At 69.4% G+C, this 113,470-nt stretch carries 104 protein-coding genes, 3 tRNA genes and 1 pseudogene (2 of these 108 cut by a window edge); 56 read left to right on the top strand and 52 right to left on the bottom strand.

Annotated features, from left to right (window positions below; translation table 11 throughout):
* The 4 genes from clpX to tig form a co-directional block, all read right to left on the bottom strand.
* Nucleotides 1-895 carry the 5' portion of an ATP-dependent Clp protease ATP-binding subunit ClpX gene (clpX, locus tag ACZ1DY_RS11505; RefSeq protein WP_257488325.1) on the bottom strand. Its footprint begins 401 nt before the window's first position, so the window shows 895 of its 1,296 coding nt (coding positions 1-895); it begins with the start codon at nt 893-895; the stop codon falls past the left edge of the window.
* 218 nt (nt 896-1,113) lie between these two features.
* Entirely contained in the window at nt 1,114-1,785 is a 672-nt protein-coding gene (locus ACZ1DY_RS11500; protein ID WP_005158392.1) for an ATP-dependent Clp protease proteolytic subunit, read from the bottom strand.
* A gap of 27 nt (nt 1,786-1,812) precedes the next feature.
* Nucleotides 1,813-2,415: a ClpP family protease gene (locus ACZ1DY_RS11495; RefSeq protein ID WP_016332353.1), complete on the bottom strand. Its 603-nt coding sequence runs from the start codon at nt 2,413-2,415 to the stop codon at nt 1,813-1,815.
* Nucleotides 2,416-2,587: 172 nt separating this feature from the next.
* The gene (tig, locus tag ACZ1DY_RS11490; RefSeq protein WP_125676316.1) at nt 2,588-3,958 is read right to left on the bottom strand and encodes a trigger factor; all 1,371 of its coding nucleotides are present in this window, start codon (nt 3,956-3,958) and stop codon (nt 2,588-2,590) included.
* Between the two features lie 464 nt (nt 3,959-4,422).
* Between tig and ACZ1DY_RS11485 the strand changes: the two genes are divergently transcribed.
* The 7 genes from ACZ1DY_RS11485 (at nt 4,423) to ACZ1DY_RS11455 (ending at nt 15,051) form a co-directional block, all read left to right on the top strand.
* Nucleotides 4,423-6,435 (top strand): fatty acid desaturase, encoded by a 2,013-nt coding sequence (locus ACZ1DY_RS11485; protein ID WP_465484312.1) that lies wholly within the window; start codon nt 4,423-4,425, stop codon nt 6,433-6,435.
* A gap of 267 nt (nt 6,436-6,702) precedes the next feature.
* The gene (locus ACZ1DY_RS11480) at nt 6,703-8,235 is read left to right on the top strand and encodes a sensor histidine kinase (RefSeq protein ID WP_465484311.1); all 1,533 of its coding nucleotides are present in this window, start codon (nt 6,703-6,705) and stop codon (nt 8,233-8,235) included.
* 4 nt (nt 8,236-8,239) lie between these two features.
* Entirely contained in the window at nt 8,240-10,087 is a 1,848-nt protein-coding gene (locus ACZ1DY_RS11475; RefSeq protein WP_465484310.1) for an ArnT family glycosyltransferase, read from the top strand.
* Between the two features lie 74 nt (nt 10,088-10,161).
* Nucleotides 10,162-11,409 (top strand): bifunctional glycosyltransferase family 2/GtrA family protein, encoded by a 1,248-nt coding sequence (locus tag ACZ1DY_RS11470; RefSeq protein ID WP_465484309.1) that lies wholly within the window; start codon nt 10,162-10,164, stop codon nt 11,407-11,409.
* A 4-nt stretch (nt 11,410-11,413) separates the two neighbouring features.
* The gene (locus tag ACZ1DY_RS11465) at nt 11,414-13,264 is read left to right on the top strand and encodes a glycosyltransferase family 39 protein (RefSeq protein ID WP_465484308.1); all 1,851 of its coding nucleotides are present in this window, start codon (nt 11,414-11,416) and stop codon (nt 13,262-13,264) included.
* Between the two features lie 43 nt (nt 13,265-13,307).
* A complete protein-coding gene (locus tag ACZ1DY_RS11460) occupies nt 13,308-14,129 on the top strand; it encodes a hypothetical protein (protein WP_465484307.1) in 822 nt (273 codons plus the stop codon).
* A 223-nt stretch (nt 14,130-14,352) separates the two neighbouring features.
* Nucleotides 14,353-15,051, top strand: a complete 699-nt coding sequence (locus ACZ1DY_RS11455; RefSeq protein WP_465484306.1) for a PP2C family protein-serine/threonine phosphatase — start codon at nt 14,353-14,355, stop codon at nt 15,049-15,051.
* A 9-nt stretch (nt 15,052-15,060) separates the two neighbouring features.
* On the opposite strand, the gene ACZ1DY_RS11450 is transcribed toward ACZ1DY_RS11455, so the two are convergent.
* From ACZ1DY_RS11450 to ACZ1DY_RS11435, 4 genes are read right to left on the bottom strand one after another with little or no spacing between them, the layout of a single operon-like run.
* The gene (locus ACZ1DY_RS11450) at nt 15,061-15,525 is read right to left on the bottom strand and encodes a DUF2127 domain-containing protein (RefSeq protein WP_465484305.1); all 465 of its coding nucleotides are present in this window, start codon (nt 15,523-15,525) and stop codon (nt 15,061-15,063) included.
* 43 nt (nt 15,526-15,568) lie between these two features.
* The gene (locus ACZ1DY_RS11445; protein ID WP_126729782.1) at nt 15,569-15,973 is read right to left on the bottom strand and encodes a hypothetical protein; all 405 of its coding nucleotides are present in this window, start codon (nt 15,971-15,973) and stop codon (nt 15,569-15,571) included.
* Nucleotides 15,974-16,012: 39 nt separating this feature from the next.
* Nucleotides 16,013-17,470 (bottom strand): amidohydrolase, encoded by a 1,458-nt coding sequence (locus tag ACZ1DY_RS11440; protein ID WP_465484304.1) that lies wholly within the window; start codon nt 17,468-17,470, stop codon nt 16,013-16,015.
* Between the two features lie 49 nt (nt 17,471-17,519).
* The gene (locus ACZ1DY_RS11435) at nt 17,520-17,972 is read right to left on the bottom strand and encodes a MarR family winged helix-turn-helix transcriptional regulator (RefSeq protein ID WP_257488335.1); all 453 of its coding nucleotides are present in this window, start codon (nt 17,970-17,972) and stop codon (nt 17,520-17,522) included.
* 143 nt (nt 17,973-18,115) lie between these two features.
* Between ACZ1DY_RS11435 and ACZ1DY_RS11430 the strand changes: the two genes are divergently transcribed.
* From ACZ1DY_RS11430 to ACZ1DY_RS11420, 3 genes are all read left to right on the top strand, one after another.
* Nucleotides 18,116-19,297 carry an MFS transporter gene (locus ACZ1DY_RS11430; protein ID WP_257488336.1) on the top strand — a complete coding sequence of 394 codons (1,182 nt, stop codon included), beginning with the start codon at nt 18,116-18,118 and terminating at the stop codon, nt 19,295-19,297.
* Between the two features lie 28 nt (nt 19,298-19,325).
* Nucleotides 19,326-20,159: an aldo/keto reductase gene (locus tag ACZ1DY_RS11425; RefSeq protein ID WP_457956727.1), complete on the top strand. Its 834-nt coding sequence runs from the start codon at nt 19,326-19,328 to the stop codon at nt 20,157-20,159.
* Between the two features lie 212 nt (nt 20,160-20,371).
* A complete protein-coding gene (locus tag ACZ1DY_RS11420) occupies nt 20,372-22,213 on the top strand; it encodes a M48 family metalloprotease (protein ID WP_465484303.1) in 1,842 nt (613 codons plus the stop codon).
* Between the two features lie 217 nt (nt 22,214-22,430).
* Here the strand turns inward: ACZ1DY_RS11420 and ACZ1DY_RS11415 are convergent, their stop codons facing one another.
* Together ACZ1DY_RS11415 and ACZ1DY_RS11410 are read right to left on the bottom strand one after the other, a co-directional pair.
* Nucleotides 22,431-23,261, bottom strand: a complete 831-nt coding sequence (locus tag ACZ1DY_RS11415) for an SAM-dependent methyltransferase (RefSeq protein WP_465484302.1) — start codon at nt 23,259-23,261, stop codon at nt 22,431-22,433.
* A 139-nt stretch (nt 23,262-23,400) separates the two neighbouring features.
* Nucleotides 23,401-24,498: a WD40/YVTN/BNR-like repeat-containing protein gene (locus ACZ1DY_RS11410; RefSeq protein ID WP_465484301.1), complete on the bottom strand. Its 1,098-nt coding sequence runs from the start codon at nt 24,496-24,498 to the stop codon at nt 23,401-23,403.
* Between the two features lie 144 nt (nt 24,499-24,642).
* Between ACZ1DY_RS11410 and ACZ1DY_RS11405 the strand changes: the two genes are divergently transcribed.
* Nucleotides 24,643-25,962: a serine/threonine-protein kinase gene (locus tag ACZ1DY_RS11405; RefSeq protein ID WP_465484300.1), complete on the top strand. Its 1,320-nt coding sequence runs from the start codon at nt 24,643-24,645 to the stop codon at nt 25,960-25,962.
* Nucleotides 25,963-26,011: 49 nt separating this feature from the next.
* Nucleotides 26,012-26,401 carry a hypothetical protein gene (locus ACZ1DY_RS11400; protein ID WP_465484299.1) on the top strand — a complete coding sequence of 130 codons (390 nt, stop codon included), beginning with the start codon at nt 26,012-26,014 and terminating at the stop codon, nt 26,399-26,401.
* Here ACZ1DY_RS11400 and ACZ1DY_RS11395 read toward each other — a convergent pair.
* Together ACZ1DY_RS11395 and ACZ1DY_RS11390 are read right to left on the bottom strand one after the other, a co-directional pair.
* Nucleotides 26,394-26,570, bottom strand: a complete 177-nt coding sequence (locus tag ACZ1DY_RS11395; RefSeq protein WP_465484298.1) for a hypothetical protein — start codon at nt 26,568-26,570, stop codon at nt 26,394-26,396. The genes ACZ1DY_RS11400 and ACZ1DY_RS11395 overlap by 8 nt on opposite strands.
* 58 nt (nt 26,571-26,628) lie before the next feature.
* On the bottom strand, nt 26,629-27,171 hold the full coding sequence (locus ACZ1DY_RS11390; RefSeq protein ID WP_257488343.1) for a type 1 glutamine amidotransferase domain-containing protein: 543 nt from the start codon (nt 27,169-27,171) through the stop codon (nt 26,629-26,631).
* A 98-nt stretch (nt 27,172-27,269) separates the two neighbouring features.
* Between ACZ1DY_RS11390 and ACZ1DY_RS11385 the strand changes: the two genes are divergently transcribed.
* Entirely contained in the window at nt 27,270-28,277 is a 1,008-nt protein-coding gene (locus tag ACZ1DY_RS11385; protein WP_465484297.1) for a DNA topoisomerase IB, read from the top strand.
* Here the strand turns inward: ACZ1DY_RS11385 and ACZ1DY_RS11380 are convergent.
* A complete protein-coding gene (locus tag ACZ1DY_RS11380) occupies nt 28,260-29,837 on the bottom strand; it encodes a SpoIIE family protein phosphatase (protein ID WP_465484296.1) in 1,578 nt (525 codons plus the stop codon). The two genes, ACZ1DY_RS11385 and ACZ1DY_RS11380, sit on opposite strands and share 18 nt — an antisense overlap.
* A 184-nt stretch (nt 29,838-30,021) precedes the next feature.
* On the opposite strand from ACZ1DY_RS11380, the gene ACZ1DY_RS11375 reads away from it, so the two are divergent.
* Nucleotides 30,022-34,647 (top strand): HAMP domain-containing protein, encoded by a 4,626-nt coding sequence (locus ACZ1DY_RS11375; RefSeq protein ID WP_257488346.1) that lies wholly within the window; start codon nt 30,022-30,024, stop codon nt 34,645-34,647.
* Between the two features lie 219 nt (nt 34,648-34,866).
* Here ACZ1DY_RS11375 and ACZ1DY_RS11370 read toward each other — a convergent pair.
* Nucleotides 34,867-34,940 (bottom strand) — tRNA-Gly (locus ACZ1DY_RS11370).
* A gap of 84 nt (nt 34,941-35,024) precedes the next feature.
* Here ACZ1DY_RS11370 and ACZ1DY_RS11365 point away from each other — a divergent pair.
* The 10 genes from ACZ1DY_RS11365 to ACZ1DY_RS11320 all read left to right on the top strand — a co-directional run bounded on the left by ACZ1DY_RS11365 (nt 35,025) and on the right by ACZ1DY_RS11320 (nt 43,818).
* Nucleotides 35,025-35,098 (top strand) — tRNA-Pro (locus ACZ1DY_RS11365).
* Between the two features lie 182 nt (nt 35,099-35,280).
* On the top strand, nt 35,281-35,589 hold the full coding sequence (locus ACZ1DY_RS11360) for a DUF2695 domain-containing protein (RefSeq protein ID WP_465484295.1): 309 nt from the start codon (nt 35,281-35,283) through the stop codon (nt 35,587-35,589).
* 409 nt (nt 35,590-35,998) lie between these two features.
* Nucleotides 35,999-36,448 (top strand): GNAT family N-acetyltransferase, encoded by a 450-nt coding sequence (locus tag ACZ1DY_RS11355; RefSeq protein ID WP_257488377.1) that lies wholly within the window; start codon nt 35,999-36,001, stop codon nt 36,446-36,448.
* A gap of 42 nt (nt 36,449-36,490) precedes the next feature.
* Entirely contained in the window at nt 36,491-37,657 is a 1,167-nt protein-coding gene (locus tag ACZ1DY_RS11350; protein WP_465484294.1) for an ROK family protein, read from the top strand.
* 90 nt (nt 37,658-37,747) lie between these two features.
* On the top strand, nt 37,748-38,767 hold the full coding sequence (locus ACZ1DY_RS11345) for an ABC transporter substrate-binding protein (protein WP_257488379.1): 1,020 nt from the start codon (nt 37,748-37,750) through the stop codon (nt 38,765-38,767).
* Nucleotides 38,764-39,525 (top strand): ABC transporter ATP-binding protein, encoded by a 762-nt coding sequence (locus ACZ1DY_RS11340; protein WP_465484293.1) that lies wholly within the window; start codon nt 38,764-38,766, stop codon nt 39,523-39,525. Before ACZ1DY_RS11345 ends, ACZ1DY_RS11340 begins: the two co-directional genes overlap by 4 nt.
* Nucleotides 39,522-40,358, top strand: coding sequence for an ABC transporter permease (locus ACZ1DY_RS11335; protein WP_465484292.1), 837 nt, complete (start codon nt 39,522-39,524; stop codon nt 40,356-40,358). The genes ACZ1DY_RS11340 and ACZ1DY_RS11335 overlap by 4 nt, the downstream gene beginning before the upstream one ends.
* Nucleotides 40,355-41,677 carry an LLM class flavin-dependent oxidoreductase gene (locus tag ACZ1DY_RS11330; RefSeq protein WP_465484291.1) on the top strand — a complete coding sequence of 441 codons (1,323 nt, stop codon included), beginning with the start codon at nt 40,355-40,357 and terminating at the stop codon, nt 41,675-41,677. The genes ACZ1DY_RS11335 and ACZ1DY_RS11330 overlap by 4 nt, the downstream gene beginning before the upstream one ends.
* On the top strand, nt 41,674-42,576 hold the full coding sequence (locus ACZ1DY_RS11325; protein WP_465484290.1) for a TauD/TfdA dioxygenase family protein: 903 nt from the start codon (nt 41,674-41,676) through the stop codon (nt 42,574-42,576). Before ACZ1DY_RS11330 ends, ACZ1DY_RS11325 begins: the two co-directional genes overlap by 4 nt.
* 27 nt (nt 42,577-42,603) lie before the next feature.
* Nucleotides 42,604-43,818 (top strand): RNA polymerase sigma factor, encoded by a 1,215-nt coding sequence (locus ACZ1DY_RS11320; protein WP_465484289.1) that lies wholly within the window; start codon nt 42,604-42,606, stop codon nt 43,816-43,818.
* On the opposite strand, the gene ACZ1DY_RS11315 is transcribed toward ACZ1DY_RS11320, so the two are convergent.
* Genes ACZ1DY_RS11315 through ACZ1DY_RS11305 form a run of 3 tightly spaced genes read right to left on the bottom strand, consistent with a single transcriptional unit; the run spans nt 43,811 to nt 46,924 of the window.
* Nucleotides 43,811-45,577 (bottom strand): M48 family metallopeptidase, encoded by a 1,767-nt coding sequence (locus ACZ1DY_RS11315; RefSeq protein ID WP_465484288.1) that lies wholly within the window; start codon nt 45,575-45,577, stop codon nt 43,811-43,813. The genes ACZ1DY_RS11320 and ACZ1DY_RS11315 overlap by 8 nt on opposite strands.
* 21 nt (nt 45,578-45,598) lie before the next feature.
* Nucleotides 45,599-46,045, bottom strand: a complete 447-nt coding sequence (locus ACZ1DY_RS11310; protein ID WP_465484287.1) for a nuclear transport factor 2 family protein — start codon at nt 46,043-46,045, stop codon at nt 45,599-45,601.
* Between the two features lie 3 nt (nt 46,046-46,048).
* Entirely contained in the window at nt 46,049-46,924 is an 876-nt protein-coding gene (locus tag ACZ1DY_RS11305; RefSeq protein ID WP_257488385.1) for a TIGR03619 family F420-dependent LLM class oxidoreductase, read from the bottom strand.
* Between the two features lie 111 nt (nt 46,925-47,035).
* Here ACZ1DY_RS11305 and ACZ1DY_RS11300 point away from each other — a divergent pair, with 111 nt between their 5' ends.
* Entirely contained in the window at nt 47,036-47,809 is a 774-nt protein-coding gene (locus ACZ1DY_RS11300) for a hypothetical protein (protein WP_465484286.1), read from the top strand.
* A gap of 318 nt (nt 47,810-48,127) precedes the next feature.
* Here ACZ1DY_RS11300 and ACZ1DY_RS11295 read toward each other — a convergent pair whose 3' ends face one another.
* A complete protein-coding gene (locus ACZ1DY_RS11295; RefSeq protein ID WP_465484285.1) occupies nt 48,128-48,937 on the bottom strand; it encodes an Fpg/Nei family DNA glycosylase in 810 nt (269 codons plus the stop codon).
* Nucleotide 48,938: 1 nt separating this feature from the next.
* Nucleotides 48,939-49,412, bottom strand: coding sequence for a ribose-5-phosphate isomerase (locus tag ACZ1DY_RS11290; protein WP_007034718.1), 474 nt, complete (start codon nt 49,410-49,412; stop codon nt 48,939-48,941).
* A gap of 45 nt (nt 49,413-49,457) precedes the next feature.
* Between ACZ1DY_RS11290 and ACZ1DY_RS11285 the strand changes: the two genes are divergently transcribed.
* Nucleotides 49,458-50,177, top strand: coding sequence for a 2-phosphosulfolactate phosphatase (locus ACZ1DY_RS11285; protein WP_465484284.1), 720 nt, complete (start codon nt 49,458-49,460; stop codon nt 50,175-50,177).
* A complete protein-coding gene (locus ACZ1DY_RS11280) occupies nt 50,174-50,977 on the top strand; it encodes an MBL fold metallo-hydrolase (protein WP_465484283.1) in 804 nt (267 codons plus the stop codon). The genes ACZ1DY_RS11285 and ACZ1DY_RS11280 overlap by 4 nt, the downstream gene beginning before the upstream one ends.
* Here ACZ1DY_RS11280 and ACZ1DY_RS11275 read toward each other — a convergent pair.
* Complete coding sequence (locus ACZ1DY_RS11275; protein ID WP_257488389.1) at nt 50,974-51,594, bottom strand: DsbA family protein; 621 nt, start codon at nt 51,592-51,594, stop codon at nt 50,974-50,976. The two genes, ACZ1DY_RS11280 and ACZ1DY_RS11275, sit on opposite strands and share 4 nt — an antisense overlap.
* A 169-nt stretch (nt 51,595-51,763) precedes the next feature.
* Here ACZ1DY_RS11275 and pepN point away from each other — a divergent pair, with 169 nt between their 5' ends.
* Nucleotides 51,764-54,337 (top strand): aminopeptidase N, encoded by a 2,574-nt coding sequence (pepN, locus tag ACZ1DY_RS11270; protein ID WP_465484282.1) that lies wholly within the window; start codon nt 51,764-51,766, stop codon nt 54,335-54,337.
* A 70-nt stretch (nt 54,338-54,407) separates the two neighbouring features.
* Here pepN and ACZ1DY_RS11265 read toward each other — a convergent pair whose 3' ends face one another.
* Together ACZ1DY_RS11265 and ctaJ are read right to left on the bottom strand one after the other, a co-directional pair.
* Nucleotides 54,408-54,890 carry a DUF5130 domain-containing protein gene (locus ACZ1DY_RS11265; protein WP_257488391.1) on the bottom strand — a complete coding sequence of 161 codons (483 nt, stop codon included), beginning with the start codon at nt 54,888-54,890 and terminating at the stop codon, nt 54,408-54,410.
* Nucleotides 54,877-55,134, bottom strand: coding sequence for an aa3-type cytochrome oxidase subunit CtaJ (gene ctaJ / locus ACZ1DY_RS11260; protein ID WP_034313897.1), 258 nt, complete (start codon nt 55,132-55,134; stop codon nt 54,877-54,879). The genes ACZ1DY_RS11265 and ctaJ overlap by 14 nt, the downstream gene beginning before the upstream one ends.
* Before the next feature lie 278 nt (nt 55,135-55,412).
* On the opposite strand from ctaJ, the gene ACZ1DY_RS11255 reads away from it, so the two are divergent.
* Nucleotides 55,413-55,766: a hypothetical protein gene (locus tag ACZ1DY_RS11255; RefSeq protein ID WP_016332309.1), complete on the top strand. Its 354-nt coding sequence runs from the start codon at nt 55,413-55,415 to the stop codon at nt 55,764-55,766.
* 117 nt (nt 55,767-55,883) lie between these two features.
* Here ACZ1DY_RS11255 and ACZ1DY_RS11250 read toward each other — a convergent pair whose 3' ends face one another.
* Nucleotides 55,884-56,378 (bottom strand): HNH endonuclease, encoded by a 495-nt coding sequence (locus ACZ1DY_RS11250; protein ID WP_007034711.1) that lies wholly within the window; start codon nt 56,376-56,378, stop codon nt 55,884-55,886.
* A gap of 419 nt (nt 56,379-56,797) precedes the next feature.
* On the opposite strand from ACZ1DY_RS11250, the gene ACZ1DY_RS11245 reads away from it, so the two are divergent.
* The 3 genes from ACZ1DY_RS11245 to ACZ1DY_RS11235 are packed head-to-tail and all read left to right on the top strand — an operon-like array spanning nt 56,798 to nt 59,747.
* Complete coding sequence (locus ACZ1DY_RS11245) at nt 56,798-57,778, top strand: mechanosensitive ion channel family protein (RefSeq protein ID WP_126729832.1); 981 nt, start codon at nt 56,798-56,800, stop codon at nt 57,776-57,778.
* 20 nt (nt 57,779-57,798) lie between these two features.
* Nucleotides 57,799-58,194 (top strand): globin, encoded by a 396-nt coding sequence (locus tag ACZ1DY_RS11240; RefSeq protein ID WP_125676391.1) that lies wholly within the window; start codon nt 57,799-57,801, stop codon nt 58,192-58,194.
* Entirely contained in the window at nt 58,194-59,747 is a 1,554-nt protein-coding gene (locus tag ACZ1DY_RS11235) for a glycoside hydrolase family 13 protein (protein WP_465484281.1), read from the top strand. The genes ACZ1DY_RS11240 and ACZ1DY_RS11235 overlap by 1 nt, the downstream gene beginning before the upstream one ends.
* A 33-nt stretch (nt 59,748-59,780) precedes the next feature.
* Here ACZ1DY_RS11235 and ACZ1DY_RS11230 read toward each other — a convergent pair whose 3' ends face one another.
* Nucleotides 59,781-60,716: a hypothetical protein gene (locus ACZ1DY_RS11230; protein ID WP_465484280.1), complete on the bottom strand. Its 936-nt coding sequence runs from the start codon at nt 60,714-60,716 to the stop codon at nt 59,781-59,783.
* A gap of 128 nt (nt 60,717-60,844) precedes the next feature.
* Complete coding sequence (locus tag ACZ1DY_RS11225; protein ID WP_465484279.1) at nt 60,845-62,305, bottom strand: LVIVD repeat-containing protein; 1,461 nt, start codon at nt 62,303-62,305, stop codon at nt 60,845-60,847.
* A gap of 87 nt (nt 62,306-62,392) precedes the next feature.
* Between ACZ1DY_RS11225 and ACZ1DY_RS11220 the strand changes: the two genes are divergently transcribed.
* On the top strand, nt 62,393-63,034 hold the full coding sequence (locus ACZ1DY_RS11220; protein ID WP_465484278.1) for a DUF305 domain-containing protein: 642 nt from the start codon (nt 62,393-62,395) through the stop codon (nt 63,032-63,034).
* Between the two features lie 11 nt (nt 63,035-63,045).
* On the opposite strand, the gene ACZ1DY_RS11215 is transcribed toward ACZ1DY_RS11220, so the two are convergent.
* The 8 genes from ACZ1DY_RS11215 to ACZ1DY_RS11180 form a co-directional block, all read right to left on the bottom strand.
* Nucleotides 63,046-63,324: a hypothetical protein gene (locus ACZ1DY_RS11215; RefSeq protein ID WP_257488397.1), complete on the bottom strand. Its 279-nt coding sequence runs from the start codon at nt 63,322-63,324 to the stop codon at nt 63,046-63,048.
* 63 nt (nt 63,325-63,387) lie between these two features.
* A complete protein-coding gene (locus ACZ1DY_RS11210) occupies nt 63,388-64,023 on the bottom strand; it encodes a DUF8010 domain-containing protein (protein ID WP_257488398.1) in 636 nt (211 codons plus the stop codon).
* Complete coding sequence (locus ACZ1DY_RS11205; protein ID WP_465484277.1) at nt 64,016-64,435, bottom strand: acyl-CoA thioesterase; 420 nt, start codon at nt 64,433-64,435, stop codon at nt 64,016-64,018. The genes ACZ1DY_RS11210 and ACZ1DY_RS11205 overlap by 8 nt, the downstream gene beginning before the upstream one ends.
* A complete protein-coding gene (locus ACZ1DY_RS11200) occupies nt 64,435-69,408 on the bottom strand; it encodes an NAD-glutamate dehydrogenase (RefSeq protein WP_257488399.1) in 4,974 nt (1,657 codons plus the stop codon). The genes ACZ1DY_RS11205 and ACZ1DY_RS11200 overlap by 1 nt, the downstream gene beginning before the upstream one ends.
* Nucleotides 69,409-69,751: 343 nt before the next feature.
* Nucleotides 69,752-72,352, bottom strand: a complete 2,601-nt coding sequence (locus ACZ1DY_RS11195; RefSeq protein WP_465484276.1) for a hypothetical protein — start codon at nt 72,350-72,352, stop codon at nt 69,752-69,754.
* A 16-nt stretch (nt 72,353-72,368) separates the two neighbouring features.
* Nucleotides 72,369-74,045 carry an energy-dependent translational throttle protein EttA gene (ettA, locus tag ACZ1DY_RS11190; RefSeq protein WP_125676410.1) on the bottom strand — a complete coding sequence of 559 codons (1,677 nt, stop codon included), beginning with the start codon at nt 74,043-74,045 and terminating at the stop codon, nt 72,369-72,371.
* A 96-nt stretch (nt 74,046-74,141) separates the two neighbouring features.
* Nucleotides 74,142-74,591 carry a single-stranded DNA-binding protein gene (locus tag ACZ1DY_RS11185; RefSeq protein ID WP_321182994.1) on the bottom strand — a complete coding sequence of 150 codons (450 nt, stop codon included), beginning with the start codon at nt 74,589-74,591 and terminating at the stop codon, nt 74,142-74,144.
* A gap of 223 nt (nt 74,592-74,814) precedes the next feature.
* Nucleotides 74,815-76,842, bottom strand: a complete 2,028-nt coding sequence (locus ACZ1DY_RS11180; RefSeq protein WP_465484275.1) for a bifunctional copper resistance protein CopD/cytochrome c oxidase assembly protein — start codon at nt 76,840-76,842, stop codon at nt 74,815-74,817.
* Nucleotides 76,843-76,884: 42 nt separating this feature from the next.
* Here ACZ1DY_RS11180 and ACZ1DY_RS11175 point away from each other — a divergent pair, with 42 nt between their 5' ends.
* Nucleotides 76,885-77,523: a histidine phosphatase family protein gene (locus tag ACZ1DY_RS11175; RefSeq protein ID WP_257488403.1), complete on the top strand. Its 639-nt coding sequence runs from the start codon at nt 76,885-76,887 to the stop codon at nt 77,521-77,523.
* Here ACZ1DY_RS11175 and ACZ1DY_RS11170 read toward each other — a convergent pair.
* Nucleotides 77,497-78,624, bottom strand: a complete 1,128-nt coding sequence (locus tag ACZ1DY_RS11170; protein WP_465484274.1) for a sensor histidine kinase — start codon at nt 78,622-78,624, stop codon at nt 77,497-77,499. The two genes, ACZ1DY_RS11175 and ACZ1DY_RS11170, sit on opposite strands and share 27 nt — an antisense overlap.
* A gap of 98 nt (nt 78,625-78,722) precedes the next feature.
* The gene (locus ACZ1DY_RS11165) at nt 78,723-79,901 is read right to left on the bottom strand and encodes an MFS transporter (protein WP_465484273.1); all 1,179 of its coding nucleotides are present in this window, start codon (nt 79,899-79,901) and stop codon (nt 78,723-78,725) included.
* Between the two features lie 121 nt (nt 79,902-80,022).
* Between ACZ1DY_RS11165 and ACZ1DY_RS11160 the strand changes: the two genes are divergently transcribed.
* The 4 genes from ACZ1DY_RS11160 to ACZ1DY_RS11145 all read left to right on the top strand — a co-directional run bounded on the left by ACZ1DY_RS11160 (nt 80,023) and on the right by ACZ1DY_RS11145 (nt 82,828).
* Entirely contained in the window at nt 80,023-81,072 is a 1,050-nt protein-coding gene (locus ACZ1DY_RS11160; RefSeq protein ID WP_465485641.1) for a LacI family DNA-binding transcriptional regulator, read from the top strand.
* A gap of 187 nt (nt 81,073-81,259) precedes the next feature.
* Nucleotides 81,260-81,649 (top strand): peptidase inhibitor family I36 protein, encoded by a 390-nt coding sequence (locus ACZ1DY_RS11155; protein WP_465484272.1) that lies wholly within the window; start codon nt 81,260-81,262, stop codon nt 81,647-81,649.
* Nucleotides 81,650-81,890: 241 nt separating this feature from the next.
* A tRNA-Arg gene (locus tag ACZ1DY_RS11150) sits at nt 81,891-81,964 on the top strand.
* Between the two features lie 240 nt (nt 81,965-82,204).
* A complete protein-coding gene (locus ACZ1DY_RS11145; protein ID WP_465484271.1) occupies nt 82,205-82,828 on the top strand; it encodes an MFS transporter in 624 nt (207 codons plus the stop codon).
* Between the two features lie 3 nt (nt 82,829-82,831).
* Here ACZ1DY_RS11145 and ACZ1DY_RS11140 read toward each other — a convergent pair whose 3' ends face one another.
* Complete coding sequence (locus tag ACZ1DY_RS11140; protein ID WP_465484270.1) at nt 82,832-83,242, bottom strand: MarR family transcriptional regulator; 411 nt, start codon at nt 83,240-83,242, stop codon at nt 82,832-82,834.
* Between the two features lie 87 nt (nt 83,243-83,329).
* Here ACZ1DY_RS11140 and ACZ1DY_RS11135 point away from each other — a divergent pair, with 87 nt between their 5' ends.
* The 4 genes from ACZ1DY_RS11135 (at nt 83,330) to ACZ1DY_RS11120 (ending at nt 86,593) form a co-directional block, all read left to right on the top strand.
* On the top strand, nt 83,330-84,406 hold the full coding sequence (locus tag ACZ1DY_RS11135) for a substrate-binding domain-containing protein (protein ID WP_465484269.1): 1,077 nt from the start codon (nt 83,330-83,332) through the stop codon (nt 84,404-84,406).
* Nucleotides 84,407-84,490: 84 nt separating this feature from the next.
* Nucleotides 84,491-85,114, top strand: a complete 624-nt coding sequence (locus tag ACZ1DY_RS11130) for an AmiS/UreI family transporter (RefSeq protein ID WP_465484268.1) — start codon at nt 84,491-84,493, stop codon at nt 85,112-85,114.
* Entirely contained in the window at nt 85,101-86,099 is a 999-nt protein-coding gene (locus ACZ1DY_RS11125; protein WP_257488473.1) for an aliphatic amidase, read from the top strand. The genes ACZ1DY_RS11130 and ACZ1DY_RS11125 overlap by 14 nt, the downstream gene beginning before the upstream one ends.
* A 29-nt stretch (nt 86,100-86,128) precedes the next feature.
* A complete protein-coding gene (locus ACZ1DY_RS11120; RefSeq protein WP_465484267.1) occupies nt 86,129-86,593 on the top strand; it encodes an SRPBCC family protein in 465 nt (154 codons plus the stop codon).
* Here the strand turns inward: ACZ1DY_RS11120 and ACZ1DY_RS11115 are convergent.
* Nucleotides 86,533-87,945, bottom strand: coding sequence for an MFS transporter (locus ACZ1DY_RS11115; protein WP_465485640.1), 1,413 nt, complete (start codon nt 87,943-87,945; stop codon nt 86,533-86,535). The two genes, ACZ1DY_RS11120 and ACZ1DY_RS11115, sit on opposite strands and share 61 nt — an antisense overlap.
* A gap of 132 nt (nt 87,946-88,077) precedes the next feature.
* Here ACZ1DY_RS11115 and ACZ1DY_RS11110 point away from each other — a divergent pair, with 132 nt between their 5' ends.
* Nucleotides 88,078-88,500 (top strand): winged helix-turn-helix transcriptional regulator, encoded by a 423-nt coding sequence (locus ACZ1DY_RS11110; RefSeq protein ID WP_126729871.1) that lies wholly within the window; start codon nt 88,078-88,080, stop codon nt 88,498-88,500.
* 8 nt (nt 88,501-88,508) lie between these two features.
* Nucleotides 88,509-89,480 (top strand): ROK family transcriptional regulator, encoded by a 972-nt coding sequence (locus ACZ1DY_RS11105; RefSeq protein ID WP_465484266.1) that lies wholly within the window; start codon nt 88,509-88,511, stop codon nt 89,478-89,480.
* On the opposite strand, the gene ACZ1DY_RS11100 is transcribed toward ACZ1DY_RS11105, so the two are convergent.
* From ACZ1DY_RS11100 to ligD (ACZ1DY_RS11080), 5 genes are all read right to left on the bottom strand, one after another.
* Nucleotides 89,458-90,846, bottom strand: coding sequence for an amino acid permease (locus ACZ1DY_RS11100; RefSeq protein WP_465484265.1), 1,389 nt, complete (start codon nt 90,844-90,846; stop codon nt 89,458-89,460). The genes ACZ1DY_RS11105 and ACZ1DY_RS11100 overlap by 23 nt on opposite strands.
* 32 nt (nt 90,847-90,878) lie before the next feature.
* Entirely contained in the window at nt 90,879-92,243 is a 1,365-nt protein-coding gene (locus tag ACZ1DY_RS11095) for a pyridoxal phosphate-dependent decarboxylase family protein (protein WP_465484264.1), read from the bottom strand.
* 79 nt (nt 92,244-92,322) lie between these two features.
* Nucleotides 92,323-92,856 carry a MarR family winged helix-turn-helix transcriptional regulator gene (locus tag ACZ1DY_RS11090; RefSeq protein WP_126730007.1) on the bottom strand — a complete coding sequence of 178 codons (534 nt, stop codon included), beginning with the start codon at nt 92,854-92,856 and terminating at the stop codon, nt 92,323-92,325.
* A gap of 105 nt (nt 92,857-92,961) precedes the next feature.
* Nucleotides 92,962-93,234 (bottom strand): hypothetical protein, encoded by a 273-nt coding sequence (locus ACZ1DY_RS11085; protein ID WP_126729878.1) that lies wholly within the window; start codon nt 93,232-93,234, stop codon nt 92,962-92,964.
* Nucleotides 93,235-93,294: 60 nt separating this feature from the next.
* The gene (ligD, locus tag ACZ1DY_RS11080; protein WP_126729880.1) at nt 93,295-94,212 is read right to left on the bottom strand and encodes a non-homologous end-joining DNA ligase; all 918 of its coding nucleotides are present in this window, start codon (nt 94,210-94,212) and stop codon (nt 93,295-93,297) included.
* 46 nt (nt 94,213-94,258) lie between these two features.
* On the opposite strand from ligD (ACZ1DY_RS11080), the gene ligD (ACZ1DY_RS11075) reads away from it, so the two are divergent.
* The gene (gene ligD, locus ACZ1DY_RS11075; protein WP_465484263.1) at nt 94,259-95,224 is read left to right on the top strand and encodes a non-homologous end-joining DNA ligase; all 966 of its coding nucleotides are present in this window, start codon (nt 94,259-94,261) and stop codon (nt 95,222-95,224) included.
* On the opposite strand, the gene ACZ1DY_RS11070 is transcribed toward ligD (ACZ1DY_RS11075), so the two are convergent.
* Both ACZ1DY_RS11070 and ACZ1DY_RS11065 read right to left on the bottom strand, forming a co-directional pair.
* On the bottom strand, nt 95,202-95,594 hold the full coding sequence (locus ACZ1DY_RS11070; protein ID WP_465484262.1) for a VOC family protein: 393 nt from the start codon (nt 95,592-95,594) through the stop codon (nt 95,202-95,204). The two genes, ligD (ACZ1DY_RS11075) and ACZ1DY_RS11070, sit on opposite strands and share 23 nt — an antisense overlap.
* A gap of 5 nt (nt 95,595-95,599) precedes the next feature.
* The gene (locus tag ACZ1DY_RS11065; protein ID WP_465484261.1) at nt 95,600-96,454 is read right to left on the bottom strand and encodes a sigma-70 family RNA polymerase sigma factor; all 855 of its coding nucleotides are present in this window, start codon (nt 96,452-96,454) and stop codon (nt 95,600-95,602) included.
* 105 nt (nt 96,455-96,559) lie between these two features.
* Here ACZ1DY_RS11065 and ACZ1DY_RS11060 point away from each other — a divergent pair, with 105 nt between their 5' ends.
* Nucleotides 96,560-96,973: a VOC family protein gene (locus ACZ1DY_RS11060; RefSeq protein ID WP_465484260.1), complete on the top strand. Its 414-nt coding sequence runs from the start codon at nt 96,560-96,562 to the stop codon at nt 96,971-96,973.
* Nucleotides 96,974-97,011: 38 nt separating this feature from the next.
* Here ACZ1DY_RS11060 and ACZ1DY_RS11055 read toward each other — a convergent pair whose 3' ends face one another.
* On the bottom strand, nt 97,012-98,058 hold the full coding sequence (locus ACZ1DY_RS11055; protein WP_465484259.1) for a WXG100-like domain-containing protein: 1,047 nt from the start codon (nt 98,056-98,058) through the stop codon (nt 97,012-97,014).
* 6 nt (nt 98,059-98,064) lie between these two features.
* Nucleotides 98,065-98,367 (bottom strand): hypothetical protein, encoded by a 303-nt coding sequence (locus tag ACZ1DY_RS11050; RefSeq protein ID WP_465484258.1) that lies wholly within the window; start codon nt 98,365-98,367, stop codon nt 98,065-98,067.
* Nucleotides 98,368-98,543: 176 nt separating this feature from the next.
* Between ACZ1DY_RS11050 and ACZ1DY_RS11045 the strand changes: the two genes are divergently transcribed.
* The 4 genes and pseudogenes from ACZ1DY_RS11045 (at nt 98,544) to ACZ1DY_RS11030 (ending at nt 101,267) form a co-directional block, all read left to right on the top strand.
* Entirely contained in the window at nt 98,544-99,353 is an 810-nt protein-coding gene (locus ACZ1DY_RS11045) for a DUF4097 family beta strand repeat-containing protein (protein WP_465484257.1), read from the top strand.
* A 287-nt stretch (nt 99,354-99,640) separates the two neighbouring features.
* On the top strand, nt 99,641-100,897 hold the full coding sequence (locus tag ACZ1DY_RS11040) for an HNH endonuclease signature motif containing protein (protein WP_465484256.1): 1,257 nt from the start codon (nt 99,641-99,643) through the stop codon (nt 100,895-100,897).
* Nucleotides 100,898-100,945: 48 nt separating this feature from the next.
* Nucleotides 100,946-101,086, top strand: a pseudogene (locus ACZ1DY_RS11035) (tyrosine-protein phosphatase); the annotation flags it as partial.
* A 13-nt stretch (nt 101,087-101,099) separates the two neighbouring features.
* Nucleotides 101,100-101,267 carry a hypothetical protein gene (locus ACZ1DY_RS11030; RefSeq protein WP_465485841.1) on the top strand — a complete coding sequence of 56 codons (168 nt, stop codon included), beginning with the start codon at nt 101,100-101,102 and terminating at the stop codon, nt 101,265-101,267.
* A 133-nt stretch (nt 101,268-101,400) separates the two neighbouring features.
* On the opposite strand, the gene pip is transcribed toward ACZ1DY_RS11030, so the two are convergent.
* Nucleotides 101,401-102,336, bottom strand: coding sequence for a prolyl aminopeptidase (pip, locus tag ACZ1DY_RS11025; RefSeq protein ID WP_465484255.1), 936 nt, complete (start codon nt 102,334-102,336; stop codon nt 101,401-101,403).
* A 134-nt stretch (nt 102,337-102,470) separates the two neighbouring features.
* On the opposite strand from pip, the gene ACZ1DY_RS11020 reads away from it, so the two are divergent.
* The gene (locus ACZ1DY_RS11020) at nt 102,471-103,550 is read left to right on the top strand and encodes a carboxylate-amine ligase (RefSeq protein WP_465484254.1); all 1,080 of its coding nucleotides are present in this window, start codon (nt 102,471-102,473) and stop codon (nt 103,548-103,550) included.
* Between the two features lie 12 nt (nt 103,551-103,562).
* Here ACZ1DY_RS11020 and ACZ1DY_RS11015 read toward each other — a convergent pair whose 3' ends face one another.
* On the bottom strand, nt 103,563-104,168 hold the full coding sequence (locus ACZ1DY_RS11015) for a response regulator transcription factor (protein ID WP_192746871.1): 606 nt from the start codon (nt 104,166-104,168) through the stop codon (nt 103,563-103,565).
* Between the two features lie 468 nt (nt 104,169-104,636).
* Here ACZ1DY_RS11015 and ACZ1DY_RS11010 point away from each other — a divergent pair, with 468 nt between their 5' ends.
* The gene (locus ACZ1DY_RS11010) at nt 104,637-105,335 is read left to right on the top strand and encodes an AraC family transcriptional regulator (RefSeq protein ID WP_465485639.1); all 699 of its coding nucleotides are present in this window, start codon (nt 104,637-104,639) and stop codon (nt 105,333-105,335) included.
* Nucleotides 105,336-105,413: 78 nt separating this feature from the next.
* On the opposite strand, the gene ACZ1DY_RS11005 is transcribed toward ACZ1DY_RS11010, so the two are convergent.
* Nucleotides 105,414-106,409 carry a DUF1702 family protein gene (locus ACZ1DY_RS11005; RefSeq protein ID WP_465484253.1) on the bottom strand — a complete coding sequence of 332 codons (996 nt, stop codon included), beginning with the start codon at nt 106,407-106,409 and terminating at the stop codon, nt 105,414-105,416.
* A gap of 438 nt (nt 106,410-106,847) precedes the next feature.
* Between ACZ1DY_RS11005 and ACZ1DY_RS11000 the strand changes: the two genes are divergently transcribed.
* The 3 genes from ACZ1DY_RS11000 (at nt 106,848) to ACZ1DY_RS10990 (ending at nt 109,164) form a co-directional block, all read left to right on the top strand.
* Nucleotides 106,848-107,453 (top strand): response regulator transcription factor, encoded by a 606-nt coding sequence (locus ACZ1DY_RS11000; RefSeq protein ID WP_465484252.1) that lies wholly within the window; start codon nt 106,848-106,850, stop codon nt 107,451-107,453.
* 164 nt (nt 107,454-107,617) lie between these two features.
* Complete coding sequence (locus ACZ1DY_RS10995; RefSeq protein ID WP_465484251.1) at nt 107,618-108,430, top strand: AfsR/SARP family transcriptional regulator; 813 nt, start codon at nt 107,618-107,620, stop codon at nt 108,428-108,430.
* Between the two features lie 47 nt (nt 108,431-108,477).
* Entirely contained in the window at nt 108,478-109,164 is a 687-nt protein-coding gene (locus ACZ1DY_RS10990) for a winged helix-turn-helix transcriptional regulator (RefSeq protein ID WP_192745951.1), read from the top strand.
* Nucleotides 109,165-109,209: 45 nt separating this feature from the next.
* Here the strand turns inward: ACZ1DY_RS10990 and ACZ1DY_RS10985 are convergent, their stop codons facing one another.
* A complete protein-coding gene (locus ACZ1DY_RS10985; protein ID WP_005154159.1) occupies nt 109,210-109,830 on the bottom strand; it encodes an L-threonylcarbamoyladenylate synthase in 621 nt (206 codons plus the stop codon).
* A 355-nt stretch (nt 109,831-110,185) separates the two neighbouring features.
* On the opposite strand from ACZ1DY_RS10985, the gene ACZ1DY_RS10980 reads away from it, so the two are divergent.
* Nucleotides 110,186-112,507: a sensor histidine kinase gene (locus ACZ1DY_RS10980; RefSeq protein ID WP_465484250.1), complete on the top strand. Its 2,322-nt coding sequence runs from the start codon at nt 110,186-110,188 to the stop codon at nt 112,505-112,507.
* Between the two features lie 18 nt (nt 112,508-112,525).
* On the opposite strand, the gene ACZ1DY_RS10975 is transcribed toward ACZ1DY_RS10980, so the two are convergent.
* Nucleotides 112,526-113,134 carry a response regulator transcription factor gene (locus ACZ1DY_RS10975; protein WP_192745953.1) on the bottom strand — a complete coding sequence of 203 codons (609 nt, stop codon included), beginning with the start codon at nt 113,132-113,134 and terminating at the stop codon, nt 112,526-112,528.
* 244 nt (nt 113,135-113,378) lie between these two features.
* Nucleotides 113,379-113,470: the final stretch of a hypothetical protein gene (locus tag ACZ1DY_RS10970; protein WP_192745954.1), read on the bottom strand. It continues 97 nt past the right edge of the window; 92 of the gene's 189 nt are visible here — the last part of the coding sequence; its start codon lies off the right edge, out of view; the stop codon is at nt 113,379-113,381.

Here is a 113,470-nt window from a genome sequence, read left to right as displayed (position 1 = left end):
TGATCAGGTCCTCCGGCATGGTGTCGGAGAAGATGTCGCTCTCGTCGATCTCGGCCTTGGTGCGGATCTCCGCGCCGAAACCGAGGCCGCGCTTGCCGACCCGCTCGTTGATGATCTTCTCCAGCCCGGCGAACGCGCCGGCCACGATGAACAGCACGTTCGTCGTGTCGATCTGGATGAACTCCTGGTGCGGGTGCTTGCGGCCGCCCTGCGGCGGCACCGACGCGGTGGTGCCCTCGAGGATCTTCAGCAGCGCCTGCTGCACGCCTTCGCCGGACACGTCGCGGGTGATCGACGGGTTCTCCGACTTCCGGGCGATCTTGTCGACCTCGTCGATGTAGATGATGCCCGTCTCGGCGCGCTTGACGTCGTAGTCCGCCGCCTGGATCAGCTTGAGCAGGATGTTCTCGACGTCCTCGCCCACGTACCCGGCTTCGGTGAGCGCCGTGGCGTCCGCGATCGCGAACGGGACGTTCAGCATCTTCGCCAGGGTCTGGGCCAGGTAGGTCTTGCCGCAGCCCGTCGGCCCGAGCATCAGGATGTTGGACTTCGCCAGCTCGACGGTCTCGTCCTTGGAATCCTTCGGCCCGGCCTTGTCGTCGGACTGCACACGCTTGTAGTGGTTGTACACCGCCACGGCCAGCGATCGCTTCGCGTCGTCCTGGCCGATGATGTACTGCTCGAGGAACTCGTGGATCTCGGCGGGTTTGGGCAGCTCGTCGAGCTTGACCTCACCGGCCTCGGCCAGTTCCTCTTCGATGATCTCGTTGCAGAGATCGATGCACTCATCGCAGATGTAGACCCCGGGGCCGGCAATGAGCTTCTTCACCTGCTTCTGGCTCTTGCCGCAGAAAGAACATTTCAGCAGGTCGCCGCCGTCACCGATCCGTGCCATGGCCGTTGACCTCGTCCCCTCCGGCGCGATACGCGCCTGACTGTCTTACCGCCCCGGTCACGGATGACCGCTCGGAGCCTCACACACTGCCACTGACGGTACCCGCCCGATGCCGTCGGCGGGAGAACCAACGTCACATCTGAGCACGCCAGAAGCTGACCATAGACCAGGGATCCGGTGCGTGTCGTCTCCCGACACGCACCGGTCCCCTCCCACGATCAGCTGCTCGAAGCCTTGCGGTACTCGAGCACCTCGTCGACGATCCCGTACGCCTTGGCCTCGTCGGCCGTCAGGATCTTGTCGCGCTCGATGTCCTTCTTGACCTCGTCGGCGTCCTTGTTCGTGTGCTTCGCCAGGATGACCTCCATCTGGCGCCGCACCCGCTGGATCTCGTTGGCCTGGATCTCCAGGTCCGAGACCTGCCCGTAGGTGCCCTCGGTGGCGGGCTGGTGGATCAGCACGCGCGAGTTCGGCAGGGTGAACCGCTTGCCGGGGGTGCCCGCGGCCAGCAGCACCGCGGCGGCCGAAGCGGCCTGGCCGATGCACATCGTGACGATGTCGGGGCGGACGTACTGCATCGTGTCGTAGATCGCCATCAGCGCGGTGAAGGAACCACCGGGCGAGTTGATCAGGATCATGATGTCGCGGTCCGGGTCCTCGTGCTCGAGGTGCAGCAGCTGGACCATGACGTCGTTCGCCGACGCGTCGTCGATCTGCACGCCGAGCATGATCTGACGCTCTTCGTACAGCTTGTTGTACGGGTTCGATTCCTTGATGCCGTAGCTCGTGCGCTCGACGTACGAGGGCAGGACGTACCGCGATTGCGGCAGCTGGAGCCGCGACTGCATCCCGGGCGCCTGCGACCCGTTCGGAAGCTGGAAGTTGCTCATTGGATTCTCCTGTGTGCGAGGCGCGGATCAGCTGTTGGGAAGCGGGTTCTCACGAGTGAGGACCTGGTCCACGAAGCCGTAGTCCTTCGCCTCCTGCGCGGTGAACCAGCGGTCGCGGTCGCCGTCCTTGACGATCTGCTCGACCGTCTGGCCGGTCTGCTCGGCGGTGATCCGGGCCAGCTCCTGCTTCCACTTGCCGAACACCTCGGCCTGGATGGCGATGTCGGAGGCCGTGCCGCCGACACCCGCCGAGGGCTGGTGCATGAGGATGCGCGCGTGCTGCAGCGCGTACCGCTTGCCGGGCGTGCCGGACGAGAGCAGGAACTGCCCCATCGACGCGGCGAGGCCCATCGCGTAGGTCGCGACGTCCGGGCGGATCAGCTGCATGGTGTCGTAGATCGCGAAACCCGCGGTGACCGAGCCACCGGGCGAGTTGATGTAGAAGCGGATGTCCGACTCGGAGTCGTCTGCGTCGAGCAGCAACAACTGGGCGGTGATCCGGTTGGCGACCTCGTCGTTGACCTCGGAGCCGAGGACGACGATGCGCTCCTGGAGCAACCGCTCGAAGACCGAGTCGGTGAGGTTGAGCCCTGCGGTACCGGTCCGCGCCTGGGGCGTGTGCTGCGTCACGTCATGCCTGCCTTTTCGCCGACGGCGGCGGGTGGAACGTTCGCCGCCGCGTATGTCCAGATGCTTGAGGATCTTGCAACCGACCCTAACGAACTTGGGCGGTGCAGAATGCCTGACACCGCCCAAGTTCGCTTACAGCTTTACGGTCCGTTTCGAGCGGACCGGATATTCCCTACTCGGCCGCAGTCTTCGCGGGTTCCTCGGTGACCTGCGTCTCCTCGGCTGCGGGGCCGAAGAGCTCTTCGAGGTCGACCGTGGCACCGGAGGCGTCGGTCACGGTGGTCTTGCGGACCACCGAGGCCAGCGCCTTGCCGCGACGGACGTCGGCGTAGATCGCGGTCAGCTGACCGGACTGCTGCGCCCGCTGGACGTACTCGTCCGGGCTGACGCCGAAGCGCTGCGCCTGGTAGATGATGCGCTCGGTGAGCTCGCCGTCGTTGACCGACGTCTGCTCGGCGTCGGCGATGCTGTCCAGCAGCAGCTGCGTGCGGACCGCCTTCTCCGACTCCTCGCGGACCTCGGTGTCGAACTCCTCGATCGTGCGGCCTTCGGCCTCGAGCGCCTTCGCGAACTGCGCCTCGTCGTGGTCGAAGGGGTGGATCGCGTCGTGCTTGCGGTTCTCGATCTCGGCCTCGAGGACCTTCTCCGGGATCGCGACCTCGGTGCGCTCGAGCAGTTCCTCGAGGACCTTGTCGCGGGCCTGGACGCCCTGCTGCATCTTCTTGACGCGGCCGAGGCGCTCGCGAAGGTCGGCCTTCAGCTCGTCGATCGTGTCGAACTCGCTCGCCATCTGGGCGAACTCGTCGTCCGCCTCGGGCAGCTCGCGCTGCTTGATGGTCTGCACGGTGACGGTGACGTCGGCGTCCTTGCCGGTGTGCTCGCCGGCGACCAGCTTCGTGGTGAAGGTCTTGGTCTCGCCCGCGTTCGCGCCGATGATCGCCTCGTCGATGCCGTCGACGAGCTGGCCGGAGCCGATCTCGTAGGACAGGCCGGTGGTCGAGGCCTCCTCGACCTCCTGGCCGTCGACGGTGGCCGCGAGGTCGATCGAGACGAAGTCGCCGTTCTCGGCCGGGCGGTCGACACCGGTGAGCGTGCCGAACCGGGCGCGCAGCTCGTCGAGCTGCTCGTCGACCTCGGCGTCGGTCAGTTCGACGTCGTCGACGCTGACCGAGAAGCCCTCGAGGTCGGGCAGCGAGATCTCCGGGCGGATGTCGACTTCGGCGGTGAACTCGAGGACCTCACGGTCCTCCAGCTTGGTCACCTCGAACTCGGGCTGGCCCAGCGTGCGGACCTCGCCCGCGCGCACGGCCTCCATGTACTTGGCCGGAATGACCTCGTTGACGACCTCGTCGAGCACCGGGGCTCGCCCGATCCGGCTTTCCAGCACGCGAGCCGGCGCCTTGCCCGGGCGGAAGCCGGGGATGCGCACCTGCTGGGCGATCTTGCGGTAGGCGCGGTCGAAGTTCGGCTTGAGCTCGTCGAACGGCACCTCGACATTGATCTTGACTCGCGTCGGGCTGAGCTGCTCGACGGTGCTCTTCAACGTATTCTCCTCGAGCGGTAAACGATGTGTTTGAGCATCCGCATGTCGTCGACGGCGGATGTGCCCTGGTCACCTTGCAGACCGGGCCGTCCGAGTCTAGGCCGTGTCGCTCACCGGTCCGGTCCCGGGGCCACCACCGCCGCCACCACCCCGTCCTCATCCGCCGCTCACGGGTTTCGAAGGACGTCGCAGCAACCACCGGCCGACCACCCGATCGGACCAGTTTTCGGTTCTTCTCTGTTACGAACCGGCCCTTTCCTGGACACGGATGCGTGCCACGATTCACCATCGGGCGCCGTGACGAGGCGTTTCGGCGATCGGATGAAGTTTACAAACCAATACTAATTGTCTACGGTGTGACAGCTTGTCCCGGTAGCATCGACCGAGGGGAACGATCGATGACCGTCGCCGTAACCCGGTCCGGGGACACGGGGGAATCGTCCGAGAGAAGACCGAGACGCGGTGTGCCCAACCCGCGTCTCCCGCTGCCGGTGGTCTCGGTGCCGACGGTGCTGCTGTTCGTCGGCGGCGCCATGGTCTGGACGGGTGCCACCTGGCTGGTCGTCAACGAGGCCGCGCCGCTCTGGGTGACCATTCCCCTGCACGCGCTCGTCACCTTCACCATGTTCACCGTGCTGCACGAGTCGACGCACCACGCGGCCGGACAGCTCACCTGGGTCAACGAACTGCTCGGCAGGATCGCGATGCCGTTCGTGGCGGTCTACGGCTCCTTCCCCCTGGTGCGCTACATCCATCTGGAGCACCACCGCAACACCAACGAGGACGCCCACACCGATCCCGACGCCTGGACCGCGCACGGCCCCTGGTGGCAACTGCCGCTGCGCTGGCTGACCATCGACTTCTGGTACGCCCGCTTCTACGTGGCACGGCAGCGCACGCGGCCGCCGTCGGAGCGGGCCGAGACCGCGGCCGCCGTCACGCTGAGCCTCGCCGCGTTCGCCTGGCTGACGGTGAGCGGCCACGGCTGGGAACTGCTGATGGTCTACCTGATCCCGCAGCGCGTCGGGCTGGCCGTGCTGGCCTGGTGGTTCGACTGGCTGCCGCATCACGACCTCGGCGCGCAGCGGCAGAACCGGTTCGGCGCCACGCGCGTCCGCGTCGGGCTCGAATGGCTGATGACGCCGATCATGCTGTGCCAGAACTACCACCTGGTGCACCACCTCCACCCCGCGATCCCGTTCTACCGCTACCTGCGCACGTGGCGGGACAACCGCGACGCGTACCTCGCCAGGGACGTCCCGATCGCCACCCCGTGGGGCCGCGAGCTGACGTCGTCGGAGTACCGCGAATGGCGTCAGCTCACCGATTCCTTCGACGAGGAACCGCCCGCGCCCCAGCCCCGGCAGCCGAGCCGGTTCCACTCGCTGCGGGTCGCCGAGGTCCGGCCGCTGTGCGAGGGCGCCGTCACCGTGACGTTCGACGTCCCGGAACGGCTGCGGGAGACCTTCCGGTTCACCCCCGGCCAGCATCTCGTCATCCGCGCGGAGGTCGACGGGGAAGAGGTGCGGCGCGCCTACTCGATCTGTTCGACGCCGGACTCCGGCGTGCTGCGGATCGCGATCAAGCATCAGCTCGGCGGCGCGTTCTCGACGTTCGCCACCACGGAACTCGCGGCGGGTGACGCGCTGGACGTCCTGCCGCCGGACGGGGAGTTCACGCTGACCCCGGCGCGGAGCCGCGCCGGCCGCTACGTCGCGCTCGCCGCGGGCAGCGGGATCACGCCGATCCTCTCGATCCTCACCGCGACCTTGCAGGACGAGCCGAACAGCAAGGCGACCCTCCTCTACATCAACACCTCCGGTGCCAGCACGATGTTCGCCGGCGAACTCGCCGCCCTCGCCGCGAGGCTGGGCGGGCGGCTGCACGTGGTGCACTACCGCACGGACGAACGCGACCCGGATCTACGCACGCAACGGCTCGAGAGGCCGTTCGACATCGTCGGGGAGGCGCTCGCCATCTCGCACGAGCGCTACCAGCGCGGCCGTCTGGACGGCACCCGTCTCCGCGCGTTGCTGCAGTCGCGGCTGCACCCGGCGAAGGTGGACGAGTGGTTCCTGTGCGGCCCGCGCGACCTCGTCGACATGGCCCGCCGGACCCTCGCGGACCGCGACGTCCCCGAGGAGAACGTCCACTTCGAACTGTTCCAGGGCGCGCTGCCCGTCCGCCCCTCGCGGCGGCCGGGCTCGACGCTGACGGTGACCGCGGGCGGGAAGACCGCCGAAATCCCCGCGACGGTGGGCGAAACCGTGCTCAGCGCCGCGCTCCGGCACGGCGTCGACGCGCCGTACGCGTGCGTCGGCGGGGCCTGCGGCACCTGCCGGGCGACGGTGGTGCGGGGCAGCGCGCGGATGGACGTGCACTACGCGCTCGGGGACGACGAGGTCGCGGCGGGGCGGATCCTGACCTGCCGGGCGGTGGCCACCTCCCCCGAACTGGCCGTGGACTACGACCGCTGACCCGTCCCGCGACTTCGACCGTCACCTTCCCTAGTACATGAAGGGGTCCTTCATTGCGCCTAGCGCTGTGAAGGACCCCTTCATGTACTTCCGACCGACCAAAGGCGTGTCGCGAAAGCCACTTTCGGGACGTCTGATGTCCCGAAAGTGGCTTTCGCGCCAAGGAATGCACGCCCGAGGCAGTGAAGGCCTCCCGCCGCCCAGGCACACAGCGGGCTCACAGGCGGGACACAACGCGCGCATACGACCGCGGCGCACGCTCGGGTCATGGCACCCGGTCCGGTCCCGACCACCGGCCCGCGCCGGTGGTTCCGGCCCGGGCGGCTTTCCCTGCGCGCCAAGCTGACCGGCTCGATGGTGCTGCTGCTCACCTTCGTCTGCCTGGTGATCGGCGTCTCCGGCGAGATAGCCCTGCGGTCGTTCCTCACCCGCCAGATCGACGACCAGCTCTCCGCCGCGTCGGCCCGCGCCCACGACTTCGCGAGCCGGCCGCCGGAGGACGGTCTCGGTCCCAATCCGCTCAACGCGCCCGGCCAGGCCTCCGGGACGCTGAGCGTGCGCGTGTCCGGCGACCGCGTGCTCTACGCGGGAGTCCTCACCGTGCAAGGACTTCCGCAAGGGCTGTCGGCCGAGCAGGAGTCCGGCCTGTTCTCGATCCCGGCGGACCGGCCGCCGATGACGCTGACGATCGGCGGGCTGGGCGACTACCGCGTGCAGGCCGTCTCGATTCCCGGCGGCGTGGTCGTCACCGGGCTTCCGCTCCGGCCGGTGCAGGACACCTTGACCACCGTCCGGTGGATCCTGTTCGGGGTCGCGGCGGCGGGGGTCACCGGCGCCGGGTTCCTCGGCGCGTTCGCGGTCCGGCGCACGCTGCGGCCGCTCGACCGGGTCGCGGCGACCGCGGGCCGGGTGTCGGCGATGCGGCTCGATCGCGGCCAGGTCGCGCTTTCGGTGCGGGTGCCCGAGATCGACACCGATCCGCGGACCGAGGTCGGCCAGGTCGGTTCGGCGCTGAACCTCATGCTCGGGCATATCGCACGGGCGCTCGAAGCCCGGCACGCCAGCGAGACCCGGGTCCGCCGGTTCGTCGCCGACGCGAGCCACGAGCTCCGCACCCCGCTCGCGGCGATCCGCGGGTACGCCGAACTCGCGGGCCGCGGCAGCGCGCTGGCGCCGCCGGAGATCGCCCATTCGATGGCGCGGATCCAGTCCGAGGCCGCGCGGATGACGACCCTGGTCGAGGACCTTCTGCTCCTGGCGAGGCTCGACGCGGGCCGCCCGCTCGAAACGGGCGAAGTCGATCTGACCCGCCTGGCCGCGGATGCGGTCGGCGACGCACATGTCGCCGGTCCGGAGCACCATTGGGAACTGCGGCTCCCGCCGGTTCCCGTGCTCGTCCGCGGTGACGTCCAGCGCCTGCATCAGGTTTTGGCGAACCTGCTGTCCAACGCGCGCACGCACACCCCGCCGGGCACCACGGTGATCACCGCGCTGACCCACTCGCACGGCGGGGCCGCGGTGCTCACCGTCACCGACGACGGGCCCGGTATCGCTCCCGACCTCCTGCCGAGCGTGTTCGAGCGGTTCGCTCGCGGCGACTCCTCCCGGTCCCGGACGGCGGGCAGCACCGGGCTCGGGATGGCGATCGCGTCGGCCATCGTCGTGGCGCACCACGGCACGATCGAGGTGCACAGCCGTCCGGGACACACCGAGTTCGCCGTCCATCTGCCGGTGATCGGATCCTCACAGCGGGTGCACAGCTTCGGCACAACCACACCCCAGGTCGGCCCCCGACGCTGAGCCCATGACCCTCCTCGCCTCCCGCGACGAAGCCGATCGAACCGCCCCCTCCGCCCGGGACCGACCGGCCGATCCGCGCTGGGTCCGGCCGTCCGTGGCCGCGCTGCTGCTCGCGACCGCCGTCCTGTATCTCTGGAATCTCGGGGAATCCGGCTGGGCCAACGCTTTCTACTCCGCGGCCGCGCAGGCCGGTTCGCTGAGCTGGAAGGCGTTGTTCTTCGGTTCCAGTGACGCCGCGAACGCGATCACGGTCGACAAGACACCGGCCGCGTTGTGGGTGATGAGCCTTTCCGCGCGCTTGTTCGGCGTCGACGCGTGGAGTGTCCTCGTGCCGCAGGCGTTGATGGGCGTCGGTTCGGTGGCGTTGCTGTTCGCCGCGGTGCGCCGGACTTCCGGTCCGGCCGCGGGATTGCTGGCGGGCACCGTCCTCGCGCTCACCCCGGCCGCCGCGCTGATGTTCCGGTTCAACAATCCCGACGCGCTGCTCGTCCTGCTCCTGACCGCGGGCGCCTACTGCGTCGTCCGCGCGCTGGAGAACGCGAGCCCGCGCTGGCTGGCCTTGGCCGGGGTCGCCGTCGGATTCGGCTTCCTCGCCAAGATGCTGCAGGCGTTCCTGGTGCTGCCCGCGTTCGGGCTCGCCTACCTGATCGCCGCTCCGACGACGGTGGGCCGCCGCCTGCTGCACCTGCTCGGCGCCTTGGGCGCGACCCTCCTGTCGGCAGGCTGGTACCTCGCCGTCGTCGCGCTGTGGCCGGCCGCCGACCGGCCGTACATCGGTGGCTCGCAGGAGAACAGCCTGTGGGAACTGGCTTTCGGCTACAACGGCCTCGGCCGCATCACCGGCGACGAAGTCGGCAGTGTCGGCGGAAACCCCAACGGCGGCTGGGGTGGCACAGGCTGGGATCGGTTGTTCGGCAATGAGATGGCGGGCGGGATCGCGTGGCTGTTTCCGGCCGCCGTCGTCGCGCTGGCCGCCGGGCTATGGTTCACCCGCCGCGCCCCGCGCACCGATCGCGGGCGGGCGGCGCTGATCGTCTGGGGTGGCTGGTTCCTGGTGACCGCCCTGGTGTTCAGCTACATGAGCGGGATCATCCACGCCTACTACACGATCGCGCTCGCCCCGGCGATCGCCGCGCTCATCGGGATCGCGGGCACCCGGTTGTGGCGCGCACGAGGGAATCCGGCCGCCGCGGGCACCTTGAGCGCGGGAGTCGGCTTGACCGGGTTGACGGCGTACCTCCTGCTGTCCCGGCGATCCGACTGGCTTCCCGGGTTGTCGATCGCGATCCTCGTGGCCGGTCTGCTGTGCGCGTTCCTGCTGTTCTTCGCCTCGCGATTGCCCGGCGCGGCAAGGCGCCTGCTCGCGGCAGGCACACTGGTCACCGTTCTCGCGGGCACCGGCGCGTACACGGTCGCGACGGCCGCCACCCCGCACTCCGGCGCGCTTCCCTCCGCCGGGCCGGATCTTGGCCGGGGCATGCGGATGGGCGGCGGCGGACTGCTCGGGACGAGCCTGCCCGGAGACGAACTCGCCGCCCTGATCCGGCAGGACAGTGCCGGGTACACCTGGGCGGCGGCGACCGTGGGCTCCAACAACGCGGCGGGGTATCAGCTCGGCAGCGGCGCCCCGGTGATGGCCGTCGGCGGGTTCAACGGCACGGATCCGGCCCCCACGCTGGAACGATTCCAGGAGTACGTCCGAAATGGACAGATCCACTACTTCCTCGGCGAAGGAATGATGATGCGCGGAGAAAGCGGCAGCGACGCCGCCGAGCGGATCGCCGCCTGGGTCGCGGACACCTTCACACCGACCACTGTGGACGGTGTCACCGTCTACGACCTGAGCCGGTGATTCCCGTGACAGGACACAGCGACAGCACAGCTCGGACACAAGGCGACCTCAGCGCGATGACCGAGATTGACACCATGACAACCGCGATCCTCTCCGACCCCGGCCACCGCCCCGCCATCGCCCCGGACGGCTCCCCCGTGCTTGACGTCGTCATCCCTGTCTACAACGAGGAAACCGACCTCGAACCGTGCGTCCGGCGATTGCGCGCGCACCTCGTGGAGCAGTTCCCGTACCCGTTTCGGATCACCGTCGCCGACAACGCCAGCACGGACGGCACCCTGCGGGTCGCCGAACGGCTGAGCCGCGAATTCGACGACGTCGAAGTCCGCCACCTCGACGAAAAGGGCCGCGGCCGCGCGCTGCGCTCGGTCTGGTCCACTTCGGACGCTCCGGTGCTCGCGTACATGGACGTCGACCTCTCGACCGATCTGGCCGCGCTCGGACCGCTCGTCGCGCCGCTGCTGTCCGGTCACTCCGACCTCGCCATCGGCAGCAGGCTCGCCCGCGGCGCACGGGTGGTGCGCGGGCCGAAACGGGAGTTCATCTCCCGCTGCTATAACCTGATCCTGCGCGGCACGCTGGCGGCGAGGTTCAGCGACGCGCAGTGCGGCTTCAAGGCCATCCGCGCCGACGTCGCCGAGCGGCTGCTCCCCCACATCCAGGACACCGGCTGGTTCTTCGACACCGAACTGCTCGTCCTGGCGCAGAAGGCCGGGCTGCGGATCCACGAGGTCCCCGTCGACTGGGTGGACGACCCGGACTCGTCGGTGAACATCATCGCCACCGCGACCGCCGATCTCAAAGGGATCGCGCGGCTGGCCAAGGCGACGATGACGGGGCGGATCCCGATCAGCGGCCTGCGCGAACAACTCGGCCGCGCACCGATCCAGGTACAGGCGCCGGGTGTGGCGCCGAGCCTGGTGCGGCAGCTGGTGCGGTTCGCCGCCGTCGGCGTCGCCAGCACCATCGCCTACCTCGTGCTCTTCCTGCTGCTGCGGACGTTCACCGGCGCGCAGGCGGCGAATCTCGTCGCGCTGCTGGTGACCGCGATCGGCAACACCGCGCTCAACCGGCGGCTGACGTTCGGCATCCGCGGCCGGGAAGGCGCCGGGCTGCACCAGTTCCAGGGTCTCATCGTGTTCGGCCTCGGGCTCGCGCTCACCAGTGGCGCGCTGGCGCTGCTGCACACGATGACGGCTCCCGGCCTGCCGCTCGAGATCACCGCGCTCGTGCTCGCGAACCTCGCGGCCACCGTCCTGCGCTTCCTGCTGCTGCGCGGCTGGGTGTTCCGCCGCCGCCCCGCCACCGAGATGGAGAGCTGACCCCATGACCACCGCACTCGCTTCCCGGGTTGAACCCGGCCACGCCGGGGAAAGCGCCACGAAACCATCCGGCCGGTGGGTCCGGCCCGCGGTCTTCGGGCTGCTCGCCGCCACCGCGCTGCTATATCTGTGGAATCTGACCGCCTCCGGCTACGGCAACTCGTTCTACGCCGCGGCGGTGCAGTCCGGCACGCAGGACTGGAAGGCGTGGCTGTTCGGCTCGCTCGACGCCGGGAACGTGCTCACCGTCGACAAACCGCCCGCCGCGCTCTGGGTGACGACGGCGTTCGCCCGGCTCTTCGGCTTCTCGAGTTTCACCGTGCTGGCGCCGCAGGCGCTGATGGGAGTCGCCTCGGTCGGCCTGCTGTACCTGACGGTGAAACGGACCTCCGGCCCCGTCGCCGGTCTGTTCGCCGGGGCGGCCTTCGCCGTCACCCCGGTCGCCGCGCTCATGTTCAGGTTCAACAACCCCGACGCGTTCCTGACGCTCCTGCTGATCGCCGGCGGATACTGCACGATCCGCGCGATCGAAAAGGCGAGCCCGCGCTGGCTGGCCTTCGCCGGCGTCGCCATCGGGTTCGGCTTCCTGACCAAGATGATGCAGGCGTTCCTGGTGCTGCCCGCGTTCGGCCTCGCCTACCTGGTCGCGGCGCCGGCGTCGCTCGGGAAACGGTTGCTCCACCTGGCAGGCGCGGTGGTCGCCGTGGTCGTCTCGGCGGGCTGGTTCATCGCGCTGGTCGATCTCTGGCCGACGGACTCGCGTCCGTACATCGGGGGTTCGGACGGCGACAGCCTGCTCGAACTGGCCTTGGGCTACAACGGACTCGGCCGGATCTTCGGCCGGGGCGGCGGCGTGATGGTCGGCGGCCCCGGCGGCTCTGTCGGCTCCGGCGGCGGGAACGTCGGTTTCGGCGGGGAGAGCGGCCTGACCCGGATGTTTGGCGCGAGCTTCGGCGGCGAGGTGTCGTGGCTGCTGCCCGCGGCGCTGATCGGGCTGGTCGCGGGGCTGTGGTTCACCCGGCGGGCCGCCGGGACCGACCGGACGCGGGCCGCGCTGATCGTGTGGGGCGGCTGGATGCTCGTCACCGCGCTGGTGTTCAGCTTCATGAGCGGCATCGTGCACCCGTACTACGCCGTCGCGCTGGCGCCGTCGATCGCCGCCGTGGTGGCGATCTCCGGGACCTCGTTGTGGCGCGGCCGGGCGCATCTCGCGCCTCGGGTGTTCCTGTCGCTGATGATCGCGGCCAGCGCCGTCTGGGCGTACATCCTGCTGGACCGCGACGCGGATTGGCTGCCCGCGTTGCGCTGGATCGTCGCCGGGCTCGGCCTGCTGACCGCGACCGTCGTGCTGGTGGGTGTCCCTCCGGCGCGCAAACTCGTCGCCGTCGTCGCGACGGCCGCAGTCCTGACCGTCGGGCTCGGCACCACCGCGTACGGCATCGCGACCGCTTCGCAGGCCCACTCCGGTTCCATCCCGATCTCCGGCCCGTCGACCGGCGGCGAACGGGGAATGGGCATGGGAATGGAGGAAGGTTCGTCCGCGGAGCTCGGGGCCGCGCTCGCCGCGACCACGACGAAATGGGCCGCCGCGACGACGAGTTCGCAGTCGGCGGCGAACCTGGAACTCGCGAGCGGGAAGCCGGTGATCGGCATCGGCGGCTGGAGCGGCGGGGATCCCGCCCCGACGCTGGCGGAATTCCAGCAGTACGTGGCCAACGGCGACATCACCTACTACGTCGAAGGCGGCCGCGGCGGTGGTCCGGGTGGCGGCTCGAACGAGATCTCCGAATGGGTCGCCGAGAACTACAGCGCCACCACGGTCGGCGAGCAGACGGTGTACAACCTGCTCTCCTGAAAATCCGTCGACAATGGTGGGGCGCACGGGAATCCTGGACGGCGTGAATCGGCCGTACCGCTGGGATCTCGTGCGCCCCGACCAGCTCGGGACGCTACTGGAACGCGCCGGAAAACCGTCGCTGTGGTTCCTGGACGAGCTGATCGAATGCGCCGCGAAGGTGATCGCCCGCGCCGGTGACGCCGATCTGTACTTCGTCGGGCGCTCCGCCGACAGCGTGCACGATCTGCTGAGCGGAACCCCTTGGCGGGAAAGGATCCATCAGCTGCCGCTGTCGTTCGCAGGGGTCTACAGCGGACTGAAGGAGTCCGATGTGGACACTCTGCGCGGCTATCTCGCTTCGATGGGGCTAAGCCCGCACGACCTGGCCCGCGGGCGGCCGAAGGTGTTCGTCGACCTCGTCTACACAGGACAGACGTTCACCGAGCTCTACGGATTTCTGCGGCGCTGGATCGAGGACGAACGCGAGGCCTGGAGCATCATCCGCGGCCGAATCCGGTTCCTCGGGATCACCATCCGCGAGGACACGAGCCCGACGGCGTTCCGCTGGCAGCAGCAGTTCGGCTGGCCCGCCGACCTGCCCGCGAACGGCGTCCGGAACATCTCGCTCGACGAGCCGGTCTGGCTCTACTTCGGCAACACGCAGCCCAAGCTCACGGCGTCGTTCCCGCGGCCGCGCTGGTCGGACGAGAACGGCCGCGCGCCGGAGCATTCGGACAAGCGGCTGCGGGGGCTGGCCGAGGCGGTCGCGATCGTCGAGGCGGGGCGTTCGAAGGCCGGGCGGGACCTGCTGGTGCGGTATCTGCGGAAGGAACCGGCGATGGCGGAGAGCTGGCTGCGGACGCTGATCACGCGCCTGCGCTGACCGCCAAGGCGTAACTCGCGTGCTTGAAGGCGTAACTCGCGTGATCGGAGGCGTAACTCGCGTGTGACGCCTCCAAGCACGCGAGTTACGCCTCTGATCACGTGAGTTACGCCTCCGGGCACGAGAGCGGACCGACAGGCGCATGACACCGAACCCTCAGGTCGCCCACAGGATCAAGGCGCACCCTGGAAGCAGGGAATCACCCAGGGGTGAGGAGAAGACCATGAGGGAGCTTCCGCACTGGCACACGGCGAGCGCGCAGGGTCCGCGCGAACACAACGCGGACGCCGTCGCGGCGTACGCGGCCCCGGACGGCCGGGGGATCGTGTTCGCCCTGGCCGATGGAGTCGGAGATCACCCGAACGCGGCACGCGCGGCGCGGACGGCCGCCTCGGCGGCGTCCAGGACACCGGTCGAGCAGGGGGCGAGCGGGGCCGTTCTCGCTGCTCAGCGGGCAGTGCTCGCTCTCGGCGAGGCCGGTGACTGCGTCCTCGTCGTGGCCGTGCGGACCGCCGAGGGGTATGGCATCGCGTGGGTCGGGGACGCACGGGCGTACGCTTGGGACGGTTACACCGTGCGGCAGGTGACGAAGGACCATACGCTCGCGCAGTACTTCCGCGACCACGGACAACCCGTGACACCGCGGATGGAACACGTCGTCACCACCAGCGTCCGCACGGCCGGTGCGCACGAGATCGGCACGGCCACCGTCACGACCGGCGGGCTCTTGCTCACCAGCGACGGTGTGCACAAGACGCTCAGCGGGCCGACCATGCTCGACATCCTCGGGATGCCGGACAGGGCGGCCACCGAGCTGGTGCGGACGGCGATCTCGCTCGGTGGCTCCGACAACGCCACCGCGCTCGTGGTGGATCCGCCCGGCGCGGACGTCACCACGGAAGAGTTTCGCGTCGCGGCCTGAACCGGGCGGTCAGGCCGCGACGCGATCCCGTTTGAGCTGCCGGTACTCGCGCAGGATCAGCACGACGATCACCACGTCGAGGGCGGCGAAGAACGGAAGCGCGAGCGAGTGCGTGTGGATCGCACGGAGGATCTCGTAGACCACGAACGCCGAGAGCACCACGGCGGCGACGGGGTACGCCCGCATCACCTTCTTCGCCAGCGCCCAGACCAGGCCGAGTTTGACGAGCCCGTGCGCCACGAGGTACACGACGGCGAACGTCCGGCCTTCGGCGAAGTGACCGGCGGCCAGTTCGAGGTGCCGGGCCAGCGTCCCTTCGGGGTCGCCGAGCAGGTCGCGGGTGACCACGGCGTGCGCGAAACCGGAGATGAGCGACGCCGGCACGATCAGCAGGACCAGCCCGCCCAGCAGTTGCAAGGCGCCGTCGAGCCCCTTCAGGGCGATGGCGATCCGGAACAGCTTCTCGGTGCTCATGTCATCCGACCCTGCCGCACCCCGCCGCCGCTCGCAGCCGCCGTCACCGGAACAGGCGGTCCCGGCAGGTCGGGCACCGCTCGTGCCGGGCGGTCCGCCGGGAGCGGTCCCTGCCGTAGAAGGGAAAGCACGGCGCGCCGCAGACGGCGAGATAGATCCGCCCGCAGCGCAGCGGCCGCTCGCCGACGTGGTGGGCCACGAGCAGCGCCCGGTGATGCTCGCCCGCTTCGGGCAGCCAGCCGTCGTCGGGCAGCTTCGCGAGCACGTCGGCGTCGACGTGGTCCGAACGGGCGAGCAGTGCGGTGCCGAGGTCGGTGAGCCGTTCCCCGAGATCACGGAGGACGTCGGCCCGCGGCGCGTCCTCCTCGACCATCCGGGTGACGAAGCCGATGTCGGTGCTCAAGGAGCGGTGGAGGTCCCGGAGCCGGTCGAGCAGACGGTGATCCATGCCCTTCCATTAAGGCGTTGCGCCACCGCAAGGAAAGACTCAGGACGCGTAGGTGACACGGCCGTCCATGATCGTGGCGGTGACGGGGATGTCGCGCAGCCCGGCCGGGGACAGCCGCACCGGGTCCACGGCGGTGACGACCAGATCCGCGACGTCCCCGACGGCCACCGACGTCCGGCCACCGGACGACGCGGCGAGCGCGGCCTCCAGCGGCATGGCCTGCTCGGGATGCCACGGCGGGCGCTCGTCGTCGGTGCGGCTGACCGCCGACGCGATCGCGTCCCACGGGTCCAGCGGCGCGACCGGCGCGTCCGAACCGAACTCCAGCGTCACCCCGGAGCGATGCAGAGCGCCGTACGGGAAGGCGCGGTCGGTCCAGCCGTGCCAATGCCGGTCGGCGACGTCGCGGTCGTCCGGCTGATGGGCGGGCTGCACACTCGCCACGACACCCAGCTCGGCGAACCGCGCGACGTCCTCGGCGCGCAGCAGTTGCGCGTGCTCGATGCGGCCCGCGCAGCCGACCTTCGCGAAGGCGTCGAGCGCGATCTTGTTGGCGTGGTCGCCGATCGCGTGCACCGCGGGCGAAAGGCCGTTCGCGGATGCCTTGCGCATCAACGGTTCCAGCTCCTCGGGCGGCAGTTCGAGCAGCCCGTGGGACTCGGTTCCGGCGTAGTGACCCACGCAGTACGCGGTGCGCGTGTTCAGCGAACCGTCGACGAACAGCTTGAACGGCCCGACCGTGAGCAGCCCGCCGCTGTCCTCCAGTACGTCTCCGGAACGGTGGCCGCGCTCGATGGCCGTGTCGAGCAGGTACTTCGCGATCACGCAGGAGACCCGGACCGGCAGGGGTCTCCGCGCCTGCCGTCGCCGCCAGTCGGTGACCGTGTCGGCGTATTCGTAGTCGGCGATCCTGGTGACGCCGCGGGCGGCCGCCGCGTCGAGGGCGTCGGCCACCCAGCCGTCGATGACGTCCTCGGGCGCGATCGGGAGTTCGGCCGTCGCGCTCATGCAGTCGTTCTCCAGCAGCACCCCGGTCGGATGCTCGCGACCGATGAGCTTGAGCGCGGCGGGACTGAGCCACAGCGTGTGGAGGTCGGCGCTGAACAGCGCGACCGGATGCCCGGGCAGCGCCTTCTGCAGCAGATCCTTGTGCGGGGCGTCGGGCCAGAGCCCGTCGCGGAACCCGGCGCCGAGCACGAGCTCGCCGGGCGGCGCGGGATTCGCCAGCAGGTGCGCCAGCACGAGCTCGACCGTGTGCGCGGCGGAAGTCGCCTCCCCCAGCGGGATCCGGCGGCGCGCGGCCGACCACTGGGCGGTGTGCACGTGCGCGTCGACCAGGCCGGGCAGCAGGGTGCCGCCGTGCCCGTCCAGGATCTCCGACGCCTCACCCGCCTGCCCCGGGCCCGCGATGGCCGCGATCCGGCCACCCTCGATCCGCACGTCCGACAGGGAACCCGCCAAGCCGACCCGGACCCGGCGCAACAGAAGATCGTCCACGCCCTCACCTTGCCAGCCCGGCTCGCGAGTAGTCACCTACTTGCGAGGGTCAGGAGCGGGCGAAGGTGAGCTTTCCGAGCGCGGCGACCAAAGGCGCGAGTTCGGGGAGTTCCTCGGCCGCGGCCAAAGCCTCGGTCAGGACGGCGTCGTGCGTCGGCCGGGCGGCCGCGAGCAGCTCCTGCCCGGCAGGCGTGACCTCCGTGTAGATCCCCCGCCGGTCGTCCGGGCACAGGTACCGCTGCAGCAGCCCCCGGTCCTCCAGCCGCGACACCAGCCGGGTCGTCGCCGACTGGCTGAGCACGACGGCGTTCGACAGCTGGTTCATCCGCAGGTGGAAACCGTCCTGCCGGGCGAGTACGTCCAGCACGGTGTACTCGCTGACGGACAGCGAGTGCTGCTGCGCCAGCGCGCGCTCCAGCGCGTCCTCGATCCGCGCGTGCAGTGCGGCCAGGGTCCGCCAGCCCTGCGCGCGTGCCTCCACGGCGTCGTCGGCCAGTGACACGGTTCACCTCTTCCCCGGTTGCCCGAGCTTCGTTGCGTCATGCATCATCAAGCGTGTGCAATATACGGCGCGTGCAACTATTTCAGACGCCCGTAGTTGCCAACGCCAGACAACACCACTCTACGGGAAGAAGTGAGCCTCCAATGCCTGCCGCTCTGCTCGCACTGGCGATCAGTGCCTTCGGTATCGGCACCACCGAGTTCGTGATCATGGGCCTGCTGCCCGAGGTCGCGGGCGACTTCGGCGTCTCGATCCCCTCCGCCGGACTGCTGATCTCCGGATACGCGCTGGGCGTCGTGGTCGGCGCCCCGCTGCTGACCGCGCTCGCGTCGCGAGTGCCGCGCAAGACGGTCCTGGTCGGCCTGATGGTCCTGTTCATCGCCGGCAACGTCGTTTCGGCGCTGGCCCCCACCTACGGCCTGCTGATGACCGGCCGCGTGGTCGCCGCGCTCTCACACGGCGCGTTCTTCGGTGTCGGGGCGGTCGTCGCCGCCTCGCTGGTCGCGCCGAACAAGCAGGCGGGCGCCATCGCGATGATGTTCACCGGCCTGACCGTCGCCAACGTCCTCGGCGTTCCCGCGGGGACCGCGCTCGGCCAGGCACTGGGCTGGCGTTCGACGTTCTGGGCGGTCAGCGCGCTCGGCGTGATCGGCCTGATCGGGATCCTCGCGCTGGTCCCCGTGCAGGCGACGACGAAGAGCGCAGGGCTGCGCAGCGAACTGGCCGTGTTCCGGCGTCCGCAGGTGTGGCTCGCGCTGGCGATGACCGCGCTCGGCTTCGCCGGGGTGTTCGCGTCCTTCACCTACATCGCCCCGATGATGACCGAGGTCGCCGGCTTCTCCCCCGGCGCGGTGACCTGGCTGCTCGTGCTGTTCGGCGGCGGCCTGTTCGTCGGCAACCTGCTCGGCGGCAAGGCGGCCGACCGGTCGCTGATGCCCAGCCTGTACGTCATCCTCGCCGTGCTCGCGGCCGTGCTGGTCGTGTTCGTCTTCACCGCGCACGCGCAGCTCCCCGCCGCGATCACCATCGCGGTCTTCGGCGCCGCCGGATTCGCGACCGTCGCGCCGCTTCAGGCCCGCGTCATGAACAAGGCCGAAGGCGCGCCCGCGCTGGCTTCGGCGGCCAACATCGCCGCGTTCAACCTCGGCAACGCCGGGGGCGCGTGGCTCGGCGGCAAGGCCATCGACGCGGGTCTCGGCTATACCGCGCCCAACTGGATCGGCGCCGCCCTGGCGCTCGCCGGACTGCTGGTCGCGGTGATCTCGGGCATGCTCGACCACGGGCGGCGAAAGGCTCGTCGCGCCGAACTGGCCCCCGCCGCCTGACCCGTCAGTACCCATGAAAGGAACGCAAGTGACCGACATTCCCACCGTCAAGCTCAACAACGGGGTGGAGATGCCGCAGCTCGGGTTCGGCGTCTTCCAGGTGCCGGACGAGGAGACCACCGCCGCGGTCAAGGCCGCGCTGGACGCGGGCTACCGCAGCATCGACACCGCCGCCGTCTACGGCAACGAAGCGGGCGTCGGCAAGGCGCTCGCCGAGTCCGGGATCGCCCGCGACGAGCTGTTCATCACGACCAAACTGTGGAACAGCGAACAGGGCTACGACGCCACGCTGAAGGCGTTCGACGCCAGTATGACCAAGCTGGGCCTCGAGCAGCTGGACCTCTATCTCATCCACTGGCCGACGCCGGAGCGCGATCTCTACCGCGACACGTGGAAGGCCTTCGAGAAGCTCTACGCCGACGGCCGGGTGCGCGCGATCGGCGTGTCCAACTTCCAGCCCGCGCATCTCGAACGGCTTCTCGACGCCGGCTCGGTGACCCCGGCGGTCAACCAGGTCGAGGTGCACCCGTACCTGCAGCAGGCCGCGGTGCGCGAATTCGACGCGAAGCACGGCATCGCGACCGAGGCGTGGAGCCCGCTGGCCAAGGGCGGCGACCTGCTCGGCGAGGGCGCGATCACCGCGCTGGCCGCCAAGCACGGCCGCACGCCGGCGCAGATCGTCCTGCGGTGGCACCTGCAGCTCGGCAACGTCGTCATCCCGAAGTCCGTGACGCCGTCGCGGATCAAGGAGAACCTCGACGTCTTCGGGTTCACGCTGTCGGAGGAGGACATCGCTTCGCTGTCCGTACTGGACCGGGGCGAGCGGACCGGACCGGATCCCGACACGTTCAACGTCGCCTAGTCATCACCCTCGTGAGTGGTCAGGACGGTTAGAACCGTCCTGACCACTCACGCGGCTTCGGGCTGTCGCAGGTCGCGGGCGTAGCGCTTTGTTCTCGCCCGAGCCCGCTGCGTAGCCGGTTACTATTCGGCCGCACAGACGGCACTTGTGCGAAAAGAGGTAACCGGACGATGCAGGCCCGAGGACGCGCCGTCCTCGCGACACTTCTGCTCGTGGCGTTCCCAGTGGTGGTCGTCGCGGTGGGTGTCGCCAGTGTGCTGGCGGGCCTGCGGATCCAGGGCAAGATCGGTACCTACGTCATGCTCGGCGGGCTCGCGATCATGATCGCGCTCGGCTTCGGGCTGGTGAGCGCGCTGCGGGCGCGGCGTCCCCCGATCGAGGGGCCGCGGCTGGACCGCGAAGCGCATCCCGCGCTGTGGCGGATGATCGACGACCTCGCCGCCCAGGTGAAGACGCGGCCGCCGGACGAGATCGTGCTGATCGGCGAGATCAACGCCGCGGTCACCGAGGACGCCCGGTTCCTCGGCCTGCGGCCGGGCCGCCGCACGATGCTGATCGGGCTGCCGCTGATGGCCGCGCTGAGCGTGAGCGAACTGCGCGCGGTGCTCGCGCACGAACTCGGCCACTACAGCGGCGGCCACACCCGGCTGCTCGCGCTGACCTACCGCGGCACCCAGACGCTCGCCTTCACCGTCGACAGGCTGGACGGCGGCCCCGCCAGGGCCCTGCTCTCCGCGTACTCGAAGCTGTACCTCCTGATCGCGCGGTCGGCGAACCGGCGGCAGGAACTGCAGGCCGACGAGGCGTCCGTGCTCGCGGCGGGCAGCCGGACGGCGGCCGCGGCGCTGCGGAAGGTCGCGACGCTGAGCCCGCTGTGGAAGGACTACTCCGAGCGCTATCTCTCGCTCGGCGCGGCGGCCCGGCGCACTCCCGCCGTGCTGCTGGGGTTCCGGTCGTACCTCAATCACCCCGTCCAGCGGGACTGGGTGGCCGAGTACGCCGACGACATCATCGACGGCGAGGAGCTGTCGAAGTACGACAGCCATCCGCCCACGAAGCGGCGGATCGCCGCGCTGGCGGGCGTGCCGGACAACCCGGTGAAGCCGGACGCCCGGCCGGGCTGGTCGCTCCTTGGCGCGCCGAAGGTCGACGTGCCCGAGGCGGAACTGAACGTGCTGGTCCGCGACGTCGGACCGCGCGCGGACTGGGACGAGGTCGTCAAACGCGCGGGCAGGGCTTCGGTGGCGGAGGGCGCGAGGCTGCTGACCGCGGCCGGGATCGAGAGCAGGCTGGCGCCACGCGGCACCATCGGCGAGGTCGTGCGGGTGCTGCGCGACGGGGACGCCGACGCGCTCGCCAAACCCCTGCGGGCGCCGTCCCGCGAGGAGGGCCTCCAACTGCTCACCGAACTGTTCGCCGACACCGTCACCGCCGCGATGATCGACAACGGCGTCGCCGCGCACCGCCTGAACTGGGGCGGCGGCTGGGAACTGTGCCTCGGCGACGGCGAGCCGTTCGACGTCGCCGAACTGGTCGGCCCGGCGGTGCGGAGCCCGCGCGCGGTCGACGAACTGGTCCACAACCTGCAACTGCTGAGCGTGCCCGCCGGGTACTTCTGCAAGCAGGAACCCCAGCCGGAGCCGGATCCCGCCGAGGCACGGATGCTCGGGATGTTCACCGCGCTCAAGGCCAAGCGGAAGCTCTACGACCTGATCGTCTGCGACACCGAAGTGGTGTTGCTGCCGATGGCGCGTTCGGTGCTGATCCGCCGTGGCCTCGCCGGGCTGATCGGGGCGCGCGGTGTGTCGGACCGCAAGCGGATCCGGAAGCTGCGCGAGCGCGGCCTCGACGATCTGCGCGCCGAACCGGGCGCCCGGCGGATCCCGTTCTCGGACATCGTCGCGGGCGGCTTCCCCCGCCGGAAGCTCACCGCGTACCTGACGCTGGAGCTGTCCGACGGCGAGACGCTGGAGCTGGCCTTCACCGGCAACACCGAGGACTTCGGGACCGCGCACGACGAACTGACGGCGTTGTTCGCCTCGCTGAAGGCTTGATGCGCTTTTGTGTCGGGTGCCTCCACCCGGGTTGCGAAAGCCACTTTCGCAACCTTCAACGTTGCGAAAGTGGCTTTCGCAACACAGCCGCCAGAGGCGAGCCCGCGCCGACCGTCGCCCGGGGACGGCCCTCCGCGCACGTCGCGAAAGCCACTTTCGCGACGCCTGACGTCCCGAAAGTGGCTTTCGCGACATGCCGCTCCGGCAGACCCGCCCCTTAAGGCTTGATCCCCACCCCGCCGAGGCTCAGGTGGTTCAGCTCGGACAGCGGAGCGAGCCGCGGCCCCTCGGGCCACCACTCGTGCAAGTGAACGACGCCGGGCTCCAAGACCTCCAGCCCGTCGAACAGCGACTCGATCTCCTCGCGGCCGCGATGCACGGTGCGGTGCCCGGCGCTCGCCATGAGGTCGTCGAGCTTCCTGGCGAGCGCGCCGCGTGCGCCCTCGCCAGGGGTGAAGTCGTGGGTGATCAGCACGTACGAGCCGGGCGCGATCGCGTCGACGTACGCCCGGACGACGGACCGCGCCTCGTCGAAGTCTTCGATGTGGTGCAGCACCGAGTTCAGGATCACCGCGACCGGGCGGTCGAATTCGATGTGCTCGGCGACCACCGGATCGGCGAGGGTCTGCTCCGGATCGGTCAGATCGGCGCCGCTGACGTGGACGAGCAGGTCCTCCAGCAGCGCCAGCCCGTGCGCCTGGACGACCGGGTCGTGGTCGACGTAGACGACCAGCGCGTCCGGGTTGTACCGCTGCGCCGCCTGATGCGTGTTCTCCGAGGTGGGCAACCCGGAGCCCAGGTCGAGGAACTGGTCGATCCCGCGGGCGCCGGCGAGGAACCGGACCACCCGGTTCGCCCAGGAGCGGAACTCCTTGGCCATCGCGGCCGCGTCGGGGGCGATGGCGAGCAGATCCTCCACCGCCCGCCTGTCGACCTCGTAGTGGTCGTGCCCGCCGAGAAGGACGTCCTTCATCCGGGCGAGGTTGGGCTTGCTGTAGTCGAGGGGGAGCGGGCGCCTCGGCACAGACCGGACCTCGTCCGAAGTCATGGACACGTTCCACCCTTCAGCCGCGCACGGGCCGCGCGAACGCGCCCACGGCTCCCTCGACATCGACGGACCGTACACAGATTACGACATGGCGTGCTGTCACGTGAACCTCCCCAAGGGCCTTGCCTACCTGCGCCGATCACCCGAAGACGAGCTCGCGCCAGGTGACTCCGCCGTCGGTGGTGCGGTACACGGCGGACCCGCCCTCCGCGTCGGGCAGGCCGTCCACGACCACGCCGACCCGTTCGTCCGGGAAGTCCAGATCGTTGAGGCAGACGCCGCGGCCGCTGAGCACGGTCGTCGTCCAGGTCGATCCGCCGTCGGCCGTGCTGTGCAGGAATCCGGTGCCGCCGCCTTCCGCCGCGACGGTCGCCGCCGTGGGCGACGCCGCGCTGAAGCTCTGGTCGATCCCGAGCGTGGGCGCCTGCGCCGACCCGGTGAAATGCCCGCCGAGCTTCGGCGCGCGCCACAGCCGCCGGACGGTCGCCCCCGGCTGCGGCGTCCCCGGTCCCCCGCTGCACAGCGCCAGCACCTGTCCTCGCCGGACGCCGCTCAGCGAAGCCGAAGTGTCCGCCGGGCAGGGCGTCGGCGCGGCCGCGAAGGTCAGGCCATCCGACGACGTCCAATACTTCTGGACGCGGTGGTCCCCCCCCATCGAGACCTGGATCCCGCCGCTGGTCGCGATGTCGCCGTAGGTCGAGGAGCCGGTGACGGTGAATCCCGGGACCGGCAGGAGCAGCCGCGTGCCGGCGATCCCGGCGTACAGCGTCGTCGTCGACGGGGTGCCGAACCCGGTGACCATCGCGAACACCCGCGGCCCCGATTCGGCGATCTTCGAAATATAGAAGGGTTCCCGGACCCCGGCGAGGCGCACCTCGGACCATTTGCCGCCACCATCGTGGCTGGCGAGCAGCCGGGTGCCGTCGGAGAGGAACGCGTCGCGTCCGTCGATCACCGTGAGTTTGACCTGATTGTGGTTGTCCGGCAAGGAGATCGGCGGTTCACCGACACGGCGCCAGCGCTTCCCGCCGTCGGTGGTCGCCAGCAGCGAAGCGCACCATCCGGGTTTCCCGCACGGCGAGAACCCGAGGACGAATCCGTGCCGCGGCCCGGTCCAGCTGGTCGACGCGGGGGCGAAACCCTCGGGCACCCGCGCGTCGGCGGCGGCGGCCGGGGTGAAGACGGCCAGGGCGGTCAGTGCGGTGGCGGCGAGCGCGGCCCACCGGTTCGGCTTCATGACCACGGGACGTCCGGCCCCCGCCCTGGTTGCCCGCCGTTCGGGGTGAACCCCCAGATCATCTCCGGTACTCTCGCAAACCTTGTTTCGCCCGGGGCCGGACCGGGTATACGGCGTTCGGCCGGTGAGACGGAGGTAGCACCGATGGACGACGCGGGTGCGCGTGCTGGTGGTGATGAGGAAGAAGACCCCGGGACCACACAGCGCCGGTTCAGCCTGAACGTCCACGACCCGGACCATCTGCCGCGCAGGCTCGCCGGCCGGTACGAGGTCCGCGAGCTGCTCGGCCGCGGCGCGACCGCACGCGTGTTCCGCGCCTGGGACCTGCGCGAAGGACGCGAAGTCGCGCTGAAACTGTTCCACGCGGACACGATGGCCAGGGACGAGCGCCGCCGGGAGCAGGAGATCCAGACCCTCAGCGCGGTCCGTCACCCCGGCCTCGTCCCGCTGTACGACGCGGGCTCCGACGACGGCTACACCTATCTCACGATGCGCCTGGTCGAGGGCCCGAACCTGGCCCAGCGCCTGCGGTCCGGCCCGCTTCCCCAGGACGAGGTCGTCGAGCTGGCCGCCCGGCTGACCGACGCGCTCGCCCACGTCCACGCGCACGGCATCACCCACCGTGACCTGAAACCGGCGAACATCCTGATCGACGGCGACGGCCCGCTGATCGGCGACTTCGGCGTGGCGCACGCCTTCGACGCGACCAGGGTGACCGAGACCGGCGGCGTCGTCGGCACGGCGGCGTACATGGCGCCCGAACAGGTCCGCGGCGAGAACGTCGGCCCGCCCGCCGACATCTATTCCCTCGGCCTCGTCCTGCTCGAATGCCTGTCCGGCGAGCGGGAGTACACCGGGACGCCGGTCGAGGCCGCGGTCGGCAGACTGCACCGGCCGCCGCGGATCCCCGGCGGGCTGTCGGTGACCATGACGACCTTGTTGCGCGGGATGACCGCGCGGAAACCGGCGCAGCGTCCGACGGCCGCGGCCATCTCCCGGATCCTGCTGGAGGATTCCACCGGGACGAAGGTGGTCCGTCTCGCGCCCGCCACCCGTAAGCGGGCGGCGGTGGTCGCCGCCGTCAGCGCGCCCGCCGCCGCGATCACCCTCGGTGTCATGCTGGCCCTCAACCAGACGGGTACGCCCGCGCCGTCGCGGCCGGAAGGGATGCTTCCCCCGGCGGTGACCGGCACTTCGGGACCGGTGGCAGGCCTGGGGCCGCAGGTTTCGGAGGCCGTCGAGGTGCCCACCCGCGGCCCGAAGGCGAGCAACGGCACCGTCGTGGTGACCGAAGCGGTCCCGGCTTCCGGCGCGGATCCGACAGGCGCCCGGAGCACCGAGGCCACCTCCGCGCCGAGGGACACGACCGCCGCAAGCGACCGGCAGAGCACCTCGGGCAAGCCGAGCAAGACCAAGCCCGGCCCGCCGACGACGAAGAGCAGCAGGCCCGGTCCACCCGGCTGAGCGACCGCACGGTACGGGTGTCCACTGTGGACGATGATGGGAGACGGCGATGACCTACATCAACGACCCGCGAGAGCCGCAGGAAGAAGAGATCGTCGAACGGACACCCGGCAGGATCCGCGTCGTGCGGGTCGTCAACGCCGTCGTCCACGCGGTGTGCTGGATCTCCGCGCTGGTGCTGATCGTGCACATCCTGCTGGTGTTCGGCGAAGCCAACCCGGGGAACGGGTTCGCGCAGCTGATCGACCAGTGGTCGCGCGCCGTCTCACTCGGCCTGCGGAACCTGTTCACCCCGGACGGCCTCAAACTCCGCACCTTGTTCAACGACGGTCTCGCCGCGTTGCTGTGGCTGATCATCGGCGGCGTGGTGACCGACCTGGTCTCGCGGATCGGCCTCCCCGGCCCGAAGCGGGTCTGGTACCGGCGCTCCGTCAGTTGAGCGAGCCCGGTCTCCCCTCCGGGGCGTCACCCGCCTGAGCCTGTTCGGCCTGGGCGTCGGTGACCTCCGGCGCGGCCGTGGTCTCCGCGGGCCGCGCCCGTTCCGGCTCGTGCTCGGTCTCGAAATGCTCACGGCACCAGCGGCCGTAGCGTCTGGCATGCACGGTCATCGCGGCACCTCCTTCCCCACCACCACGATCCCCCAGTTCTGTGACGCGCGCCACTCGTTTAACCGGCGAATCGGGTGACGATCTCGGCGCAGAACGCGGGCAGGTCGTCCGGATTGCGGCTCGACGTCAGGTTGCCGTCGGTGACGACCTCCTGGTCGACGACGGTTCCGCCGGCGTTGCGGATGTCGGTGCGAATGCTGGGATACGACGTGAGCGTGCGGCCGCGGACGACGTCGGCCTCGACCAGCGTCCACGGCCCGTGGCAGATCACGCCGACGGGTTTGCCGCTGTTCACGAAGTCGCGCACGAAGCGGACCGCGTCCTCGTCCGCGCGCAGGTTGTCCGGGTTCATCGTGCCGCCGGGCAGCACGAGCGCGTCGAAGTCGGCGACCGTGACGTCCTTGACGACCCGGTCGACGGTGAACTTCTCGGCCTTGTCGATGTCGCCGTTCATGGCCTGGATCTCGCCGGGCTCCAGCGAGACGACTTCGGCCGTCGCCCCGGCGTCGGTGACCGCCCTGCGCGGCTCGACCAGCTCGACCTGTTCCACGCCGTCCGCGGCGAGGATGGCCACGCGGCGTCCGTTCAGCGATGTCGCCATCGGGTTCCCTCCTGAGGTCGTAGTCGCTTTCGGACTACCCCGGACCGCGACCGCCGAACCATGGGCATGAACTCCCGCCGCGGCGGGTATCTGCCCGCATGCGACTTCGGCGAGCGGACCTGGGGTCCCCCGGTATCCGGAGGCGGCGCAGAGGTCGTGGCTTCGGCTATCTGACCCCGGACGGCGAGCCGCTGAAGGACGGGGAGACGATCGAGCGGATCAACGCGCTCGCGATACCGCCCGCGTGGCGGCGCGTGTGGATCTCCCCGCACGAGAACGCCCACATCCAGGCGGTCGGGATCGACGACGCCGGGCGGAAGCAGTACCTCTACCACCCCGAATGGCGACGGGCCCGGGACGAGGAGAAACACGATCGCGTCCTCGCACTGGCGCGGAAGCTGCCCAAGCTGCGCGAGACGGTCCAGGGGGATCTCGACTCTCGCGGCCTGAAACGGGAACGCGTGCTCGCCGGCGCCCTGCGGATGATCGACCTCGGGGTCTTCCGCACCGGTGGCGAGAGCTACGCCGACGAGCACGGCACCCACGGGGTGGCGACGTTGCTGTGCGAGCACGTCGAGCTCCGCGGTGAATGCCTGGTGTGCGACTACCCCGCGAAGCACGGCATCCAGCGGAAGGTCCGGCTGCGGGACGAGGCACTGGTGCGGCTGGTCCGCTCCCTGCGGCGGGTGCGGGGCGGCGACGTGCGCCTGCTCGCCTACCGCGACGGTGACGGCTGGCACGAGGTGAAAGCGGACGACATCAACGACCGGCTCCGGGAAATCGTCGGCGACGGTTTCACCGCCAAGGATCTGCGCACCTGGAACGCCACCGTCCTGGCCGCTTCGGCCTTCGCGGACACCGAAAAGCCTTCCAGCGAACGAGGATTGAAGCGGGTCGAGAAGGCCGTGATGACGGAAGTCGCCGAAGGGCTCGGCAACACACCCGCCGTGGCGCGACGGTCCTATGTGGACCCTCGGGTGGTCGAGGCGTACCGGCGGGACCGGACCGTCGCCCGCGCGGTACGGCGAGCCGCGAAGGCGGACAGTCCCGACGAGGCCCGCGACATCGTGGAGCGGGCGGTGGTGCGGCTACTGAACGGGGCGTGAGGCTTCGATGGCGAGGACGGCGATGTCGTCGTGCGTCCCGCTGCCGAGCCATTCCCGCACCGCGGAACGAACCCGGGCGACGACCTCGCGGCCGGACATCCCCCGGCAGCCTGCCAGCAGGTCACGCAGCCGTTCGTCCCCGAACAGGTCCGACGGCCGCTCGTGATGCCGCGCTTCGGTGATCCCGTCGGTGTAGAGCAGGCAGACGTCGCCCTCGGCCAGCCGGATGGCGGTCTCGGCGAACCGGGCCTGCGGGGAGATCCCGACCAGCGTGCCGGGCAGGGTGATCTCGTCGACGCCGCCGCGGCGGCGCACCACCAGCGGCGCCGGATGCCCGCCGGAGGCCAAGGTGACGCCGAGACCGTCTTCACCGGCCAGCACCGAACCGAGCACCAGCGTGGCGAACCGGCCGCTGCCGCCGGTGATGAGCAAGGAGTTCAGCAGGCTCAGCAACGTCGTGTTGTCGTGCTCGACGAGGTCGAGCGCGGCGAGGGTCTGCCGGACGCGGCCGGTGAGCGCGGCCGCCTCGGCCCCCTTGCCGCAGACGTCGCCGAGGACGAACATCGCGCCGCCGCCTTCACGCGGCAGGACGTCGTAGAAGTCGCCGCCGACGTCGAGCAGTCCGCCCGACGGCTCGTACCAGACGTCGAACTTGGCGCCGTGGACGTCCGGGGGCGGCGTCGGGCGCAGCGTGGTCTCCAGGCCGCGGGTGGCCTCTTCCTGGCGGGCGTAGCGGTGCGCGTTCGCCAGCGCCGTCCCGGCGGCGCGGGCGAACTCGGTTACCGCTCGCGGGTGGTCCTCGCCGAACGCGGGCGCGCCGCGCCTGCCGAGCACCACCGCGCCGGTGACCCCGGAGCCGCCGTCGAAGCCCAGCGATACCACGGTCACCGACGAATGGACGGCGAGCCGTTCCGCGACGATCGCCGGCAGGGCCGCGATCTCCTCCTCCGGGACCGCCTTGGCTTCGAGTTCGTCCGTGGAGGCGAAGGTGCCGGCGAGCACCGGCGCCAGCTGGGCGGGGACGCGCCTGATCCGGCCGTGCCCGTGGGTGGTGCGGTGATCGCAGCTCCACCACTCCCACCGGCCGCGAGTGGTCGGCAGCAGCACGAAGACACAGTCCGCGAGTTCGGCCGCGGCGACCTCCGCGATCACCTTCGCCGTCCCGTGCCTGCCCCGCGCGGAGGCGAGCCGGGGCGCCGAAGCGGCGAGGAAACCGTCCACGCGCGGGCCGTCGGCCGCGACCGCGGAGGTCACCGTCCACGCGTGCCAGCCGCCGGGCAACGTCCGGATCCGCGCGGGGAACCGGCGGCCGGTGTGCTCGACATGCCCGACGTCGGGGCCTTCCGCGGTGAGCACCGGGCGGCCGCCGCCGAACAGCTCGCGGGCGGCGGGATTCGACCAGCGCAACGCGCCGCCGACGTCCTGCACGAGCACCGCGTCACGGACGTCTTCGAGCAGCTCACGCCAGAACCGCCCGGATTCGGGCAGGGCTCCCTCGCTCGCCGGGGGCGACGACTCCGAGGGGAGCGACGTCGAGGCCGGGGCGGGCCGTGACACCATTCCCGGACCTCCTCCTGCCTTGCGGGTAGCGCAGTGTGAGCGGGCGGACTGGCTCGAAGTGTAGGTCGAATCATGGCACGCTGATGCGACGACCATGGCTTGGCATGCGTGGTGGAGAGGGTCGACACAGATGACACAGCACTCCCAAAGGGACCGGATCCCCGTGGAAGGTGGTGGCGGCCAGGTGGACGAAGCGACCCTGGAACGCCTGCTCGCGGCGGCTCGTGACCTCGGGGACGGCAACTTCCGCCGGCGGCTCGTGGCGCACGGCGACGGGCTCGCGGCCCAGCTCGCGGGCGCCTTCAACGACATCGCCGAGCGGAACCAGCGACTGGTGACCGAGCTCCTGCGCGTCCGCGAGGCGGTCGGCAAGGAAGGCAGGCTGACCGAGCGGGTGGCGGCCGAGATCGGCCCCGGCGGCTGGGCCACCGCGGTCGACGTCGTCAACGGCCTGATCGAGGACGTGAGCAGGCCCACGGCCGAGCTCAACCGCGTCCTCGGGGCGGTCGCCGAGGGCGATCTGTCCGAGCCGATGCCCCTGGAAGTCGGCGGGCGGCCGCTGCAGGGTCAGTTCGCCGAGGTCGCGAAGACGGTCAACGGCCTGATCAAACAGCTTTCGCGGTTCGCGACCGAGGTCACCAGAGTGGCCCGCGAGATCGCCACCGAAGGACGGCTCGGCGGCCAGGCCGAGGTCCCGGGCGTGGCGGGCACCTGGCGTGATCTCACCGACAACGTCAACGTCATGGCCAGCAACCTGACCGACCAGGTCCGCAACATCGCCCAGGTGACCACCGCGGTGGCGCGGGGCGATCTGACCCAGAAGATCAACGTCGACGCGCGCGGCGAGATCCTGGAGCTCAAGAACACCGTCAACATCATGGTCGACCAGCTCTCGTCGTTCGCCGACGAAGTGACCCGGGTTTCCCGCGAGGTGGGCAGCGAAGGCCGTCTCGGCGGCCAGGCGCAGGTCCCCGGCGCCGCTGGCACGTGGCGCGACCTCACCGACTCGGTGAACCTGATGGCGGACAACCTGACCGACCAGGTCCGCAACATCGCCCAGGTGGCGACCGCGGTCGCCCAGGGCGATCTCTCGCAGAAGATCAACGTCGACGCCAAGGGCGAGATCCTCGAACTCAAGAACACGCTGAACACCATGGTCGACCAGCTGTCCTCGTTCGCGGACGAGGTCACGCGGGTGGCGCGTGAGGTCGGCAGCGAAGGCCGTCTGGGCGGCCAGGCGACCGTGCCGGGCGTCGCGGGCACCTGGCGCGGGCTCACCGACTCGGTGAACCAGATGGCCGACAACCTGACCGACCAGGTCCGCAACATCGCCCAGGTCACCACCGCGGTGGCGAAGGGCGACCTGACGCAGAAGATCACGGTCGACGCGCGCGGCGAGATCCTGGAGCTCAAGACGACCGTCAACACGATGGTCGACCAGCTCTCGTCGTTCGCCGACGAAGTCACGCGGGTGGCGCGCGAGGTCGGCACGGAAGGTCAGCTCGGCGGCCAGGCGCAGGTACCGGGGGTCGCCGGGACGTGGCGCGACCTCACCGGGTCGGTCAACTTCATGGCGAACAACCTCACCGCGCAGGTCCGCAACATCGCCCAGGTGGCGACGGCGGTGGCGAAGGGCGACCTCTCGCAGAAGATCGCCGTCGACGCCAAGGGCGAGATCCTCGAACTGAAGAACACGCTGAACACCATGGTGGATCAGCTGTCGGCGTTCGCGGACGAGGTCACCCGCGTCGCCCGCGAGGTCGGCAGCGACGGGCGGCTCGGCGGTCAGGCGCAGGTGCCCGGCGTGGCCGGGACCTGGAAGGACCTCACCGACAACGTCAACTTCATGGCGAAGAACCTGACCGACCAGGTCCGCAACATCGCCCAGGTGACCACCGCGGTGGCGAAGGGCGACCTGACGCAGAAGATCATCGTCGACGCGCGCGGCGAGATCCTGGAGCTCAAGAACACCGTCAACATCATGGTCGACCAGCTGTCGGCCTTCGCCGACGAAGTCACGCGGGTGTCCCGCGAGGTCGGCACCGAGGGCAAGCTCGGCGGCCAGGCGCAGGTGCGCGGCGTCGCCGGGACCTGGAAGGACCTGACGGACAACGTCAACGTCATGGCCACCAATCTCACCGACCAGGTGCGCAGCATCGCCACGGTGACGACGGCGGTGGCGAACGGCGACCTGTCGAAGAAGATCTCGATCGACGCGCAGGGCGAGGTCGCGGTCCTCGCCGAGACGATCAACAGCATGGTCGAGACGCTGCGCGCGTTCGCCGACGAGGTCACCCGGGTCGCCCGCGAGGTGGGTACGGAAGGCATCCTCGGCGGCCAGGCCCGCGTGCCGAACGTGGCGGGCACGTGGAAGGCGTTGACGGACAACGTGAACGTCATGGCCGACAACCTGACCGGCCAGGTCCGCAGCATCGCGACGGTGACCACCGCGGTGGCGCAGGGCGATCTGTCCAAGAAGATCGACATCGACGCGCGCGGCGAGATCCTCGAACTCAAGACCACCATCAACACGATGGTCGACCAGCTCTCGGCCTTCGCCTCCGAAGTCACCCGTGTCGCCCGCGAGGTCGGCACGGACGGCACGCTCGGCGGTCAGGCGGAGGTGCCCGGTGTCGCGGGCACGTGGTCGCGGCTGACCGAAAGCGTGAACCAGCTGGCCGGGAACCTGACCACCCAGGTGCGGGCGATCGCGCAGGTGGCGACCGCGGTGACCGCGGGCGATCTGACCCGGCACATCACCGTCGACGCGTCCGGGGAGGTGGCCGAGCTCAAGGACAACATCAACCAGATGATCGCGAACCTGAAGGAGACCACCCGGGCGAACCGCGAGCAGGACTGGCTCAAGACCAACCTGGCCAGGCTGTCCGCGCTGATGCAGGGGCACCGGGACCTCGCTTCGGTGGCGTCGCTGATCCTGTCCGAGCTGACCCCTCTCGTGTCCGCGCAGCAGGGCGCGTTCTTCCTCGCCCGCGAAGACGAGCAGGAAGAGGTGGTCCTGGAGAGCATCGCGACCTACGGGCTGGCGAAATCCCAGACCGGGCTGCGGTTCTCCCCCGGCGAATCGCTCATCGGACAGGCCGCCGTCGACCGCCGCACGATACTGGTCCACGAAGCCCCGCCGGAGTACGCGCTCATCTCGTCCGGGCTGGGTTCGGCCGCTCCGGTGAACGTGATCGTGCTGCCGGTGCTGTTCCAGGGCGAGGTGCTCGGCGTGCTGGAACTGGCGACCATCAACGCCTTCAGCACCGTCCACATCGACCTGCTGGAGCAGCTGAAGGAGACCATCGCGGTCAACGTCAGCACCATCCAGTCGAACTCCCGCACCGAGGCACTGCTGACCGAATCCCAGCGCCTGGCACAGGAACTGCGCGCCCGATCCGAGCAGTTGCAGGCACAGCAACGGGAACTGCGCCGGTCCAACACGGATCTCGCGGAGAAGGCGGCACTGCTCGCGCAGCAGAACCGCGACATCGAGGTCAAGAACAGCGAGATCGAACAGGCGCGGCAGGAGCTCGAAGAGCGTGCCGGGCAGCTGACCATGGCGTCGCAGTACAAGTCCGAGTTCATGGCGAACATGTCGCACGAGCTGCGGACTCCGCTGAACAGCGCGCTGATCCTCGCGAAACTGCTTTCGGAGAACCCGGACGGGAACCTGTCGGAGAAACAGGTCCAGTTCGCGCGGACGATCTACTCGGCGGGCAGCGACCTGCAGCAGCTGATCAACGACATCCTCGACATGGCCAAGGTCGAGGCCGGTCACCTGGACCTGCAGATGTCCGACGTCACGCTGCCCGAACTGGTCGAGTACGTCGAATCGATCTGCCGTCCGCTCACCTCGGACAAGGGCCTGGAGTTCGCCGTCCTGATCGACCCGCCGGTGCCTTCGTCGATCCACACCGACGAACACCGCGTACAGCAGGTGCTGCGGAACCTGCTGTCCAACGCGGCGAAGTTCACCGACGAGGGCGGCGTGCGCCTGCACATCCGGATGGCCGATCCGGGCGAGGTCGAAGCCGACTCGCTCCGCAACGCCCCCGGCGTGCTCGCGTTCGCCGTCGAGGACACCGGGATCGGCATCGCGCCGGACAAGCTCGCGATCATCTTCGACGCGTTCCGCCAGGCCGACGGCACCACCAGCCGCAAGTACGGCGGCACCGGGCTGGGCCTGTCGATCAGCCAGCAGCTCACGGAACTGCTCGGCGGCGAACTGCGCGTCCGCAGCGAACCCGGCAAGGGCAGCACGTTCACCCTGTACCTGCCGGTGAGCGCGTCGAACCTGGTCGTCCCGACCACCGCCGCGGCCGGCGGGGTCCCGCTGATCATGGCGGTGCCGCAGGTGGCCCCCTCCGCGCCGGCACAGCGGTTCCACGGTGAGAAGATCCTGATCGTCGACGACGACCTGCGGAACGTCTTCGCGCTGGCCGCCGTGCTGGAACGCAACGGACTGGAGGTCATCTACGCCGAGACCGGCGTCGCCGGCATCCGGGCGCTGGAACGGCACGAGGACACCGCGCTCGTCCTGATGGACGTGATGATGCCGGAACTGGACGGCAACGCCACGATCACCGCCATCCGCGCGGAGGCCGCACACGAAGACCTGCCCGTGATCGCCGTCACGGCGAAGGCGACCGCGGAGGACAAGGCGCGGACCCTGGCTTCGGGCGCGGACGACTACGTGACCAAGCCCGTCGACACGGACAAGCTGCTGGACCTGATCGCCGCGCACCTGGAGGCGGATGCCGCGTCCAGCGGCCTCTCGCAGGCCGTGGCCCCCGCCGAGTCGGATTGAGGCGTTGGGCTGGGTTGGTCGTGAGTGGCGTTTCGGGTTAGAACCCGAAACGCCACTCACGACCACCTGGACCGATGCCTCGCGTGACCGATCGGACGACACGCGTGATGCTGCGGACGACACGCGTGTCGTCCGTCCGGACACGCGAGCCCGCCGATGCTTCCCCCGGACGCGAAAGAACCCGCAGGCCAGGCGCCTGCGGGTTCGAATGTGGAGCGATGGAGCGGGTGACGGGAATCGAACCCGCGTAGCTAGTTTGGAAGACTAGGGCTCTACCATTGAGCTACACCCGCGTGCCCCCGGAGTACCGGGTGCGAAAACAGCTTAGCGTGACCCGCTAGGCTGTGCGCACACCCCCCGGGAGATCGGGGAAGTCACGGGATGTGGCGCAGCTTGGTAGCGCATCCGCTTTGGGAGCGGAGGGTCGCAGGTTCAAATCCTGTCATCCCGACCCTAGGCCTTTGGCCTGCATGAACACCCTCGTTCGGAGCGGCGGAGCCGCTTCGGAGGCTAGTGTGACACTCCGCTTTGAGGATTTTCACCTGCCGCCTCGCACTCTCCAGCCCGCCCCCGAGCTCGCCTCGCCGCCGAGCGGAACGCGGCCTAAGGCCTGTTCAGTGCTGATCAGGTGTGTTGCACACTGGGTTTGTGGACTCGGGTGAGGCGGCGCGGCGCAAGGCGTTGCGCAACGCGTACAAGGAGCAGCAGCGTGCCGCCGCCTGGAATGCGCTGGGGCTTGATCGTGCCGAGCTGGACGCGTTGTATGACTGGCTGGATGAGCGGCTTGGCGCCGAAGGCTGTGACCACAGCGTCCGGCTGACCGAGGTGTGGGCGTCGGAGCGGGGTATGGACTGGCCGACGCTCCGGGAGGCTCTTGCGGACGCCGGCGGGTATTGCGACTGCGAGGTCTTGGCCAACACGGACCCGGACCAGACGGCGTAGGGCTTGTCGCACATCGTGTAGAGCACGGCCTCGGCGAACGCTCGTCTCCCACTCCGGGGTTCTCGTGAGGATGTCCGGAATCCAGCGGCCGTCGCACGTACCTTCCTTCGCTCCGCAGTACGGGCACACGTACGGTGCCGCACGTTGGCCGGCGTTGAGCGCGGCGACCCTCCGCTTCGATGGACCTGATCCACGTCTCAGTGCAGGCCGGCAGCCGCTCGACGCGGACGTGGACCGGCGACATCGAACGTGTGGATTTCGGTGCGTTGGATGACCCGAAATCCACACGGTCCCGTCGTGACCGGACCGATCACGACAGGTGTGTGGAAACAGGGACACTCAACGTCCCTGTTTCCACACACCCCTCACTCCGAGTCGGCGGCCTGCCCGCCCAGGCAAGATGAGGATCATGGAGATTCGCCACGCCCGCCCCACCGACGCCCCCGCAGTGACCGCCCTCCTCACCGAGCTCGGTTACCCGGACAACGACGAGACAGACGTGCGCGGACGGCTCGAACGCTGGGCCCGCCATCCCGAGGGTGCGGCGTTCGTCGCCGAGGCGGACGGAACGGTGGTCGGTGTCGTCGCGGTCGTCGCGATCCCGCTTCTCGAGCGGCCGGGGTCCGGTGGGCGGATCGTCGCCCTGGTGGTGGACGAGACCCGGCGAGGCTCGGGCATCGGACGCGAGCTGGTCGCCGCGGCCGAAGCGGAGGCGCTGCGCTGGGGCTGCGACACCATGGAGGTCACCAGCTCCCGCCACCGGACCGCCGCGCACGCCTTCTATCGCGCGCGGGGATACGAGGACCACTGCGAACGCAGCGCACGATTCCTCCGAAGGCTGAGCACTCCCGGATCGTGAGAGCCCTAGGCCCACCGGCACCCGCTTGCGAACATCGGCACCGTGACCGGCAGGCGGAGCGCCAGTGCCAGCGCGGTGCTCCGCGTGGTGCTGGACGAAGGGGCGATCGCGCGCAGCACCATCGCGCGCCGCACCGGGCTGAGCGCCGCGGCCGTCACGGGGCATGTGGCGGAGCTGATGCGCCGCGGGTTCCTCACCGAGCTGCCCGAGGTCGCCGGCGCGGTCGGCAGGCCGTTCGTGCCGGTGGACCTCGACACGGGACGGTTCGTGGTGTGCGGAGCGCATGTCGCGGTCGACCATCTCACCGTCGGGCTGCTGGATCTGCGCGGGAAAGTGCTGGCGCAGCACGAAACCCCGCATCACGGCGCCGAACCCGCCGTGCAGGCCGCGCAGATCGCGGAGCTGCTCGACGACCTCCTTGTCGGACACGCGCCGGAGCGGACGCCGCTCGGGTTGGGCGTGGCGACCGGCGGCTGGGTCGACGAGTCGTCGGGAACCGTGGTGGAGCACGGTCTGCTCGGCTGGCGCGGGGTCCCGCTGCGCGATCTGCTCACCGAGGTCACCGGTCTCGACGTCCGGGTCGACGGGCATTCGCGGGCACTCATCCACGCCGAACGCCTGCTGGGGCAACCGAGAGCGCGCCGCAGCGTGGTGCAGTTGTTCACCGGCAACGTGGTCGACGCCGCCTTCGCCACCGGCGACACCGTCCATCATGGACCGCGGTCGGCGGCGGGCGCCGTCGCGCATCTGCGGGTCGACGACAGCGAGGAGCCTTGCCGCTGCGGGCGATCCGGCTGTCTCGAAGCCACCGTTTCGGAGCGCACGGTCGCGCGCAAAGCCGTCGAAGCGCAAATCGTCGAAAAACCGATCTTCGCCGACGTACTCCGTTTGGCGGCGTCGGGGAACAAAAGCGCGGTCACCCTTTTCCATGAACGCGCGAGAATCATCGGACAGGCCGCCGCATTGCTCTTCGACGTCCTCAATCCGGAAATCCTCATCGTGCTCGACCAGAGTGTACGCGACGTCGAAGGCTGCCTTTCCACGATCCGGGACGAGGTCGCCCGACGCTCCTGGATCTGCCAGGACCCGTCGAAAAACGTTGTGGCGTCCAGCTTTCCGGGGACCGAACTGGCGACCGCCGGTGGCGCGGTCATGCTGAACGCCCTCTATGAGGATCCGCTTTTCACGAAGCTGGCGAACGCCTCCTGAGTTACTTCACTAAATCGCAAAATTGACGCTCATCGCCGGGCCTGCGAAGAATCTTCTTCAACGACGCGAACCCGAACGAAAGAGCCCACCGTGAAGAAACCAGTGCCCTTGATCGCCGCGCTCATCGCCGGATTGGCGCTGTCGGGCTGCGGCGCCTCCGCGACCCCGGCCGGCGTGGCCGGGCAGCCGGAGAAGCTCGAACTCCGCTACCAGGGATCGGCGAACAACGTCACCTTCCCCGAACTCGCCGAGGATCTCGGGTACTTCGGCCCGGTCAAACTCAAATGGGTCGGCAACACGATCAGCGGGCCGCAGGACATCCAGTCCGCCGCGACCGACCAGACCGACTTCGGCGGCGCCTTCACCGGCGCGGTCGCCAAACTCGTCGACGCCGGCGCCCCGATCAAGGCCGTCGTCAACTACTACGGCTCCGACGAGAAGACCTTCTTGGGCTTCTACGTCAAGGAGGACAGCCCGATCCGCACGCCACGCGACCTCATCGGCAAGAAGGTCGGCGTCAACACCGTCGGCGCGAACCTGGAGGCCGCCCTCGACACCTGGCTCAAGCGCAGCGGCCTCTCCGACGCCGAGATCGACCAGGTGCAACTGGTCGTCCTCCCGCCGATCAACACCGAACAAGCCCTACGCAACGGCCAGATCGACGTCGCCGCACTCAACGGCGTCCTCCAGGACCGCGCCGTGGCGGGAGGCGGCGTGCGGCCGATCGTGAAGGACGTCGAGGCGTTCGGCCCCTACAACGGCGGGCCGTACGTGCTGCGGACCGACTTCATCAAGAAGTACCCGGAGACCACGAAGACCTTCGTCACCGGCGTGGCCAAGGCGATCGAATGGGCGCGCACCACACCACGCGACGAGGTGATCGCCCGGTTCACCAAGATCATCCAGAACCGCGGCCGCAACGAGAACACCGACACGCTCAAGTACTGGAAGAGCACCGGCGTCACCAAGGGCGGGCTGATCTCCGACCACGACTACACCCTCTGGACCGGCTGGCTCAAGCAGTCCGGCTTCATCAAGAACGACCAGGTCGACCTCAAGAAGATCTACACCAACGAATTCAACCCGTACCGCGAAGGCGGTGGCGCATGACCGCCAAGATCAGTCTCCGCTCGGTCACCAAGACCTTCGGCACATTGACCGCGCTGGACGACGTCTCCCTCGACATCGAGGAGGGCACGTTCCTCTCGCTGGTCGGCCCCAGCGGTTCCGGCAAGTCCACGCTGCTCGATCTGCTCGGCGGGCTCGCGAAACCCACCTCCGGCGAGGTCCTGATCGACGGGAAACCGGTCACCGGGCCGGGATTGGACCGCGGGGTCGTGTTCCAGCAGTACGCGCTGTTCCCGTGGCGCACCGCCCGCGCCAACGTCGAGTTCGGCCTCGAAGGCGGCACGCTGACCAAACGGCAGCGCGCGGACAGGGCCAGGGAATTCCTCGGCCTGGTCGGGCTTTCCGGCTTCGAAGACCATCTCCCCCACCAGCTTTCCGGTGGCATGAAACAACGGGTCGCGATCGCGAGAAGCCTCGCCTACGACCCGGACGTACTGCTGATGGACGAGCCGTACGCCGCACTGGACTCCCAGACCCGCGAACTGCTGCAGGAGGAACTGCGGCGGATCTGGCTGCGCACCGGCAAGACCATCGTCTTCATCACCCACAGCATCGAAGAAGCCGTCTATTTAGGACAGAAGGTCGCGGTGCTCACGTCCCGGCCGGGCAGGCTCAAGGCCGTCGTCGACATCGACCTCGGCGACCGCTCGAACGACGACCTGCGCTCGGCACCCGCGTTCGTGGCCCACCGCCACCGGCTGTGGGAACTGCTGCACGACGAGATCCGGAGGGCCGCATGACCGCGACACTCGAAGCGCCGAAAGTCCACACTGGACCGAAGATCGCCGAGAAGCCCCGCAGGAAGAACCCGCTGCGCAAGGCGTTCCGCAGTTCGGCGGCGATCCTGCTCTTCCTCGCCGTCTGGGAGCTCGCTCCCCGATACGTCCTCGACGAAAGCACCAGGACCTTCCTGCCGCCGTTGTCGGAAGACCTCGTCGCCCTCTGGGAACTCGTCCTCAACGGGCAGCTGGCCGACCATCTGCTGGCGAGCCTCGGCCGGTCCGCCGCCGGATTCGTGATCGCGGTGGGCGTCTCGGTGCCACTCGGCCTGCTGATCGCCTGGTACCGGCCACTAGCCGAGTTCCTGAACCCGCTGCTGGAGCTGGCCCGCAACACCGCCGCGCTGGCGCTGCTGCCGGTGTTCACGCTCCTGCTCGGCATCGGTGAGGTGTCCAAGATCGCGCTGATCGTCTACGCCTGCGTCTGGCCGGTGCTGCTCAACACGATCGCCGGGGTGAACACCGTGGATCCGTTGCTGGTCAAGGCCGCGCGTTCGCTCGGGCTGTCGAGCCCGAGCCTGTTCCGGAAGGTGATCCTGCCGTCGGCGGTGCCGACCATCTTCACCGGGATCCGGATGGCGGCGGCGTACTCGATCCTCATCCTGATCGCCGCCGAAATGGTCGGCGCCAAGGCCGGGCTCGGCTATCTGATCAACAACTCGCAGGTCAACTTCCAGATCCAGCAGATGTACGCCGCGATCATCACGGTTTCGGTGCTGGGCCTGGCCATCAACGCGGGCTTCGTCGCGCTGGAGCGGCGGTTCTCCACCTGGCGGGTCAAGGAGAAGTCATGAAACACCTGCACCTCAACGCGTTCGTGATGCCGAACGGTCATCACGAGGCGGCGTGGCGGCATCCCAGCACGGATCCGCACCGCGCCGCGACGCTGAAGCACTACGTCGACATCGCCCGTACGGCGGAGCGCGGCAAGCTCGATTCGCTGTTCCTCGCGGACGGCGTCGCCTTGTGGGGCAACGTCCGCTACAACTCGCACACCCTGTTCGAGCCGCTGACCCTGTTGTCGGCGCTGGCCGGGGCGACGGAGCGCATCGGGCTGATCGCCACCGCGTCGACGACCTACAACGAGCCGTACCACCTGGCGCGGAAGTTCGCGTCGCTCGACCACCTCAGCGGTGGCCGCGCGGGCTGGAACATCGTGACGTCGGCGGGCGAGGACGAGGCCCGCAACTTCAACCGCGACGCCAGGCCTTCGCACGCGCTGCGCTACGAACGGGCCACCGAATTCGTCGAGGTCGCCAAGAAACTCTGGGACAGCTGGGACGACGGAGCGGCCGTCGTCGACAAAGCGACCGGGGTCTACGCCGACACCGACCGCATCCACCCGATCGACCACGACGGCCCGCATTTCCAGGTGCGCGGGCCGCTGAACATCCCGCGTCCGGTGCAGGGTCATCCGTTGCTCGTCCAGGCCGGTTCTTCGGAGACGGGCAAGGAATACGCGGCCCGGTTCGCCGAGGCGGTGTTCACCGCGCAGCAGACTTTCGCCGAGGGCAAGGCCTTCTACGACGACGTCAAGGGAAGGCTCGCGAAATACGGCCGCTCTCCCGGCGAGATCAAGATCCTGCCGGGGATCAGCCCGATCCTGGGCCGCACCGAGGCCGAGGCGAAGGAGCGCGAGGCCGAACTCAACGCCCTCATCACGCCCGCGTACGGCGTGCGGCAGCTGTCGACCATGCTCGACCACGACCTGACGGCGTACCCGCTCGACGGTCCGCTGCCCGACGTCGGCACGTTCACCGAAGGCGCGCAGAGCCGGTTCGAGCTGGTCACCGGCCTGGCGAGGCGCGAGAACCTGACCATCCGCCAGCTCATCGAGCGGCTCGCGGGCGGCCGTGGGCACCGCGTGTTCGCCGGCACCGCCACGCAGGTCGCCGACCAGCTGGAGCACTGGTTCACCGAGGGCGCCGCGGATGGCTTCAACGTCATGCCGCCCACGCTTCCGGGTGGTCTCGAGGACTTCGTGGACCTCGTCGTCCCCGAGCTACAGAAGCGCGGCCTGTTTCGCACCGAGTACACCGCCACGACCTTGCGCGGCCACTACGGCCTCGCCCGCCCTGTCCACCGCACCCCAGTGAAGGAGCACGCCGCATGACCGCCATCGACACCCAGGTCGAGGTCCGCAAGATCACCGGAAGGATCGGCGCGCACGTCCTCGGCGTCGACCCGGCCGGGGAACTCGACGCCGCGACCGTCGCGTTCCTCACCGAGGCCCTGCACGAGCACAAGGCGCTCGTCTTCTCGGGCGTCGACCTCGACGACGCGGGCCAGCAGCGGTTCGCCGAGCGGTTCGGCGAACTGACCAAGGCGCATCCGACCGTCCCGTCCGTGGACGGCGAGCCCGCGATCCTGCCGGTCGACAGCGAGCAGGGCCGCGCGAACCAGTGGCACACCGACGTCACCTTCGTGCTCAACCCGCCGAAGGCCAGCACGCTGCGCAGCCTGGTCGTCCCTCCGTACGGCGGGGAAACGCTGATCGCCAACTCGGCCGCGGCGTACCGGGATCTGCCCGAACCGCTCCGGGCGTTCGCTGACACGCTGCGCGCCGAGCACACCAACGACTACGACTACGCGAAGGCGCCGGAAACCCTCGACGAGGCGGAGCAGGAACGACGCAAAGTGTTCGTCTCGCAGAAGTTCCGCACGGTCCACCCGGTGGTGCGGGTGCATCCGGTGACCGGCGAGCGCGGGCTGTACATCGGCGGGTTCGCGCAGCGGATCATCGGGCTGTCGAAGGGCGAGTCGCGGGACGTCCTGCGGCTGCTGCAGTCCTACGTGACGCGGCCGGAGAACGTCGTCCGGGTGAGCTGGGAGCCGAACCAGCTGGTGCTGTTCGACAACCGCATCACCCAGCACTACGCCGTCGACAACTACGACGACCTGCCCCGCCGCCTGAACCGGGTGACCGTGGCGGGTGACGTGCCGGTGGGTATCGACGGGGTGCCGAGCGAATCCCTCGAAGGCGACGCTTCGCACTACTCCCCCGTCGCCTGACCGCGCGTATGAGGTAAGACTGGCGTCGTGAAGGACGATCGTCAGGTGGAAGCGCTCCTGCGGGAGCTGGCCCCGCAGGTCATCGGGTTGCTGGTGCGCAAGCACGGGCAGTTCGACGCCTGCGAGGACGCCGTCCAGGAAGCCCTGCTCGCGGCCGCGCAGCAATGGCCGGAGCAGGGCATCCCGGACAGTCCGAAGTCCTGGCTCGCGACCGTCGCCACCCGGCGGCTGGTGGACGAGTGGCGCAGCGAGAGCGCGCGACGGCGGCGCGAGGAGAACGACGCGCTGATGGCCCCCGCTCCAGCCACTGTGTCCGATTCGGACGACACGCTCACCGTCCTTTTCCTGTGCTGCCACCCTTCCCTGTCCCCGCCGTCGCAACTCGCGCTCACCCTGCGCGCCGTCGGCGGCCTGACCACGGGCGAGATCGCGAACGCCTTCCTCGTCCCGGAATCGACGCTGGCCCAGCGGATCAGCCGCGCGAAACAGACCATCAAGAAGGCGGGCGCCGACTTCGTCCTGCCGCCCGCCGGGGAGCTGGCCGAACGGCTCCGCGTCGTCCTCCAGGTCCTGTACCTGATCTTCAACGAGGGCTACACGACCAGCGGCGGCCCCGACCTGCACCGCGCGGACCTGACCGCCGAGGCGATCCGGCTGACCCGGTTGCTCCGGCGGTTGATGCCGGACGAGGACGAGGTCACCGGCCTGCTGGCGCTCATGCTGCTGACCGATGCCCGCCGCGCCGCCCGCGCCGGTGCGGACGGCTCGCTCGTCCCCCTCGCCGAGCAGGACCGTTCGCGCTGGAACGCGGAGATGATCGCCGAAGGCGTGTCGCTGGTGAGCGAGGCGCTGGAGGCGGGCCCGGTCGGGCCGTACCAGGTGCAGGCCGCGATCGCCGCCGTCCACGACGAGGCGCCCACCGCGGACGACACGGACTGGTCGCAGATCCTCGCCCTCTACGACGTGCTCGAGAAGGTTTCGCCGGGCCCGGTCGTCACGCTCAACCGTGCCGTCGCGGTCGCCGAGGTCAACGGGCCGGAAGCGGGCCTCGAACTGCTGGCCACACTCGACGACGACAGCCGGATGAGCCAGACGCACCGGCTCGATTCCGTCCGCGGGCACCTGCTGGAACTGGCCGGGAACACCGGATCCGCGCGCGAGGCCTATCTCCGGGCCGCCGGCAAGACCGCGAGCAAACCGGAGAAGCAGTACCTGACGCGGCGCGCGGAGCGGCTCACCTGAGCACCTTGAGGATCGTCTCGTGCGACTTCTCGTGGACGTAGCCGGTGTAGACGGTGTGGATCCGGTGCTCGAAACCGTTGTAGAGGGTCACGGTCGCCTTGAGCGGGATGTCGCGTTGCTTCTCCACGTGTGAGAACTCCTCATACGGCAACCAGACCGCGCCGGCCCGCGCGGCGACCGCGAACGGTGCCTGCGCCATCAGCGCGAGCAGTGCGTCCTTCCCGGAGCCGGCCTCGGCCTCCGGGTCGGGCGAGAAGATCAGGCCGCGTTCGGTGATGACCAGATGGCCGGGCCGATCGTCGAACTTCACGTTCGCCAGCCCGCCGATCACCGGGGCCTCACCCGGTGAGAGCCGCTCCGCCCCGCCGTGCGCGGCGGCCGGGTCGATGCCCAGCCGCGCCAGTGCCGCACGGGCGCGCGCGGCGTGCTCGGGTTCGCCGATCAGCAGATCCTCGACGAGTTCGAAGTCCAGGAAGGAACCGTCGGCGAGGACGAAATCCGGTTCGTCGTCCCACCGGTGCACGAACCGCATCGTGCCCGCGGCCAAGGCTGCCAGCACGACGGCGGCCGTGAGCCCGTCCTCCGGGACATCAGCTCCCGGCAACGTGAGCAGCGCTTCGAGGCTTCCGCCTGGCTGCCCCGACGCCCGCGCGATGGCCCGGTACGCGGCCTCGGCGTCGACCTTCAGCCGCGCCAGTGCCACCTCACGCGGATACGTGTCCCAGGGGAGACGACGGCACTCATCGAAGTCGAACGACGCCTCCTCGAGCCGGGCGGCGGACCGGACGGGATCGGCGAGGAGGCCCACCGCCGGACGTTCGTCCACATCGGACTTGTCGGGCGCGGTGTCCAAGGCCCACAACCGTTCCGTCGTCGGCGGGTGGGTGTCCCAGCGCGAGGGGAGCCGGATCGGCTCGTCCATGGTGGCCAGCCGTTCGCGCCGTGCTTCGAGCATTCCGGCGAAACCACCGTAGACGTCTTCGGGGGCCATCCCGACGTCCGCGCCGGGTCCGACGTGGACGCTCAGATACCGCGTCCACTCCTCGCCGAGCCGCGCGTGCAGCCGCAACGCCGAATGCGCGGCGGCCCGTCCGGCGATCCGGCCCATGACCTGGTCGGCCCCGTACTCACGACGGCGGCTCGCCACCCGCTGGGTGAGGACGAACAGCCGCGCGTAGCCGCGGAACAGCCACGTCAGCGGGTTGATCGTGCTCCGGGGAAAGCGGTCGAGCATCCGTGCGACGGCGACGTGGGAGCGGTAGCCGGTCACGCTGGTCCGGCCGTCGAGCTGCGCGTAGTGGGCGAACTCGTGTGCCAGCACGGCGCGCGCCTGTGCGCGGGAGAACGCTTGGAGCGTCGGAAGGCCGATCGACAGGAACCGGCGACCGGCTTTCAGCCCGAACAGCCGCGCCTCCTCGACCACCGACGCCCCCGGCCCGGCGGTGAGCCAGACCTGATCCGGCGGCCGGGTGCCGATCATCTCCGCCAGTTCGGTGAGGGTCGCCCACAGCTCGGGGGCGTCGTCGCGGTAGAGCGGAACCCCTTTCGGTACGAAGGGCGCCGGGCGCATCGGCAGGAGCGCTACAACCCCCGCGCCGAGCAGCGACCCGAGGCCGAGCCCGGCGAGGATGAACAGCGGGACGTTGCCGATCCCGGCCAGGAGGAAGCCGCCACCGAAGGCGAGCAGAAGAAAGATCAGCGTGGCCAAGGCGTAGAACCCCACCACCAGGACCACGACCTTGACCACGCCGACCCGCATGGCGTGGAACCTACCCGGGTGTCACTCGTCGGCCTTCCTGGCCGTGGCCATGGCGCGCTCGGTCTCCCAGAACGCGCGCATCGACACGATCAGCCCGTCCTCGCGCACCCGGTAGACGAACACGCCGTCGGTGTCGACGCGGTAGCCACCGGGCAGGTACGTCGTGATGGTGCCGACGTTCGCGACCTCGTCACCGGCCGCGTGCGAATCGCGGATGGTGAACTGGAAACGTTCGACATTCGCGATCGTCTTGTCCCAGAAGGCGCTGATCCCGTCCTGACCGTGGTGGCCCTTGCCCTCCTCGTCGAACATCGACGGGCCGACGGGGTCCTCGACGACGGCGTCTCCGGCGAAGAGCGCGAGCCAGGCGGCCTTGTCCCCGGCGGTGACGGCGGTCATCGAGCGGAACGCGGCCTGCCGCGCGGGCGGCTGCTCGGTGGCCGGATCCCAGCAGACGTCGACACCCATGGTTCAGTCTCCGATCTTCGCGATGATCTCGTCGCCGAACTTCTTGATGGAATCGAGTTTCGGGCCGACTTCGGCGTCGAAACCGAGGCCGTCGAACACCCACGGCATGGTGATGATGTCGGTGACGCCGATGTCGCCCTGCTCGCGGTAGCCGTCGAGACCGAACTTGTCGATGCAGACGGCCTGGTACTCGAAGGGGTCGTCGGCGCGGCCCTGGTCGGCCAGCAGCCCGCGCAGTTTGGCGATCGTGTCGCGGAGGTCGTCGAACTTCATCATCGCCGAAGACCAGCCGTCGGCGACGCGCGCGGCCCGGCGCAGCGCAACGTCGGTGTGCCCGCCGATGTAGAACGGCACCCGAGACGGCGGCGTCGGGCTCATCCGGAGCTTGTCGAAGTCGAAGAACTCGCCGTGGAACTCGACCATCCCGCCGTCGAGGATCAGGCGCAGCACCTCGATGGCCTCGTCCACGCGTTTGCCGCGCTTCTCGTACGGCGCGCCGCACCAGCGGAACTCCTCCGGCGACCAGCCGACGCCGAGCCCGAGCCCGAAGCGGCCGCCGGTCAGCGCGGCGACCGAGTTGACCTGGCGGGCGAGCAGCACCGGGTTGCGGGAACCCAGTTTGAGCACGGAGGTGTAGAAGGTGAGCCGTTCGGTGACCGCGCCCATCGACGCGGCCGCGACCAGCGGATCCGCCCAGGGCGTCTCCTCGGTCCAGAAGCGACTGCCGTCGGGCGTGTACGGATAGTCGGCCGAGACCGTCTCGGAATAGAACAGGGAATCCGGGAGCGCGATCGAGGAGAAACCCGCCTCTTCGGCGGCCCGGGCGAGCTCGCCCAGCTGATCGAGCGGATTCATCGCGATCGACAGGGTGAACTTCATGGAGCCGAACTATAACGTGTTCTAGTTTCACCCGCCAGTGTCCTCGGGGAACCCCCGGCGGGTTCCCCGCGTTGATCCGGGCAAAGGCCGAACGATTCCTGGAGTGAACCCATGGGCACCGCGATCTTCCTGATCGTGCTCCTCGTCGTCGTGGTCGGCGGCGGCATCTACTTCGCGAAATCCCAGGCGGCGGCCAAGAAGCGCCGGCTGGACGACGCGAAGGCGGACGCACGGCGCCTCGTCGAACGACTCGGCGGTCAGGTCATGAACCTCACCGGCACGGACACCGCCTCCCAGCAGGCGATGGCGGACGCGTCCGAACGCTTCACCGCGGCGGGCTCCCAGATGGAGCAGGCGCAGACGGTGGAGCAGGCCCGCCTGGTGCGCGAGACCGCCATCGAAGGGCTCTACTACGTCCGCGCGGCCCGCCTCGCGATGGGCATGGACCCCGGTCCGGAACTGCCCGGCAGCGAAGAGCGGGACAGGGCGGGCAAGGTCACCGAGTACCGCTCGGTCGACGTCGAGGGCGAGCACTACGAGGCTTCGCCGGACCCGAGCCAGCGGACGCCGCACTACTACCCCGGCGGCCGCGTGGCCGGCCGTCCGGTGCCGCAGGGCTGGTACAGCGAGCCGTGGTGGAAGCCCGCGCTCGTCGCCGGTGCCTGGGGTCTCGGTTCGATGCTGCTGTTCAGCGCGATGTTCTCCGGTATGGCGGGGATCGCGAGCGCGTCGGCCTGGGAGTCGGGCTATGACGCGGGCCAGGAGGACGCCGGTGCCGGTGATGCCGGCGGCGACGCGGGCGGAGACATGGGCGGGGACGCCGGCGGGTTCGACGGTGGCGGCTTCGATGGTGGCGGGTTCGACGGCGGAGGCTTCGACTTCTAGCGCCGCTCTTCAAGCGCCATGAAAGGTCCTTTCCTTGCGGAATCCGCATGGAAAGGACCTTTCATGGCGTTCGGGGCCGGTTTCGGGCGGCTAGGCCACCGCGGCACGTTGCGAAAGCCACTTTCGCAACCTTCAGCGTTGCGAAAGTGGCTTTCGCAACGCCGACGAACGGGCGGCCGATCAGCCACGGCGTGGTCCGGCGCGGACGGGCGTGTCGCGAAAGCCACTTTCGGGACGTCAGATGTCACGAAAGTGGCTTTCGCGACACGAGTACCGGCACCCAGGCCTGAGGGGAACGCGCAGCAGGCGCCGAGGCCGTCAGGCGGGCTGGCAGGTGGGGCACCAGAAGAGGTTCCGCGCCGCCAGATCGCTCCGCAGCACCGCCGTCCCGCACACGAGACAAGGCATCCCCTCGCGCCGGTAGACGTAGACCTCGCCTCCGTGCCGGTCCTGCCGCGGCGCGCGGCCCGTGACCTCGGGCAGATGCTCCGGCGCGACCGTGTCGATCCGTCCCACCCGGACACCGTGTCGCATGAGCGTCACGAGATCCGCCCACATGTCGTCCCACAGCCCGCGATCGAGCGCGCGGCCAGGGACGAGCGGCGCGACACCGTGCCGGAACAGCACCTCGGCGCGATACACGTTGCCGACGCCCGCCAGCACCGACTGGTCCATCAGCAGTGCCGCGATCGACGTCTTCGACCGCGAAATCCGCTCCCACGCCTTGCCCGGCTTCGCGTCCCGGCGCAACGGATCCGGGCCCAGCCGTGCCTTGATCGCGTCGACCTGGGGCCGGTCGAGGAGTTCGCACCGGGTCGGGCCGCGCAGGTCGGCGAAGTGTGTCGGACCGGCCAGCCGCATCCGCACCTGCCCCACCGGTTCCGTAGTGGGCAGCGGCACGTCGGAGAACGTGCCGTAGAGGCCGAGGTGGACGTGCACCGTCCCGTGTGGACCGTAGTCGTGGAACAGATGCTTCCCGTACGCCTCGGCCTTCACCAGCACCCGGCCGTCCAAACGGGACGCTTCGGCGGCGAACCGTCCTTGCGGGCTGCGCACCTCGACCGGGTGACCGGCGAACCGGCGTTTGTGCAGACGTGCCAGGCGATGGAGCGTGTGCCCCTCGGGCATGTCAGTGCTCGGGCAGCGGCGGCGGCCAGCCGGTGTTCTCGTAGTCCAGGATCTGCTGGACGCGGCGGCCGTGGCGCTCGTCCGGGCTCGGCGGGGTCGCGAGGAACGCCTCGACGATCTCCGTGGCCTCTTCGGTGGTGTGCATCCGCGCGCCGACGCCGATCAGCTGGGCGTGGTTGTGCTCGCGGGTGAGCTTCGCGGTCTCGACGCTCCACGCGAGGCCGGCGCGAGCGCCCTTGACCTTGTTGGCCGCGATCTGCTCGCCGTTGCCGGAGCCGCCGACGACGATGCCGAGGCTGCCCTCGTCCGCGACGACGCGGCGGGCCGCCTCGATGCAGAACGCGGGGTAATCGTCGGCCGCGTCGTAGACGAAGGGGCCGACGTCCTCGACGTCGTGGCCCTGCTCCTTGAGGTGGGCCACGAGGTGGTTCTTCAGTTCGAAACCGGCATGGTCAGAGCCAAGGTAAACACGCACAGCGCGGAGTCTGCCATCACGTTCCGGGGCGAGCATGCTGTGGGGGTGGACATCGGACTCGAATGGGGAAGCGAGGGCGTCGCCGCCCTGGGCGCGGACTGTGCCGTTCTCGTCATCGTCGACGTGCTTTCCTTCTGCACCACAACGGATCTCGTGCTCGGCAACGGCGGCCGCGTGCTGCCGGTCCGCTGGCGCGACCACCGCGGCGAGGAGGCCGCGAAAGCGCGCGGTGCCATCCTCGCGGGTGAAAAACACTGGTCCTTGCGCCCTTCGTCTGTGACGGAAATCCCTTCCGGCACGCTCCTGGCGCTCCCCTCCCCCAACGGCGCCACGCTCTGCGACGCCGCTGCCACCACCGGTGCCGAAGTCCTGGCGGGCTGCCTGCGCAACGCGACCGCCGTCGCCGCCCGCGCGGCGGAGCTGGCGAACGGGCGCCCGATCGGCGTCATCCCGGCGGGGGAACGCTGGGGCATCGACATCCGCACCGAAGCCAAGACGTTCGGACCGCTCAGACCGTGCGTCGAGGATCAGCTCGGCGCGGGTGCGATCGTCGCGGCGCTGGACGGCTACGGCCGCCTGTCCGCCGAAGCCCGTCTCGCGGCCGTCGTGGCGAAAGCGATCGACATCGCCGAAGCACTGACAGAGTGTTCTTCAGGACGCGAGCTCGCCGCGGCCGGGCACGCGAACGACGTGAAACTCGCCGCGATGCGAGACACCAGCGGCACGGTTCCGGTGCTGCGCAACGGAATTCTGGAGGATTCGTGACTTGGCTCGAACTCGCGGACGGCGTGTACGCGCGCCGTTACGAGGAGCTGGACCTGACCGTCGGCCTCGTCGTGGGCGGTGAGCGCTGCCTGGTCGTCGACGTCCGCGGTGACGTCGACCAGGGCGCCGAGCTGGCCGCGGCGGTCCGGGAGATGACGCCGCTGCCGTGGTCGGTCGTCTACACCCACGCGCATTTCGACCACGCCTTCGGCACGACGGCGTTCCTGCCGTGCGACGTCTGGGCGCACGAAGGGTGCTTCGCCGAACTGACCACCTACGGCGAGAGCGCGCGGCGCAAGTGGATCCAGCACTACCTCGGCGAGAACCGGCCGGAGATGGCGGAGGCGCTGGAGCGCACCGAGATCACCCTGCCGGACAAGCCGGTCACCGACACCGCCGAGATCGACCTCGGCGGCCGCACCGTCGTACTGCGGTTCCTCGGCCGGGCGCATACCGATCATGACCTGTTCGTGCAGGTGCCCGACGCTGGGGTCGTCTTCGCGGGCGACGCCGTCGAGAACGCCGAAGCAGGCTTCAGCGCGTTCTCGTTCAACGACGGCAGTTTCCTGGCCGAATGGCCCGGCGTGATGGACGCGATCCTCGCTCTGGAGCCGAAGATCATCGTGGCCGGGCACGGGGACCCCGTCGGCACCGCGTTCATCGAGAAGCACCGCGACGGGCTGCGCGAACTCGTCGCGCTCAAGGCCCGGGTCGCGGCGGGAGACCTCACGACGGACGAAGCCGTCGAGAGGTCCCCCTACCCCGGCGATGTCACCAAGGCCGCCCTGGAAACCCCTTAGTCGAAGTTCAGCTCACCGGTACGGGTGCGCTTCAGCTCGAAGAAGTCCGGGTAACTCGCCAGCGCGCGGGCGCCGTCGAAGACCTTGACGGCGTCCTCGCCACGCGGGATCGAGCTGAGCACCGGGCCGAAGAAGGCGACGCCGTCGATGTGGATGGTCGGGGTGCCGACGTCCATTCCGACCGGATTCATACCTTCGTAGTGACTCTTTTTGAGCGCTTCGTCGTACTCGGCCGACTCCGCGGCATCGGCCAGCTCGGCAGGCGCGCCGATGGCTTCGAGGGTCTCCTTGATGACCTTCGGGATGTCCTTGTCGCCCTGGTTGTGGTGGCGCGTGCCGAACTCCGTGTAGAAGTCGCGCAGCGCCTCCTCGCCGTTCTTCTTGGCGAGCGCGGTGGCCACGCGGACGGGGCCCCAGCCGCGGCTCAACAGCTCCTTGTACTGCTCAGGCAGGTCCTCACGGCCACTGTTGAGCTCGGACAGGCTCATGATCCGGAACCTCAGGTCGAGGTCGCGGTGCTTCTCCACCTCGAGGATCCAGCGCGAGCTGATCCAGGCGAAGGGACAGATCGGATCGAAGTAGAAGTCGACCTTGGTCTTCTCGGACGGGGCGGTCATCAGGTTCTCCCAGTGCCATCGTCTTGGGCGGGCCGGTACACACACAGGGTGCTACACAGCGAGCCAACATCGCGGCCGTCGGCGTTGTTCCCGTCGTCAGCACGGGCCCCGACATGATTGGATGCCTGTAGTTGGAAACCAAAACCGATACCGATGACCAGAGGTGCCAGTGCCCGCCCCCAACCTGACCCGAGACCAAGCCAAGCTGCGCGCGGAGCTGCTCGACGTCGAGTCCTACGACATCGAGCTGGATCTGACCGACGGCCGCGGCGGTCCCGGTGAGAAGACCTTCACGTCGAAGACGACGATCAAGTTCGCCAGCGCCAGAAGCGGCGAAACGTCGTGGGTCGACATCGTCGCCGAGGGGATCGAGTCGGCCGTCCTCAACGGGACGGAACTCGACGTCAGCGGGTACGTCGAGGACAAGGGCGTCGAGCTGCCCGGCCTCGCCGGGTCGAACGAGCTCGTCGTGGACGCGGTCTGCCGGTACATGAACACCGGCGAGGGCCTGCACCGGTTCGTCGACCCGGTCGACGACGGCGTCTACCTCTACACGCAGTTCGAGACCGCGGACGCGAAGCGGATGTTCGCCTGCTTCGACCAGCCCGACCTCAAGTCGGTCTACCGGCTCACCGTGATCGCGCCGAAGGACTGGAAGGTCATCTCGAACGCGCTGATCGAATCCACCGAGGAGACCCCGGAGGGGGCCGTCCGCACGGTCTTCAAGGTGTCCGAGCGGATCTCGACCTACCTGGTCGCGCTGATCGCCGGCCCGTACAGCGAATGGCGCGACGAGTACACCGACTCCCACCGCACGATCCCGCTGGGCATCTACTGCCGCGCCTCGCTCGCCGAGCACATGGACGCGGACAAGCTGTTCACCGAGACCAAGCAGGGTTTCGCCTTCTACCACGAGAAGTTCGCCACCCCGTACCCGTTCTCCAAGTACGACCAGCTGTTCGTGCCGGAGTTCAACGCGGGCGCGATGGAGAACGCCGGCGCGGTCACCTTCCTGGAGGACTACGTCTTCCGGAGCCGCGTCACCCGCTACGCCTACGAGCGCCGCGCCGAGACGCTGCTGCACGAAATGGCGCACATGTGGTTCGGCGACCTGGTCACCATGCGCTGGTGGGACGACCTGTGGCTGAACGAGTCGTTCGCGACCTTCGCGAGCGTGCTGGCCCAGGCCGAGGCCACCGAGTACAAGAACGCGTGGACCAGCTTCGCGAACATCGAGAAGTCGTGGGCGTACCGGCAGGACCAGCTGCCCTCGACGCACCCGATCGCCGCGGATATCGTCGACCTGCACGCGGTCGAGGTGAACTTCGACGGCATCACCTACGCCAAGGGCGCGAGCGTGCTCAAGCAGCTCGTCGCCTACGTCGGGCTGGAGCACTTCCTCGAAGGGCTCAAGGTCTACTTCGGCAAGCACGCCTGGGGCAACGCGACCCTGGCGGACCTGCTGGGCGCGCTCGAAGAGGCTTCGGGCCGTGACCTGTCGTGGTGGAGCGCGCAGTGGCTGGAGACCACCGGTCTCAACTCGCTGAGCCCGCGCTACGAGGTCGGCGCCGACGGCACGTACACCGCTTTCGCCGTCACCCAGACCGGTGCCAAGCCGGGTGCCGGTGAGCTGCGGACGCACCGCGTCGCGGTCGGCGTCTACGACGAGGACGAGAACGGCAAGATCGTCCGCAAGCACCGCGTCGAGCTCGACGTCGACGGCGAGCGCACCGAGGTCCCGGCGCTGGTCGGTCTCCCGGCGGGCAAGCTCGTGCTGGTCAACGACGACGACCTGACCTACTGCACGATGCGGCTCGACCCCGCTTCGCTGACCACGCTGATCGACCGCATCGCCGACATCACCGAACCGCTGCCCCGCACGCTGTGCTGGTCGGCGGCGTGGGAGATGACGCGCGAGGCCGAGCTCAAGGCCCGCGACTTCGTCACCCTGGTGCAGCGCGGCGTGCACACCGAGACCGAGGTCGGCGTGGTGCAGCGGCTGCTGCTGCAGGCGCAGACGGCGCTGAACTCGTACGCGAACCCGGCGTGGGCGGCGGACAAGGGCTGGCCGGAGTTCTCCGCGCGGCTGCTGGAGCTGGCGCAGGGCGCGGAGGCCGGTTCGGACCACCAGCTGGCGTTCGTGAACTCGCTCGCCGGTTGCGTGCTCGACGACAAGACGCTGCGGATCATCGCGGGCTGGCTCGACGGCACCGCGCCGCTGGAAGGTCTCACCGTCGACACCGACCTGCGCTGGCGACTGCTGCACGCGCTGGTCGCGCACGGCAAAGCGGAGAACCCGGAGATCGACGCGGAGCTCGGCAAGGACGACACCGCGGCCGGACGGCGCCAGGCGGAGCGCTCGCGGGCGCTTCGGCCGACCGAGGACGCGAAGGCCGACGCATGGCAGCGGGCGGTGTACGACGACGAGCTGCCCAACGCGGTCAGCGACTCGCTCATCACCGGCTTCTCCCACCCGGGCCAGAAGCACCTGCTCGGCGGCTACGTGACGCGCTACTTCGAGGTCATCGACGAGGTGTGGCAGCGGCGTTCCAGCGAGCGTGCGCAGCCGACCGTGGTCGGGCTGTACCCGTCGTGGGCCGTCGAGCCGTCGACGGTGGAGGCGTCGGACGAGTGGCTGGCCGGGGAGCACCCGGCGGCGCTGCGCCGTCTCGTTTCGGAGGGCCGGGCCGGGATCGTGCGGGCGCTGGCCGCCCGTGAGTTCGACTCGCAGGCCGGGGTCTAGTCCCGTAACACAGTGAAGGCCTCCTTCCCTACCCTCAAGGTAGGCAAGGAGGCCTTCACGGCGTAAAGCGTCAGTGCTGCGGAGCGCCGGCCTGGTCGCTCAGCATGCGGAGGGCGTTCACGAGGCCGCCGATGAGGTCGCCTTCCTTGAAGGAGGCGACCATGCTGGCCACGGCGAGCTTCGCGCCGCGGTCGGGCAGGCGGTGCCGGGCCTGCGAGCCCGTCACGATCTCGATGACGCGCTGCCCGGGCGACACGGCGACGACGACGCCGTCGGCGGGGTTGTCGGTCGAGGTCAGCAGGCCTTCGGCGGTGGCGCGGGTGTCCTCGCCGAGGTCGCCGAGGTACACGCTGAAGTCCAGCCCGGTCTCGCGGCTGGCCAGCGTCAGCGCCTCGTCCAGCCGGGCAAGCTGCTGGGTGGTGAATGGGCTGATCGGACCAGCCGGTTCGTACATCTTGGCGGCGGAAATCCGGCCGCTGGACGTAACGGCGGCGCCGTAACCGGGCTCTTCGTCAACAGCGGTGGACGAATGGGTCAGTTCACCAGTTGCCACGAGCGCCTCCCGTCACCGAAGCTCCGTCCGCCGCACCGACGGCGGTCGCGCCGCCCGCGTGCGAATGCCTGGCGCCGACCCCGTCGGGGTTGGCGCTCCACCACATGGCCGGGTACTCCCACGGCTGCCCCGGCCGGTACCGGGCGACGCCCGCGCCCTTCGACCGCAGCGTGGCCACCCCGCACAGCGCGTAGATGACCAAGGGGATCACCGCGAAGACCAGGATCGTCTCGACAAGGTTCACGCGCGTGAGCGTATCCGATGGCGTGCGGCCGCACCCGCTCGCACGGCACCTACCGCTCGTCGTCCGGAGGGGGCCGTCCGCCGCTTGCCGCGAAAGCGCTCCCACGTTGGGGCGAAGCCCGCAAGGCCGAAAGGTTGCAACTCAACGTACGGGCGGCCGCACCCGGCGCTGTCGTCTTGTCGCGGCCTTGAAATCCTCGTAGCTTTTTCACCTGTACGGGCCTTGCGCCCAGCTCCCCCACCCCAGCAGGTAACGCACCGGTCGCAGGAGGACATGTCATGCAGAGCACCCAGACACCCGGCCAGGCGATCATCGACGACATTTCGTCACTCTTCGAAATTGGATTCGTCCCCGGTACGCGTGTGACGGCGGGCACACGGGTTACGCGCGGTACTCGTGTCACTCGCGGTACGCGGGTCACCGCCGGCACCCGGGTGACCCGTGGCACCCGCGTCACCCGAGGCACCCGGGTCACCGCCGGCACCCGCGTCACCCGCGGAACGCGCGTCACTCGCGGCACCCGCGTGACGGCCGGAACCCGCGTCACGTGCGGCACGCGCGTCACCCGCGGAACCCGGGTCACCCGTGGCACCCGCGTCACCTGCCAGAGCGACTTCTCCCTCGCCGCCTGAGTCCGAGCACGACCGGTTTGTAGGGGACGGCGTACTCGTAACGAGCTCCATCACGGCATCATCGGCCCGCCCCGGCCGCCGTAAGGCAGCCGGGGCGCCGACGTGTTCGCGGTCAGATCAGGCCGCGGTGCCCAGGTACGGCCGCCACAACGGGTCGGCTTCCTTCGAATGCGCGAGCAGCCGCCAGTGCGGCCCGTGCGGGGCCCTCGGCACGACGCGCAGGCGCCAGCCGATCTCGGAAAGCAGCTTGTCCGCCTTCCGGTGGTTGCACTTGGCGCAACAGGCCACGCAGTTCGTCCAGCTGTGGGGTCCGCCACGACTGCGCGGGACGACGTGGTCGATCGTCTCGGCCCGCCCTCCGCAGTAGGCGCAGCGGTACCGGTCGCGGTGCATCAGCCCGGCCCGGGTCAGCGGCACCTGCGCGCGGTAGGGCACGCGCACGTAGGTGCTCAGCCGGATCACCGAGGGCACGGGCAGCGAGACCGTGGCGGCGTGCAGTTCGAGCCCTGCCGGGTCTCCGTGCACCACCTCGGCCTTGCCGCACATCACGAGGACCACCGCGCGCCGCAACGGCAGCGCCGTGAGCGGTTCGAACGTGGCGTTCAACAGCAATACCCGTCTGCGGCCCCAGGACGACGCCGTCGTCGTAGTGGGTACCGCCGAAGTCGACGGGTCCCGCCCTCTACGCTGTCCGGGCGGGCGGGCAACACCCCCTGGCCGCGTTCCCGGCCCGCCCGGTGGAGCCCCGTGCGAGGGGGCACCTCCCGGATGTGCGCGCAACACGACCTCCGGCGCCTGTCCGGCCACGGCTTGGCTCGGGACGCCGAGGGGGATGGGTTGTCGGTCTGGCACTCGACCACCTCCACCGGTGCAGGCATAGTCGACCACAGATCAGCCCCAAAGTGCACGTGTGTTACTGGACGTGTCACATGCACGCGACCCGGCGGCCACATGATGTTGGCCGATTCGCATCCGCCGGGGACGAGCGGCGTGACCGGTCCCCGTCGAGTACGAAAGGACATTTCCTCTCCGTGAACCTGCTGCCCACCGAACCCCCGGCCTGCACGCGCGAGGCCGGCAGCCTGTGCTACCAGGTGTTCCAGGTCACAAAGAACGAATGGCTCTCCGCGTCGGCGGGCTGGCTTCTGACGAAGCCGCTGAGGATCCTGATGATCGTCGCCGTGGCGTTCCTGCTGCGGTATCTGGTGCGACGCCTGATCAACCGCGTGACGCGGATGCCGAACGGCGGTTCCTCGAAGCTTCCCGCCCTGTTGAGACCGCTGCGGGAGAAGGCTCCCGAGGTGCTCGGGTCGGCGGTGATGGAACGGCGCCGTCAGCGCGCCGCCACCATCGGCTCGGTGCTCAAGTCGATGGCGACGTTCCTGATCTACGGCCTCGCGTTCATCCTGGTGCTCGGCGAACTGGGCATCGACCTGGCGCCGATCATCGCTTCGGCCGGCATCGTCGGCGTGGCGCTCGGATTCGGCGCGCAGAACCTGGTCAAGGACTTCCTGTCCGGCATGTTCATGATGATCGAGGACCAGTACGGCGTCGGTGACGTCGTCGACGTCGGCGAGGCGTCCGGCACCGTCGAGGCCGTCGGTCTCCGGATCACCACCTTGCGTGACATCAACGGCACCGTCTGGTACGTCCGCAACGGCGAGGTGCTGCGGGTCGGCAACTCGAGCCAGGGCTTCGCGGTGGCCGTCGTCGACGTCCCGCTCAGCTACTCGGCCGACGTCGAGAAGGCCACCGAGCTGATGGCCGACAAGGCGAAGACGCTCCTGGAGAGCGAAGGGCTCGCACCGAACGTGCTGGAGCCGCCGGAGATGCTCGGCGTGGAGACCGTCACCCCCGAGAGCATCAAGCTCCGCCTGACGGTGAAGGTCCGGCCCGGTAAGCAGTGGGCCGTGCAGCGCGCGCTGCGTGCGCATCTGCTCGCCGCGCTCGACGAAGCCGGCTTCGAGCCGCCACTGGGACGCTTTATGTCGTCCGGCCCCGCGGCCCAGTAGGACAAGGGCAGAATGGAGCTGTGTCCGTGACCGAACCTGACCCCACCACCCTGTACGAAGCGATCGGCGGTGAACCGGTCTTCACCCGGATCGTCGCGCGGTTCTACGCCGAAGTGGCGGTCGACGAGGTGCTTCGCCCGCTGTACCCCGAGGAGGACCTCGGCCCGGCCGAGGAGCGTTTCCGGCTGTTCCTCATGCAGTACTGGGGCGGCCCGCACACCTACTCGGATCAGCGCGGTCACCCGCGGCTGCGGATGCGGCACGCTCCGTTCAAGATCGGCCCGATCGAACGCGACGCCTGGCTGCGCTGCATCAAGATCGCGGTCGACGAGGAGAACATCGAGGAGCCCTACCGCTCCCAGCTGTGGGCGTACCTCGAGATGGCCGCCAACAGCATGATGAACAGCTTCGTGTGATGGAACGCGACGTGGCCTGGTGGGCCCAGGCGGTCTTCTACCAGGTCTACGTACGCTCGTTCGCCGATTCGGACGGGGACGGCGTCGGTGACCTCGAAGGCATCCGCGGCAAGCTCGGGTACCTGGAGCTGCTCGGGGTCGACGCGCTGTGGCTGACGCCGTTCTACCGCTCCCCCATGGCCGACCACGGCTACGACATCGCCGACCCGCGCGACGTCGACCCGATGTTCGGCACCCTCGGCGATTTCGACGTCCTGCTGACCGAGGCGCACAAACGCGGGATCAAGGTCACCGTCGACGTCGTCCCCAACCACACCAGCAACACCCACGCCTGGTTCAAATCGGCGATGGCGGCGCCGCCGGGCAGCCCGGAACGGGATCGCTACATCTTCCGTGACGGGCTCGGCCCGCGCGGCGACCAGCCGCCGAACAACTGGGTCAGCGCGTTCGGCGGCCCGGCGTGGACGCGGGTCCCGGACGGCCAGTGGTACCTGCACCTGTTCTCGCCGCAGCAGCCGGACCTGAACTGGACCAACCACGAGGTCGCCGCCGATCTGGAGCGGACCCTGCGGTTCTGGCTGGACCACGGCGTTGACGGTTTCCGCGTCGACGTCGCGCACGGGATGGCGAAACCGCCGGGCCTGCCGGACATGGACCCGCGGGTGAACCCGCTCGGGCCGAGCGAGTTCTACGATCCGCGGTTCGACAACGACCGCGTCCACGAGATCCACCAGATGATCCGCAAGGTGCTCGACGAGTACCCGGGCACCATGGCCGTCGGCGAGATCTGGGTGACCGACGAGGAACGGCTCGCCCGCTACCTGCGGCCGGACGAGCTGCATCTGGCGTTCAACTTCCGGCTCGTGCTCACGCATTTCGACGCGGACGCGCTGCGGACGGCCATCGAGCGGTCGCTGGCGGTGCCGAAATCCGCCGGGGCGCCCGCCACCTGGACGTTGGGCAACCACGACGTCTGGCGGCAGGTCAGCCGGTACGGCGACGGTGAACGCGGCGTCCGGCGCGCGCGGGCGATGGCGCTCGTCGAGCTCGCGCTGCCCGGGGCGGTCTATCTGTACAACGGCGAAGAACTCGGGCTCGGCAACGTCGACATCCCGCCCGACGCGGTCGCGGACCCGCGGGCCAAGACCTCCGGCGCCGAGTTCGGCCGGGACGCGTCACGGGTGCCGCTGCCGTGGGAAGGCGACCTGCCGCCGTTCGGGTTCTCACGCAATCCGCGCACGTGGCTGCCGATGCCCGCTTCGTGGGCGTCGGTGACCGTGGAAGCGCAGCTGGAAGATCCGGCGTCGACGTTGTCGCTGTACCGGCGGGCGATCGAGATCCGTAAGTCGCACAAGGCTTTCCGCGGCGACGACCTCGAATGGTACGGCGCGCCCGCGGGATGTTTCGCGTTCCGGCGGCGGGGCGGCGGGCTGGTGTGCGCGCTGAACACGTCGGCGAGCCCGATCGCGCTGCCGCCGGGCGAGGTGCTGCTGTCGAGCGTTCCGCTGGTGAACGGGAAACTGCCGCCGGACGCGGCCGCCTGGCTCGTCTGACCTCGGCCGGGAGACCAGACGAGCCAGGGCGACTCAGTTCACCACGACGTAGTAGTCACGACTGCCGTCCGACCGGGTGCCATCCGCGGCCCGGCTGAAGACCTTGAGGGAGTGGAAACCCGAAGCGGCGGGTGTAAAGGTGAAGCTCGCCGTGCCGTCGGCCGCGGCCGGGACCACCGTCGGCTTGCTCCACTCCTCGTCGAGGTAGTACGTGTACTCGACAACGCCCGGCATACGAGGGGTCAGGGTGAAGACGCCGGCGACGCCGGGACCGCCGCTGCCCTGGGAATCCGGGTAGTCGGTGCTCGCCACCAGCGGGGCGTCACTGGCCGTGTAAATCCTGTCGGCGGTGCCGGACGTCAAGCCGGCGCCAGTCGTGCTCCACACGTAGAGCCGGTGAAGCCCCTTGCTCGCCGTGACGATGTTCGCGGTCGTGGCGCCATCGGCCGAGGCCGCGACGGTGGTCTCCGGCCCGTCGTCGATCCGATAGGTGTACGAGACGACATCGGCGATACGTGGGGCGAACCGGAACTCGGCGGGCACACCGACGCCGGTTTCCCGTGGCCCGGTGATCTGCGGCTCCGTCGACTGCACGTAGAAGTGGTGGACGTGCTGAGGCGACCGGTTGCCCGCGCTGTCGACGCTCGCAACGTAGAGATCGTTCGGACCGGACGTCTGCGGAGTGTAGGAAACGGTCGCCGTCCCGCCAGGGTGGTCGGCCGCCACGAAGGTGCCGGCCGGATCGGTGTTCCCGTAATAGAACCCGATGACCGCGTCATCACCGTTGGCGTTGAAGGTGAACGAACCCGGCATTCCGGCGCCGGGGTGCCAGGCACCGTCGTCCGGGTACTCGGCCGATGTCACGGTGGGCTCGGCGATCAGGGATGTGGCGCTCGCCTGGGCCGGTGCGGCGCTGAACGCCACCACCCCGATGGCCAGGAGCGCGGTGGATCTACGACGAAGCTTCATCTCGAAAACCCCCAGATAGATCATGCTGTCAGCGACAGCTAAGCACAGATCCATCCGGGCACAGACGCAATAAACGGGCCGTTCCTTGCGAAATTCACAAGGAACGGCCCGTTCATAGCGTTAGCTGGCTACTTGTTGAAGCCCGGGTGCAGCTTGTACTGCGTCTGGGCGTTGAACTCGTTCTGCCGGACGAGCTTCGCCGGGAAGGTCCGCCAGTCGTTGAGGTCCAGGACGTCCAGGCCCTTCACGATGTCGGACGAGTAGATGTGGCCGTTGTACCAGTACGCGGACCACGTGCCACCGCCGACGAGTTTCTCGTTCGAGAGCGGGCCACGCTCCCAGAACGCGATCTCCTTCGGGTTCTTCGCGTCGGTGAAGTCCCACACCGAGACGCCGCCCTGGTACCAGGACTGGACCATGATGTCCTTGCCCGGCACCGGGATCAGCGAGCCGTTGTGCGCCACGCAGTTCTCGGTCTCGGACTGCAGACGCGGGATCTTGTAGTAGCTGACGAACTCCAGCTTGCGGTCGTCGCCGCGGCCGGTGATCTGGTAGATGCCGTTGGCGCCGCGGGTGGAGCCGAACTTCTCCAGGCAGGTCGCCATCCCGCCGCCGCCGAGCTCGTCGGTGAAGACGATCTTGGTGGCGTCGTTGTTGAAGGTGGCGCTGTGCCAGAACGCGAAGTTCACGTTGTCCTGCACGCGGTGGATGACCCGCGGCTTGAGCCGGTCGGAGATGTCGAGCAGGACGCCGTCACCCATGCAGGCACCGGCCATCAGGTCCTTCTCCGGCAGCGCCGTCAGATCGTGGCAGCCGGTGGTCGGCGACCGGCGGGTGCCGTCGGGGTTGGTGCCGCCGGGGTTGCCGCCACCCTCGCTGGCCGGGAACAGCACCGGGGTCGCGACGAGCGCGGCCTTCGCCGGGTCCTTCACGGGGACCTTGATGATCGACAGCTTGTCGTGCGGCGGCTGGCAGTCGGGCAGGTTGGCCGCCGGCGCGTACGACGAGACGTAGATGTAGACGTCCTTGCCGCGCTTGTCCGGCACCAGGGTGTTGGTGTGCGAACCGCAGTCCGTCTCGATCGCCGCGACGTACTTGGGCGCCGCGAGGTTCGAGATGTCGAAGATCTTGATGCCCTCCCACGACGTCTTGTCCGAGGCGGGCTTCGAGACGCTGTTGCACGAGTTGTCGCTGCGCGACGCGTCGGTCGACAGGAAGAGCAGGTCGCCGGAGATCGACACGTCGTTCTGCCCGCCGGGGCACAGGACCTGGCTGACGATCTTCGGGCGGTACGGGTTGCGGACGTCGTAGACGTTGAACCCGTCGTAGGTGCCGACGATCGCGTGACCCTTCGTGAACGCGATGTCGGTGCCGGTCGAGTCCTTGGTGAACGGTCCCTGCTGCGGGACGTTCGCGATCGATCGGAGGTTGGGGCTGTGGACGATCTCGTCCACACCCGGAATCGCGGTCGCCGACGGTTCGGCGATGACGGCCGGCGCGGCGAGCGCGCTGGAAGCCCCGAGGGCGGCGACTGCGGCCGCCGACACGAAGACCCTGGTCAAGCGGCGTTTCAGCCCAGGCTGCAGCACGATATGGCTCTCCTTCCACCCAGCTTTACGCGCACCTTATTCCTTATTTAGGCTCAACAGATACCGACCAACGGAGGAACTCCCGGGATGAGAAATAGTTTGACATCGGCCCTGGTCGCCGCTGCTTTCGTAGTCTCGGGCTGCACCGGCGGCGAAACCCCGGCGCAACCGGCCCAAAGCGCTCCGGTGATCGTGCCCGGGAAGCCCGGAGAGCAGGCGGGCACCGGCTCCCCCGGCCCGGTGAACCGCGATCAGCCCAACGAGGCCGACGTCGAGTACATGACGATGATGATCCCCCACCACCAGCAGGCGAAGGTGATGACGGATCTGGTGCCGGGCAAGACGGCGAACGAGCAGATCCGGGCGATCGCCGGGCGGATCTCGGTCGCGCAGGACGGCGAGGTCGCGATGATGAAGACCTGGCTGTCCGACCGCGGCAAGCCGGTGCCGGGCGACGGGCACGCGGGTCACGGTGGCGGGCACGATCACGCGCTCATGCCGGGGATGGCGACCGAGGCCCAGCTGGCGGATCTGCGCGCGGCGAGCGGGGTGGCGTTCGAAAAGCTGTTCCTCGATCTGATGATCGCGCACCACCAGGGCGCGCTGACCATGGCCGAAGCCCAGCTCGGCAAGGGTGTGGAGATCAAGGCCCAGGAGATGGCGCAGGAGGTCATCACCGGCCAGTCCGCCGAGATCGAGCGGATGAAGACCATGCGCGGAAAGCTCTGATCCCTCGCGGGTCAGGCCTCGCCCGAGGAGCCCAGGTCGAACCCGGAGTCGCCGGAGTCGTCGTCGAGGGTGCCCGAGACGATCCAGGTCGCCAGCGCGGCGGCCTGGACGTAGGGCGCGGCCTTCGCCGCGGCCCGTCCCGCGGATTTGGCGCGGCCCCACTTCTCCGGGCGTTCGGCGCGTTCCGGCGCCTCCTCACCCGGCGGGCGCTCGGTCCGCCACGGGGTCTCCTCCGGCCGGACCTCGGCGAGGAAATCCGCCGTCGGGTCTTCCCCGTCCTTGTCGCTCATGGAGACAGCCTGACACCGCGGGCGGCCGGAAGCCACCCGCGGCGTCGAGCGGTAAGAAACCCGTCAGAACAGCAGCGGCAGAAGCGCGTGACGGCGCTTGAGGACCGCGCCGTACCGCGCGTCGATGCGCATCCACGAATCCGTGGCGGTGACGCGGACGACGTCACCGTCGATCGACGAGTCCACGAACCCCATCCCCGACAGCGCGAACAGGCACCGCATCTGGACCTTGATCTCCTGCTCGTTGCCCGAAACGGTGAGCACCGTCTGGTCCATCAGCGAGGCGGGCGGATTGCCGTGCGGGCCGACGTTGTCGCGGGCCAGTGTGACGCCCCGATCGGCCAGCTCCGAGATCACCGTCGCCGGCAGCTCGTCCACCAGCTGCCAGCGGCCGGGGGCGGGCAGCTCCGAGTGCCACATCAGGTCGCGGGCCGGCCCCGGATCCATCCGCTCGCCGCCGGCGACGGTCAGCGCGGCGAGCAGCTCGTTCCCGGACACCGTGACGTCCGACGGCGTGATGTCGCCGGCCACGGCCCTGGTGGCGAGGACCTCGAACGGGGTCGTGGTCCACGCCTCGACGACGCCGTCACCGCGCTGCCGCAACCGCACCAGCGTGTTCTGGTCGAGCCGGACCGCCCTGGCCACGAACGCGCCGAGCGTTTCGCGGTCGCCCGCGTCCGGGATGACGAGCTCAGGCATCCGCGAACCCCTTCTCCAGGAAGGCGCGTTCGTCCTCGGTCAGCCGCCGGGGCCGCTCCGACGCGGTGTCGAACGGCGCGAGCACCGTCTCGGCGGTGACCGCGACCTTGTCGGCCTCGGCCGGGCCGTCGTGCACCCGGTACCCGAGGGTGAAGCTGGCGTGCTTCAAGTCCTTCAACGAGATCTCCACCCGGATGTCCTGCTCGGACACCACGATCGGCGAACGGTAATGGACGGCCAGCTTCACCACCACGATGCCCTTGGGCAGTTCGGTGAGCCCCGCGCGGACGGCGTCCCCGAACAGCAGGGGGATCCGTGCCTCTTCGAGCAGGGTCACCAGATTCGCGTGGTTGACGTGCCCGTAGACGTCCATATCCGACCAGCGCGGCCGGATCAGGGAAATGTAGCTCACTACCTCACCGTGCTCCGGATCTGCCTCGCCGCCACCGACAGCGTCGCCAGGTCGAGCTTGCCGGACTTGCTGATCTCGTCCAGTGCGACGCGGGCCCGCTGCAACCGTGAGGCGTTCGTCTTCTCCCAGTGGGCGATCTTCTCGTCCGGGTCGGTACCCGAATCGCTGTGCCGCAACGCGTCCAGCGTGATCGTCCGCAAGGAACCGTAGACGTCGTCCCGCAGCGCCAGCCGTGCGAGCGCGTGCCAGCGGTTGCCGCGTTCGAGGCCACTGATCGACGTCAGCATCTTGTCGATGCCGAGGTGGTCGGACAGCGCGTAGTACAGGCCCGCGGTCTCCGCCGGGGTGTGCACCGCGTCGATCCCCACCTGCTGCTCGGCCAGCTCCGCGACGTCGGTGACGTCGAGCAGGCCGTAGGTGTGCAGCAGCAGCGCCACGCGTCCGGCAAGTTCGGCCGGGACGCCCTTCTCGATCAGCCGCTCGGTGTTCGCGTCCACCGAAGCGCACTCGACACCGCGAAGCAGCTCGTGCGCCCGCGGGGCCAGCTCGCCGACGACACGGCCGAACCGGTTGATCTCGGCGAGCGGGGCCAGCGGCTGCGGCCGGTTGGTGAGGAACCAGCGGGCGGCCCGGTCGAGCAGCCTGCGGGTCTCCAGCATCATCTCGTCCGCGACCTCGGTCGGCACGACGTTGTCCAGCGCGTCGATCTGGGCCCACAGCGACGGCAGGTCGTACACGTGGGTGACCACGGCGTACGCGCGGACGGCGTCGGTCGCGGTCGCGTTCATCTCCTCCATCAGGCGGAAGACGTACGAGATCCCGGCGCCGTCGACGACCTCGTTGGCCACCATCGTCGTGATGATCTCGCGCTTCAGCGGGTGCTGGAAGATCGCGTCGCCGAAGCGCTCCCGAAGCGGCTTCGGGAAGTACTCGGGCAGACGACGCGAGAACACCTCGGAGTCCGGCAGCTCGCTCGCCAGCAGCTCGTCCTTCAGGTCGAGCTTGACGTGCGCGAGCAGCGTCGCCAGCTCCGGCGAGGTGAGGCCTTCGCCCGCCTTCTCCAGCGCGCGGAACTCCGCCGAACTCGGCAGCGCTTCGAGCTTGCGGTCGAAAGCGCCCTTCGCGACCAGGGCCGCGACGAGCCGCTGGTGCACCGACACCATCGGGCCGGCATGCGCCCGGCTGACGCCGAGCACGGCGTTCTGCCGGTAGTTGTCGGCCAGCACCAGCTCGCCGACCTCGTCGGTCATCTGCTCCAGCAGTTCGTTGCGCTGCTCGGCGTCCAGCGACCCCGTCGAGACCAGGTGGTCCAGCAGGATCTTGATGTTGACCTCGTGGTCCGAGCAGTCGACGCCCGCCGAGTTGTCGAGCGCGTCGGTGTTGATCTTGCCGCCCGCGCGGGCGAACTCGATCCGGCCGAGCTGGGTCAGGCCCAGGTTCCCGCCCTCGCCGACGACCTTGACGCGGAGCTGTTTCCCGTTGACGCGCAGGGCGTCGTTGGCCTTGTCGCCCGCGTCCGCGTGGGATTCGTTCTCGGCCTTGACGTAGGTGCCGATGCCGCCGTTCCACAACAGCTCGACCGGCGCCAGCAGGATCGCCTGCATCAGGTCGTTGGGCGCCAGTTTCGTGACGTCCTCGCCGAGGCCGAGCGCCTCGCGGACCTGAGGGCTGATCGGGATCGTCTTCGCCGACCGCGAGTAGACCCCGCCGCCCTCGCTGATCAGCGAGCGGTCGTAGTCCTCCCACGACGAACGCGGCAGGTCGAACAGCCTGCGCCGCTCGGCGAACGAGGTCGCCGAATCCGGGTTCGGGTCGAGGAAGATGTGCATGTGGTTGAAGGCGGCCACGAGCCGGATGTGCTCCGAGAGGAGCATGCCGTTGCCGAAGACGTCACCCATCATGTCGCCGATGCCGACGACGGTGAAGTCCTCGGTCTGGGTGTCCTTGCCGAGCTCGCGGAAGTTGCGCTTGACGCTCTCCCAAGCACCCTTCGCGGTGATGCCCATGGCCTTGTGGTCGTACCCGACCGAGCCACCGGACGCGAAGGCGTCGCCGAGCCAGAACCCGTAGTTCGCCGAGACCTCGTTCGCGATGTCGGAGAACTTCGCGGTCCCCTTGTCCGCCGCGACCACGAGGTAGCTGTCGTCGCCGTCGTGGCGGACCACCCGCGGCGCCGGGACGGTCTTGCCCTCGACGCGGTTGTCGGTCACGTCCAGCAGGCCCGAGATGAACATCCGGTAGCAGGCGATGCCCTCGTTCAGCTGGGCGTCGCGGTCCAGGCCAGGGTCACCGGTCGCCGCAGGCGGGCGCTTCACGACGAAACCACCCTTCGCGCCGACAGGCACGATGACCGCGTTCTTGACCGCCTGCGCCTTGACCAGGCCGAGGATCTCCGTGCGGAAGTCCTCGCGGCGGTCGGACCACCGCAGGCCACCGCGCGCGACGTCGCCGAAGCGCAGGTGCACGCCCTCGATCCGGGGCGAGTACACGAAGATCTCGTACTTCGGCCGCGGCTCGGGCAGTTCGGGCACCGCGCTCGGGTCGAGCTTGAGCGCCAGGTACTGGCGGGAGTTCCCGTCCTCGTCGGTGACGTGGTAGTTCGTGCGCAGCGTGGCGAGGATGACCGACATCAGCCGCCGCAGGATCCGGTCCTCGTCGAGGCTCGTCACCTCGTCGACCAGCCTGCCGATCTCGGCGGTGAGCTGTTCGGCCTGCGAGGCGCGGGCCTCGTCGCCGAGCGCGAGGTCGAAGCGCGTCTCGAACAGCCGCACCAGCGCGGTGGCGATGTCGGTGTGCGCGAGGACGGTGTTCTCGATGTACTCCTGCGAGAACGGGATCTTCGTCTGACGCAGGTACCGCGAATAGGCCCGCAGGATGGCCGCCTGGCGCCAGGTGAGCCCGGCGCGCAGGACGAGGCCGTTGAAGCCGTCGACCTCGCAGTCGCCGCGCCAGGCGGCGTGGAAGGCGTCTTGGAAGCGGGTACGGAGGTCGCTGTCCGCGTGGTCGAGGACCTGCGGGTCGATCCGCAGGCCGAAGTCGTAGATCCACGACCGGCCGCCGTCCTCGCGGCGCAGTTCGTACGGCCGCTCGTCGACGACCTCGACGCCCATCCGCTGCAGGACCGGGAGCACCTGGGAGAGGGTGACGCCCTCGCCGCGCAGGTACAGCTTGAAGCGCCGCTCCCCCGCCTCCGCGTCGGCGGGCAGGTAGAACGACATCGACAGGTCGCCCTCGTCGGTCAGCGACTCCAGGGCACGGAGGTCCGCGAGCGCTTCGAGCGCGGTGAAGTCCTCCTTGTAGCCCTCGGGGAACACCGCGGCGAACCGCTGCCCCTGCTCACCGGCGGACTCCTCACCCATCAGGCCGATCGCGACGCCGCCGTCCCCGGCGCGCTCGCGGCGTTCGGCGAGGATCGCCTCGACCATCCGGTCGTCCCAGCTGCGCACGGCTTCGTTGAGCCGTTCCTGGATGCGGAGGGTGTCCGGTTCGGACCGCTGCGACGGATCGGTGTGCACGATGAAGTGCACCTGCGCGAGTACGGTCTCGCCGATACGCGCGCTGTACTCCAGTTGCGTGCCTTCGAGTTCTTCGAGCAGGACCTCCTGCATCGCGAGCCGCGAACGGGTCGTGTAGCGGTCGCGCGGGAGGTACACGAGGCACGAGTAGAAACGGCCGTACGGGTCACGGCGCAGGAACAGGCGCAGCCGTCTGCGATCCGAAAGCGTGATCGCGCCCGTCGTCGTCGAGTAGAGGGAGTCGGTGTCGGCCGAGAACAGGTCCGCGCGCGGCCAGTTCTGCAGCACTTCGAGCATCCGCTGGCCGGAGAAGGACTCCATCGGGAAGCCCGCGCGGTGGATGACCTCGCGGACCCGGTTGCAGACCACCGGGATGTCCAGCACGTTCTCGTGCAGGGCGGTGGTGGTGAACATGCCGAGGAACCGGTGCTCGCCGGTGACGTTCCCGTTGTCGTCGAACGTTTTCACGCCGACGTAGTACGGGTAGACCGGGCGGTGCACCGTGGACGGCGCGCTCGCCTGGGTCAGCACCAGCAGCGTCGGTGCGAGCGCGGACGCCGCCGTGTCCGGGCCGGCGGTGAGGCTGCGCGCGGCCAGACTGTCCTGGCGCAGCACGCCCAGCCCGGTGGCGAGCACCGCGCGCAGGGCGGGTTCGTCGTTGTCCGGATGCGGGTTGTCGATCAGCTCGTAACGGCGGTACCCGAGGAAGGTGAAGTGTCCGTCGGCGAGCCAGCGCAGCAGCCGGGCACCCTCCGCGACCTCGTGGCCGGGCAGGCTCGGCGGGTTCTCGTCCAGCTCGTCGGCGAGCCGGCGCGCGGTCTCCGCCATCCTGTCGGTGTCCTCGACGACCTCGCGGACGTCACCCAGCACCGACGACAGCCGGTTGTCCAGCTCACGGGCACGGTTCGGATCCGTCACCAGGTCGATCTCGATGTACATCCACGACTCGGCCGCCGAATTCGCCGGCGGCTCCGCCGGGTCGGCGTCCGGGTGGACCTCCAGCAGCTCCCCGGTCAGATCCCGGCTCACCACCACGATCGGGTGCACGATGCGCTGCACCTGCACCCCGTCGCGCGCGAACTCGGCCGCGACGGAATCCACCAGGTACGGCATGTCGTCCGTGACGACCTGCACGACGGTGGCCTCACGCGTCCAGCCGTCTTCGGGGCCCGTCGGGTTCAGCAAGCGCACCGCGGGACGGCCGGGCATCCGGTCCTTCGCGAGCTGCAGATGCGAGCGGACGGCGCCGACGAGGTCGACCGGATCGTCACCGAGGATCTCTTCAGCGGGGATGTGCCGGTAGTACAAGCGGATCAAGTCGCCGATCTCCGGGGCGTACGCCGCGGCGGCGTCGATCAGGTCGTCCCGGATCTGCTCCGGGTTCGCCGACCGGCGCCGGGCGCCATCCTCGGTGCCGACATCTTTTCCGGGCGGGGACGAGACTCCCGTCGAGCTCATTGAGGCAACTCTCCACTGTAGCGAGATTGACACCGCGACCGGCACGACTCTGTACCGGACCAGACCCAACCTACAGCTCCGGACAGTCGGCTCCACAAGGCCGGGTCCTTCCCGGCCGTCGAAGATTTCCCTGCTCAGATACCGGAATCGCCGTGATCGGTTCAGCTACTCGCGGGTCACATCAGCGGTCTGTCCGGGCCTCGACGCGACCCGCCGCACCGGGGTGACCAGCACCCATTGCCGCACGGAGCCACTTCGGGCGACCTCACCGGGCCGACTGAATCGTTCAAGCCGAGCGCCGCTTCACCGAGGTGGGAGCAAGGGACCTTTGCTACCGCCCGGGTCAGTCGCCGCCGTTGGTCCGGTGCCGGTCGTGGCCGTTGACGGGACGCTTTCCCGAGTCCTGGGACCCGAGCTGCTTCACGAGCGCGGCGGCACTGGCCGTGCCCGCCTGATGCTCCGCGAGCGCGCGGGCGAGCAGGTCGGCGAGACCGGCGTCCGGCGGCGGCTCGTCCTCCGCGATCGCGCGGGCGTAGCTCTCCGGGAAGGGCGTGATCGGACGCCAGGAGCCGGTGTCGGTCAGCGGGTCGAGCGCCGGCGGCATCCGCAACCGCGGCAACCACGGATCCGCGACCTCTTCCTTGGCGGCCGGGCGAGGGCTTTCACTCGTCCCGCTTCCCTGCGACGGCGCCGGGTCCTCCCGGGGCGGCGGCGCGAGCGGGACGGCGGGTTCGCTGTACTCGGCCAGAGAATGATCCCGGCGGGGACGGCCGGTGTCGGCACGTTCTTCGGCGGCGCGCTCTTCGACAACGCGTTCTTCGGCGGCGGGTTCGGGGCGCACGGGATCCGCGGTGCCGTCCGCGCGACGGCGGCCACCGCCCTGCCCGCCCGTGCTCGAGATCCCGAGCCGGTCCAGCACCGACTTCGCCGCCACGGAACCGTGTTCGGCGTCGTGCCGGGTCTTGCGCGAGACCGGCGCCGAAGACCGGCGGGCCCGCTCTTCGGCCGCCCACTCGTCGCTCTCCCACAACGGCGCGGCGGTGCCCGGCGGACGCGGCGGCTGCGTCTCCGCCGTCACGCGCGGCCGCGGTTCGGCGGCGGGTTCGGGAGCGAGAAGCAGTTCCGGCAGGACGGTTTCCGACGCCGCCACGGGTGACGGCTCCTCGGCCCGGCGCCTCGTGGCCGGAGCCGGGGGTTCCGGCCGGGCGATCGCCGGTTCGGGCGCGACGGTCTCGCGCGCCGCCGGCTCCTCCTGACGGCGACGGCGCACGGGCTCCGGTTCCGGACGTGACACCGGTTCGGAACGCCACGCCGGTTCGGTGCGCGACACCGGTTCCGCGCGCGACACCGGCTCTGGGCGCGGCGCGGGTTCCGGCTTCGGCGGTGGCATCAGTTTCGGCGCGACGGGTTCGGCCTTGGTCTCGACCCTGGCCGGCGCCTTGGCCTTCTTCGGCACCCGACGACGCCAGTCGCTGTCGGACGCCGCCGTTTCCCGGGCGGGCTCGGGGCGGGACGGCGGCTTCAGCACCGGCGCCTCGCTCTTTTCCGCGACCGGTGTCGCGGCAGGCTCCGCCGGGCGGGACGGCGCCGCAGCGCGCGTAGGTTCGGCCGACGCGGATTCCGCATGCCTGCTCTGCCGCGCGGGCTGCGACGGCTCACGGCGAACCGGCAGCTCGGCCGCGGCCCGCTTCGGGGGCGCCACGTCGATCGGCGGGATCGACGGGATCACCGCGGTCACCTCGGCCGGTTCCGGCGCGGGAACGGTCGCCGCGGCGGCGGACGGCCGCGTGGCCACTGCCCGCAGCACGTCGTCCAGGTCGACGGCGGCGTTCTCGGCCGCACCGAATTCGCCGACCAGGACGTTGCACGCCTGCCTGCGCGCGCGGGCGTGCAGATGTTCGGCCGCACGCGAACGGTGCAGGCAGCCGATGGCCTCCTCGGCGCGGCCGAGCCGTTCCTCGATCTGCGCGAGTTCCAGCCACAGCCGTGCCGTGACGGCGTGCAGGTTGTGGTCCTCGGCTCCGGCGACCGCCTCACGGACGAGCATTCCCGCGGCTTCTCCTGACCCCGCGGGCAACAGGACGCGAGTGGCCACCGCCAGCCGCAGCCACGCGGCGGGCGCGATCCCGGCGGCACGGACGGGCGCGTCGAGGATCGGCTGCGCGACCTCCAGCGCCATCTCCGTGTCGCCCCGGTCCAGCAACGTGCAGACGAGTTGCAGGATCAGCCGGATCCGGACGAGACCTCCGTCGTCGTCGGGGTTTCCGAGCTTTTCGAGCATGCCCAGCCCGGTCCGCGCGGCGTCGGCGGCCGACGTGAGGTCACCGTGCCGTCGACGATGCGCCGACACCCCGACCCGCAGCAGCGCGCGGATCAGCAACTGGGAATCCGCCGTCATCGAGCCGTCGCCGAGCACGAGCTTGTCCGCCTCGGCGAGCACCCGGTCCAGTTCCGCCTTGCGGCCGAACTGCGCCAAGCAGCCCACGAGATGACACAGCGCCTCGGCCCGGTGCGACGGCGAAACCGCCGGATCCGCCAGCAACGGACGCAGCACGGCCAGGCCCGTCAACGGGATGCCCACGCTGCGCGCGCAGACCGCCAGGTCGATCCTCAGCCGGGCGGCGATGTCGCCGTAGCCCGCGTGTTCCGCGGCGCGCAGGGCGGCCACGGCCCGGCCGACCGTCCGGGGACGGCCTCCCAGCCGCACCCGGGCGCTCACCACCAGGCTCTCCGCGCGGATCCACTGCTCGTCGGCACCGGCGGCCTCGGCGAGCGCGGCCGCGCGCTCCCCGAGGACCAGTGCGAGCTCGGGCGCTCTCAGGTGCAGGGCGTCCGCGCGTTCGATCAACCTGCCGACAGCGGACAGGGTTCCCCCGGTGGCAGCCGTCCGCCCACCCACCATGGTGGTGGGCAAGCCCGGCCGTTTGCGCTTGCTGGCTTCCACGGGGAACCCCCGGCCCTCAGTCGCGGGTCAGCTTGCGATGGGTGACGCGGTGCGGACGAGCCGCCTCGGCACCGAGACGTTCGACCTTGTTCTTCTCGTAGCCCTCGAAGTTACCCTCGAACCAGAACCATTGCGAGGGGTTCTCGTCCGTGCCTTCCCAGGCGAGGATGTGCGTCGCGACCCGGTCGAGGAACCACCGGTCGTGCGAGATGACCACGGCACAGCCGGGGAACTGTTCGAGAGCGTTCTCCAGCGAGCCAAGGGTCTCGACGTCCAGGTCGTTCGTCGGCTCGTCGAGCAGGATCAGGTTCCCGCCCTGCTTGAGGGTCAGCGCCAGGTTCAGCCGGTTGCGCTCACCACCGGAGAGCACGCCCGCCGGCTTCTGCTGGTCCGGCCCCTTGAAACCGAACGCGCTGACGTAGGCACGCGAGGGCATTTCGGTCTGCCCGACGTGGATGTAGTCCAGCTTGTCCGAAACCACCTCCCATACCGTCTTCTTCGGGTCGATCCCGCCGCGGTTCTGGTCCACATAGGACAGTTTGACCGTCTCGCCGATCTTGACCCGGCCGTCGTCCGGCTCCTCGAGCCCGACGATCGTCTTGAACAGGGTCGTCTTGCCGACACCGTTCGGGCCGATCACGCCGACGATGCCGTTGCGCGGCAGGTCGAACGACAGGCCGTCGATCAGCACGCGGTCGTCGAAACCCTTGCGCAGCTTCTCGACCTCGACGACCACGCTGCCCAGCCGGGGCCCCGGCGGGATCTGGATCTCTTCGAAGTCGAGCTTGCGGTGCTTGTCCGCCTCCGCCGCCATCTCCTCGTAGCGGTCGAGCCTGGACCGCGACTTGGTCTGGCGCGCCTTGGCGTTGGACCGGACCCATTCGAGTTCGGACTTCAGCCGCTTGGCGAGCTTGGCGTCCTTCTTGCCCTGGACCTCGAGGCGCTCGCGCTTCTTCTCCAGGTACGTGGAGTAGTTGCCCTCGTAGCCGACGACGCGGCCGCGGTCGAGCTCCATGATCCACTCGGCGACGTTGTCCAGGAAGTACCGGTCGTGGGTGACGGCCAGGACGGCGCCGGCGTAGTTCGCGAGGAACTGTTCCAGCCACAGCACGCTTTCGGCGTCCAGATGGTTGGTGGGCTCGTCGAGGAGCAGCAGGTCGGGCGCGGACAGGAGCAGCTTGCACAGCGCGACCCGGCGGCGCTCACCACCGGAGAGGTGGGTGACCGGCTCGTCCGGCGGCGGGCAGCGAAGCGCGTCCATGGCCTGCTCGACCGTGGAGTCGATCTCCCACGCGTCGGCGTGGTCGAGCTCCTCCTGGAGCTTGCCCATCTCCTCCATCAGCTCGTCGCTGTAGTCGGTCGCCATGAGCTCGGCGACCTCGTTGAAGCGGTTGAGCTTGACCTTGATGTCGCCAAGGCCTTCTTCGACGTTTTCGCGGACGGTCTTTTCCTCGTTGAGCTCCGGCTCCTGCATGAGGATGCCGACGCTGGCGCCAGGCTGGAGGAAGGCTTCGCCGTTACTGGCCTGCTCGATCCCCGCCATGATCTTCAGAACGGTGGACTTACCCGCGCCGTTCGGCCCCACCACGCCGATCTTGGCGCCGGGGTAGAACGCGGTGCTGACGTCGTCGAGGATGACCTTGTCCCCGACGGTCTTGCGCACCTTCTTCATGGTGTAGATGAACTCGGCCATGCAAACGATCGTAGAGCGAGGCGATCGCGGCCTTGACGGCGGTCACCACCGAGCTACCGACAGTCAGCCCGATATCACTGAGCGAGCATCGGAACCTCAGCCCACGGGTGCCTCCTCCAGCGCGGTGACCATGGGATTCCCCGCGGACGGCGGCAGCGGCGGGATCGCCCTGGGCCGATCCCGCCCGATCCGGTGGATCTCGGCCGAGCAGCGCGCGAGGTTGGGCCCGATGGAGAAGGCCTCAAGCTCAGGTAGACCCAGAGGTGCCGGGATCTCCTCCGCGGTCTCGGCGCCGCGCAGGCGCCCGGCCACGATCACCGGGTCTCCCTTGCTCAGGCAGGAGAACGCCGCCATCGCCAGCTTGCGCCAGCACGTGACCTTGACCGCGAGCTGGCGGCCCTCACCCCACTCCCCTCTTTCCTTGTCGTATCGGCGTTCGACACTCCGCAAGCCGAACGACACGACGTCGTGCCCGTGCACCCGCTCCGGATGGTGGACCGGTTCGCTGGTCAGGTTGCCGATCATGGTCACCCACGTTTCGCCCATCGCCATCACACTCGCCCTTCTCCTCGTTCCGGGACTCTCCCGGCGTTTCCCTTGAGCACAGATTGCCTCGGACTCAAGGGCGGAAAGGGGCGAAAGCCGGATCTGTGGACAACTCCGGGCGTTGTGGGCTTCCTGTGGACAACTCGGGGCGGAGAAGGCCGCGCGGTCGGAGAGGTGTGGTAGGGCGGCGGTTCGGGTAGGTCAGCGTTCGTCAGACCGACGACTAAGAGCCCTGCCCAGGCCCCCGGCCCTGATCCGCGAGTTTCTTCAGCATCGCGTTGTAGGCGTTCAGATCCGCGTCACCGGAGGCCTCTTCTCGGCGGTCCCGGCGCCGCGCCTCCCGCTCGTCCTGCCGCGCCCACTGCACCAGCAGCGCGACGAGCACCAGCAGCACCGGCAGCTCACCGGAAGCCCACGCGATCCCGCCGCCGAGCCGCTGGTCGGTCAGGAGATCGGTGACCCACGGCAGTTTCAGCCCGCGGTAGAAGTCCTGCCCGAGCACGGTCTGCATGCTCATCAAGGCGATCCCGAAGAACGCGTGGAACGGCATGGCGGCGAACATCATCCCCAGCCGTCCCAGCGGCGGGAGCCGTCGCGGCGCCGGGTCGACCCCGATCACCGGCCAGTAGAAGACGTACCCGGCGAGCAGGAAGTGCGCGTTCATCGCCAGATGCGCCCAGTGATAGTTCAGCGCCGAATCGAACAGGCCCGAGAAGTACAGGCCGTAGAAGGAACCGACGAACAGCAGCAACGCGACGATCGGATGGGTCAGGAACCGCGAAAGCGGCGAGTGTACGAAGGCGAGCAGCCATTCACGCGGTCCGGGCGGGGCGTCCTTGCCCGCCGTGGGCAGCGCGCGCAGCGCCAGCGTCACGGGCCCGCCGAGCACGAACAGCACCGGCGCCACCATGGAAAGCAACATGTGGTTGCCCATGTGCACGCTGAACATCGCGGGCGCGTACCGGCCGATACCGGACGACGTCGCGATCAGCAGCACGAAACAGCCCGCGAGCCACGCGATCGTCCGGCCGGTGGCCCAGGTGTCGCCGCGGCGCCGCAACCGCCGGACCCCGGCGAGGTACAGCCCCGCGAGAACGAGCGCGAGGGTGCCGTAGACGAGGTCGAACCGCCAGTCCGTGAGCAGCCGGAAGACGGTCGGCGGACCGTAGAGGTCGTATCCGATCAGCAGTTCCGTCGTCGACGGCTGGGTCAGCGATTCCTGCGGCGGCGGGGTCTTCGCGAGACCGGTGGCGATGCCGATCGTGACGAACATGATCAGCACCTCGACCGCGGCGAGCCGCAGCAGCTGACCACCGCCTGCACCGTTCACCAGCCCGGCGACGCCCTTCTGCCGTTGCTGATGACCGAAGACACCGAGCAGCAGCAACGCGACGACCTTCGCGACCACCAGCAGACCGTAGTCGGTGGTGAACAGGTCGGCGATCCTGATCCGCACCAGCGCGTTCACGATGCCGGAGACCGCCATCACGATCCAGCAGACCAGCGCGAGCTTGGAGAACCGCGTGGCGGCGAGCTTGAGGTTCTCGCCGCGGCGCCAGCCGAGCGCCAGCAGCGCGACCAGCCCGCCGACCCACAACGCGGCGGCGACCAGGTGGTACAGCAGGCTGTTGGTCGCCATGTCGTGCGAGCCGCCGCTCGCGGAGTGCCCGGTGACCGCGACCGGGACCAGGCCGCCGACGGACAGGAAGAAGACCACCGTCGTCCAGCCCCAGGTCAGCGCGAGACGGCAGCCGAGCGCGACGAGCAGCGCGATCAACGCGGTGAACAGCCAGGCCTTCGGCTGCTCGATCGCGTCGACGAGGTCGACCAGCACCTGCGGCGAGAGCACCTCGGTGAACGGGCGGCCCGCGCCGTCGGCCGCGGAGAAGAAGATCGACGCGGTGGCCGCGAAGAACCAGACCCACGCCGCGACGCCGGCGACGCGGATGGCCGCGTAACCGTCGGCGGCGAGCGTGCCGGACTTCTGCGGCGGGACGAGGAACGCGGCCAGCAGCAGCGAGCCCACGCACAGCACCGAAGCCGCCTCGGCCAGCACCCGGACGACGGTGATGCCGTAGCGGGTCACCAGGCCCGGGTCCGGGAGTCCGGCGATGACGTAACCGGCGCCACCGGTCAGCGCGACCAGGCCGACGGCCACCACCGCGGCCAGGAGCGCCCCGATCGACACCAGCGGCAGGACACCGGCCTTCCGTGCGGGTGGGGCCGGTTTCGTCTCGGGGTCTGAAGGCACGTCACGAGGGTATGCCGAACGCGCAACCGGCAAGATGGCGGCGTGCGGATCATCCTGCTGAGGCATGCCGAGTCGCTCGGCAACGTCGACGAGCTCGCCTACACCCGGATCCCCGACCACGCCCTGCCGCTGACCGACGCCGGTCGTGAGCAGGCGAAGCTGGCGGGCCCGGAACTCAAGGAGGTCCTCGGCGGCCATCGGACGGCCGTCTACGTCAGCCCCTATCTGCGGACGCGGGAAACGTTGCGGCTACTGGACATCCGGGACACCTGCGAGCGGATCGTGCCGGAGCCGAGGCTGCGGGAACAGGACTGGGGCAACCTCCAGGACCCGCTGGAGCAGGAGGTCCAGAAACAACGCCGCCACGAGTTCGGGCACTTCTTCTACCGGCTCCCGTTCGGCGAGTCCGGGGCGGACGTCGACGACCGGGTCGCCGCGTTCCTCAGCGAACTGGCGGCGTGCGGCGAAGATCACCCCGAAACCGTGCTCGTCGTCTCACACGGGCTCACCATCCGCTTGCTGTGCCGGCGGCTCTTCGGCTGGAGCATCGAGCTGTTCGAGTCCCTGTCCAACCCGAAGACCTGCGAGTACCGCGTCGTGGAGCGGGTGGACGGCAAGTGGTCGCTGGACCGTCCGTTCCTCCAGTGGCGGGACTCACCCGACGGGGAGACTCAGGGCTGAGGGGGCGAGGAGCACCACCCTCGTTCCCAGGCCCGGGCTGGATTCGATCCGCGCGAAACCGCCGATCTCCGCCATCCGCGCGATGATCGAGTTCTCGAGGCCGAAACCGCGCCGCCGGTCGCCGACGTCGAAACCGGCGCCGTGGTCGCGCACCGTCAGCGAAACCCCGCCGCTGATCTCTTCGACGCTCACCACGGCCCGCCTGGTCCCGGAGTGCTTCAGCGTGTTGCGCAGGGCTTCCCTGGCGGAGTCGTGCAGCGCCATGGCCGCCTCCTCCGAAAGCTCCGGCGCGGCGTCGTCCTGAACGACGACCTCGGCGCGCAGCCCCTCCGCGGCCATTTCGGCGGCGAGCAGCCGTAACCGCTGATGCAGCCCGATCCCTTCGGTGGATTCGTGTTCGAGGCTGAGCCGGATGCGCATCGCCTGGGCGCGCGCGGTCCGGCGGACGCGGTCGAGGCTGGCCGCCGGGTCGAGTTCGTCGGCGGGCGCCGGGATCGCGAACGATTCCATCACCTGCAGGACGGTGTCGTGGACGTCGCGGCGGTGCCGTTCGCGTTCCGCCGCCCGGCCCTGCTGCTCCCCGAATCCGACCGCGAACCGCATCGACGCGCCGACCAGTCCGGCGACCGCGAGGGACACCACCAGCGCGGTCGCGAGCGTGAGCAGGAGACCGAGCGAGGAGGCCGGGTCCAGCAGCGTGTGCGGGACCACCGCGGCCACGATGGCCAGTGCTCCGGCCGCCGCGCCGCGCAGCAGGGCCCAGATCATCACCGTGCCCATCAGGTGGGTCCAGGTGATCGACGTGATCGCGGTGTCCTGCGCGAACGGCGCGGCCCCGAAGACGAAGAGCACGGCGAACGCGCTGTCCACCAACGGAACCAGCCTCGTCCCGGCAGCGGACCAGCGGAAGATCCAGACGGCCGCGACGATGTTGGGCACCAGATGCAGCGCCACGAACGTCCACAGCACCGAAGACCCCGCACCCGCCGCCCACAGCGCCTGCACCAGCATCGCCAGCCGGAACGCCACCGGGACCCCGGCGAGCCAGGGCACCGTCGTCCGCACCAACCGCGCCGGGATACCTCCGCGACCCCCGAGCATCAGCCAGCCTCCCCGGATTAGCCTTGCTGAAACAGCGACCAAAGCGCATTCATTTCAGTTTACCGAGGTGCCAGCTTGCCCGGGGTCCGGCGGAGATGTCAACGGGCGACGGGTTCGCCCACCTCCTCCCGTTTCCCCGCCCGCGCCGCGGCCACCGCGGACGGCACGATCAGCGCGGCGGTCAGCCCGACGAACAGGAACGACACCGAAAGCGACGTCACCTGCGCGATCCCGCCGATCAGCGGCGGCCCGGCGAGGAAACCGGTGTAGGCGATCGCCGTGACGAAGGCCAGTTCGCGCTCGCCCCCCGTCCCGTCGGCGCGTTTGCCCGACGCGCCCGCGAGGCTCAACGCGATCGGGAAGGCCGCGGCGAGCCCGGCACCCGCCAGCGCGAAACCGACGAACCCGAAAACCGGAACGTGGGCCAGCGCGGCGAGCACGAGGCCCGCCGCCGCGATCCCGGCACCCACCGCCAACGCACGCGTCGGGCCGAAACGGTTCTGAAGCCAGGCACCCGCGAGCCTGGCGAGCGCCATGGCCAGGGCGAACCCCGAGTACGCGAAGGCGGCAGCGCCCTCGCCGACCCCGTGCACGGACGTCATCAGCAGCGCGGACCAGTCCGAACTCGCGCCCTCCGCGATCGCCGAGAACAGCGCGATGGCGGCGAGCAGCCAGAGCACGGGACGTTTGATCGGCGCCACTCGCGGCTTCTCGACGGGTTCGGCGTGTTCGGGTCGCGCGCCGGGCACTGCGGCGATGACGAAGGCGAGCACCACCAGAGCGGCCAGCGCGGCGACCGTGAGATGCCTCCCCGGCGACCACTGGTGCGACGCGGCGAACCCCGCGGCGACGGAGCCCGCCAACGCCCCGAAGCTGAACCCGGCGTGCAGTATCGGCATGATCGCGCGCCCGGACCGGCGCTCCACCTCGACTCCGGCGACGTTCATCGCCACGTCGAGCGCGCCGACGCTCGCCCCGAGGACGAACAACGCCCCGGCGAGCAGGACGACCGACGTCGCGAAGCCGATCATCGGCAACGCCGCACAGGCGATGATCGTGCTGCCCGCGACCACCGCGCGGGCGCCGTACCGCTCGATCAGCCGCCCCGAAACCGACGCCGCGATCAACATGCCGACGCTGGCGCCCAGCAGGGCGAGCCCGAAGACACCCGGAGAGGCGTCCACCCTTTCCGACAACGCCGGCGTCCGCGGCGCCCAGGAGCCGAGCGCGGCCCCGTTGAGCGCGAACACGACGAAAACGGCCGTACGGTCACGCATAGACCCCAGTCTCCTTTCGATTCCTCTTCCCCCAGAATGACTTAAGCGCTTCAGAAAGTCCACCGGCCCCGGCCGGGACTAGACTGCGGCGGTGACCAGCACGCGACGGCGAAGGCCGACGTTGGACGATGTCGCCGACGCCGTCGGGGTGTCCCGCGCGACCGTTTCCAACGCCTACAACCGGCCCGACCAGCTGTCCGCCCAGCTGCGGGAAGAGGTGCTTCGCGCGGCCAAGAAGATCGGGTACGCCGGGCCGAATCCGACCGCCCGCAGCCTCGCCACCAGCCGCACCGGCGCGATCGCCGTCCTGCTCGACACGAATCTTTCGACGGCGTTCTCGGATCCCGCGTTGTCGGTCACCCTCGACGCGCTCTCGACCGTCGTCGACCCCGAGGGGCACGCCCTTCTGCTGCTGCCCGGCGATGGCGAGAGCGGCGGCCCGCGCGCGGAGCGGATCCTGACCGCGCAGGCCGACATCGCGGTGGCGTATTCGCTGGCCGACGGCGCCCCGGCGCTGACCGCGGTCCGGGACCGGGGCCTGCCGCTGGTGGTGATCGACCAGCCGCATATCCGCGGTTCGGCGAGGATCGGCGTCGCGGACCGGGCCGGAGCGGCCGCCGCGGCGCGGCACCTGGTGGAGCTCGGGCACCGGCGGATCGGGATCTTCTCTGCGCAATGCCTCTCGGCTCCGCGCGGCGGCGAACTGAGCGTGGCCGAGGCCGGGAACAGCCGGTTCCACGATAACCGCGAACGGATGGCCGGCTACCTGGAGACGCTGGCCGAGGCGGGGATCCCGGCGGCGGACGTGCCGATCTGGGAGGCGTCCGGACTGTCGGTCGAAGCAGCTCTCCCGAGCGCTTTCGGTCTGCTGGACCGGCGGCCACGGCCGACGGCGCTGCTGTGCATGTCGGATCTTCTCGCCCTGGCGGCGATTTCGGCCGCCAGGCAGCTCGGCCTGTCAGTCCCGGGTGACCTGTCGGTCGTGGGCTACGACGACGTCTCCCCCGCCCGGTGGTCCGAACCACCGCTGACGACGGTCCGGCAGGACCTCGCCGCCAAGGGACGGGCGGCGGGCGAACTGGTGCTGGGCCTGCTGCGCGAGGAGAAGGCCCCCGCGCCCGCCGAGGTACCCACCGAACTGGTCGTCCGGGACTCCACCGCGCCCGCGTAGCAGCCGATTCCGGCACGCGCAAGGCGCCCCGGCGATATGTGGACAACTCGCCCCGATCGAGCGGCGCACAACTACTTATCCACAGAAGTAGAAATGCGGGCAGACAAACCCTTCCCCGCGCGCCATCGTGGAATCACACATTCACCGACGGCCATCGAGCCGCCGATTCACGGGGGAGAACCCAGCCATGCAACGACGTTTGACGAACCTGCGCGCCCGCCTCCCGCACGTCCTCCTGCTGGCCATGTTCGGCCTGCTGACCAGCACCGGAGTCGCGAGCGCCACCACCGCGCCGCCGGAACCCGCCTGCCAGAAGGGCGAGTTCTGCGTCTGGGGCGCGGAATCGTACGGCGGCGCGGTGCACAAATTCGACCTGCGCACCGCCAATCCCGACGAATGCATTCCCTTACCCGAAGGCTTCGACGGGCATTCGTTCGTCAACCGGCTGAGCCGGGACGTGACGATTTATCAGAGCGAGGAGTGCACCACGGAGGGAGATTTCATCACCTATCCGGGTGGCGGCACCTACGTACCCCAGGGCCCGTTCGTGATCCGCGCCCTCAAGATCTGGGACTGACCACCCCGACGGTTCGTGCCGGTCGCTCGCGGACGAGTCGACTCGCGACCTGCGCGAACCCAGGGGCCGCTCCCCGAAGCGGCCCCGGCCCGTGAGCGCGTCACCCCGCGTCGTGATGCGCTCACGGGCGTTCCAAAAAAGGGTGGGCTCGACCTGAAACGATCTGGCGGTGTCGAACGATCGACAGGTTGGCGACGGCTAAGCTGCCGATGCTGGGCGACACCCAACGTCGCCGACGTCGGCCCTCGTAGCTCAGCTGGATAGAGCAAGAGCCTTCTAATCTCTAGGTCGCAGGTTCAAGTCCTGCCGGGGGCACGTCGCGCCTGGTCACACGCACTGTGTGACCAGGCAACTCGAACGCAGAAGGGGCTGGGTCAGCACAAACCCACCACTTTCGATCCGCGTCACGTTCGCGCGGGCGGCACCGCCGGGGCATCTTCGGTTGCCCCGGCGGTGACGGTCCGTGACATGATGCCCCTGTTGTTGGTCACTGTCACACCGGCAAGTCTCCGTGAACCGGTCCATCAACCTCGCCGCGCGCTATAGGTTGTGCGCATGTACGTGCCGACCCCGACACAGCATGACCCGCGTCCAGCCAGCCCTCCCTGGTGGCTCGTCATCGGTCCCGGGTTCGCCGCGCTCATCGGTCTGTTCCTGCTCACCGTGGTCTATCGCTTCGACGGTGGGCCGGACCTGCAGATCGATTTGGGCATGTCCAGCCAGTCGTTCCTGCTGAACGTCGTCGTCGCGTACGTCGTCGCGGCCGCGCTCGCCTTCCCGGCGGGCCTGCTGCTCGGCTTGCGCTTCCCGACGTCGGTGACCGTGCCGGCGATCGTCTTGATGCTGTTGGGCGTTCTCTTGGTCGCCTTCGGGCCCAGCAGCGGGATGATCCTGGCCGGCCGGGTGCTCAACGGACTCGGCGCGGGCGCCGCCCTCGGCGTGACCGTCGCGTTGATCCGGCGTCTCAGGACCGGTCGCGGCACAGCGGCCGGGGCGACGGCGGGGCTCGGCGTCCTCGCCCTGGTGATCGCGCCGGTCCTCGGCGGGCTGCTCTCGGACGCCACCGGCTTCCGGGTGGTGTTCGTGGTGGCCGCGCTGTTCGTGTTCCTCGCGCTCGTCGTCGCCGGGGTCATCGGCATCGTCACGCTGGCCAAGCCGAAAACCGTGCCGTACGCCTGACCTTCAGTCGCCGAGCGTCCGCAACACCGCGAGCACTTCGTCCGGTACGTCGAGGAGTGCTTCCACCTCCGACACCTTCGCGGCCACGCGCCGGTGGGTCGCCCGGCCACGGGCGCTGAGGTGGACGAGGACGCGACGCCTGTCGGCGGCGTCGACCTCGCGATAGGCCTGCGCGGTGGTCACGAGTTTGTCGACCACCCTGGTCAACGTCGGGGCGGTGGCGAGCGTCCGGTCGGCGAGGTCGGCCATGGCGAGGCCGCCCTTGCCGCTCAGCGTGTCCAGCACCAGCCATTGGTCCAGAGTGAGACCTTCCTTGGCGAGCACCTGCTCCACCCTGGCGGCGACGGCACGGGCGGCGCGGGTGAGCGAGCCGGTGAGCGACGTTCCGGCGGTCGTGACGCCGCGTGTCCCCATATCCCGTCCCCTTGCCAAAACCGGACACCCTCGCAATACTTCCAGGTGAAAGCACTTTGACCTTACCGGGCCACCGCACGGAGCGCCATGCCCCCACGCCTCGCCACCCGGCCCCGCGACGACACCTGGCGTGTGGCCATGGTGGTCCCGTTGCAGGGACCGGCCGGGCTGTTCGGCCCCTCGTGCGAGGCGATCACGGAGCTGGCCGTCCACGAACTCAACGAATCCGGCGGCATCCTCGGCAGGCGGGTCGAGGCCGAGGTGGTCGACGGCGGCGGCACTCCCGCGCGAGTAGCCGGCGAAGTGCGGCGCCTGGTCGACAGCGGGCGGGTCGACGCGGTGAGTGGCTGGCACATCTCGTCGATCCGGCACGCGCTCGCGCCGGTCGTGGCCGACAGGGTGCCGTACGTGTACACGTCGCTCTACGAAGGCGGCGAACGCCGCTCGGGCATCTTCTGCACGGGCGAGACGCCGCGCTGCCAGATCGAGCCGGCGCTGCGCTGGCTGCGCGATCATCTCGGGGCCCGGCGCTGGTTCGTCGTCGGCGACGACTACGTCTGGCCGCACCGGTCGACCCGAGCGATCCGCCAGTACGCCAAGGATCTCGACCTGGGCATCACCGGAGAGGCGTTCGTCGGGCTGGGCGCGGGCGACATGTCCACAGTGGTCCGCGCGGTCGAACAGTCCACAAGCGACGGTGTGCTCATGTTGCTGGTCGGGCAGGACGCGGTGCGCTTCAACCGGGCGTTCGCCGCGCACGGGCTGAGCGACCGGCTGCTCCGGTTCAGCCCGCTGATGGAGGAGAACATGCTTCTCGCCAGTGGCGCGAACGCCACCGGAAACCTCTACGTCTCCGCCGCCTATTTCCGGTCGATGGTCACCGCCGACGCCATGGACCTCCTCGGCCGTTACGTCGACCGTCACGGACCCGGCGCCCCCGCCCTGAACAACGCGGCCGAATCCTGTTACGAAGGGCTGCATACGCTGGCCGAGCTCGTCGGCAGGGCGGGGACGCCGGAGCTTCCCGCGCTCAACGCGGCGATCGACGGCGTCGCGTATCACGGGCCGCGCGGCACGATTGAGTTCCGCGGGCAGCAGGCCGATCAGCACGTCCATCTCGCGGTCGCCGACGGCTACGACTTCGAAGTGCTCACCCGGCTGTGAAAGCCACCCCCTTGACTCACTCCGGCCCACCACATACTTTCATTTGAAATTATTCCATGTGACGCACGTTATGCGGAGGTGAGCATGGGCAACGTGGGCCTGCTCTACGTCGGCGCCGCCTTGATGATCAACGGCCTGATGTTGCTCGGCCGGATACCTCCGCGTTCGGCGGCGGTGCTGAACCTGTTCGTCGGCGCGCTGCAGTGCGTCACCCCGACCGTGCTGATCGTCCAGGCGAACGGGAATCCGGACGCGATCCTCGCCGCGTCCGGCCTGTACCTGTTCGGTTTCACGTATCTGTACGTCGGCATCGCGAACCTCGCCGGTCTGGAGCCCGAAGGCATCGGCTGGTTCTCGCTCTTCGTGGCGGGCGCCGCCGTGGTGTACGCCGGGATCGCCTTCTGGCACGGCGACGACCCTGTTTTCGGCGTCATCTGGCTGTCCTGGGCGTTGCTGTGGACGTTGTTCTTCCTCGTACTCGGCCTTGGCAAAGAACATCTGACGCGATTCACCGGCTGGACCGTCCTGCTGCTCAGCCAGCCGACGTGCACGGTGCCCGCCTTCCTCGGCCTCACCGGCGCCTACCGCAGCGACGGCGGCACCGCGCTGCTGGCGGCCGCGATCGTGGTGGCGCTGGTCGCGGCCGCCGGATCCCTCGACGTCCTGAAAAACCGTTCGGAGAAAAGGAGTCTTCATGCGACACGGTGACATTTCCGCCAGCCCGGACACGGTCGGCGTCGCGGTGGTCAACTACAAGATGCCGCGCCTGCACACGAAGGCCGAAGTCCTCGACAACGCCCGCAAGATCGCCGAAATGGTGGTGGGCATGAAGTCCGGGCTTCCCGGCATGGACCTCGTGGTGTTCCCCGAGTACTCGACGCAGGGCATCATGTACGACCCGAAGGAGATGTACGAGACCGCGGCGACGATTCCCGGTGAGGAGACCGAGATCTTCGCCGCCGCGTGCCGGGAAGCCCAGACGTGGGGCGTCTTCTCGATCACCGGCGAGCGGCACGAGGACCATCCGGCCAAGCCGCCGTACAACACGCTCGTGCTCATCAACGACCGCGGCGAGATCGTCCAGAAATACCGCAAGATCCTGCCCTGGTGCCCGATCGAGGGCTGGTACCCCGGCGAGGACACCTATGTCAGCGATGGTCCGAAGGGCATGAAGATCTCGCTGATCATCTGCGACGACGGGAACTATCCGGAGATCTGGCGTGACTGCGCGATGAAGGGCGCCGAGCTGATCGTGCGCTGCCAGGGCTACATGTATCCCGCCAAGGAACAGCAGGTCCTCATGGCCAAGGCGATGGCGTGGGCCAACAACTGTTACGTGGCCGTGGCGAACGCCGCCGGTTTCGACGGCGTGTACTCGTACTTCGGCCATTCCGCGATCATCGGCTTCGACGGCCGCACGCTCGGCGAGACCGGCGAAGAGGAATACGGGATCCAGTACGCGCAACTGTCGGTTTCGGCGATCCGCGACGCGCGGACCTACGACCAGTCGCAGAACCACATCTTCAAACTGCTGCACCGCGGCTACACCGGCGTGCAGGACGCGGCCGAAGGCGACAAGGGCGTGGCCGACTGCCCGTTCGACTTCTACAAGCTCTGGGTCACCGACGCCAAGAAGGCGCAGGAGAAGGTCGAGTCGATCACCCGCGACACCATCACTCCTCGGCACCCCTGACGAGGACAGGGCGCCCTAGACTCGGCGCCATGGACAGGATCGACAGCGGCAGCCGGACGATCGCCGCCCCGCCCGAGACCGTCTACCAGGCACTCCTGGACCGCGAGTCCCTCGAGGCCTGGCTCCCGCCCGAAGGAATGCGCGGCCGGATCGAGCATTGGGATCCGCGGCCCGGCGGCGGTTTCCGCATGATCCTCACCTACCTCGACGCGTCCGCCGCGCCCGGCAAGTCGTCGGACGCGACGGACGTCGTCGAAGTGGGGTTCGCCGAGCTGGTGCCCGCCGAACGGGTGGTGCAGCGGGCCGTCTTCGAGTCCGTGGACCCGGCGTTCGCGGGCACCATGACGATGACCTGGAGCCTGGCCGCCGCGGGAGACGGCACCGAGGTGACCGTCACCGCGACGGACGTGCCGTCCGGCATCGGCCAGGCGGATCACGAAGCCGGGATCGCCTCTTCGCTGGCCAATCTGGCTTCCTTCGCCGAAACGCGCTGACGGCCGGACGCGATGACGATCGCGGCGAGGACGGCCATCACCAGCGGCACGACCAGCGCCGCCCGGAAACCGCCGAGCGCGGCCTCTCGCGAACCGTCACCCAGCGCGGCGACGTTGACGGCGGTCACCGCCGACAGTCCGAGCGCCGCGCCGAACTGGAACGCCGTGTACAGCAACCCGCCCGCGAGCCCCTGTTCGTCCTCGGCGATCCCGTCGGTGGCGACGATCGTCAGCGGACCGTAGGCGAGCGCGAACCCGAGCCCCAGGATGATCATCGACGGGAACATCGCCGCGTACGTCCAGTCCAGGCCCAGCGGCAGGAAGAGCGCGTACGCCACGGCGGCGAGCACGAGTCCGCCGAAGATCAGCCGGGTGTTGCCGAACCTCGCCACCAGCCGCGGGGTCAGCGTCGGCGCGAGGATCGCGTCGATCCCCACGGCCAGCAGCGCCAGGCTCGTCTCCAGCGTCGACCAGCCCCGAAGTTCCTGCAGGTACAGCGTGACGAGGAACTGGAACCCGAAGAACGATCCCGCGAACAGCAGGGCACTGACGTTCGCCCGCACCAGCGGACCAGACTTCAGGATGCCGAGGCGCACCAGCGGCGCGGGCGAGCGGCGTTCGACGGCCACGAAGGCCGTCAGCGCCGCCACTCCCCCGGCGAACGACGCGAGAGTCCAGCCCCAGCCCTGTCCGGGGTGTTCCAGCCGGACCACCGCGTAGGCGATCAGCAGCATCGCCACGGTCACGGTGAGCGCCCCGGGGAGGTCCAGGCGACGCGGCACGCGTTCCTCGCCCGCCGGTTCCTTGATCAGCCACAGCGCGGCGAGCAGGATGACGGCGGACAGGATCACCGGAGTGAAGAACACCCAGCGCCAGTCGATCCTGGTCAGCAGACCGCCGATGACCAGGCCGAGCGAGAAGCCGCCCGCCCCGGTGCCGGCATAGAACAGCAGCGCCTTGTTCCGTTTCGGGCCTTCCTCGAAGCTCGTGGTGATGATGGACAGCCCGGCCGGGGTCATGAAGGCCGCGGCGACGCCGGTGACGAACCGGGCGAGCAGCAGCATCCAGCCTTCGGTGGCGAACCCGCCCAGCCCGGAGAAGACGAGGAACACCACCAGCCAGGCGATGAACATGCGACGCCGGCCGTAGATGTCGGCGGCGCGCCCGCCCAGCAGCATGAACCCGCCGTAGCCGAGCACGTAGGCGCTCACGACGCCGCTCAGCGTCGCCGTCGACAGCCCGAGTTCGGCCCGGATGGACGGCAGCGCCACGTTGAGCATCGCGACGTCGATGCCCTCCAGGAAGATGGCGCCGCACAGCACCACGAGCACGCCCCAGGCCCGCCCGCCCATCCGGTCGGCGCGCGGAAGCGTTTGCGAGTTGCTCAAGATCGGATCTCCTCAGTGAACGGGAACCGACGGTTACCCATCAGCCGGTCGGTTCCCTCTTGTAACCAAGGGGATCTTCCGTCACCATCGACGACCATGGAAGAAGGCACTTTGAACTCACCTAGTCGTTGTGAACTCACCGAGGAGGACTACGAGGCCTTCCAGTGGGACACGCGCGAGGACTGCGAGGTCCGCCAGATCCTCGACCGGGTGGCGGACAAATGGTCACTCCTGGTGATCGCGCTGCTCGACCGGAACACGCTGCGGTTCACCGAGCTCAAGTACAAGATCGACGGCATCAGCCAGCGCATGCTCACCACCACGCTGCGCCATCTCGAACGGGACGGGCTGGTGAGCCGCACCGTCTATCCGGTGGTGCCGCCCCGTGTCGAGTACGCGCTGACGCCGCTGGGGATGACGCTGCACAAGACGATCCAGTCGCTGGTCACCTGGACCGAGGACCACCAGGGCGAGATCGCCCTCGCGCGCGCCCAGTACGACAAACGCGCCACCGTCTAGGGAGCCGCATGGCCAGACTGTCCGGAGGGGATCCGTCACTGCTGCGGCGGCTCAACGCCATCGCCGTCCTGCGGGCGCTGTACGAGGCCGAGGGACTCACCCTCGCGGAACTGGTCAAGGCGAGCGAGGTCTCCCGTCCGACGGTCGAGGAGATCGCCGCCGACCTCGGTGAACAGGGGCTGGTCGAGGAGGTCCCGCTTCCGCCCGGCGCGCCGCGGCCGGTGGGGCGGCCCGCCAAGCGGTACCGCTTCCGCCACGAGTCCGGGCACGTCGCCGGCCTCGAGATCGGCCCGCGTCAGGCGTTGTGCCTGGTCGCCGACCTGCGGGGCGACGTCGTCGGACGGGCGAAGGCCGGGCTCACCCCCGAAACGGACGCGGCCACCCGGCTCGGCACCGCGCACCGGGTGCTCGCCACGGCCGTCGACGGTCACGTCGGCGTGCGGGTGCTCGGCATCGGCACCACCGGCGTGGTGTCCGGCGGCAAGGTCGTCCACAACTACCGCCTTCCCGGCTGGACCGGCGTCGACCTGCCCGCGGAGTTCGGCGGCGGCTGCCCCGTGCTGGCCGGGAACGACACCGAACTCGCCACGCTGGCCGAACACTGGCGCGGTGCCGCGCGCGGCGTCGACGACGTCGTCTACGTGCGGACCGGGCACACGGTCTCGCTGGGCCTGCTGCTCGGCGGGAAGCTGCACGCTGGCCACCACGGCGCCGCCGGCGAGATCGGCGCCCTGCGGCCGGCAGGCGGGTTCGCCGAGCTCGTCGCCGCCACCGTCCTCGCCGTCGACCCGCAGCTGGTGGTTATCGGCGGCACCGGCGAGCTGACCGCGAAACTGCGTGCCGAGCTCGCTCGGCTGTGCCTGTTCCCGGTGCGCGTCGAGATCTCGGCGCTCGGCGAGGACTCGGTGGCGCTCGGCGCGGTCCGGCTGGCGCTGAATCGCGTGGAGCGCGACCTGTTCAGCGTCGAGGACGTCGCCTGAGCAGGCTGATCACCACGATCAGCACGGCCACCGCGCCGCTGGTGAACAGCTGTGTCCGCGCGTCGGCGTCCGTCCACATGAGAACGAGGACGCCCGCCATCGCGAGCAGCGCGACCCAGCTGAGCCAAGGGAAACCCCACATCCGCACCGGCAGGTCCGCGGCCGTGCCGTCCCGCTCCGCCGCCTTCCGCAGCCGCAGCTGCGAGATCGCGACGAAGATCCAGACGAGCAGGATGTTCGCCCCGATGGCGTTCAGCAGGAAGGGCAGGACGTGTTCGGGGGCGAGGAAGTTCAGCAGTACGGCCACGAAACCGAAGGCCACCGACGCGAGCACCGCCGTCCGCGGGACGCCCGCGCCGGACAGCTTCAGCATCGCGCGCGGCGCTTCGCCGCGTTCGGCCAGCGAGAACACCATCCGCGAGGCGCCGTAGAGGTTGGCGTTCAACGCCGACAGCAGCGAGGTCAGCACGACGAAACTCATCAAGAGCGCCGCGGACGGCACCCCGATCCGCTCCAGGATGGTCACGAACGGGCTGGTGTTGGCCGACGCGGTCTCCCACGGCAGCAACAGCACCATCAGCGCCACGGAACCGACGTAGAACAGCAGCAACCGCACGATGACCGTGCGCGTGGTGCGGCGGATCGAATCCGCCGGGTCGTCGGACTCCGCCGCGGCGATGGTGACCAGTTCCATGCCGCCGAAGGAGAACGCGACCGCGAGCAGACCGGTCAGCACGCCCTGCAGGCCGTTGGGCAGGAAACCGCCGTGCCCGGTGAGGTTGTCCAGGCCGACCGGCGTCGTACCCGGCAGGATCCCGAACACCGCCAGTGTGCCCAGGACGAGGAAGGCGACCACGGCGGTCACCTTGATCGCGCCGAACCAGAACTCGAACTCCCCGAACGAGCGCACCGCGAACAGGTTCACCACCGTGAGCACCGCCATGAACAGCAGCACCCAGGTCCACTGTGGAACCTGCGGCAGCAGCCCGTTCGCGATCCCCGCCGCCGCGGTGGCCTCGGCCGCGACCACGACCACCAGCAGCGACCAGTACAGCCAGCCGACGGTGAACCCGGCCCAGCGCCCGAGCGCCTTCTCCGCGTACACCGAGAACGAACCGCTGCTCGGCTCGGCGGCGGCCATCTCGCCCAGCATGCGCATCACGAGCACCATGAGCAGGCCGGCGACCACATAGGACAGGAGGATGCCGGGCCCCGCGGTCTTGATCCCCGCGCCGGTGCCGACGAACAGTCCGGCGCCGATCGCCCCGCTGATGGCCAGCATGGTGACGTGCCGCCGCCGGAAGCCGGTGCCGAGCGACCGGGTCTCGGTCGCGGTCACGGGTTCGGCGGGACCTGGTGCGGGCATGGTGGATCCATTCGTCTGCGGTACGCGGGAGCTCAACCGCGGGACAACTCTTCCAGCCGTTCGTGGAGCCGGTCGACGTGGTCCTCGCTTTCGGGCTTCATCAGCACGCTACGCAGGATCCTCGCGCCGTCCGCATCCGAGTCGGCCCCGGTGTGACGCAGACCGAACTGCGGCTCGCTCACCCGCAGGGTGCTGAGGAACACCGGTTCCCTCGCCGCGGCCATGCCGTTGCGCAGGATCCGCGCGCTCGCCTGGTCGATGTTCGACAGCGAAAACGGTTCCGTGCGGGGGAAGTAGGTGACGATGTCGAGTTCCGGTGGCTGGTACAGGTCGAACCGCTCGGAGTCCTCCAGCAGCTTCGCCCACCGCAGCGCCGCGCGGCGCCCGGCGGCGAGCACCCGGCCCAGCCCGTCGGGGGTGGGCGGCAGCACCCGGAAGGTGAGCCACAACGCGGCGGCGGCCGCGCCCGCCCGGGAGCATTCGAGGCTGATCTCGCCGAGATGCAGGTCTTCCGAGGTGAAGTAGGTGTACGGCGAATCGTGCAGGTAGAACCGGCCCGCCGCGGGGTCGGAGAACAGCACCGCGCCGCAACCGTAGGGCTGGAGGCCGTGCTTGTGCGGATCGATGACGATCGAATCGGCCTCGGCGATGGCGAGCCACGGGGCTTCGGGCAGTCCTTCCGGACCGTCCAAACCGGACAGAAGCCGGAAGAACCCACCGTAGGCGGCGTCGACGTGCACGCGGACGCCGTAGCGTTCACGCAGCGCCAGCGCCTCGTGGACCGGCTCCACCGTGCCGAGCGCGGTCGTCCCGGCGGTGAGCACCACGGTGCCGATCTTCCCGGTGCGCAGCAGGTCTTCGAGCGCGTCGAGGTCCATGGCGCCGCGCGCGTCGACAGGCACCGTGTGTCCCTCGACGCCGAGCACGCCGCACATCCGGCCGTGCGTGTAATGCGCCTCGGCGCTGTACGCGATCCCCTTGCCCGGATGCGTTTCCCGCGCGACGAACAGCGCTTCGAGGTTCGCCATCGTGCCGCTGGTGGTCAGATGCCCCAGATGTTCCGTGTAGCCGAACATCGTGGCGAGCTGCCGGACGACCTCGCGTTCCATCTCGGCCGTCGCGGGGCCGCCGTCGAGCGCGTGGTTGTTGGGGTTGACCAGCATCGCGGACAGGTAGCCGACGACCGCGGCCGGATGCGGCGGTTTGAGCATCTGGCCGGCGTAGGAGGGATGGAAGAACGGGTAGTTGTCCTTCAGCCGCTCGGTGAGCTCCTCGAACGCGGCCTCGAACCGCCCGTCGGAGATCTCCAGCGACGGATGCGGCCGGAAGCCGGCGAACGTCTCCGCCCACGCCTCGTTCGACGTCAACGCCTGACCGAGCCAATACCGGAAGTCCATCGAGCACGCCCTTCGCTTCGTTCGGCTCCAAAAAACGTAGGAGCCGGTGAAGGCCGCGCGCAACCGTCTTCGGTAGGGGTCAGATCTTGCGGGTTCGCCGCTCCTCGCCCTTCTCCTCCAGCTGCCGGACGATCTCGCGCAGCGAAGCGGCCAGCTCGGTGCACTTCTCGGGGCTGAGCCGGGCGGTGACGAACGCTTCCTCCTGGTTGAACTCCGGGAAGAGCTCCCTCATCAGCCGCTCCCCTTCCGGGGTCAGCGCGAGCAGCACCAATCGTCCGTCGACCGGATGTTTGCGCCGGGTGACCAGGCCGTGCGCCTCCAAGGTCTTCATGACGCCGGTGAGCGTTCCTTTGGTGATACCGGACTCGGCGGCGACGTGCCTGGTCTCCTTCTCGCCGAAGATCCACACCACCCACAGCACCACGAACGCGGTCCAGGTGAGACCCGCCGTGCGCAGGACCGAGTTCTCGAAATGCAGCCGGACGGCCGTCGCGGCGCGGTGGAGATTGGCCACCGCCTCCATCCGCTCCCACAGCAGCGGGATACCGCCCAGTTTGGCCCGCACGGCGGTCTCGGTCTCGGCCAGTGTGTGATATCCGGTCAACAGCCACATCCTCACCGGCCCCGGAGGTACCAGCCCGGTGGGCGCGCACCCCCGCGCACCCGCTCCGCAGATCGTATGCGGAACGGGCGTGAGTCCACAGTGGCCTTTCGGAGGCTAAGCGGCGGACGCCAGGGGCTCCACGAGTTCTTGTCCGGTTTCGGACAATCGCGCCGGTACCCGGCTGCCGGGAACACCACCGGCGGGAAGCCGGATCAGGCCGGCGTGGGCGAGGCGGTGGGCCGTGCTCTGGTCGCTGCACGGCAGGCCGTCGACATAGAGGTCCGGCTCCAGGCTGACGGTGATTTCAGCCCGTCCCTGTGCCACGGCTCGGAGCATGGCCAGGGCCCGGTACGACAGGCCTTCGGGGTCTTGCGCTCTCTCGTTCATTCGGGGTCACTCCTCTGACCTGGGAGTTTCCCGTCAGCGGCGGTTCAAACATGACCCCGGTCACCGTTGGGGTACGGCCGCGCGATGCTCGGTGATGTCGCCGAACAGGTCGCCCATCTCCTCGACGCGCTCGAGCACCTGGCCGGCGGTGAACAGCAGGTCCTCGGCCTTGCGGCAGGCTTCGACCTCCTCCCAGGTCACCGGGGTGGAGACGGTGGGGATGGCGCGGCCGCGCAGCGAGTACGGCGCGATGGTGGTCTTGGCGGTGTTGTTCTGGCTCCAGTCGATGAACACCCGGCCGGGGCGGATGGCCTTCGCCATTTTGGCGACCACGGTTTCCGGTGAGCGGCGCGCCAGCTCCTCCGCGACGGCCTTGGCGTACTCGGAGGTGCGTTCGTCCGACCGCGTGCGCACCGGGCAGTACAACTGCATTCCCTTGTTGCCGCTCGTCTTCGCGTACACCGTGAGACCGTCTCCGGTCAGCAGGTCGCTGAGCGTCTCGGCCACCCGGCAGCAGTCGACGACGTCCGCCGGCGGCCCGGGATCGAGATCGAACACCAGCAGATCGGGTGATTTCCGCGCGCCGCGCGGGCCGACGGTCCACTGTGGAATATGCAGTTCCAGCGCGGCGAGATTGGCCGCCCACATCAGCGTCGGCAGGTCACCGACCACCGGGTAGTCGAGCGTCTCCTCCCCGCCACGGCGGCCACGGTTGGTGAGCCGCGCCGTGCGCACCCAGTCGGGGGCGTGCCGGGAAACGTTCTTCTCGTAGAACGGTTCGCCGTCGACCCCGTCGGGGAACCGGCGGAACGTGGCGGCGCGGTCACGCAGATGGGGGAGCATGACGGGGGCTATCCGGCGGTAGTAGTCGAGGACCTCGCGTTTGGTGAAACCGTGCGCGGGGTAGAGCACCTTGTCCAGATTGGACAGGCCCAGCCGCCGCCCCTCGACCTCGACCGTCATCCGCTGCTCAGGCACCCTTCGACGATAGATCACCGGAGGGGTTCCCGGGGTACCGTGAGGCATGAGCACCGTGCCGGACGCGATCGCCCCGATGCTGGCGACCGACGGCGACCTGCCCACCGGCGGGTGGGGCTACGAATACAAATGGGACGGCTACCGCTGCTGCCTGCGTGTCGCGCGCGACGGCGAGACGCGTCTGACCAGCCGCCGCGGCCTCGACATCACGGCGACGTACCCGGACGTGACCGCGGAAGCACTGAGCGGGCACGAAGCCGTCCTCGACGGCGAGATCGTCGTCCTCGACGAGCAGGGGCGGCCCAGCTTCCCGCTGTTGCAGACCCGGCACCTGCGCACCCCGGACGCGTCCCTGCTGGAACGCAGTCCGGTGCATTTCTTCGCCTTCGACGTGCTGTTCCTCGACGGTGACGCCCTGCTCGACGAGCCATACGAGGCCAGGCGCGAGGTGCTGACGTCCCTGGGCGCCGGCGGCCGCATCGCCATCCCACCGGGTTACACCGACGACGACATCTCCCCCGATCAGCTGCTCGACGTCGTCCGGCAGCACGGGCTCGAAGGGCTGATCGCGAAGAAGCTCGACAGCCGCTACCACCCCGGCAAGCGGACCCGCCACTGGATCAAACGGGCGCTGTGGCACACCCAGGAGGTCGTGATCGGCGGCTGGCGGCCCGGCGATGGGCGGCGCGCGGGGACGCTCGGCGCGTTGCTGCTGGGCGCGCACGACGAAGCCGGCGACCTTCGGTACATCGGCGACGTCGGGACCGGGTTCAGCGACAAGGTCCTCGACGACCTGCACGCCCGGCTCACCCCGCTGGAGCGGAAGAAGCCACCGTTCGCGTCGGAGGTCCCGCGCGACCGGGCCCGGCGGGTGCACTGGGTGGAGCCCGAACTCGTCGGGGAGGTCGTGCACCGGAACTGGACGCCCGACGGCCGTCTGCGGCACACGACCTGGCGAGGGCTGCGGGCGGACAAGACACCCGATGACGTCAGGCTTCCCTCCGCTGGATGAACCGCAGCATGGTGCCGGAGGGATCGAGGAAGGCGCAATCACGGATTCCGCCGGGCCGGTCGATCGGTTCCTGCATCACTTCCGCGCCCGAGGCCTCGATGCGCTCGAAAGTGCCGTCGCAGTCGTCGGTCGCGAAGACGAGACGGCTCAGCAAGGCTTTGGCCATCAGGTCTTCGATCGCGGACCGGTCCGCCGATGAGGCGCCCCGGCCGGGTGGTTCGAGGACGATCCGCACGTCCGGCTGCGAAGGCGGGCCGACACTCACCGGTCCGTCGTCCCACACGGTGAAGCCGAGCACGTCACGGTAGAAGCCGAGCGCGCTGCCGACATCGTGGACGACGAGCGTGCAGGAGGAGAACCGGAGCTCCATGCCGGTCAGACCTCGCTGACTTTGGCGCTGAGAAAGGCGATCTCGCGCCCGCGGAGGCGCTCCGGGTCGGTGTCGATGTCGATCCGGGTGATCTTCCCGCCGGCGAAGCTGAACGTGAAAACGGCCTTCGCCTCGCCGCGATGTGACCAGACGGCCGACGGGACGCCGTCGACCAGCGCGAGCCGGGCCGCCTCGGCGCGTCCGGAGAAGAAGGCCGCCACCGCCTGGCCGCCGCGGACCTCGCCGACCACGGCGTCCGGGTCGAGCAGTTCGAGCAGGGCTTCGAAATCCCCGTTCCGGGCAGCGGCCAGGAAGGCGGCGATGACCTCACGCTTCGGGGATCGCGCGGCGTCGGTCTCGTCGGAGGCGGTCTGCACCCGGCGCCGTGCCCGGCTCGCGAGCTGCCGGGACGCGGCCGGGGAACGGCCGAGGACCGTGCCGATCTCACCGAAGGACACGGCGAACACGTCGTGCAGGACGAACGCGAGCCGCTCGGCGGGGGTCAGCCTGTCCAGCACCACCATCAGCGCGACCCCGACCGAGTCGGCCAGCAACGCCTCGTCCTCGGGGTCCTGCCGGCCGGTATCCGGTGCGGTGGGCTCGGGCGGCAGCGCCCCGGCGGCGTCCTCCCGCCTGGCGCGGCGGGATTCCAGCATGTTCAGGCACACCCTGGCGACGACCGTGGTCAGCCAGCCCGCCGGATTCTCGATCTCGCCGGTGTCCGCGCGGCTGACCCGCAGCCACGCCTCCTGCACCGCGTCCTCGGCCTCCCCGGGTGAGCCGAGGATCCGGTAGGCCACGGCCCGCAAGCGGCTCTGGTGCTCGGCGAACCGCTCGCTCACCCAATCGTGCTCGGCCATCTGTCACATTCCTCCGTCCGGGTCGGTCACATCGAATGACCGGCGAACCCGTCCCGATGTGACATCGCCGGTCCGACCACCCTTTCGAATCCACGGGAGAACATCATGAAAGCGCACGTCAGCTCGATCCTCCTCGGTGTCCAGGACCTGGCCCGGTCCAAGGCGTTCTACACCGAGGGGCTCGGCTGGAAGATCAAGAACGACTACGGCGTCTCGGTGTTCTTCGAACCGGACGGCGGCTCGTGGGTCGGCTTCTACGGCCGCGAAGGACTGGCCGGTCAGGTGGGCACGAACGCCGAAGGAAGCGGGTTCAGCGGGCTGGTCCTCACCTACGTCGTCCGCAGCGAAACCCGCGTCGACGAGGTCGTCGCGGAGGCGGAGAAGGCCGGCGCCACGATCCTGAAAGCCGCGGGCGCCCTGCCGTGGGGCGGGTACGGCGGCACCTTCGCGGACCTGGACGGCTACATCTGGAGCATCAGCTACAGCGCGAAGGGCACGGATCAGCCTTACGCGGAGTGATCACCGCTGTGAGCCTGGCCCCGCGCGAGGAGCCAGGCTCACAGCGGCCGGATGGCGTCCGCCTGCTCGAATCTGTCGCGGCGATCGAGGATCGCCTTGGTGACGGCCTCCGGGGTCAACGCGCCCGGGCCGTACTCGTGCGCGAGGTCGATCCCCAGTTGCACGGACGCCTGGTCGGCGGGATCGGTGGGATGGCCGTCCTTCCAGTCGGCGGCGTTGGCGCCGGCGTGCAGGGTCCATTCGTCGATTCCGCCGAGGGTGCCGACGTAGCCGTAGTGGATGTTGGACCAGACGTCGTACCGGATCTGTCCCTGCAGCCCCGGCAGCGGGGTGAACGTGTTGTCCCCCGTGGTCATGTCCAGGATCCGGCCCTTGTGGTCCCACTGGGCGCCGGTGTTCACGAGGTCGTACCACGCCTTGAGCGCCTCGACCTTGTCGGCGATCGAGGTGAAGGGATTCACCTTGTCCTTCAAGAGATCCCGGATGTTCTGGAGCTCCGGCGACTGCCCGTTGCGCACCATCTCGTCGGTGATGAACGCGAGAATGGCGTCGTATTCGGCGACCGGGTTCTCCGAAGCGTTCTGAGTGGTGACGCCCGAATCGAGGCCTTCGACCGACGCGACGCCCGCGGTGAGCAGGTCCCGGACCGCGTTGGCCACGACGAGGACGAAATCGCGCCGTTCCTCTTCGTTCCGCATGTTCGCGTAGGGCCGCTCCCGGTCGTCGACCGTCGCGCGGATGGCCTCCTTCACCTGCGCGACCAGCGACGCGAACCGGCTGACGTGGTCGAACAGCTGCTGACAGCTCGTCCTGACGTTGGTGGTCGTCCGTATCGTGCCCTCGACGCGCTGCGCGAACATCTCGCCGGCCTTGTCCCGCCACGCGTCCCGGATGTCGTCCGGCTCGACCCGCACCGGCGCGAACGCCAGTGACGCGTCACGCCAGGCGACCGCGAGCGCCTGGACCCTGTCCTCGTCGGTGTCCGGCCAGGCCATCGCGGGCTCCCGGCTCCCCCGGACGGCTTCGATCTCGGCTCTGACGGCCGCCCACAATCCGTGGGCGTTGTTCGGCGGCGGCACGACCATCCCGCCCTACTTCCCGAGCCCGGCGGCGGCGTCCCGATCCGCCTGGGCATAGGTCGCCGCGGAGATCCTCGCCCCGTGGCCGTCGGCCTGCCACAGCGCCGGGAGCGGATCGGCGTGACTCAGCACCGAGACCTCCGACGGCCGGTATTCGCCGAGGAAAGCCGTGCCGAGCGGGTCGACGCCGATACCGGCCCGCTCGGTTTCGATGGTCCGGCGGAACTTGCCCCACTCGCGTTCCATGTCGTCACCGATCGCGACGAGTTGCGCCCCGATCCGGTTCACCGTGGTGATATCCATGTCGACGGACATCGGGCCTCCCTTCCCTTTCGGGCGATTTTCCGGCCGCTCGGCGAGGGCCGGGACGTCGTGACCTGTACCGGCCAGACCGTGTCCCCGGCGTGTCAGTGCCGTGGCGGTCCGGTGTCAGGACGGTCGGCGATCGTTGCTTTCACAACGAGAGATCACCACCACCAAAGGAGTTCGAAATGTCTGTCTTCCCCACGCCGGAGCCGATCACCGCCACGCTGACCATCGCCGGTGCCCGGGTGCGCGTCGCCGCGAGCGAACGCCCGGACACGGTCGTGCTGGTCGAGCCGATCGACGCCGCGAGCAAGTCGGACGTGAAGGTCGCCGCGAACACCAAGGTCGGCTTCGACGACGGGAACCTGTCGATCGAGACCAAGAAGGCGGGCGGCAAGAACGGTTCGGTCGCGATCACCATCGAGGTGCCCACCGGTTCGCGTCTGGTCCTGAACACCGCCTGGTCGGACGTCAACGCCGAAGGGCGGTTCGGCGACTGCGCGCTGGAAATGTCGTCGGGTCAGGTCCGGATCGACCGCGCCGCGGCGGTGCGAGGCAACCTCTCGGCCGGTGAGGTCGAGATCGGGCACGTCGCCGGGACCACGGACCTCGAAGGCGGCTCGGCCGGAGTGCGGATCGGCGAGGCCGGCGGCGTCGTCAAGTACTCGGGTGCGACCGGGAAGGTCTGGATCGGGCACGCCCGGTCCGACGTCGACCTCTCCGGTTCGGGCGGGAGCTTCGACATCGACCGCGCCGACGGCGACGTCGTCGCACAAGCCGCCAACTGCCCGATCCGCGTCGGACGGCTGTCGCGCGGTTCCGCCGAGCTGGCGAACGCGTCCGGCGGTATCGAGGTCGGCGTCGACGCGGACGCCGCGTCGGTGGATGCCAAGAGCACCAAGGGATCCGTGCGCAACTCCGTCGCCGCCGGTGGGAGCGTCAAGGTCCACGCGCGTACGCGGCTCGACGACATCGTGATCCACCGCGCCGCGTGACGCCGGTGTCCGAGGTGGTCGCAATCAGTCGGCTGATTGCGACCACCTTGCGCGTTGCTTTCGTTTGAAGTGGCCAGAGCAGGCTGACACCGGCGGCCGCTGGGGTTTCGGGGCATCGAGTGTCTCGATTGCTGAATGCGGACGTCTTTGACTTCTCTTCGCGGTCTTCGCGCACTTAAGGCGCTTCGCTGCTTTAAGATTCCTTCGCGGTTGCCATTTTTCGGCAATTCTCTCCGCTGGGCCGTTCGGGCTAGCGCAGGTGTTCGATTCGGAGTAGCTTTGAGGTCGTGGCCAGCAACGATGCACCCCAGGAGACGTCCACCGAGTGGTGGCGCGTCGACACCGCCACGCTGCATGCCCGCAAACAAGAACTCGAAGTCCTGAAGCGCCAAGCGGATGCCGAACAGAACGCGATCCTGGCGGAAATCAATTCCCGTGGGGTGCGTGGGTGTAGCGGGCATTCGACGTTGGCGGCACTGATTTTCGAGGACTTCCTCGTGACGGACAAGGAAGCCAGCGCCCGAGCCGACCGCGTCCTGGCCCTGCACCCCGGCCCGGCCATCGGCGGAGACCCCGAACCACCTCTGGCGCCCTTGACCGCCCAGGCCGCTGCCGAGGGGGCGATCGGCGGTGGCCAGATCGACGCGATCATCCGCACCCTGGCCCGCATCCCGTCCACTGTTCCGGAGGAGGACGTGCGGGCCGGGGAGGCGATCCTGGTCGAGCTGGCGCGCCGGGCCGGACCGCGGCAGATCGCCCGCGCAGGACGCCGCCTGCTCGACGAACTCGACCCCGACGGGAAAGAACCCCGCAACGAGGACCCGAAGGACACCCGGCCGGAGCTGCGGTTCGTCAAGCACCGCGACGGCACCCTCGGCCTCAAGGCTCGGCTCGATCTCGAAACCTACGCCCGGTTGAAATCCGACCTGGACCCCATGGCCAAACCCCACAAAGCCATCGACGGAGTCCGCGACTCCCGCACCCAGGACGAACGCTACGGAGACGCCTTCACCGACTACGTCCGACTGAAAACCACCAGCCGCAACCTTCCGGGCCAAGCAGGCGAAGCGACCCACATTCTCGTCACCATGTCCTACGACGACTTGATCAACGATCTCGGCGAGGCGCATTTGGATCTGGTTGGCCCGATCAGCGCCACCGAGGCGCGCATCCTCGCCTGCGACGCCCGCGTCCGCCCTGGCGTCCTCGGCACCGCCGGAGAACCCCTCGACATCGGCCGCTCTAAACGCACCGTCTCCCTCGCTCAGAAGTACGCGTTGACGATCCGCGACGGCGGCTGCGCTTTCCCCGGCTGTGACATGCCCGTACCCCGCTGCACCGCCCACCACATCGTCTTCTGGCGACACCACGGCGAAACAAAGATCGACAACCTCGTGCTCCTGTGCACCAAGCATCACCGGTTGATCCACCACAGCGAATGGAAAGTCCAAATCGCCCAAGACGGACTCCCCGAATTCACCCCACCCACCTACCTCGACCCCACCGGAACACCCAGACGCAACACCATGCACCTCAGAACATAGGCCGAACCCGGTAAACCTAAGCTCCCCGATATCGATGACCGCTCGCCCTTGGAGTCGCTCGATGAAGCCGGCTTGGGATGGCTGCCCAACGGCCGCGACCTTGGCGGATTACCCTCGGCCGATGGCCGGCGGGTTCGTTGCGGCGCGCTTTTCCGATCGGACAGCCACAACCGGTTGACCACCGACGGGATCGCCGCGGTCCATGGCGCGAGAATCGGTCGCGTCCTCGACCTTCGCGGGAACGACCGCACCCCTGATCACCGAGCCGGCCGAACAAGGCACGACCATGCCGGACGCCTACCGAACCATGCTGGACGAAACCCATCGCCGGATCGCGGACGTGTCGCCCGCTTCGATCACCGAGGATTAGGCACGAACGAAAGGCTCCAGCGGTGACACGATCCTCCGGACGCTGGCTCATCTGAACGACCCTGACGGAGGTGTGCACCCGTACTTGTTGAAGGGCGGAGCGAGCCCTGCGCAGCTGGAGTCGCCCTAAAACCTCAGACGGCGAACCGGTCCAGCGCCGCCAGCTTCCACGCTCGTTTCACGTCGCTCGAGTGATGTCCCGAGTCGTCGTCGATCAGCAACTCCGCGCCGGGCCAGGCTCGGGCGAGTTCCCAGGCCGTGTCCACCGGGCAGCTCAGGTCCCGCCGTCCGTGGATCAGCACGCCGGGAATGTCCCGCAACAGACCGGCGTCGCGGATCAGCGCGCCGGGCTCCAGCCAGCCCGCGTGGGAGTAGTAGTGCGTGACGATACGGGCGAACGCGAGTTCCCATTCGCCGATCGGTCCATTGTGGATGGTCGCGCCGGGCTCCAGTGACAGCACGGTGTCTTCCCAGACGAGCCAGGAGCGGGCGGCCTCGGTCCGCACCCGGATGTCGGGATCGTCCATGAGCCGCGCGTAGGCGGCGACGAGGTCGCCGGTGAGATCACCGCGGAAGCGGGCCCATTCCTCGGGGAAGAACCGGCCGACGCCGTGATACAGCCAGTCGATCTCCGACGGCCGTGTCGTGCTGATGGCGCTGACGATGATCTCGGTGACCCGCTCCGGGTGCCGTTCGGCGTAGGCGAGCGCGAGCGTCGTGCCCCACGAACCTCCGGTGACGAGCCAGCGTTCGATCCCCAGATGCTTCCGCAGCCGCTCCATGTCGGCGACGAGATGATCCGTCGTGTTGTGCCGGAGGCCGGTCGTCGGGTCGCTCGCGTGCGGGGTGCTGCGGCCGCAGCCACGCTGATCGAACAGCACCGCACGGTAGCGGGCCGGGTCGAACATCCGCCGCATGCCCGGCGTACAGCCCTGTCCGGGGCCGCCGTGCAGCATGACCGCCGGCTTCCCGGCCGGATTCCCGCAGGTCTCCCAGTAGACGAGATTGCCGTCGCCTACATCGAGCAGCCCGCTGTCGTAGGGCTCGGCCGGTGGATACAGATCGATCATGAACCATAGGCTAGACCGTCAGTGAGGCCACGAAACACTTTCGCCGCAACGAAGTTCAGCACACCGGCCCTTTCCTCTCCGCGCCCGAGAGGGCAGATTCAGTGACACCGGCGAAAACCACGGAACGGGGAACCATGTTCACCCTTGGTGTGGAAGAAGAGTTCGTCCTGCTCGACCCGGTGGACGGCTCGGTCGCGTTGCGGGCCCCCGAAATACTCGAGAGCCTCCCACCCGGGCCGGATGTCTCCGGTGAGCTGATGCGGTTCCAGATCGAGACCGCGACCGGCGTCTGCCGCGGCCTGGACGAGGTGCGCTCGGAACTGACGCGGCTGCGGCAGATCGTCGCGACGGCGGCAAGGGCCGACGGGTGCCTGATGGCGGCGACGGGGATCCCGCCCGGCGGCCTGCGGGGAGACACGCTCACCCCCGAGCCCCGGTACCGGCGGATGGCGCAGGCGTTCCCGGACCTGATCCGCCAGGCGGGGACCTGCGCCTGCCATGTGCACGTCGGTGTCCCGTCGCGGGATCTGGGCGCACGGGTTCTCGCCGGGCTGCGGCCGTGGCTCGCGCCGTTACTGGCGCTCAGTGTCAACTCCCCGGTCGAGAACGGCGCCGACTCCGGCTGGTCGAGCAGGCGCTTCCCGCTCTGGGACCGATGGCCGACGGCCCGGCCACCCGACGAATGGTCCGGCGCGGCCGCGTACGACCGGAGCATCGGGGAGGCCGTGCGCGACGGTGCCGCCCTCGACGCGGCGGGGGTGTACTTCTACGCCCGCCTTTCCCCTCGATATCCCACGGTCGAGGTGCGGATCGCCGACGTCTGCCTGTCGGTCGACGACGCGGTGCTGCTCGCCGCGCTGGTGCGCGGGCTGGTCGCGACCTGCGCGGCGACGACGAGGCCGCCGCGCGCCCGCGGTACCCGGATCGGCGCTGCCTTGACGGCGGCCGCGCGCCGGGGGCTGGACGGGCCGGGCGTCGACGTCTTCACCGGCGGGGAGGCCGATCAGCGCGATCTGCTCGGCGAACTCGTCGAATTCGTCCGGCCGGCGCTCAGGGCGGCGGGTGACGAGGAGGACGTCGAACGTGGGCTGGAGGCGCTGTTCGACCACGGCACCGGCGCGGCCCGGCAACGCCGACTGCTCGCGGAAGCGGCTTCCACCGGCGAGTTCGCCGCGGAGCTCGCCCACGCCACGATGACCGTCCCGGCCAGGTGAGCCGCCTCGGCGTCACAGCCAGCCGGACTCCCTGGCGATCCGCACCGCGTCGACCCGGTTGCGGGCGCTGAGCTTCGAAACGATCGTCGTCAGGTAGTTCCGCACGGTACCGGCGGACAGGAACAGCTCGGCGGCGATCTCGGTCGGGTCGGAGCCGACCGACGCCAGCCGGAGCACCTCGATCTCGCGGGTGGTGAGCGGGCAATCCTCGCTGTCCCAGGCGGCGAGCGCCAGATCGCCGTCGACGACGCGCCGTCCGGCGGCGACCCCGCGGACCGCGTTGGCGAGCCGGTCGGCGGGCGCGTCCTTGCGCAGGAAGCCGTTGACCTTCGCGGCCAGCGCCCGCCGCAGGGTGCCGGGGCTGCCGAGCGAGGTGAGGATCAGCGTGCGGACCCCGGGAAGCAGCTCGTGCAGCTCGGCGGCCGCGGTGAGGCCGTCCTTGCCCGGCAGGTCGATGTCGATGAGCGCGACGTCGGGGCGCGTGGACTGGGCGAGCGGGAGGATCTCGTCGCCACTCGCGCATTCGGCGACGACCTCGATGTCGGCTTCCAAGCCGAGCAGCGCGACCAGTGCCCCCCGGACAATGTGCATGTCCTCGGCCACCAGGACCTTGATCATCGACCCCATCTGCCTTTCCGCCCGCGTCGCTCCCCCGAGCCGACGATACTATCCTCACACACCCGTTCCGCGAAATGGAAACCGGCCCTTGACCACCGAGGGGTGCGCGGTCAAGAGCCGGTTCTGTGTTGTCGCGGGAATACGTTCTTCGCACCACGCCAACACGGTCGGGGGGGGTTCCGACGTGAATGCGCTACCAGGAATTCTGCCGGCGCCCGGCGCCGGGATCCAGTGCGCGCACCATTGCCGGACCGTGGTTTTCGCATGGCCGGGCCGTGCTCCGGGTGACCGTGAAATTTTCACGTCGTAGCGCACATGGATACATATCGTGCGATGAATCAAGCACTTCAGGAGTAGCGACGGCGAACAGTAGTGTCGGAAACCGCAAACATCCCAGAAATCCTCGAGCGAAAGGACGGCACAATGGATGAGACTGTCCGGCGAGCCGTGGAGCGCGCCATTGGGGCCATGCACGAGAAACTGGGCGAAGAGCTCACTATCGACGACATCGCCCGCGCCGCGACCTTCAGCAAATTCCATTTCAGCAGGGTGTTCCAGCAGGCCACCGGCGTCTCACCCGGCCGGTTCCTGTCCGCGCTGCGGCTCGACGAGGCCAAACGCCTGCTGCTGACGACCTCGATCTCGGTCGCCGACATCAGCCATCGCGTCGGCTACAACGGTGTCGGCACCTTCAGCACGCGGTTCAGCAACCGCGTGGGCCTCTCTCCCTCCGCGTACCGCCGGCAGGGCGGCTTCCAGCACCGCCTGGCGGGCGAACCCCTGCCCGGCGCGAAGCCGGCGATCGTCCGCGGCTTCGTGTCCGCGCCGCCGGAGATCTCACCCGGTCTCGTGTTCGTCGGCCTCTTCCCGACCCGTATCCCCGAGGGCGCGCCCGCGCGGCACACGGTCATCGACGTCCCCGGCCCCTATCAGCTGACCGACGTCCCGGAAGGCACCTGGCACCTCGTCGCGCACTGCGTGACCGGGCCGCTCACGCGTCGCGGCACCGGGCTCACCGGGCACCACGGGCCGATCACCGTCGAACCGGGCGTCACCGCGCGGCTGGCGGACCTGCGGGTGCGCCCCAAGGGCCTGTTCGACCCGCCGGTCCTGCTCGCGCTCCCCGATCTGCGGCACCGGCCGCAGCCGGTCAGGCAGGCGGCCTGAGCCTCACCCGCGTGTCGTGAAAGGGCCGTTCAAGACGCCGGACGTCTTGAACGGCCCTTTCACGACATCCAGGGGCCCTCAGGCGGCCAGGCGGCCCGCCGACGGGGCGAGACCGTCCCGGATGTTCTGCCGCCACAGCTCGTACGCGGGCGTCCCGTCCGCGGCGTCCTCGGTGACCTCGGTCGAGTCGGCCAGGTCGACGGCCTCCTCGATGCTCAGCCCGGCGAGCGTCCGCGCGGCGAGGCGGGTGTGCGGGGGGACGAACGACGAGAACGTCCTCGCCTTCACCGCGAACACGACACCGAGACCGAGTTCGTCCTGGTATTCACCCGCGGCCTCGCGCAGCCTCTCCAGCCCGGCCTGGTCGCAGCCGCCCGCGAAGGTCGAGGCCAGCCCGACACCGCTCCACAGGTCCGGGCGGCGTCCGGCGGGGAAGCGGTCCACCGCCTCGGCGACCTTCACCGGGTCACCGCCGTTGATGAACCACAACGCCCGCCCGATGCCCTGGTCGCAGGCGCGGGGGAAGTACGCGGGGGCCCCCGCCCACGGGTACGGCTTGGGCACGAACTGCTCACCGACCCACTTGTCCGTGTCGAAGTAGGCACGATCGAAGGCGTAACCGTCGACGGCCAGCCAGCTCATCGTCGGGTGGAACGGGACGCCGTCGAGCTCCGGCAGCACCTTCTTCCACAGTGGCCGGGGCAGCCGGGCCATCGCGAACCCGATGCCGATGTAGGTCAGGAACACGTGCGGGAGGCCGGGGCCGCTCATCAGTTCGGCCGTGCGGTCCTTCCGGCCGCCGGGCATCACGTCGAGGATGGTGAACGCCATCGCCGCGCCCTCGTAGGCGAACCCGCGCATCTCGGGCTCGACCATATCCAGCCGCCGTTCGGCCTCCCAGAGCGCCGGCGCGTCGATCCCCCATTCGAACCCGCACACCACCGCCTGCGGGATCGACTCCAGGCGTGCGGTCGCCGTCGTCGGCGGCACTCCGAAGCCGCGCCCCTCGAAACCGACCGAAGCCAGCGAAGGCGCGAACAGCACCTTACGCAGAGCACCCAGCAATGAGCTCATCACATACGTCCTTTGTGGATAGTGGCGAATTCGCGCGCGAACCGGCTCGTGCCGAGGACACCACGCCGCGGTCGCCACCGGATCGACGTCCGATCGAGGCAGGCACCGGTACCGCCGAACAGGCCATCTCCCGGCTCCGAAAAAGGACTGATTCACCCGTTCGCCGGATGAATTCACCGGAATGGAAAGTACTCAACAGAGGCTGAAAAGTACTCGGCAAACCTGTTTTACCGACTTCTTGCCTGACGGTGAGTAATCGAGCGCTCGCAGTTTTACCACACTCGAAGCCAAGCCATCGTCGCAGCTCACCGGATCGCCGATCATGGCGAACCTGCCGCCGAAAAATGCGCAACCTTGTATCGTGCGAATCAGATTCACTCTTACGGGTTTGCTGGCTACACTGAGAGTTACCGTGTTTCTGGGGAAGAGGAGGTCGGAGTGATCCGAGTCCTGTTGGCCGAGGACATGCACCTGGTCCGCGGCGCCTTGGTTGCCCTGCTGAACCTCGAACAAGACATCGAGGTCGTCGCGGAGGTGGGTTCCGGCGACAAGATCCTCCCGATGGCGGCGGAGTACCTGCCGGACGTCGCGATCATCGACATCGATCTGCCCGCCAAAGACGGGCTCACCGCCGCTTCCGAACTCTGCCAGCAACTTCCCGACGTCCGCACGCTGATCCTCACGTCGCTCGGCCGCCCGGGCACCGTACGCCGAGCGCTCGACGCGAAGGTCAACGGCTTCCTGCTCAAGGACGCGCCCGCCGACAAACTCGCCAACGCGGTCCGCTCGGTCGCCACCGGCCGCCGGGTCATCGACAGCGAACTCGCCTTGTCCGCATGGGAAACCGAGGACTGCCCGCTGACCCCGCGGGAGGCCGAGATCCTCCGCCTCGCCGCGAACGGGCGCACGGTCGCCGACATCGCGGCGGAACTGTTCCTGTCGCCGGGCACCGTCCGGAACTATCTCGCCACCGTGGTGACGAAACTCAACGCCCGCAACCGGGTGGACGCCATCCGCATCGCCCGCGATTCGGACTGGCTCTGACCCGGCTCGCGTCTTCTCTTTTGCCGCAACCGGTTCAGCGCTCCAAGTCGTGACGATCGCATACGGGGCAAAGAAAAAATCACGGTCCGCCGCGTGTTGCCGGCACTGTTCCGAAGGTTCCGCCTCTGTCACTGTCATTGAGGGGGAGTCCGGAGGGGCAGGGGATGCACGCGATGACGATCGAACCGGGTGACACGGTCGCCTCGACCGATGCGCCGCACGGCGTGCGCGCGCGTCTCCTCGGCCCGCTCGAACTGCACATCGGTGCCGCCGATCGCGCGCCGAGCACGCCGAAACTCCTGCAATTGCTGGCGATGCTGCTCATCCGCCCCGGCAGGACGGTCCACGTCGACTCCCTCGTGCACGAGCTGTGGAACGAAGCCCCGCCCCGCAGCGCCCGCCGGGCCCTGCACACCTACGTCCACCATCTCCGCCGTCACCTCGACCCCGGCGGCACCGGCGATCTGCTGGTCACCAGCCCGCCCGGCTACCGGCTCGAGATCGACGCGGGTGTGGTCGACGTGGCGGAATTCCACCGGCTCCACCGGCTCGGCCGTGAACTGCTCGAAGCAGGCGACGACGCGGCCGCCGCGCACGCCTTCCGTACCGCACTGGACCTGTGGTCCGGTCCCCCGCTGGCGAACATCCACTGTGGACCGACCCTCGCCGCCTACACCGTCTATCTGCTGGAGGAGCGGCGCGATGCCCGTGACCTGTGGATCGAGGCCGAGATCCGCGCCGGCAGGCACCGGGAGATGCTCGGCGTCCTGCGGTCGCTGACCACCGCGGACCCGTTCGACGAAACCCTGCACGCCCACCTGATCCGCGCACTGGGGCTCAGCGGACGACGCAGCGACGCCCTGGCGTCCTACGAGTGGCTGCGCTCCAGGCTCGAGGACGAACTGGGGGTGAAACCCAGCGCCGAACTGCGAGAGCTGCACCGCGAACTGCTTTCCGAGGGACACCAGGTCCGCTGACCGAGCACCACCGCCACCACCAGACCCAGGAATATGAGGAGTCAAGCATGACCGCTCGCACCTATGGCCAGTTCTGCGGCCTCGCCCGCGCCCTCGAGATCATCGGGGAACGCTGGTCCCTGCTCGTGATCCGTGACCTGGTGCTCGGCCCGAAACGGTTCGACGAGCTGCAACAGGGCCTGCCGAAGATCCCGATGAGCATCCTGTCGACCCGGCTCAACGAGCTGGAGCGGCACGGTGTCGTCCAGCGCCGGGTGCTCTCGCAGCTCGACGCCGGGGTGGTCTACGAGCTGACCGAGTACGGCAACGACCTCGACCAGATCGTGCTGCAGCTGGGCCTGTGGGGCGCCCGCTCGCTCGGCGACCCGACGGCCGACGACCTGTTCACCCTCGACTCGGCCGTCCTGTCGCTGTACACCACGTTCCAGCCGGACGCGGCCCGCGGCGTGCACTGCGCGTTCGAGATGCACTACGGCGGCGAGATGGTCGTCCACGCGGTGGTCGAGGACGGCGCGCTGACCGCGGGCGAGGGCCCGCACCCGGACCCGGACCTCGTCATCGAGCCGCGCGGCCCGGTCATGCTGAAGCTGCTGAACGGCGAGATGGACGCCGCGAGCGCGCTCACCAGCGGCGCCGTGGCCGTCAAGGGCGATCCGGAGAAGCTGGAGCTGTTCACCCGCATGTTCCACATCCCCTCGGCCCCGGCGAAGTCCGAAGGGCTCGTCACGCACTGAGGACGTTCTCCAGCGGCGGGACCGGAACACCGGTCCCGCCGTTTCCTATTCGAACCGCGAGGTGTCGCCGGCGCCCCGCCGCACGATCTCCGGTTCCCCGGACGAGAAATCGATGACCGTGGTGGGTTCGACCCCGCAGTCACCGGAGTCGATCACCGCGTCCACCACGTGTTCCAGATGTTCCTTGATGTCCCAGCCCTGGGTCATCGGCTCCTCCTGGTCGGGCAGCAGCAGCGTGCTCGACAACAGCGGCTCGCCGAGTTCGCCCAGCAGCGCCTGGGTGACCACGTGGTCCGGGATGCGCACGCCGACGGTCTTCTTCTTGGCGTGCAGCAGCCGTCGCGGAACCTCCTTGGTGGCCGGGAGGATGAACGTGTAGCTGCCGGGCGTGGAAGCCTTGACCGCGCGGAAGACCGCGTTGTCCACGTGCACGAACTGGCCCAGCTGAGCGAAATCCTGGCACACCAGGGTGAAATGGTGGCGGTCGTCGAGTTTGCGGATGCTCCGGATGCGGTCGATGCCCTGCTTGTTCCCCAGCTGGCAGCCGAGGGCGAAGCAGGAGTCCGTCGGATACGCGATGAGCCCGTCTTCGCGCAGGATGTCGACGACCTGTCCGATCGCGCGCCGTTGCGGATTTTCCGGGTGTACGTCGAAATACCTGGCCATGCGCAGAGCTTAAGGCCACCCGTTCCCTTCCGCCCGCGAGGGCGCCGCGTACACAGTGGATCTCCGCGGCGCCCGTTCCCGGCCGCCGCGTCTTCCATCGTGGCATGTTCCGCGATGAACGGGGTGGTGCGAACAGCCCACACCCGTGCGGGTGAACGCCGGAGTTTTTCCCGTCCCCAGCAGGGAAAGCGTCCCCCTGTTCGCCGTCCTTCCGTCGTCCGAAGAGACCGGCCCGGGTAACGAACATGGGTTATGATCCGAATCATAGCGATGGAAGGCCGTGTCACGGCCCGGGCCGTCGCGAAGGGGGAACGCGACCAGATCGAGCCGTCTTTCTGTTACCACTGGGGTGCCTGTGCCGGACCAGCTCGCTGTGACCGCCGAACCTCTCGGAACCGCTGGCATCGACCGGCGTCCTCGCCGGGCGCTGTTCCTCGCCGGGCTGGTCATCACCGTCGTCTTCGTCAACGCCTGCCTCTTCGGCCTGCTCGGCGTCCTGCTTCAGCCTGGGATGGACCTGCAGCACGGCTTACTGGCCGTGCTGTACGTCGGGCCCGTGCTCGCGATCCAGCTGCTGTACTTCAGCCGTCCGGCGATCCCCCTGGACACCCGGTGGGCGAAGGCGACTCTGGGGGTCCAGACCGGTCTCGCCTATCTGCCGGTCCTGCACTTCGACGAGGCGCTGACCTCGCTGACCACCATCGCGGCGGGCAGTTCGCTGCTGATCCTCCGCCCGCGAGTCGGCTGGCCGGTGTTCACCACCCTCATCGCGGCCACATCGTGGATCCTGTGGTTCTATGCCGACTCCGCGCTCGGAGCGACGATCGACACGATCAGCGCGGTGGTCTACGGGCTGGTCACGTATCTGCTGACCTGGCTCGCGAGGCTGGTGAACGAACTGCATCAGGCCCGCACCGAACTGGCGAGGCGGGCCGTGGCGGAGCAGAGGCTGGCCTTCGCCAAGGATCTGCACGACCTGCTCGGGCTCGGCCTGTCCGCGATCTCGCTCAAGGGCGAACTGGTGCACCGACTCCTGCGCAAGTCACCGCGGCGGGCGCGCGAGGAGCTGGCCGAGATCACCGGGATCGCGCAGCGCACGCTGTCCGACGTGCGGTCGGTGGCCAGGGGGTACCGTGAGCTGTCGCTGGACAAGGAATCGCGCACCGCGGTGTCGTTGCTTTCAGCCTCGAACGTCGCGGTGCGGGTCGATCTCGAGCAGGTCGAGCTGCCGGTGAAGCTGCGCACCTTGCTGGCGAAGGTGCTGCGAGAGGGCGTCACGAACGTGCTCCGCTACACCGGCGTCCAGCACTGCGAGATCGCCGTGCGCACCAGCGAGGGCCGCGTCGCGCTGGAGATCGTCCACGACGGCACGGCGCACGAGGACGTCCCGGCGGAGACGGCCGAGAGCCTCCGCGAGGTGACGGACGAGATCATCGGACACGGCGGGACGCTCAGCGCGGGTCCCGACTCGACCGGACGATGGCGCCTCCATGCCGAACTGCCGGTGCCCGAGCAGGCCGACCCCGCCGAAGCAGCACTGGCGCGGAGTCCCAGTCACTGGTCCCGGATCGACGCCAGGAACGTCCAGTGGATGCTGACGGCGGTCTTCATCGCCTTCGGTCTCTCGGCCATGTCCCGGGTGTTCAACCTGACCGGGGACGGCTGGCGCATCGCGCTCATCGCCGGCCCCATCACCGCACTCGTCACCCTGCAACTGGCCTATTTCGCCCGGCCGAACGTCCGGCTGCGCTCACGGCGGAGCTACGCGCTGCTGTTCGTTCAGGCCTGTCTGGTCTTTCTGCCGCTGATCCCGCTCGGGCACGCCTGGGTGAGCCTGCCCAGCCTGTTCGCCGGCACCGCCCTGCTGGTGCTGCCGCCGATCGCGGGATGGGCCGCGTTCGCCGCGACGGTCGCCGGGCCCGTGCTCATCCGGATCGATTCCGGCGCCGGCTTCCTCGACGCGTTCAACACCTTCGCGTCCCAAGTGAACACCGGCCTGATGGTCTTCGGGCTCATCTGGCTGACCCGGCTGGTGACCGAACTGGGTGAGACCAGGAAACGGCTCGCCGAGGTCGCGGTCGCCGAGGAACGGCTGCGCTTCGCCCGCGACCTGCACGACCTGCTCGGCATGAGCCTCTCGGCGATCGCGCTGAAGAGCGAGCTGACCAGCCGGATCATGGATATCGACACCACGCGGGCCTCCGACGAGCTACTGGAGATCCTCGGTCTGACCCGGCAGGCACTGACCGACGTACGCTCGGTGGCGAGCGGCTACCGCGAACTGTCGCTGGACAAGGAGTCGCGGTCCGCACAGGCGGTGCTGACGGCCGCTGACGTCCAGGTGCGGCTGGAGATGGAGCACGGGGATCTGCCTGCCCCGGTGCGCACGGTGCTGGCCGTGGTGCTGCGCGAGAGCGTGACGAACGTGTTGCGGCACAGCAAGGTTGAACGATGCGAGATCGCGGTGCGGCGGGTCGGCAACGGGGTCGCGCTGGACATCGTCAACGACGGCGTCGAAAACGGGCGATCCCTGAATCCGGGCAAGCCTGCGCGGGTCGAGGTCGCGGGCAGTGGCATCACGAACATGTCGGATCGCGTCGCCGGCCTGGGCGGCGAGTTGACCGCCGGTGTCGAGGCCGACGGACGGTTCCGGTTGCGTGCCGTCGTGCCTGTATAGACCGCGGTCCAGCACCGCTCAGATCCAGCCGGATTCCTTCGCGATCCGGATCGCGTCGACCCGGTTGCGTGCGTTGAGCTTCGCCACGATCGTGGTCAGGTAGTTGCGCACCGTTCCGGTGGAGAGGAACGCCTTCGCCGCGACCTCCAGGGTGTCGCGGCCCTCCGCGGTCAACCGCAGGACGTCGATCTCGCGCGGGGTCAGCGGGCAGTCCACGGTGTCCCAGGCGGCCAGCGCCAGCTCGCCGTCGACCATCCTCCGTCCGGCGGCCACCCCGCGCACCGCGTTGGCGAGCTTCTCCGCGGGGGCGTCTTTCAACAGGAAACCGTTGACCTTGGCCGCCAGCGCCCGGCGAAGAGTGCCCGGTCTGCCGAGGCTGGTCAGGATCAGCGTCCTGACCTCGGGAAGCTGCTCGTGGATTTCGGTGGCCGCGGTGAGGCCGTCCTTGCCTGGAAGGTCGATGTCGATGATCGCGACCTGGGTCCGCGAACTCCGCGCGGCGGCCAGGATCTCGTCTCCGGACGCCACTTCGGACACCACTTCGATATCCGGCTCCAGCCGCAGGAGCGCTACCAGCGCCCCCCTGACGATATGCATGTCCTCGGCTATGAGAACTCTGATCACCATCGGCGCCGCCCCCTCCGCGCACGCTGTCCCCGTCACCCAACCTAAACACGGCCAACCGGAATGCGTTCCACCATTCGAGTGATGAGTCGGCTCTGCCACGAGGTGTCCGGCTTGGTGTATTACGCGGCGAACGAGTTACCCGGATACGAGTTCCGCACTCATGGGCGACTTTCCGTGATCTCACAAAGCCGACCGCCTCTCACGTTCGCGACGTGAGAGGCGGTCGGCGGAGCGGTGGTCGGCTTCAGCTCGCCTCGGCCAGCGGCGGAGGGACCTCACAGGTGGTGAAACAGCCGAAGACCTGCCCACCCTGCCGGTTCGACCAGTTGTCGAACC

Source organism: Amycolatopsis sp. PSD-21, assembly GCF_055561455.1.
The sequence above is the reverse complement of the archived record's forward strand: the minus strand, read 5'-3'. Positions and strand labels throughout refer to the sequence as shown.

Coding starts and splice junctions, on each gene's coding strand:
- ACZ1DY_RS11500 (WP_005158392.1), bottom strand. CDS start 1,785: ATGAGCAACTTCCAGCTTCCGAACGGGTCGCAGGCGCCCGGGATGCAG.
- ACZ1DY_RS11480 (WP_465484311.1), top strand. CDS start 6,703: ATGGCACCCGGTCCGGTCCCGACCACCGGCCCGCGCCGGTGGTTCCGG.
- ACZ1DY_RS11475 (WP_465484310.1), top strand. CDS start 8,240: ATGACCCTCCTCGCCTCCCGCGACGAAGCCGATCGAACCGCCCCCTCC.
- ACZ1DY_RS11470 (WP_465484309.1), top strand. CDS start 10,162: ATGACAACCGCGATCCTCTCCGACCCCGGCCACCGCCCCGCCATCGCC.
- ACZ1DY_RS11465 (WP_465484308.1), top strand. CDS start 11,414: ATGACCACCGCACTCGCTTCCCGGGTTGAACCCGGCCACGCCGGGGAA.
- ACZ1DY_RS11455 (WP_465484306.1), top strand. CDS start 14,353: ATGAGGGAGCTTCCGCACTGGCACACGGCGAGCGCGCAGGGTCCGCGC.
- ACZ1DY_RS11450 (WP_465484305.1), bottom strand. CDS start 15,525: ATGAGCACCGAGAAGCTGTTCCGGATCGCCATCGCCCTGAAGGGGCTC.
- ACZ1DY_RS11445 (WP_126729782.1), bottom strand. CDS start 15,973: ATGGATCACCGTCTGCTCGACCGGCTCCGGGACCTCCACCGCTCCTTG.
- ACZ1DY_RS11430 (WP_257488336.1), top strand. CDS start 18,116: ATGCCTGCCGCTCTGCTCGCACTGGCGATCAGTGCCTTCGGTATCGGC.
- ACZ1DY_RS11415 (WP_465484302.1), bottom strand. CDS start 23,261: ATGACTTCGGACGAGGTCCGGTCTGTGCCGAGGCGCCCGCTCCCCCTC.
- ACZ1DY_RS11410 (WP_465484301.1), bottom strand. CDS start 24,498: ATGAAGCCGAACCGGTGGGCCGCGCTCGCCGCCACCGCACTGACCGCC.
- ACZ1DY_RS11405 (WP_465484300.1), top strand. CDS start 24,643: ATGGACGACGCGGGTGCGCGTGCTGGTGGTGATGAGGAAGAAGACCCC.
- ACZ1DY_RS11400 (WP_465484299.1), top strand. CDS start 26,012: ATGACCTACATCAACGACCCGCGAGAGCCGCAGGAAGAAGAGATCGTC.
- ACZ1DY_RS11395 (WP_465484298.1), bottom strand. CDS start 26,570: ATGACCGTGCATGCCAGACGCTACGGCCGCTGGTGCCGTGAGCATTTC.
- ACZ1DY_RS11390 (WP_257488343.1), bottom strand. CDS start 27,171: ATGGCGACATCGCTGAACGGACGCCGCGTGGCCATCCTCGCCGCGGAC.
- ACZ1DY_RS11385 (WP_465484297.1), top strand. CDS start 27,270: ATGCGACTTCGGCGAGCGGACCTGGGGTCCCCCGGTATCCGGAGGCGG.
- ACZ1DY_RS11380 (WP_465484296.1), bottom strand. CDS start 29,837: ATGGTGTCACGGCCCGCCCCGGCCTCGACGTCGCTCCCCTCGGAGTCG.
- ACZ1DY_RS11355 (WP_257488377.1), top strand. CDS start 35,999: ATGGAGATTCGCCACGCCCGCCCCACCGACGCCCCCGCAGTGACCGCC.
- ACZ1DY_RS11340 (WP_465484293.1), top strand. CDS start 38,764: ATGACCGCCAAGATCAGTCTCCGCTCGGTCACCAAGACCTTCGGCACA.
- ACZ1DY_RS11335 (WP_465484292.1), top strand. CDS start 39,522: ATGACCGCGACACTCGAAGCGCCGAAAGTCCACACTGGACCGAAGATC.
- ACZ1DY_RS11330 (WP_465484291.1), top strand. CDS start 40,355: ATGAAACACCTGCACCTCAACGCGTTCGTGATGCCGAACGGTCATCAC.
- ACZ1DY_RS11325 (WP_465484290.1), top strand. CDS start 41,674: ATGACCGCCATCGACACCCAGGTCGAGGTCCGCAAGATCACCGGAAGG.
- ACZ1DY_RS11315 (WP_465484288.1), bottom strand. CDS start 45,577: ATGCGGGTCGGCGTGGTCAAGGTCGTGGTCCTGGTGGTGGGGTTCTAC.
- ACZ1DY_RS11310 (WP_465484287.1), bottom strand. CDS start 46,045: ATGGGTGTCGACGTCTGCTGGGATCCGGCCACCGAGCAGCCGCCCGCG.
- ACZ1DY_RS11305 (WP_257488385.1), bottom strand. CDS start 46,924: ATGAAGTTCACCCTGTCGATCGCGATGAATCCGCTCGATCAGCTGGGC.
- ACZ1DY_RS11300 (WP_465484286.1), top strand. CDS start 47,036: ATGGGCACCGCGATCTTCCTGATCGTGCTCCTCGTCGTCGTGGTCGGC.
- ACZ1DY_RS11295 (WP_465484285.1), bottom strand. CDS start 48,937: ATGCCCGAGGGGCACACGCTCCATCGCCTGGCACGTCTGCACAAACGC.
- ACZ1DY_RS11275 (WP_257488389.1), bottom strand. CDS start 51,594: ATGACCGCCCCGTCCGAGAAGACCAAGGTCGACTTCTACTTCGATCCG.
- ACZ1DY_RS11255 (WP_016332309.1), top strand. CDS start 55,413: ATGCAGAGCACCCAGACACCCGGCCAGGCGATCATCGACGACATTTCG.
- ACZ1DY_RS11235 (WP_465484281.1), top strand. CDS start 58,194: ATGGAACGCGACGTGGCCTGGTGGGCCCAGGCGGTCTTCTACCAGGTC.
- ACZ1DY_RS11230 (WP_465484280.1), bottom strand. CDS start 60,716: ATGAAGCTTCGTCGTAGATCCACCGCGCTCCTGGCCATCGGGGTGGTG.
- ACZ1DY_RS11220 (WP_465484278.1), top strand. CDS start 62,393: ATGAGAAATAGTTTGACATCGGCCCTGGTCGCCGCTGCTTTCGTAGTC.
- ACZ1DY_RS11215 (WP_257488397.1), bottom strand. CDS start 63,324: ATGAGCGACAAGGACGGGGAAGACCCGACGGCGGATTTCCTCGCCGAG.
- ACZ1DY_RS11210 (WP_257488398.1), bottom strand. CDS start 64,023: ATGCCTGAGCTCGTCATCCCGGACGCGGGCGACCGCGAAACGCTCGGC.
- ACZ1DY_RS11200 (WP_257488399.1), bottom strand. CDS start 69,408: ATGAGCTCGACGGGAGTCTCGTCCCCGCCCGGAAAAGATGTCGGCACC.
- ettA (WP_125676410.1), bottom strand. CDS start 74,045: ATGGCCGAGTTCATCTACACCATGAAGAAGGTGCGCAAGACCGTCGGG.
- ACZ1DY_RS11185 (WP_321182994.1), bottom strand. CDS start 74,591: ATGGGCGAAACGTGGGTGACCATGATCGGCAACCTGACCAGCGAACCG.
- ACZ1DY_RS11170 (WP_465484274.1), bottom strand. CDS start 78,624: ATGCTCGGGGGTCGCGGAGGTATCCCGGCGCGGTTGGTGCGGACGACG.
- ACZ1DY_RS11165 (WP_465484273.1), bottom strand. CDS start 79,901: ATGCGTGACCGTACGGCCGTTTTCGTCGTGTTCGCGCTCAACGGGGCC.
- ACZ1DY_RS11155 (WP_465484272.1), top strand. CDS start 81,260: ATGCAACGACGTTTGACGAACCTGCGCGCCCGCCTCCCGCACGTCCTC.
- ACZ1DY_RS11145 (WP_465484271.1), top strand. CDS start 82,205: ATGTACGTGCCGACCCCGACACAGCATGACCCGCGTCCAGCCAGCCCT.
- ACZ1DY_RS11140 (WP_465484270.1), bottom strand. CDS start 83,242: ATGGGGACACGCGGCGTCACGACCGCCGGAACGTCGCTCACCGGCTCG.
- ACZ1DY_RS11135 (WP_465484269.1), top strand. CDS start 83,330: ATGCCCCCACGCCTCGCCACCCGGCCCCGCGACGACACCTGGCGTGTG.
- ACZ1DY_RS11130 (WP_465484268.1), top strand. CDS start 84,491: ATGGGCAACGTGGGCCTGCTCTACGTCGGCGCCGCCTTGATGATCAAC.
- ACZ1DY_RS11125 (WP_257488473.1), top strand. CDS start 85,101: ATGCGACACGGTGACATTTCCGCCAGCCCGGACACGGTCGGCGTCGCG.
- ACZ1DY_RS11120 (WP_465484267.1), top strand. CDS start 86,129: ATGGACAGGATCGACAGCGGCAGCCGGACGATCGCCGCCCCGCCCGAG.
- ACZ1DY_RS11115 (WP_465485640.1), bottom strand. CDS start 87,945: ATGGGCGGGCGGGCCTGGGGCGTGCTCGTGGTGCTGTGCGGCGCCATC.
- ACZ1DY_RS11110 (WP_126729871.1), top strand. CDS start 88,078: ATGGAAGAAGGCACTTTGAACTCACCTAGTCGTTGTGAACTCACCGAG.
- ACZ1DY_RS11105 (WP_465484266.1), top strand. CDS start 88,509: ATGGCCAGACTGTCCGGAGGGGATCCGTCACTGCTGCGGCGGCTCAAC.
- ACZ1DY_RS11100 (WP_465484265.1), bottom strand. CDS start 90,846: ATGCCCGCACCAGGTCCCGCCGAACCCGTGACCGCGACCGAGACCCGG.
- ACZ1DY_RS11095 (WP_465484264.1), bottom strand. CDS start 92,243: ATGGACTTCCGGTATTGGCTCGGTCAGGCGTTGACGTCGAACGAGGCG.
- ACZ1DY_RS11090 (WP_126730007.1), bottom strand. CDS start 92,856: ATGTGGCTGTTGACCGGATATCACACACTGGCCGAGACCGAGACCGCC.
- ACZ1DY_RS11085 (WP_126729878.1), bottom strand. CDS start 93,234: ATGAACGAGAGAGCGCAAGACCCCGAAGGCCTGTCGTACCGGGCCCTG.
- ligD (WP_465484263.1), top strand. CDS start 94,259: ATGAGCACCGTGCCGGACGCGATCGCCCCGATGCTGGCGACCGACGGC.
- ACZ1DY_RS11070 (WP_465484262.1), bottom strand. CDS start 95,594: ATGGAGCTCCGGTTCTCCTCCTGCACGCTCGTCGTCCACGATGTCGGC.
- ACZ1DY_RS11065 (WP_465484261.1), bottom strand. CDS start 96,454: ATGGCCGAGCACGATTGGGTGAGCGAGCGGTTCGCCGAGCACCAGAGC.
- ACZ1DY_RS11060 (WP_465484260.1), top strand. CDS start 96,560: ATGAAAGCGCACGTCAGCTCGATCCTCCTCGGTGTCCAGGACCTGGCC.
- ACZ1DY_RS11055 (WP_465484259.1), bottom strand. CDS start 98,058: ATGGTCGTGCCGCCGCCGAACAACGCCCACGGATTGTGGGCGGCCGTC.
- ACZ1DY_RS11050 (WP_465484258.1), bottom strand. CDS start 98,367: ATGTCCGTCGACATGGATATCACCACGGTGAACCGGATCGGGGCGCAA.
- ACZ1DY_RS11045 (WP_465484257.1), top strand. CDS start 98,544: ATGTCTGTCTTCCCCACGCCGGAGCCGATCACCGCCACGCTGACCATC.
- ACZ1DY_RS11030 (WP_465485841.1), top strand. CDS start 101,100: ATGGCGCGAGAATCGGTCGCGTCCTCGACCTTCGCGGGAACGACCGCA.
- pip (WP_465484255.1), bottom strand. CDS start 102,336: ATGATCGATCTGTATCCACCGGCCGAGCCCTACGACAGCGGGCTGCTC.
- ACZ1DY_RS11020 (WP_465484254.1), top strand. CDS start 102,471: ATGTTCACCCTTGGTGTGGAAGAAGAGTTCGTCCTGCTCGACCCGGTG.
- ACZ1DY_RS11015 (WP_192746871.1), bottom strand. CDS start 104,168: ATGATCAAGGTCCTGGTGGCCGAGGACATGCACATTGTCCGGGGGGCA.
- ACZ1DY_RS11010 (WP_465485639.1), top strand. CDS start 104,637: ATGCACGAGAAACTGGGCGAAGAGCTCACTATCGACGACATCGCCCGC.
- ACZ1DY_RS11005 (WP_465484253.1), bottom strand. CDS start 106,409: ATGAGCTCATTGCTGGGTGCTCTGCGTAAGGTGCTGTTCGCGCCTTCG.
- ACZ1DY_RS10995 (WP_465484251.1), top strand. CDS start 107,618: ATGCACGCGATGACGATCGAACCGGGTGACACGGTCGCCTCGACCGAT.
- ACZ1DY_RS10990 (WP_192745951.1), top strand. CDS start 108,478: ATGACCGCTCGCACCTATGGCCAGTTCTGCGGCCTCGCCCGCGCCCTC.
- ACZ1DY_RS10985 (WP_005154159.1), bottom strand. CDS start 109,830: ATGGCCAGGTATTTCGACGTACACCCGGAAAATCCGCAACGGCGCGCG.
- ACZ1DY_RS10975 (WP_192745953.1), bottom strand. CDS start 113,134: ATGGTGATCAGAGTTCTCATAGCCGAGGACATGCATATCGTCAGGGGG.